Origin of the sequence: Bacillus sp. JFL15 (assembly GCF_001184225.1) — a bacterium.
In the GTDB taxonomy this organism is placed as follows: Bacteria; Bacillota; Bacilli; order Bacillales; family Bacillaceae; genus Bacillus; species Bacillus siamensis.
Map to the genome: position 1 here is coordinate 516,589 of NZ_KQ236689.1, position 115,343 is coordinate 631,931.

107 protein-coding genes, 22 tRNA genes, 3 rRNA genes, 2 pseudogenes, 2 riboswitches and 1 other annotated feature (2 of these 137 only partly in view) are annotated in these 115,343 nt (G+C 46.1%); of the genes and pseudogenes, 40 read left to right on the plus strand and 94 right to left on the minus strand.

Annotated elements, in window-relative coordinates; translation table 11 throughout:
- A protein-coding gene (cysK, locus tag AD710_RS02505; protein WP_095241479.1) for a cysteine synthase A crosses the window boundary here: on the plus strand, positions 1-848 show its 3' portion. It extends 124 nt beyond the left edge of the window; only the last 848 of its 972 coding nucleotides appear in the window; its start codon lies off the left edge, out of view; its stop codon occupies positions 846-848.
- Between the two features lie 38 nt (positions 849-886).
- Here the strand turns inward: cysK and pepV are convergent, their stop codons facing one another.
- Positions 887-2,278: a dipeptidase PepV gene (gene pepV, locus AD710_RS02510; protein WP_049627199.1), complete on the minus strand. Its 1,392-nt coding sequence runs from the start codon at positions 2,276-2,278 to the stop codon at positions 887-889.
- A gap of 95 nt (positions 2,279-2,373) precedes the next feature.
- Here pepV and AD710_RS02515 point away from each other — a divergent pair, with 95 nt between their 5' ends.
- Positions 2,374-3,678 (plus strand): NCS2 family permease, encoded by a 1,305-nt coding sequence (locus tag AD710_RS02515; protein WP_045926428.1) that lies wholly within the window; start codon positions 2,374-2,376, stop codon positions 3,676-3,678.
- Positions 3,679-3,711: 33 nt separating this feature from the next.
- On the opposite strand, the gene AD710_RS02520 is transcribed toward AD710_RS02515, so the two are convergent.
- The gene (locus AD710_RS02520) at positions 3,712-4,872 is read right to left on the minus strand and encodes an ABC transporter permease (RefSeq protein WP_049627200.1); all 1,161 of its coding nucleotides are present in this window, start codon (positions 4,870-4,872) and stop codon (positions 3,712-3,714) included.
- Positions 4,869-5,573, minus strand: coding sequence for an ABC transporter ATP-binding protein (locus tag AD710_RS02525; protein WP_049627201.1), 705 nt, complete (start codon positions 5,571-5,573; stop codon positions 4,869-4,871). The genes AD710_RS02520 and AD710_RS02525 overlap by 4 nt, the downstream gene beginning before the upstream one ends.
- A gap of 281 nt (positions 5,574-5,854) precedes the next feature.
- On the opposite strand from AD710_RS02525, the gene AD710_RS02530 reads away from it, so the two are divergent.
- Positions 5,855-6,076, plus strand: coding sequence for a DeoR family transcriptional regulator (locus tag AD710_RS02530; RefSeq protein ID WP_003152337.1), 222 nt, complete (start codon positions 5,855-5,857; stop codon positions 6,074-6,076).
- A gap of 130 nt (positions 6,077-6,206) precedes the next feature.
- Here the strand turns inward: AD710_RS02530 and AD710_RS02535 are convergent, their stop codons facing one another.
- Positions 6,207-6,926: a pseudouridine synthase gene (locus AD710_RS02535; RefSeq protein ID WP_049627202.1), complete on the minus strand. Its 720-nt coding sequence runs from the start codon at positions 6,924-6,926 to the stop codon at positions 6,207-6,209.
- A gap of 56 nt (positions 6,927-6,982) precedes the next feature.
- A complete protein-coding gene (locus AD710_RS02540) occupies positions 6,983-8,620 on the minus strand; it encodes a putative polysaccharide biosynthesis protein (protein ID WP_049627203.1) in 1,638 nt (545 codons plus the stop codon).
- A 205-nt stretch (positions 8,621-8,825) separates the two neighbouring features.
- On the opposite strand from AD710_RS02540, the gene AD710_RS02545 reads away from it, so the two are divergent.
- Positions 8,826-10,091: a BaiN/RdsA family NAD(P)/FAD-dependent oxidoreductase gene (locus tag AD710_RS02545; protein WP_049627204.1), complete on the plus strand. Its 1,266-nt coding sequence runs from the start codon at positions 8,826-8,828 to the stop codon at positions 10,089-10,091.
- Positions 10,092-10,268: 177 nt separating this feature from the next.
- Positions 10,269-11,807 carry a glycine betaine transporter OpuD gene (gene opuD, locus AD710_RS02550; protein WP_049627205.1) on the plus strand — a complete coding sequence of 513 codons (1,539 nt, stop codon included), beginning with the start codon at positions 10,269-10,271 and terminating at the stop codon, positions 11,805-11,807.
- A gap of 35 nt (positions 11,808-11,842) precedes the next feature.
- Here the strand turns inward: opuD and AD710_RS02555 are convergent, their stop codons facing one another.
- The gene (locus AD710_RS02555) at positions 11,843-12,025 is read right to left on the minus strand and encodes a sporulation protein Cse60 (protein WP_013353238.1); all 183 of its coding nucleotides are present in this window, start codon (positions 12,023-12,025) and stop codon (positions 11,843-11,845) included.
- A gap of 202 nt (positions 12,026-12,227) precedes the next feature.
- On the opposite strand from AD710_RS02555, the gene AD710_RS02560 reads away from it, so the two are divergent.
- From AD710_RS02560 to melA, 5 genes are read left to right on the plus strand one after another with little or no spacing between them, the layout of a single operon-like run.
- Positions 12,228-13,253, plus strand: a complete 1,026-nt coding sequence (locus AD710_RS02560) for a LacI family DNA-binding transcriptional regulator (RefSeq protein ID WP_049627206.1) — start codon at positions 12,228-12,230, stop codon at positions 13,251-13,253.
- 41 nt (positions 13,254-13,294) lie between these two features.
- Complete coding sequence (locus AD710_RS02565) at positions 13,295-14,572, plus strand: ABC transporter substrate-binding protein (protein WP_049627207.1); 1,278 nt, start codon at positions 13,295-13,297, stop codon at positions 14,570-14,572.
- Entirely contained in the window at positions 14,569-15,483 is a 915-nt protein-coding gene (locus AD710_RS02570) for a carbohydrate ABC transporter permease (RefSeq protein WP_049627208.1), read from the plus strand. The genes AD710_RS02565 and AD710_RS02570 overlap by 4 nt, the downstream gene beginning before the upstream one ends.
- Entirely contained in the window at positions 15,480-16,301 is an 822-nt protein-coding gene (locus tag AD710_RS02575) for a carbohydrate ABC transporter permease (RefSeq protein WP_007408803.1), read from the plus strand. Before AD710_RS02570 ends, AD710_RS02575 begins: the two co-directional genes overlap by 4 nt.
- A 22-nt stretch (positions 16,302-16,323) precedes the next feature.
- Positions 16,324-17,622: an alpha-galactosidase MelA gene (gene melA / locus AD710_RS02580; protein WP_045926421.1), complete on the plus strand. Its 1,299-nt coding sequence runs from the start codon at positions 16,324-16,326 to the stop codon at positions 17,620-17,622.
- Between the two features lie 35 nt (positions 17,623-17,657).
- On the opposite strand, the gene AD710_RS02585 is transcribed toward melA, so the two are convergent.
- The 4 genes from AD710_RS02585 to AD710_RS02600 form a co-directional block, all read right to left on the minus strand.
- On the minus strand, positions 17,658-18,146 hold the full coding sequence (locus AD710_RS02585) for a GNAT family N-acetyltransferase (protein WP_049627209.1): 489 nt from the start codon (positions 18,144-18,146) through the stop codon (positions 17,658-17,660).
- 75 nt (positions 18,147-18,221) lie between these two features.
- The gene (locus AD710_RS02590) at positions 18,222-18,533 is read right to left on the minus strand and encodes a rhodanese-like domain-containing protein (RefSeq protein ID WP_016938514.1); all 312 of its coding nucleotides are present in this window, start codon (positions 18,531-18,533) and stop codon (positions 18,222-18,224) included.
- A 115-nt stretch (positions 18,534-18,648) separates the two neighbouring features.
- On the minus strand, positions 18,649-21,063 hold the full coding sequence (leuS, locus tag AD710_RS02595) for a leucine--tRNA ligase (RefSeq protein ID WP_045926420.1): 2,415 nt from the start codon (positions 21,061-21,063) through the stop codon (positions 18,649-18,651).
- Positions 21,064-21,172: 109 nt separating this feature from the next.
- Positions 21,173-21,386 (minus strand) — a binding site (T-box leader).
- A 102-nt stretch (positions 21,387-21,488) separates the two neighbouring features.
- Positions 21,489-21,824 carry a DUF4257 domain-containing protein gene (locus AD710_RS02600; RefSeq protein WP_015418038.1) on the minus strand — a complete coding sequence of 112 codons (336 nt, stop codon included), beginning with the start codon at positions 21,822-21,824 and terminating at the stop codon, positions 21,489-21,491.
- Between the two features lie 389 nt (positions 21,825-22,213).
- Here AD710_RS02600 and AD710_RS02605 point away from each other — a divergent pair, with 389 nt between their 5' ends.
- Positions 22,214-22,999 (plus strand): YtvA family blue-light photoreceptor, encoded by a 786-nt coding sequence (locus AD710_RS02605; RefSeq protein WP_016938511.1) that lies wholly within the window; start codon positions 22,214-22,216, stop codon positions 22,997-22,999.
- A gap of 39 nt (positions 23,000-23,038) precedes the next feature.
- Here the strand turns inward: AD710_RS02605 and AD710_RS02610 are convergent, their stop codons facing one another.
- The 14 genes and pseudogenes from AD710_RS02610 to AD710_RS02675 all read right to left on the minus strand — a co-directional run bounded on the left by AD710_RS02610 (position 23,039) and on the right by AD710_RS02675 (position 36,696).
- On the minus strand, positions 23,039-24,223 hold the full coding sequence (locus AD710_RS02610) for an MDR family MFS transporter (RefSeq protein WP_045926419.1): 1,185 nt from the start codon (positions 24,221-24,223) through the stop codon (positions 23,039-23,041).
- 195 nt (positions 24,224-24,418) lie between these two features.
- Positions 24,419-25,138, minus strand: coding sequence for a YwaF family protein (locus tag AD710_RS02615; protein ID WP_047476818.1), 720 nt, complete (start codon positions 25,136-25,138; stop codon positions 24,419-24,421).
- A gap of 105 nt (positions 25,139-25,243) precedes the next feature.
- Positions 25,244-27,184, minus strand: a complete 1,941-nt coding sequence (locus AD710_RS02620; RefSeq protein ID WP_049627210.1) for an ABC transporter permease — start codon at positions 27,182-27,184, stop codon at positions 25,244-25,246.
- A pseudogene (locus tag AD710_RS02625) lies at positions 27,177-27,936 on the minus strand (ABC transporter ATP-binding protein); the annotation flags it as partial. The gene AD710_RS02620 and the pseudogene AD710_RS02625, both read right to left, overlap by 8 nt.
- A 102-nt stretch (positions 27,937-28,038) precedes the next feature.
- Positions 28,039-29,043 (minus strand): sensor histidine kinase, encoded by a 1,005-nt coding sequence (locus tag AD710_RS02630; RefSeq protein ID WP_049627211.1) that lies wholly within the window; start codon positions 29,041-29,043, stop codon positions 28,039-28,041.
- Positions 29,036-29,731 (minus strand): response regulator transcription factor, encoded by a 696-nt coding sequence (locus AD710_RS02635; protein ID WP_049627212.1) that lies wholly within the window; start codon positions 29,729-29,731, stop codon positions 29,036-29,038. Before AD710_RS02635 ends, AD710_RS02630 begins: the two co-directional genes overlap by 8 nt.
- Positions 29,732-29,796: 65 nt before the next feature.
- A complete protein-coding gene (locus AD710_RS02640) occupies positions 29,797-31,110 on the minus strand; it encodes an ABC transporter permease (protein ID WP_049627213.1) in 1,314 nt (437 codons plus the stop codon).
- Positions 31,100-31,795, minus strand: coding sequence for an ABC transporter ATP-binding protein (locus tag AD710_RS02645; RefSeq protein ID WP_045926413.1), 696 nt, complete (start codon positions 31,793-31,795; stop codon positions 31,100-31,102). The genes AD710_RS02640 and AD710_RS02645 overlap by 11 nt, the downstream gene beginning before the upstream one ends.
- 15 nt (positions 31,796-31,810) lie before the next feature.
- Positions 31,811-32,797 carry a hypothetical protein gene (locus tag AD710_RS02650; protein ID WP_049627214.1) on the minus strand — a complete coding sequence of 329 codons (987 nt, stop codon included), beginning with the start codon at positions 32,795-32,797 and terminating at the stop codon, positions 31,811-31,813.
- 36 nt (positions 32,798-32,833) lie between these two features.
- On the minus strand, positions 32,834-33,820 hold the full coding sequence (locus AD710_RS02655) for an ABC transporter permease (protein ID WP_049627215.1): 987 nt from the start codon (positions 33,818-33,820) through the stop codon (positions 32,834-32,836).
- Between the two features lie 15 nt (positions 33,821-33,835).
- Positions 33,836-34,816, minus strand: a complete 981-nt coding sequence (locus AD710_RS02660; protein ID WP_049627216.1) for an ABC transporter permease subunit — start codon at positions 34,814-34,816, stop codon at positions 33,836-33,838.
- Positions 34,810-35,688 (minus strand): ABC transporter ATP-binding protein, encoded by an 879-nt coding sequence (locus AD710_RS02665; protein WP_047476804.1) that lies wholly within the window; start codon positions 35,686-35,688, stop codon positions 34,810-34,812. Before AD710_RS02665 ends, AD710_RS02660 begins: the two co-directional genes overlap by 7 nt.
- On the minus strand, positions 35,681-36,073 hold the full coding sequence (locus tag AD710_RS02670) for a GntR family transcriptional regulator (protein ID WP_049627217.1): 393 nt from the start codon (positions 36,071-36,073) through the stop codon (positions 35,681-35,683). Before AD710_RS02670 ends, AD710_RS02665 begins: the two co-directional genes overlap by 8 nt.
- Positions 36,074-36,423: 350 nt before the next feature.
- Complete coding sequence (locus AD710_RS02675; protein ID WP_016938496.1) at positions 36,424-36,696, minus strand: YtzC family protein; 273 nt, start codon at positions 36,694-36,696, stop codon at positions 36,424-36,426.
- Positions 36,697-36,932: 236 nt separating this feature from the next.
- Here AD710_RS02675 and AD710_RS02680 point away from each other — a divergent pair, with 236 nt between their 5' ends.
- The 3 genes from AD710_RS02680 (at position 36,933) to AD710_RS02690 (ending at position 38,801) form a co-directional block, all read left to right on the plus strand.
- Positions 36,933-37,901, plus strand: a complete 969-nt coding sequence (locus AD710_RS02680) for a tRNA modification radical SAM protein MnmL/YtqA (RefSeq protein WP_049627218.1) — start codon at positions 36,933-36,935, stop codon at positions 37,899-37,901.
- Positions 37,898-38,479, plus strand: a complete 582-nt coding sequence (locus AD710_RS02685; RefSeq protein WP_049627219.1) for a tRNA 5-(aminomethyl)-2-thiouridylate-methyltransferase MnmM — start codon at positions 37,898-37,900, stop codon at positions 38,477-38,479. Before AD710_RS02680 ends, AD710_RS02685 begins: the two co-directional genes overlap by 4 nt.
- Before the next feature lie 127 nt (positions 38,480-38,606).
- Positions 38,607-38,801 (plus strand): hypothetical protein, encoded by a 195-nt coding sequence (locus AD710_RS02690; protein ID WP_003152265.1) that lies wholly within the window; start codon positions 38,607-38,609, stop codon positions 38,799-38,801.
- A 19-nt stretch (positions 38,802-38,820) separates the two neighbouring features.
- On the opposite strand, the gene AD710_RS02695 is transcribed toward AD710_RS02690, so the two are convergent.
- From AD710_RS02695 to AD710_RS02705, 3 genes are all read right to left on the minus strand, one after another.
- On the minus strand, positions 38,821-39,627 hold the full coding sequence (locus tag AD710_RS02695) for a glycerophosphodiester phosphodiesterase family protein (protein WP_049627220.1): 807 nt from the start codon (positions 39,625-39,627) through the stop codon (positions 38,821-38,823).
- A gap of 92 nt (positions 39,628-39,719) precedes the next feature.
- On the minus strand, positions 39,720-40,799 hold the full coding sequence (locus AD710_RS02700) for a tetraprenyl-beta-curcumene synthase family protein (protein ID WP_049628752.1): 1,080 nt from the start codon (positions 40,797-40,799) through the stop codon (positions 39,720-39,722).
- 20 nt (positions 40,800-40,819) lie between these two features.
- Positions 40,820-41,599, minus strand: a complete 780-nt coding sequence (locus tag AD710_RS02705) for an alpha/beta hydrolase (RefSeq protein ID WP_049627221.1) — start codon at positions 41,597-41,599, stop codon at positions 40,820-40,822.
- Between the two features lie 46 nt (positions 41,600-41,645).
- Between AD710_RS02705 and AD710_RS02710 the strand changes: the two genes are divergently transcribed.
- Positions 41,646-42,161: a gamma carbonic anhydrase gene (locus AD710_RS02710; RefSeq protein ID WP_095241536.1), complete on the plus strand. Its 516-nt coding sequence runs from the start codon at positions 41,646-41,648 to the stop codon at positions 42,159-42,161.
- A gap of 175 nt (positions 42,162-42,336) precedes the next feature.
- On the opposite strand, the gene alaP is transcribed toward AD710_RS02710, so the two are convergent.
- The 3 genes from alaP to metK all read right to left on the minus strand — a co-directional run bounded on the left by alaP (position 42,337) and on the right by metK (position 47,186).
- Entirely contained in the window at positions 42,337-43,740 is a 1,404-nt protein-coding gene (gene alaP / locus AD710_RS02715; RefSeq protein ID WP_016938487.1) for an alanine permease AlaP, read from the minus strand.
- Positions 43,741-43,941: 201 nt separating this feature from the next.
- Entirely contained in the window at positions 43,942-45,840 is a 1,899-nt protein-coding gene (asnB, locus tag AD710_RS02720) for an asparagine synthase (glutamine-hydrolyzing) (RefSeq protein WP_016938486.1), read from the minus strand.
- A 143-nt stretch (positions 45,841-45,983) separates the two neighbouring features.
- Positions 45,984-47,186 carry a methionine adenosyltransferase gene (gene metK / locus AD710_RS02725; RefSeq protein WP_016938485.1) on the minus strand — a complete coding sequence of 401 codons (1,203 nt, stop codon included), beginning with the start codon at positions 47,184-47,186 and terminating at the stop codon, positions 45,984-45,986.
- A 169-nt stretch (positions 47,187-47,355) separates the two neighbouring features.
- Positions 47,356-47,494: riboswitch (SAM riboswitch) on the minus strand.
- A 197-nt stretch (positions 47,495-47,691) separates the two neighbouring features.
- Here metK and pckA point away from each other — a divergent pair.
- Positions 47,692-49,275, plus strand: a complete 1,584-nt coding sequence (pckA, locus tag AD710_RS02730) for a phosphoenolpyruvate carboxykinase (ATP) (RefSeq protein WP_049627222.1) — start codon at positions 47,692-47,694, stop codon at positions 49,273-49,275.
- Positions 49,276-49,317: 42 nt separating this feature from the next.
- On the opposite strand, the gene AD710_RS02735 is transcribed toward pckA, so the two are convergent.
- Entirely contained in the window at positions 49,318-49,560 is a 243-nt protein-coding gene (locus tag AD710_RS02735) for a DUF2584 domain-containing protein (protein ID WP_013353269.1), read from the minus strand.
- Between the two features lie 57 nt (positions 49,561-49,617).
- On the minus strand, positions 49,618-50,391 hold the full coding sequence (locus AD710_RS02740) for an alpha/beta hydrolase family protein (RefSeq protein WP_049627223.1): 774 nt from the start codon (positions 50,389-50,391) through the stop codon (positions 49,618-49,620).
- A 139-nt stretch (positions 50,392-50,530) separates the two neighbouring features.
- Between AD710_RS02740 and AD710_RS02745 the strand changes: the two genes are divergently transcribed.
- Genes AD710_RS02745 through AD710_RS02755 form a run of 3 tightly spaced genes read left to right on the plus strand, consistent with a single transcriptional unit; the run spans position 50,531 to position 53,116 of the window.
- Positions 50,531-51,535, plus strand: coding sequence for an ABC transporter substrate-binding protein (locus tag AD710_RS02745; RefSeq protein WP_049627224.1), 1,005 nt, complete (start codon positions 50,531-50,533; stop codon positions 51,533-51,535).
- An 11-nt stretch (positions 51,536-51,546) separates the two neighbouring features.
- Positions 51,547-52,329 carry an ABC transporter ATP-binding protein gene (locus tag AD710_RS02750; RefSeq protein WP_047476785.1) on the plus strand — a complete coding sequence of 261 codons (783 nt, stop codon included), beginning with the start codon at positions 51,547-51,549 and terminating at the stop codon, positions 52,327-52,329.
- Positions 52,304-53,116 (plus strand): ABC transporter permease, encoded by an 813-nt coding sequence (locus tag AD710_RS02755; protein ID WP_047476784.1) that lies wholly within the window; start codon positions 52,304-52,306, stop codon positions 53,114-53,116. The genes AD710_RS02750 and AD710_RS02755 overlap by 26 nt, the downstream gene beginning before the upstream one ends.
- 34 nt (positions 53,117-53,150) lie before the next feature.
- Here the strand turns inward: AD710_RS02755 and ytkD are convergent, their stop codons facing one another.
- From ytkD to AD710_RS02770, 3 genes are all read right to left on the minus strand, one after another.
- Complete coding sequence (gene ytkD / locus AD710_RS02760; protein ID WP_016938479.1) at positions 53,151-53,630, minus strand: RNA deprotection pyrophosphohydrolase; 480 nt, start codon at positions 53,628-53,630, stop codon at positions 53,151-53,153.
- A gap of 132 nt (positions 53,631-53,762) precedes the next feature.
- On the minus strand, positions 53,763-54,167 hold the full coding sequence (locus tag AD710_RS02765; RefSeq protein WP_045926401.1) for a phage holin family protein: 405 nt from the start codon (positions 54,165-54,167) through the stop codon (positions 53,763-53,765).
- A gap of 147 nt (positions 54,168-54,314) precedes the next feature.
- Positions 54,315-54,752, minus strand: coding sequence for a Dps family protein (locus tag AD710_RS02770; protein ID WP_003152242.1), 438 nt, complete (start codon positions 54,750-54,752; stop codon positions 54,315-54,317).
- Between the two features lie 124 nt (positions 54,753-54,876).
- Here AD710_RS02770 and ytzI point away from each other — a divergent pair, with 124 nt between their 5' ends.
- Entirely contained in the window at positions 54,877-55,026 is a 150-nt protein-coding gene (gene ytzI / locus AD710_RS02775) for a YtzI protein (protein ID WP_016938476.1), read from the plus strand.
- On the opposite strand, the gene AD710_RS02780 is transcribed toward ytzI, so the two are convergent.
- Positions 55,023-55,466, minus strand: a complete 444-nt coding sequence (locus AD710_RS02780; protein ID WP_016938475.1) for a FixH family protein — start codon at positions 55,464-55,466, stop codon at positions 55,023-55,025. The two genes, ytzI and AD710_RS02780, sit on opposite strands and share 4 nt — an antisense overlap.
- A 114-nt stretch (positions 55,467-55,580) precedes the next feature.
- Positions 55,581-56,054, minus strand: coding sequence for an S-ribosylhomocysteine lyase (locus tag AD710_RS02785; protein WP_003152237.1), 474 nt, complete (start codon positions 56,052-56,054; stop codon positions 55,581-55,583).
- A 125-nt stretch (positions 56,055-56,179) separates the two neighbouring features.
- Between AD710_RS02785 and yidD the strand changes: the two genes are divergently transcribed.
- Entirely contained in the window at positions 56,180-56,407 is a 228-nt protein-coding gene (gene yidD, locus AD710_RS02790) for a membrane protein insertion efficiency factor YidD (protein WP_016938474.1), read from the plus strand.
- Here yidD and AD710_RS02795 read toward each other — a convergent pair.
- Together AD710_RS02795 and AD710_RS02800 are read right to left on the minus strand one after the other, a co-directional pair.
- Positions 56,404-56,973 (minus strand): beta-class carbonic anhydrase, encoded by a 570-nt coding sequence (locus AD710_RS02795; RefSeq protein ID WP_016938473.1) that lies wholly within the window; start codon positions 56,971-56,973, stop codon positions 56,404-56,406. The genes yidD and AD710_RS02795 overlap by 4 nt on opposite strands.
- Positions 56,974-57,099: 126 nt before the next feature.
- Positions 57,100-57,348 carry a type B 50S ribosomal protein L31 gene (locus AD710_RS02800; protein ID WP_003152229.1) on the minus strand — a complete coding sequence of 83 codons (249 nt, stop codon included), beginning with the start codon at positions 57,346-57,348 and terminating at the stop codon, positions 57,100-57,102.
- A 195-nt stretch (positions 57,349-57,543) separates the two neighbouring features.
- Here AD710_RS02800 and AD710_RS02805 point away from each other — a divergent pair, with 195 nt between their 5' ends.
- The 4 genes from AD710_RS02805 to AD710_RS19470 all read left to right on the plus strand — a co-directional run bounded on the left by AD710_RS02805 (position 57,544) and on the right by AD710_RS19470 (position 60,473).
- Positions 57,544-58,875, plus strand: a complete 1,332-nt coding sequence (locus tag AD710_RS02805) for a cytochrome ubiquinol oxidase subunit I (RefSeq protein ID WP_029575342.1) — start codon at positions 57,544-57,546, stop codon at positions 58,873-58,875.
- 21 nt (positions 58,876-58,896) lie between these two features.
- Entirely contained in the window at positions 58,897-59,937 is a 1,041-nt protein-coding gene (locus AD710_RS02810; RefSeq protein ID WP_016938470.1) for a cytochrome d ubiquinol oxidase subunit II, read from the plus strand.
- A 58-nt stretch (positions 59,938-59,995) separates the two neighbouring features.
- Entirely contained in the window at positions 59,996-60,157 is a 162-nt protein-coding gene (locus AD710_RS18875) for a DUF1540 domain-containing protein (RefSeq protein WP_016938469.1), read from the plus strand.
- Between the two features lie 142 nt (positions 60,158-60,299).
- Positions 60,300-60,473: a hypothetical protein gene (locus AD710_RS19470; RefSeq protein WP_156187148.1), complete on the plus strand. Its 174-nt coding sequence runs from the start codon at positions 60,300-60,302 to the stop codon at positions 60,471-60,473.
- Positions 60,474-60,480: 7 nt separating this feature from the next.
- On the opposite strand, the gene menC is transcribed toward AD710_RS19470, so the two are convergent.
- The 6 genes from menC to AD710_RS02840 form a co-directional block, all read right to left on the minus strand.
- On the minus strand, positions 60,481-61,596 hold the full coding sequence (menC, locus tag AD710_RS02815; RefSeq protein ID WP_016938467.1) for an o-succinylbenzoate synthase: 1,116 nt from the start codon (positions 61,594-61,596) through the stop codon (positions 60,481-60,483).
- Positions 61,593-63,056 carry an o-succinylbenzoate--CoA ligase gene (locus AD710_RS02820; protein ID WP_049627225.1) on the minus strand — a complete coding sequence of 488 codons (1,464 nt, stop codon included), beginning with the start codon at positions 63,054-63,056 and terminating at the stop codon, positions 61,593-61,595. The genes menC and AD710_RS02820 overlap by 4 nt, the downstream gene beginning before the upstream one ends.
- A gap of 87 nt (positions 63,057-63,143) precedes the next feature.
- A complete protein-coding gene (gene menB, locus AD710_RS02825) occupies positions 63,144-63,962 on the minus strand; it encodes a 1,4-dihydroxy-2-naphthoyl-CoA synthase (protein ID WP_016938465.1) in 819 nt (272 codons plus the stop codon).
- Positions 63,963-64,020: 58 nt separating this feature from the next.
- Complete coding sequence (gene menH, locus AD710_RS02830) at positions 64,021-64,845, minus strand: 2-succinyl-6-hydroxy-2,4-cyclohexadiene-1-carboxylate synthase (protein ID WP_049627226.1); 825 nt, start codon at positions 64,843-64,845, stop codon at positions 64,021-64,023.
- Entirely contained in the window at positions 64,833-66,569 is a 1,737-nt protein-coding gene (gene menD / locus AD710_RS02835) for a 2-succinyl-5-enolpyruvyl-6-hydroxy-3-cyclohexene-1-carboxylic-acid synthase (RefSeq protein WP_049627227.1), read from the minus strand. The genes menH and menD overlap by 13 nt, the downstream gene beginning before the upstream one ends.
- Positions 66,566-67,981, minus strand: coding sequence for an isochorismate synthase (locus tag AD710_RS02840; RefSeq protein WP_049627228.1), 1,416 nt, complete (start codon positions 67,979-67,981; stop codon positions 66,566-66,568). Before AD710_RS02840 ends, menD begins: the two co-directional genes overlap by 4 nt.
- Positions 67,982-68,265: 284 nt before the next feature.
- On the opposite strand from AD710_RS02840, the gene AD710_RS02845 reads away from it, so the two are divergent.
- Together AD710_RS02845 and AD710_RS02850 are read left to right on the plus strand one after the other, a co-directional pair.
- Complete coding sequence (locus tag AD710_RS02845) at positions 68,266-68,985, plus strand: TraR/DksA C4-type zinc finger protein (RefSeq protein ID WP_049627229.1); 720 nt, start codon at positions 68,266-68,268, stop codon at positions 68,983-68,985.
- A gap of 133 nt (positions 68,986-69,118) precedes the next feature.
- Entirely contained in the window at positions 69,119-69,589 is a 471-nt protein-coding gene (locus AD710_RS02850; RefSeq protein WP_016938460.1) for a TspO/MBR family protein, read from the plus strand.
- A gap of 35 nt (positions 69,590-69,624) precedes the next feature.
- Here AD710_RS02850 and AD710_RS02855 read toward each other — a convergent pair.
- The 24 genes from AD710_RS02855 to AD710_RS02970 form a co-directional block, all read right to left on the minus strand.
- Positions 69,625-69,696 (minus strand) — tRNA-Glu (locus tag AD710_RS02855).
- A 3-nt stretch (positions 69,697-69,699) separates the two neighbouring features.
- Positions 69,700-69,790, minus strand: a tRNA-Ser gene (locus AD710_RS02860).
- A 3-nt stretch (positions 69,791-69,793) separates the two neighbouring features.
- Positions 69,794-69,863, minus strand: a tRNA-Asn gene (locus tag AD710_RS02865).
- A 9-nt stretch (positions 69,864-69,872) separates the two neighbouring features.
- Positions 69,873-69,949: transfer RNA gene (locus AD710_RS02870), tRNA-Ile, on the minus strand.
- Between the two features lie 15 nt (positions 69,950-69,964).
- Positions 69,965-70,038, minus strand: a tRNA-Gly gene (locus tag AD710_RS02875).
- 7 nt (positions 70,039-70,045) lie between these two features.
- Positions 70,046-70,121: transfer RNA gene (locus AD710_RS02880), tRNA-His, on the minus strand.
- Between the two features lie 21 nt (positions 70,122-70,142).
- Positions 70,143-70,218: transfer RNA gene (locus AD710_RS02885), tRNA-Phe, on the minus strand.
- 12 nt (positions 70,219-70,230) lie between these two features.
- A tRNA-Asp gene (locus AD710_RS02890) sits at positions 70,231-70,307 on the minus strand.
- Positions 70,308-70,312: 5 nt separating this feature from the next.
- Positions 70,313-70,389, minus strand: a tRNA-Met gene (locus AD710_RS02895).
- 19 nt (positions 70,390-70,408) lie between these two features.
- Positions 70,409-70,501: transfer RNA gene (locus tag AD710_RS02900), tRNA-Ser, on the minus strand.
- A 7-nt stretch (positions 70,502-70,508) separates the two neighbouring features.
- Positions 70,509-70,585: transfer RNA gene (locus AD710_RS02905), tRNA-Ile, on the minus strand.
- A 2-nt stretch (positions 70,586-70,587) separates the two neighbouring features.
- Positions 70,588-70,664 (minus strand) — tRNA-Met (locus tag AD710_RS02910).
- Positions 70,665-70,684: 20 nt separating this feature from the next.
- A tRNA-Ala gene (locus AD710_RS02915) sits at positions 70,685-70,757 on the minus strand.
- A 4-nt stretch (positions 70,758-70,761) separates the two neighbouring features.
- Positions 70,762-70,838 (minus strand) — tRNA-Pro (locus AD710_RS02920).
- An 18-nt stretch (positions 70,839-70,856) separates the two neighbouring features.
- Positions 70,857-70,933, minus strand: a tRNA-Arg gene (locus AD710_RS02925).
- 9 nt (positions 70,934-70,942) lie between these two features.
- Positions 70,943-71,028, minus strand: a tRNA-Leu gene (locus AD710_RS02930).
- A gap of 19 nt (positions 71,029-71,047) precedes the next feature.
- Positions 71,048-71,122, minus strand: a tRNA-Gly gene (locus tag AD710_RS02935).
- 9 nt (positions 71,123-71,131) lie between these two features.
- Positions 71,132-71,215 (minus strand) — tRNA-Leu (locus tag AD710_RS02940).
- Positions 71,216-71,226: 11 nt separating this feature from the next.
- Positions 71,227-71,302, minus strand: a tRNA-Lys gene (locus AD710_RS02945).
- A 37-nt stretch (positions 71,303-71,339) separates the two neighbouring features.
- A tRNA-Thr gene (locus AD710_RS02950) sits at positions 71,340-71,415 on the minus strand.
- Between the two features lie 29 nt (positions 71,416-71,444).
- Positions 71,445-71,520, minus strand: a tRNA-Val gene (locus AD710_RS02955).
- A 23-nt stretch (positions 71,521-71,543) separates the two neighbouring features.
- Positions 71,544-71,659 (minus strand): 5S ribosomal RNA (rrf, locus tag AD710_RS02960).
- Positions 71,660-71,710: 51 nt separating this feature from the next.
- Positions 71,711-74,639: ribosomal RNA gene (locus AD710_RS02965) — 23S ribosomal RNA — on the minus strand.
- Positions 74,640-74,813: 174 nt separating this feature from the next.
- Positions 74,814-76,363: ribosomal RNA gene (locus tag AD710_RS02970) — 16S ribosomal RNA — on the minus strand.
- Together the 16S, 23S and 5S rRNA genes with 21 tRNA genes alongside form the textbook arrangement of a ribosomal RNA operon.
- Positions 76,364-76,792: 429 nt before the next feature.
- A riboswitch (TPP riboswitch) is annotated at positions 76,793-76,893 on the plus strand.
- Between the two features lie 99 nt (positions 76,894-76,992).
- Between AD710_RS02970 and thiT the strand changes: the two genes are divergently transcribed.
- Positions 76,993-77,574: an energy-coupled thiamine transporter ThiT gene (thiT, locus tag AD710_RS02975; RefSeq protein ID WP_016938183.1), complete on the plus strand. Its 582-nt coding sequence runs from the start codon at positions 76,993-76,995 to the stop codon at positions 77,572-77,574.
- Positions 77,575-77,604: 30 nt separating this feature from the next.
- On the opposite strand, the gene AD710_RS02980 is transcribed toward thiT, so the two are convergent.
- Both AD710_RS02980 and AD710_RS02985 read right to left on the minus strand, forming a co-directional pair.
- A complete protein-coding gene (locus tag AD710_RS02980; RefSeq protein WP_049627230.1) occupies positions 77,605-79,134 on the minus strand; it encodes a flotillin lipid rafts scaffold protein FloT in 1,530 nt (509 codons plus the stop codon).
- 19 nt (positions 79,135-79,153) lie between these two features.
- Positions 79,154-79,684, minus strand: coding sequence for an NfeD family protein (locus tag AD710_RS02985; RefSeq protein WP_049627231.1), 531 nt, complete (start codon positions 79,682-79,684; stop codon positions 79,154-79,156).
- A gap of 145 nt (positions 79,685-79,829) precedes the next feature.
- Between AD710_RS02985 and AD710_RS02990 the strand changes: the two genes are divergently transcribed.
- A complete protein-coding gene (locus AD710_RS02990; RefSeq protein ID WP_049627232.1) occupies positions 79,830-80,318 on the plus strand; it encodes a DinB family protein in 489 nt (162 codons plus the stop codon).
- Position 80,319: 1 nt separating this feature from the next.
- Here AD710_RS02990 and AD710_RS02995 read toward each other — a convergent pair whose 3' ends face one another.
- The 3 genes from AD710_RS02995 to betB form a co-directional block, all read right to left on the minus strand.
- Complete coding sequence (locus tag AD710_RS02995; RefSeq protein WP_049627233.1) at positions 80,320-80,901, minus strand: MOSC domain-containing protein; 582 nt, start codon at positions 80,899-80,901, stop codon at positions 80,320-80,322.
- A 71-nt stretch (positions 80,902-80,972) separates the two neighbouring features.
- A complete protein-coding gene (gene gbsB, locus AD710_RS03000) occupies positions 80,973-82,181 on the minus strand; it encodes a choline dehydrogenase (protein ID WP_016938179.1) in 1,209 nt (402 codons plus the stop codon).
- Between the two features lie 17 nt (positions 82,182-82,198).
- On the minus strand, positions 82,199-83,671 hold the full coding sequence (betB, locus tag AD710_RS03005; RefSeq protein ID WP_049627234.1) for a betaine-aldehyde dehydrogenase: 1,473 nt from the start codon (positions 83,669-83,671) through the stop codon (positions 82,199-82,201).
- A 200-nt stretch (positions 83,672-83,871) separates the two neighbouring features.
- On the opposite strand from betB, the gene cudC reads away from it, so the two are divergent.
- The 3 genes from cudC (at position 83,872) to AD710_RS03020 (ending at position 85,966) form a co-directional block, all read left to right on the plus strand.
- Positions 83,872-84,432, plus strand: coding sequence for a transcriptional regulator GbsR (cudC, locus tag AD710_RS03010; RefSeq protein WP_049627235.1), 561 nt, complete (start codon positions 83,872-83,874; stop codon positions 84,430-84,432).
- Between the two features lie 164 nt (positions 84,433-84,596).
- Positions 84,597-85,136: a biofilm surface layer hydrophobin BslA gene (gene bslA / locus AD710_RS03015; protein WP_016938176.1), complete on the plus strand. Its 540-nt coding sequence runs from the start codon at positions 84,597-84,599 to the stop codon at positions 85,134-85,136.
- A 161-nt stretch (positions 85,137-85,297) separates the two neighbouring features.
- Complete coding sequence (locus AD710_RS03020; protein WP_047477108.1) at positions 85,298-85,966, plus strand: potassium uptake protein KtrA; 669 nt, start codon at positions 85,298-85,300, stop codon at positions 85,964-85,966.
- 32 nt (positions 85,967-85,998) lie between these two features.
- On the opposite strand, the gene AD710_RS03025 is transcribed toward AD710_RS03020, so the two are convergent.
- Both AD710_RS03025 and hmpA read right to left on the minus strand, forming a co-directional pair.
- Positions 85,999-86,844, minus strand: a complete 846-nt coding sequence (locus AD710_RS03025) for a glucosaminidase domain-containing protein (RefSeq protein WP_016938174.1) — start codon at positions 86,842-86,844, stop codon at positions 85,999-86,001.
- A gap of 138 nt (positions 86,845-86,982) precedes the next feature.
- A complete protein-coding gene (gene hmpA, locus AD710_RS03030; protein ID WP_049627236.1) occupies positions 86,983-88,158 on the minus strand; it encodes an NO-inducible flavohemoprotein in 1,176 nt (391 codons plus the stop codon).
- A 214-nt stretch (positions 88,159-88,372) separates the two neighbouring features.
- On the opposite strand from hmpA, the gene AD710_RS03035 reads away from it, so the two are divergent.
- Positions 88,373-89,014, plus strand: a complete 642-nt coding sequence (locus AD710_RS03035; protein WP_045925814.1) for a cupin domain-containing protein — start codon at positions 88,373-88,375, stop codon at positions 89,012-89,014.
- A 57-nt stretch (positions 89,015-89,071) separates the two neighbouring features.
- Here the strand turns inward: AD710_RS03035 and AD710_RS03040 are convergent, their stop codons facing one another.
- On the minus strand, positions 89,072-89,392 hold the full coding sequence (locus AD710_RS03040; RefSeq protein ID WP_049627237.1) for a hypothetical protein: 321 nt from the start codon (positions 89,390-89,392) through the stop codon (positions 89,072-89,074).
- Between the two features lie 1,170 nt (positions 89,393-90,562).
- On the minus strand, positions 90,563-91,693 hold the full coding sequence (locus tag AD710_RS03050; RefSeq protein WP_049627239.1) for a Rap family tetratricopeptide repeat protein: 1,131 nt from the start codon (positions 91,691-91,693) through the stop codon (positions 90,563-90,565).
- 318 nt (positions 91,694-92,011) lie between these two features.
- Between AD710_RS03050 and AD710_RS03055 the strand changes: the two genes are divergently transcribed.
- From AD710_RS03055 to AD710_RS20175, 4 genes are all read left to right on the plus strand, one after another.
- The gene (locus AD710_RS03055) at positions 92,012-92,215 is read left to right on the plus strand and encodes a hypothetical protein (protein WP_049627240.1); all 204 of its coding nucleotides are present in this window, start codon (positions 92,012-92,014) and stop codon (positions 92,213-92,215) included.
- A 693-nt stretch (positions 92,216-92,908) separates the two neighbouring features.
- Positions 92,909-93,487 (plus strand): hypothetical protein, encoded by a 579-nt coding sequence (locus AD710_RS03060; protein ID WP_231595037.1) that lies wholly within the window; start codon positions 92,909-92,911, stop codon positions 93,485-93,487.
- Positions 93,484-93,636 (plus strand): PhrK family phosphatase-inhibitory pheromone, encoded by a 153-nt coding sequence (locus tag AD710_RS19750; RefSeq protein ID WP_197083927.1) that lies wholly within the window; start codon positions 93,484-93,486, stop codon positions 93,634-93,636. The genes AD710_RS03060 and AD710_RS19750 overlap by 4 nt, the downstream gene beginning before the upstream one ends.
- A 202-nt stretch (positions 93,637-93,838) precedes the next feature.
- Positions 93,839-93,961 carry a hypothetical protein gene (locus AD710_RS20175; protein ID WP_269430477.1) on the plus strand — a complete coding sequence of 41 codons (123 nt, stop codon included), beginning with the start codon at positions 93,839-93,841 and terminating at the stop codon, positions 93,959-93,961.
- Between the two features lie 162 nt (positions 93,962-94,123).
- On the opposite strand, the gene AD710_RS03070 is transcribed toward AD710_RS20175, so the two are convergent.
- Both AD710_RS03070 and AD710_RS18885 read right to left on the minus strand, forming a co-directional pair.
- On the minus strand, positions 94,124-95,551 hold the full coding sequence (locus AD710_RS03070) for an ApeA N-terminal domain 1-containing protein (protein WP_049627241.1): 1,428 nt from the start codon (positions 95,549-95,551) through the stop codon (positions 94,124-94,126).
- Positions 95,552-95,807: 256 nt separating this feature from the next.
- Positions 95,808-96,219, minus strand: a pseudogene (locus AD710_RS18885) (hypothetical protein); the annotation flags it as partial.
- Between the two features lie 32 nt (positions 96,220-96,251).
- Between AD710_RS18885 and AD710_RS18890 the strand changes: the two are divergent.
- Positions 96,252-96,398, plus strand: a complete 147-nt coding sequence (locus AD710_RS18890; RefSeq protein ID WP_231595038.1) for a hypothetical protein — start codon at positions 96,252-96,254, stop codon at positions 96,396-96,398.
- A 173-nt stretch (positions 96,399-96,571) separates the two neighbouring features.
- Here the strand turns inward: AD710_RS18890 and AD710_RS03080 are convergent.
- The 3 genes from AD710_RS03080 to AD710_RS03090 all read right to left on the minus strand — a co-directional run bounded on the left by AD710_RS03080 (position 96,572) and on the right by AD710_RS03090 (position 98,852).
- Positions 96,572-96,644, minus strand: a tRNA-Ala gene (locus AD710_RS03080).
- Positions 96,645-96,769: 125 nt separating this feature from the next.
- The gene (locus tag AD710_RS03085) at positions 96,770-97,600 is read right to left on the minus strand and encodes an undecaprenyl-diphosphate phosphatase (RefSeq protein WP_045925819.1); all 831 of its coding nucleotides are present in this window, start codon (positions 97,598-97,600) and stop codon (positions 96,770-96,772) included.
- A gap of 91 nt (positions 97,601-97,691) precedes the next feature.
- Positions 97,692-98,852, minus strand: a complete 1,161-nt coding sequence (locus AD710_RS03090) for an AI-2E family transporter (protein ID WP_016938165.1) — start codon at positions 98,850-98,852, stop codon at positions 97,692-97,694.
- Positions 98,853-99,031: 179 nt separating this feature from the next.
- On the opposite strand from AD710_RS03090, the gene AD710_RS03095 reads away from it, so the two are divergent.
- On the plus strand, positions 99,032-100,018 hold the full coding sequence (locus AD710_RS03095) for a Gfo/Idh/MocA family protein (protein ID WP_049627243.1): 987 nt from the start codon (positions 99,032-99,034) through the stop codon (positions 100,016-100,018).
- 32 nt (positions 100,019-100,050) lie between these two features.
- On the opposite strand, the gene AD710_RS03100 is transcribed toward AD710_RS03095, so the two are convergent.
- The 5 genes from AD710_RS03100 to tlpB (AD710_RS03120) form a co-directional block, all read right to left on the minus strand.
- Positions 100,051-100,575: a type 1 glutamine amidotransferase domain-containing protein gene (locus tag AD710_RS03100; protein ID WP_016938163.1), complete on the minus strand. Its 525-nt coding sequence runs from the start codon at positions 100,573-100,575 to the stop codon at positions 100,051-100,053.
- A 65-nt stretch (positions 100,576-100,640) separates the two neighbouring features.
- Positions 100,641-102,743: a methyl-accepting chemotaxis protein gene (tlpB, locus tag AD710_RS03105; RefSeq protein WP_442853070.1), complete on the minus strand. Its 2,103-nt coding sequence runs from the start codon at positions 102,741-102,743 to the stop codon at positions 100,641-100,643.
- 19 nt (positions 102,744-102,762) lie between these two features.
- Positions 102,763-104,748 (minus strand): methyl-accepting chemotaxis protein, encoded by a 1,986-nt coding sequence (tlpB, locus tag AD710_RS03110; RefSeq protein ID WP_049627245.1) that lies wholly within the window; start codon positions 104,746-104,748, stop codon positions 102,763-102,765.
- A gap of 127 nt (positions 104,749-104,875) precedes the next feature.
- A complete protein-coding gene (gene tlpB, locus AD710_RS03115; RefSeq protein ID WP_049627246.1) occupies positions 104,876-106,864 on the minus strand; it encodes a methyl-accepting chemotaxis protein in 1,989 nt (662 codons plus the stop codon).
- A gap of 184 nt (positions 106,865-107,048) precedes the next feature.
- Positions 107,049-109,034 (minus strand): methyl-accepting chemotaxis protein, encoded by a 1,986-nt coding sequence (gene tlpB / locus AD710_RS03120; RefSeq protein ID WP_049628753.1) that lies wholly within the window; start codon positions 109,032-109,034, stop codon positions 107,049-107,051.
- A 142-nt stretch (positions 109,035-109,176) separates the two neighbouring features.
- Here tlpB (AD710_RS03120) and AD710_RS03125 point away from each other — a divergent pair, with 142 nt between their 5' ends.
- Positions 109,177-109,914 carry a protein-glutamine gamma-glutamyltransferase gene (locus AD710_RS03125; RefSeq protein ID WP_049627247.1) on the plus strand — a complete coding sequence of 246 codons (738 nt, stop codon included), beginning with the start codon at positions 109,177-109,179 and terminating at the stop codon, positions 109,912-109,914.
- Between the two features lie 17 nt (positions 109,915-109,931).
- Here AD710_RS03125 and AD710_RS03130 read toward each other — a convergent pair whose 3' ends face one another.
- The 6 genes from AD710_RS03130 to AD710_RS03155 form a co-directional block, all read right to left on the minus strand.
- Entirely contained in the window at positions 109,932-110,183 is a 252-nt protein-coding gene (locus tag AD710_RS03130) for a hypothetical protein (protein WP_016938157.1), read from the minus strand.
- Positions 110,184-110,208: 25 nt separating this feature from the next.
- Positions 110,209-111,240 carry an NAD(P)H-dependent flavin oxidoreductase gene (locus AD710_RS03135; RefSeq protein WP_049627248.1) on the minus strand — a complete coding sequence of 344 codons (1,032 nt, stop codon included), beginning with the start codon at positions 111,238-111,240 and terminating at the stop codon, positions 110,209-110,211.
- On the minus strand, positions 111,233-111,655 hold the full coding sequence (locus tag AD710_RS03140) for a secondary thiamine-phosphate synthase enzyme YjbQ (protein WP_047477015.1): 423 nt from the start codon (positions 111,653-111,655) through the stop codon (positions 111,233-111,235). The genes AD710_RS03135 and AD710_RS03140 overlap by 8 nt, the downstream gene beginning before the upstream one ends.
- A 121-nt stretch (positions 111,656-111,776) precedes the next feature.
- Positions 111,777-113,435, minus strand: coding sequence for a glycoside hydrolase family 13 protein (locus AD710_RS03145; protein WP_049627249.1), 1,659 nt, complete (start codon positions 113,433-113,435; stop codon positions 111,777-111,779).
- A 90-nt stretch (positions 113,436-113,525) separates the two neighbouring features.
- Entirely contained in the window at positions 113,526-114,815 is a 1,290-nt protein-coding gene (locus AD710_RS03150; protein WP_016938153.1) for a hemolysin family protein, read from the minus strand.
- 42 nt (positions 114,816-114,857) lie between these two features.
- A protein-coding gene (locus AD710_RS03155; protein WP_007408641.1) for a zinc metallopeptidase crosses the window boundary here: on the minus strand, positions 114,858-115,343 show its 3' portion. It continues 192 nt past the right edge of the window; 486 of the gene's 678 nt are visible here — the last part of the coding sequence; the start codon falls outside the window, past its right edge; it ends in the stop codon at positions 114,858-114,860.

Below are 115,343 nucleotides of genomic sequence, written 5' to 3' on the forward strand. Positions count from 1 at the left end.
AAGTCTATTTAAAATTAGAATCATTTAACCCAAGCGGCAGTGTCAAAGACAGAGCGGCTTACAATATGATCATTGAAGCGGAAAAAAGCGGGCATTTAAAACCCGGCTCTGTCATCATCGAACCGACAAGCGGCAATACAGGCATCGGTCTGGCGATGAACGCGGCGGCCCGCGGCTACAGAGCAATCCTCGTCATGCCTGACACGATGACGAAAGAACGCATCAACCTGCTTAAAGCGTACGGCGCCGAGGTGGTATTAACGCCGGGGGCTGAAAGAATGCCCGGCAGCATCAAAAAAGCGAAAGAACTCGCCGAACAGATTCCGGGAAGTTTTATCCCGATGCAATTCGATAACGGCGCAAATCCGGACGCCCACCGAAAAACGACCGCGATTGAAATCTATCAGGCCGTTCAGCAGCTCAACAGGCCGCTCGGTGCTTTTGTTGCAACGGCGGGAACGGGCGGAACTATTACCGGAACCGGAGAAACGCTGAAGGAGCTTTTCCCTGATATGATTGTTCATGTCGCCGAACCCGCGGGATCGCCGGTACTGTCCGGCGGAAAACCCGGCGCTCATAAGCTGGTTGGGACAAGCCCCGGATTTATTCCCGGCATATTGAATCAGGACGTTTACGATGAAATCATGAAAATATCTGATGAAGATGCGTATACGACAACACGGCGCCTGGCCCGGGAAGAAGGTATACTCGTCGGCCCGTCTTCAGGCGCCGCCTGCTTTGCCGCCATTGAAACCGCAAAACGCCTCCCTTCCGAACAGATCGTCATCTGTATGACGGCCGATACGGGAGAACGTTATTTATCAACGGATTTATGGTCATTTGAATGATAAAAAAGGGATGCCGCTTTCGGCGTCCCTTTTTGTGATCACTTGGCAAGCTCATAAATGGCTTCGGCGTATAAAGCGGTTGATCGGAGAAGATCATCAATTTCAATGTACTCATCCTTTTGATGCGCGCTGTCAGGCCGGCCGGGGAACAGCGGTCCGAACGCCACGCCCGCCGCAAGGGATCTCGCATACGTTCCTCCGCCGATTGAAATCAAATCCGCTTTCTTTCCCGTCTGTCCCTCATAAACCTTTTGAAGCGTCTTTACGAGCGGATGATCGGCAGATACGTGGTGCGGTTTGCTGTCTTTAAATTCTTCAAGCCGAAATTCAGCAGCGGACATAAAGGCATCACGAATCACTTGGCTGTCCGAAGTGACGGGATAACGGATGTTGATGCCGAGTTCTCCGCCCTCACCCTTTCTGTATGTAAAGATGCCGACATTCAATGTAAGCTCTCCGCTGATGTCATCCCTGCAATCAATCTTCAGCTTTTTGCCCCGTGTATCATTTAAAAAATAGTCACTGACGGTTTTGACAAAGTGTTTTCCGGCTTCATCCAGTTCCGTTCCGTTAAGGCATTCAGCAAGCTTTAAGCCGGCATTGACACCATTATTCGGTTCCATCGCGTGGCATGATTTTCCGAACACCCGAAGCGTCAGTTTTCCGTTTTCCGAAACCGCTTCACCTTGTGTTTTTGACTGCTCCAGCCAGTTGCTGAAATATGCGTGCACGGCATCCAGGCCGGCCCCTTCAATGACCGCTTCAGCCGCATCCGGCACCATGTTCAAGCGCAGCCCTGAACGGAATGACAGAAGCGCGTTTTTTGCGTCTTTGTCAGAAGTTCTTTTTGCAATACGCAGTGTGGCATCTATCATTCCTTTTTCCGCGTTAATGATCGGAAAATCGGCGTCAGGGGCAAATCCGATGTCAGGCATTTTTTCGTGTTTGAAATAGTGGTCCACGCATCTCCAATCACTCTCTTCATCTGTTCCGATGATGATTCTCACGCGTTTGGATAAAGGCAGCTGCATGTCTTTGACGATTTTCAGCGCGTAAAACGCCGCCATTGTCGGCCCTTTATCATCAATGGCGCCTCTGGCATATATCCGGCCGTTCCTGATTTCGGCTGAAAACGGATCGCTTGTCCAGCCGTCTCCGGGCGGAACGACATCGACGTGGCACAGAACGCCGACAATTTCGTCACCCGTCCCCCACTCAATATGGCCCGCATAGCCGTCAAGATTTTTGACGGTGAAGCCTTCTTTTTCACCGAATTCCAGCAGTGAAGTCAGGCTGGCATTGACGCCTTCCCCAAACGGCCGGCCGGGGCCGGCTGTTGATTCGTCCATTACGCTGTTGATCTGTAAAAATTTCTGCGTGTCTCGGATGAGATCTTCTTTGTTTCGGATAACTTCAACTTCCCAGTTCATCACAAATCCCCTTTCTTGATAAAGACTTGCAAAATGTTCATAAAACGAATAATATAGATGATGTTTTGAAAAAATGTTCGTCATTGGAGGTACTTATGTTTCATCTCGACAAGCATCAAACGACAATAAAAAGAGAAATTACCGCGGGACTGACCACCTTCTTTACAATGGTGTATATCATTGTCGTCAACCCGGTGATCCTTTCAAATGCGGGAATTCCGTTTGACCAGGTGTTCACCGCCACGATTATCGCTTCCATTGTCGGAACTTTATGGATGGCTCTCGCTGCGAATTTTCCGATTGCCATTGCCCCCGGCATGGGCTTAAACGCGTATCTCGCCTTTCATGTTGTCGGCGCAGGCAGCGGCATTTCGTATCAGACGGCTTTCAGCGCCGTATTTATCGCGGGAGTCATCTTTATCATTTTATCGTTAACGCCTTTAAGAAAACAACTAATAGAAGCCATTCCGGGCAATTTAAAATACGGAATTACGACCGGCATCGGCTTATTTATCGCATTTATCGGTTTGCGCCAATCCGGTATCATCACGGCTGATAAATCTAATTTAGTCGCACTCGGTGATCTTCATTCACCTGCCGTCATTTTAACGCTTATCGGGCTTATCATCAGTATCGTGCTGATGGTGCTGAATGTAAACGGGGCTCTGTTCATCGGTATGGCGCTGACCGCTGTCATTGCCTTTTTGACCGGTCAGATTCATTTTACAAAAGGGTTCATGTCCTTCCCGCACCTGCCTGAGGGGCTTTTAATAACAAATCCGTTCGGAGCCCTCGGGGATGTCGTGCACCACGGTCTGTACGCCGTTGTGTTTTCTTTTCTTCTCGTTACGATTTTTGACACGACCGGCACCATGATCGGTGTCGCCGAACAGGCAGGATTGATCAAAAACAATCAGCTGCCGAATGCGAGAAGAGCGCTTTTGGCTGATTCGACCGCTACGACGGTCGGAAGCATTTTCGGCACCAGCCCGACGACCGCGTTCGTTGAATCTTCAGCAGGGGTGGCCGCCGGCGGAAGAACGGGCCTGACGGCGCTGACGATTGCCGTTATGTTTGCCGTTTCCATGTTTTTCAGTCCGCTTGTCAGCGTCTTATCAGAAGTGTCCGCCATTACGTCACCGGCTCTGATTATTGTCGGCAGCCTGATGATGGGAGCGGTGTCGAATATCCGCTGGAATGAGCTTGATGAAGCATTCCCGGCCTTTCTCGTTATTTTGGCGATGCCTTTAACATCCAGTATTTCAACCGGAATCGCGCTCGGCTTCATTTCATACCCGCTTGTGAAGCTCGCTAAGAAAAAATGGCGCGAAATCCATCCTTTAGTCATCATCTTTGCGGTGCTGTTTTTTATTCAGCTTTTTATTTTGAACGGACATTAAAAAAATCCCTTTCCTTTTTCGGAAAGGGATTTTTCACATATAGAGGGCGGAAAAAACCGCAGCAATGAGGCACCATCCGGAACAGATGATTTGAATGAGGGTTAATACGCTGTTTCTCGCCCGGAAATAGTCATCACTGTCTCTTTTGATACCGCTTAAAACCGGTTTGTCCGTGATCCGGTCAAAGAGAAGCGACGCAGCATATCGGCTGACCAGTGTAAATAAAATGAGGGCTGCCGGCTTCAGCAAAAGCGGAAGAACGAGAATAAGAGCCGTAAAAGCCGCGGTTAAAAGGTAAAGCTGCCGGAGATACCCGCCATTTCGGATCAGCACTTTAAAAAACAATTCTTTCCACGCCGTATACGCCGATCGTTTTGTAAAGATGTGCTTTGAGCCGGGATATAAAAACGGCTTGCTCCGCCCTTTCTTTTTTACATTCGGCAGCTGTACATCATGGCTGAGCATCAAAACAGAGGCGGCGAATGAAAGCTTGCGCCTGTTCTCCTCAAGCACTTCTTCCTCAAAAGCTGATAAGGACTCCGCTTCTTTCCAAGTCAATAGAACGGAGCAGATGAACAATATACATCCTGCCGGCCAAAGCCAGTACAACTCGGCGGCAAACCGGATCATGAAACACGCGCCCGCCAACAGAACCGCCGCTTTCAGCCAGCCTGCCGCCTGATGTCCGACTGTCTGCCGTCTGATTTTTCTTTGCCGATGCACTGCCAATATCGCAGCATGAAAGCCGGACAGACAGCAAAAAATGCCTGAATATGCCGAGAAGGTGCAGTCACCGTACTGGCGCCATAAGGGAAATAACAGCACGGCAAGCACGCCCCATTTGATAAGTGAAAGGAACATCGAATACAAAAGCGCGTACCGTTTCAGCTTTTTCATCAGATATTTTGCATGCACCAAAAACACATGATCCGCTTCTAGCAAAAAGGTATGAATAAAACCGGTGCATAACAGCAGGACACTGAAGACATACAGCCAGCCCCAGCCTAATACTCCGGCAGCTCTATCAAGAAGCCCCCTGCCGTTCAGCCATTCAGCATATTGATAAACGGCCAATGCGGCAGCAGGAAGAACGATATATAGCGCGACCGTCCAATCAATGACCGTCTGAAACACCTTCCATTGATACCGCCAGAAATGAAACATCCTTTGAAAAAACAAAGCCCGCCCGGTCATCGCTGACTGCTCCGAACCGCTGAATAAAAGCAATCTAACAATGAACGGCTCCCCGTTTTTTCTTGAAGCTCCGCTAACGTGCCTTGAAGAAGCAGAGCGCCCTGATCCAGCAAATAAAACCGGTCGCAGATTTTTTCGGCGGTATCCAGAACATGGGTGCACATTAGAATACCCGCGCCCCTTTCCTTCTCAGCAATCAGCATGTCGGTAAACAGCTTCGTTGAGATCGGATCAAGTCCGATAAACGGCTCATCAATGATGTAAATATCCGGCTTCGCCAAAAACGCCTGTATGAGCATCAATTTTTGCTGCATCCCTTTTGAAAAACCGGAAGGCAATTCATGTTTTACCGCTGTCAATGAAAATTCATCAAGCAGCCGCCCGGCCCGCTCACGGCACTCTCCGGCTTCTATCCCCCGCAATGACCCTGTGAGTTCAAGATGCTCCCAAAGCGTCAGTTCTTCATAAAAACTCGGACGCTCCGGTATGTAAGCATAGGATGAATCATTCCATTCAATACCGCCTTCTATATCCCTGCACAGCCCGAGAATCGCCTTAATCACCGTACTTTTCCCCGCCCCGTTTGCCCCGATTAACCCGGCAATTTCCCCCGCGCTGACCGACAGAGATACATTTGAGATCACCTTCGGCCTGTCAGCATAACCGGCGCAGACGATGTTTACATTCAATAAGTCTCCCAAGCTTTCTCCCTCCCCCGTTTTCATACGGACACGTATAAAAAAAGTTTCAGTTTCCATAATAATAAAAGCGGGCCGGGCATAGTAATGCACCAAGGCGGCGCTCAATTGGTAAAAATTATCTGCGCTTATTCCTAGATTCATGTCCGCCATATCGTGTATAATGGAGGCAGTTAAAAGAGAAAAAACAGAATGTCTGCCTTTGTTGCTTATTCGTACGAAGTTTTAGAGTCGAAAGTTGTGGTATATCAAGTCCATCCGATCTTATGATAGGGAGTGGTTTTTTGAAACCTTCAACAAATCGTATGCTGACTCGGATTAAATCAGTTTACATGTTCATCCAGGAAAAAGGTCTTGTGACAACACAGGAACTGGTTGATGAATTCGGCATTACACCTAGAACCATTCAGCGAGACTTAAATGTGTTAGCATACAATGATCTTGTTCATAGTCCTAGCCGAGGCAAGTGGGAGACAACACGAAAAAAAGTAAAAATTACATCTTAAGCGAACAATTACATAAGGCCTTTTTCGGCCTGACATGCTGCAAGGCAAAGCAGCGTCTTTGCCTTGTTGTTTTTTGTTCCTCTATATAAAAAGCCCAAAACAAATCTGTTTTGGGCTTTTCTGATATCGATTACACTTCAGTATCTTTCAGCGCTGCAAGCTCTTCTTCAGTCAGCTCGCGAAATTCTCCCGGCTTAAGCTCCGGATCAAGAGAAACAGCCCCCATCGAAAGCCGTTTTAAATAAGCCACTTCATTTCCGACAGCCTTTGCCATCAGCTTCACCTGATGATACTTGCCTTCTGTAATCGTCAAATGAATGACCGTTTCATCAGGGCTTTGAGTGATGGTTTCAACGGCTGCCGGCTTCGTCTTATAGCCCCCTTCAATGACGACGCCTTTTTCCAGATTGATGATGTCTTCCGGTGACAGAGGTGAGGTTAACCGGACCTCGTATGTTTTAGGCACGTGCTTTTTCGGAGAAAGCAGACGATGAGCGAGCTGCCCGTCATTGGTCAGAAGCAGAAATCCTTCGGTATCCTTATCAAGACGCCCCGCCGGAAACGGTTCGAATCTCTGTTCTTCTGGCGTCAGCAGATCAACCACCGTTTGCTGGCGGCTGTCTTCTGTAGCTGACAGCACTCCTTGCGGCTTATTCATCATGACATAAATAAATTCCCGGTAGTCTGCCGGCTCTCCGTATACCGTGATGTCCTGTTTATCGGGATCGACATGGGTTTTCACATCTTTCGCCGGCTCTCCGTCAATCATGACAGCCCCTGCCTTGACGATTTTTTTCACATCTTTTCTTGAGCCGAATCCGCTGTTTGAAAGCAGCTTATCAAGTCTCATCCTGATCCTCTCCTTTAAAAAGAAAAGCCCGCAATAAGCGGACTGTTCATTATTCCTCAATGGGCGGAATGCCTGCCTCTTCTTAAAACCCGCGGCAGACGGTTTCCAAACATTTTCTGCAAAAATCCGATTCGGTACGCGGCAAACATGTACACCGCACCGCCGACAGCAGCACAGACAAAGACGACAATTGCCGCATGCAGCTGGCCGCTTTGGTACGTTACGAAGAAACCGAGCAGCCATTGAGTCAGCTTGACCGCGACTCCCATCACAACGGATAAGACCGCAATTAAAATGACCCGCTTCATAAGCACGGTATACGAATAGCCCGCATGGCGCTTAATCATAATAAAACCGTACAGAAGAGAAGCGATATAACCGAGCGCCGTTGCCAATATGGCGCCGTCTCCCTGAAACAGTTTGATCAGCGGCACGTTCAGCACCACTTTTATAATGACGCCGATGAAAAGGCTCACGACCGCAAATTTCTGCTTATTAATCCCTTGCAGGATCGCGGCGTTTACTGTAAACAGAGAAAACAAAATCGCGACAGGCGCGTACCAGAACAAAATATCCTGTCCGATATCCGGACGAAGGCTTTCAGAACCGTAGAAGAACGTATAGGCCGGCCCTGATAACACCGACATCCCGACAACGGCGGGGATAACCAGAAACAGAATGATCTGCATCGTCTGGTTAATCTGCTGGTTCAAAAGCTTATAATTCCTGCTCGTAAATGATTCGGTTATCGTCGGGATCAGCGTCAGACCGAAAGCGGTCGCAAGAGAAACCGGAATCATGACAAGCTTCGGCACATAGAGGGTAACAATCGCCAGCATGTCCTGGCTGATGTCCTTATGGCCCGCCGCAATCATCGCTTTATTAAACGTATTCGTATCGATATAAGAATACAAAGGAATCGCCAGTCCGACAAAAACGTAAGGAGCGGCATAGCTGAAAAGCTCAATAAACATTTTTTTATAGCTTAAGTTCGCTGACGGGACGAGGTTCGGCTTCATCGCCAGAAGATCGCCCTTCCGCTTATTCCAATAAATATAAAGGACGACAAGCCCTCCGAATGATCCGATCAGCGCTGCGAAAGTCGCATATCCGACTGCGATGACAAGGCCGCCGTTAATCACTCTTAAAATCAAATATGTTGCTCCCAATAAGAAGATGATCCGGGCAAGCTGCTCCACAACCTGAGAAACGGCTGTCGGCCCCATCATCTGGTGGCCTTGGAAAAAACCGCGTACAAGACTCATAATCGGCACAACCAAAAGTGCCAGACTGACCATCCGGATGACATAAACGACGTGGTCAATCGTAAGCCCGTTGTTACTTGCGCCGCCGAGAGATGTTTCCGCAAAAAACGGCGCCGAAATATAAAGAATCGAAAAAGCGATCATCCCGGTAACGAGCATAACCGACATTCCCGCTCTCAGCATCCGCCTGCTCGTCTCATAGTCTCCTTTGGAATTATATTTCGAGACAAACTTTGAAACCGCGGCGGGAAATCCCATCGTGGCAATGTTTAAAAACAGTGTATATTGATTATATCCGTATTGAAACAAAGCTCCGCCCGTCGCTCCGACCATCGCTCCGAACGGGATCAGATAAATCATCCCTAAAATCCGCGATATATAGGTGCCGAGCGTCAGCACGAACGTGCCCCTTAACAATTTGCTTGACATGTTTCCTCATCACCATTTTCTACGAAGATTCAACTTTTCTATTTTAACACAATTGGGCAAATAGACGGTAATAATTACAGCGGGAAACTTTTTGGGAAGCTTTAAAAACACAAAACACGTTTATGGAATCCCTTTCTTTCGCTATAATAGCAGGAAGCGGACATTTCCGCCTATTATACGCGAAAAAGAAAGTTGTTGATGAAATATGAAACATTATGACGTGATTGTGATCGGCGGCGGCCCGTCCGGTTTAATGGCTGCCATTGCCGCAGGTGAAGAAGGGGCAGATGTTCTATTAATTGATAAAGGAAACAAGCTGGGACGGAAGCTGGCGATTTCCGGCGGCGGGCGCTGCAACGTGACCAATCGCCTCCCTGTTGAAGAGATTATCAAACACATTCCCGGCAACGGCCGCTTTTTATACAGCGCATTTTCCGAATTTAATAATGAAGATATTATCGCCTTTTTTGAAAACCTCGGCATTCAGCTGAAAGAAGAAGACCACGGGCGCATGTTCCCGGTGACGGACAAAGCACAAAGCGTTGTCGATGCGCTTTTGAACCGTTTAAAAGAACTGAATGTCACCATCCGCACAAATGAAAAAATCAAAGAAGTGCGGTACGAGAATGGCAGAACAGCGGGCATTACGACAAACAATGACGAACACATTAACGCACGCGCCGTCATTATCGCGGTCGGCGGAAAATCAGTCCCCCATACCGGCAGCACCGGAGACGGCTATGCATGGGCGGAAGCGGCCGGGCACACCGTGACTGAACTCTTTCCGACAGAAGTGCCGGTTACATCGTCAGAGCCGTTTATTAAGCAAAAAACCCTTCAGGGGCTGTCTCTTAGAAACACGGCCGTCAGCGTCCTGAATAAAAAAGGCAAACCTGTCGTCACACATGTGATGGACATGCTGTTTACCCATTTCGGCTTGTCAGGCCCGGCCATTCTCCGCTGCAGCCAGTTTGTCGTCAAAGAACTGAAAAAGCAGCCCGAGGTCAAGCTCCGCATCGATCTGTTTCCCGGCATCATCGAGGAAGAGTTATTTCAGCGGATGCACAAGGAGCTGAAAGACGCGCCGAAAAAAGCGCTCAAAAACGCGCTCAGACCATGGATGCAGGAACGGTACCTGCTTTTCCTTCTGGAGCGGAACGGCCTTGATCCTCAGATCAGCTTTACGGAGCTGCCGAAGGATCAATTCAGGGCGTTTGTCAAAGACTGCAAACAATTTACGGTGTCAGCAAACGGAACGCTTTCTTTGGACAAAGCGTTTGTCACGGGCGGCGGTGTTTCTGTAAAAGAGATTGAACCGAAACAAATGGCGTCTAAAAAAATGGAGGGCCTATATTTTTGCGGGGAAATCCTTGACATTCACGGCTACACCGGAGGCTATAATATCACGTCAGCTCTTGTTACGGGCCGTCTCGCCGGCTTGAATGCAGGACGTTACTCACACTCGCTGTAAAAAGTTTTAAGTACATTACCGTGAGCGTCCCCGTTGAAGATTGACCAAAAACATGATAGAGTTTTCTGCGTTTTGTTTCACCTGATTGAGGGAATAGGAACAAAGGGATGATCTGCAATCGTACGATCATACTAAAGCAAATGGCGTATTGAAAAAATAGTCAGAGGGTGAGAACGTTTGAAGAAAAAGAATATCTCCAGTGTTTTTTGGATTGTGATCGTTATCACAGCCGCTGCGGTTTTATGGGGAGTTATTTCACCTGACAGCCTGCAGCAAGTGACAGATACGGCACAACGTTTTGTTACGGATTCTTTCGGCTGGTATTATCTGCTGGCCGTTTCAATATTTGTCGGTTTCTGTCTCTTTCTCACCGTGAGTCCGATCGGCAAAATAAAACTTGGAAAACCCGGGGAAAAACCGGAATTCGGCTTATTATCATGGTTTGCCATGCTATTCAGCGCAGGCATGGGAATCGGCCTTGTATTTTACGGGGCTGCGGAACCGATCAGCCATTACGCGATCAGCTCTCCCTCAGGTGAAACAGAAACGCCCCAAGCTTTTCGTGATGCGCTCCGGTATACGTTTTTCCATTGGGGGCTGCACGCTTGGGCCATATACGCCGTCGTCGCTTTATGTATCGCATATTTTCAATTCAGAAAAGATGCCCCCGGTTTGATCAGCAGCACACTGACACCGATTTTAGGCGATAAAGTGAACGGTCCGATCGGCAAGACGATTGACTGTATCGCCGTATTTGCAACGGTTGTCGGTGTGGCGACAAGCTTGGGGCTCGGCGCGACTCAGATCAACGGCGGTCTGCATTATTTATTCGGCATTCCGAAGACATTTTCCATTCAGCTGATCTTGATCGTTGTCGTGACCGTGCTTTTCTTAATTTCTGCGTGGAGCGGAATCGGCAAGGGAATTAAATACTTAAGCAATACCAACATGGTGCTCGCGGGTATATTAATGCTTTTCATGCTTATTGTAGGCCCGACGGTGCTGATTATGAACTCATTTACCGATTCTATCGGCCAGTACATCCAAAATATCGTGCAGATGAGCTTCCGCTTGTCACCGAATGATCCCCAAAAACGCGAATGGATTAACAGCTGGACTATTTTCTATTGGGCCTGGTGGATTTCCTGGTCTCCGTTTGTCGGCATTTTTATCGCCCGTGTATCAAGGGGCCGGACCATCCGGGAATTTTTAATCGGTGTGTTAGTGACACCTTGTATATTGGCCTTTTTATGGTTTGCGATTTTCGGCGTATCTGCAATGGATCTTCAGCAGAAAGGCGTCTTCAATGTCGCCGGATTGTCGACGGATACGATGCTGTTCGGCGCTCTCAGCCACTATCCGCTCACAATGGTGACATCCGTGTTGACGCTTGTTCTGATCGCTGTATTTTTTATTACATCAGCCGATTCAGCGACATTTGTGCTTGGAATGCAGACGACATACGGCTCGTTGGACCCTTCAAACCGGGTGAAAGTCACATGGGGCATTATCCAGTCTGCCGTGGCAGCGGTTTTATTATATTCCGGCGGCCTTGCCGCACTGCAAAACACGGCCATTCTCGCTGCGGTTCCGTTTTCAGTCGTAATCCTTCTGATGATCGTGTCTCTGTACAAGTCATTAGCGAGTGAAAGAAAAGGAATCAAACAAGCGGAGAAATACCAAAAGCCGAGAAGTCCCCGCGTCAAAAAAGCATAATGCACAGTGAAGCCCGGCCATTCGTCCGGGCTTCTTTATTTCCGATATAAAATGAGAGCGGAAAAACAATAAAGCTGCTCCCCTTCCGGATCACAGGCTGCCGCTACCGTATATTTGATATCAACGAGCTGTTCTTCAGAAATCCCCTTTAAAAATGAATTGACTTCAGTCTGCAAATCCTTTTCATGCTCCTCATCAAACACAGCTATCTTCAGCACGTCATCCTCTCCTTTCCCTATCAATTTATTCCGGTAGAAATGAATTATGATAGAGAATAAACAAGTTTTTCTTTTTTACTGATCTTTACTAAAAATAACCGAAAATCGTTATTGAAAACGCTTACTGACATGTGATAATATCATTTTAATCATAACCAGTTCGTTTCTATTTAGTAAATTTTTAGTAAAAAGGAGGTGCAAAATGGTCCGCCTCAAAGATATTGCCTTACAAGCATCTGTATCCAGTGCGACAGTATCAAGAATTTTGAACAGAGATGACTCTTTGGCCGTGACTGAAGAAACAAGAGAAAAAGTCCTGCGGATCGCCGATGAGCTGGGCTATCAGCCGGCGGCAAAAAAACGAAAGAACCGCAGCCGCAGCGATTCAGCGCCTCTGATCGGCGTTGTCAGCTGCCTGTCACCGGAGGAAGAACGGCAGGATCCTTATTTCTCAGCGATCAGAAAAGGCATTGAAGAAGAATGTTTTCATCAAAAAATCTTTATCACTTCTTCTATCCATCTCGGTTCTTTCCAAGAGCAATTATTTCACGATTTGGACGGTGTGATCGTAATCGGCAGCCTCCAAGACGAGGCGCTTACGAATATCTGCGCCGCTTTCAAGCATGCGGTATTTATCAACGGCACACCCGATCCCGCCCGCTACGACTCCGTCAGCGTGGATTTTTATGCCGCAGCGCAAAAGGCGATAGAACATCTGCTGTCACTCGGCTATCAGCGGCTTGGCTATATTGGCGGCCGTGAGCGGGAGCATACCGTCATAAACGGTATAAACAGCAATCAAACGATTGAAGATAAGCGTCTGACCGCTTTTTTACAAATGGCCGGCGCCGAGCCGGAGCATGTGCTCGTAGGCGAATACAGCATGCACGAAGGTTTCCGGCTGATGAAGGAAGCCATCAAAGGCGGGAGTCTGCCTGACGCTTTCTTTATCGCAAGTGATTCAATGGCCGTCGGCGCTTTAAAAGCCTTGCAGGAGGCCGGCCTTCAAGTCCCGCGTGATACAGCGATTGTCAGCTTCAATGGCATTGATGAAGCAGAATACGCCAGCACGCCGTTATCAACGGTAAAAGTATACACGGAAGAGATGGGCCGGACGGGCGTCAAACTGCTTCTCGACCGTTTAAATGGCAGAACCGTCCCGCTGGCCGTGACGCTTCCCACTTCACTGATTGTCAGACAAAGCTGCGGTTCACAAGAAAGGAGGTGACGTTTCCCGCAGCGTTTATATCATATTTAAAGGAGGAAAAGATGAAACGCTTACTGGTTTTGTTTCTTTCTTTTACTTGTATGATACTTACCGGCTGCTCGGCAAAAGAGAGCAGCTCAGGAGAAAAGCAGAAAACCTTGACAGTCTATTCGACCATTTCCTCAGACAGCGAACGCGCGGTATTCAGAAAATTGGCTGATGCATTCCAAAAAGAACATCCGGACATTCAAGTAAACGTTCATTTCCCAGGCAATGACTACGAAAATATGATGAGGGTCCGAATGGCGGCCGATGACATGCCTGATCTTTTCGACACGCACGGCTGGGCCAAACTCCGCTACGGAGAATATACAGCCGATCTCAGCGGGATGTCTTGGACGAAGCGGCTCGATCCGAATTTAAACAGCATGCTTAAGGACACCAAAGGCAAAATATACGCCTTCCCTCTGAATCAGGCAAAGGACGGACTGGCCTACAACCGCACGTTGTTGGAAAAGTACGGCATTAAACCGCCGGAAACGATGAATGATTTGATGAAGGCACTGAGACAGATTAAAGAAAAAAGCGGCGGAACAGTCACCCCCTTCTGGTTTGCCGGTTATGAAAAAAGTTCATTTGCCCAATATTACGATCAATTCGCCGCACCGCTTCTCATCACAGATCCCGCTCACCGTTACAAAAAACAGCTGTTAAACGGAAGCTTCCGCTGGACACACTTCACCTATTTATCTGACAAACTGAAAGAGATGCAAAAGGAAAACCTGCTTAATATAGATGCCGTGACAGCAAAACGGTCCCAGCTCATCGAACTGATGGCGCAAAACAAAATCGCCTTTACGCTGCAGGGGGGCACCCTCGGCCAAGACGTCGCGCAAATCAATCCGAAGGTAAAAGTCGGCATCATACCGACCCCGGCTATCCACAAGGGAGACGCACCGGTATGGATCGGGGGCGAACGTTATACGCTTGCGGCATCCAAGGATTCCCCGCGGCTTGAAGAAGCGAAACAGTTTATCGCATTTATGGCCCGTCCCGAAAACGCAAAATCAATTGCCGAAGCGACCTCGCTCCCGGCCGGATTAGTGAATGTGCAAACGGACATTTTCTATGCAAATGACTATAAGCGCTATCAGCATATTAAGGTGCAGCCTTATTTCGACCGGCTTTATTTGCCGAACGGAATGTGGGATGTGATGGGAACAGCCGGACAGGAGCTGATGGCTGATATTTTAACTCCTGCTGAAATTTCGGCGAAACTCGGCAGAGAATATAAACGGCTCCGTCTTCAGTCTGATTCACAAGGAGCTGAAAAAGAATGAGTAATCTTGCAAGAGAAACTGCCGGATATCAAAATAAGAAACCTGTAAAACCCGCGTCACTATGGTGGATGTACGTTCCTGCTCTTGCCACGGTTTTTATTTTTATGATTTTTCCGTTTGTCAAAGGCGCTTTTATCACATTTACAAACTGGAACGGTTTTTCGCAGACGTATCAGTGGGTGGGTATCACTCAATATAAAAGGCTTTTTACAGACCCGGACACGTGGCTCGTTGTGAAAAACACTTTGCTTTACGGACTCGGAAGCACTTTTTTTCAGAATATGCTCGGACTTTTATATGCTTTGCTTTTGAATCAGAGCTTAAAAATGAAGGCGATCACAAGAACGATCGTCTACCTGCCCGTCATTATCAGTCCGCTGATTATGGGATACATTTGGTATTTTATTTTCTCATATGACGGAGGTGCGCTGAATGATGTGCTTGGCGCGCTGGGAGCCGGTTCTGTCAATGCCCTGGCAAGTCCGTCGGCGAACCCTTGGATTATCGTCATGATTAACACCTATCAATACGCAGGCATTGCGATGATTGTGTATTTGGCAGGGCTGCAAAGTATTCCGAAAGATTATTACGAAGCGGCAAAAATGGATGGCGCGGGCGGTCTTCAGCCGTTTTTCACCATTACCCTGCCTTTACTGATGCCGGCTGTCACCATCAACATGATCATCAATATCATCGGGGGGCTGAAACTGTTTGATGTCATTTTCGCGCTGACCGCAGGCGGGCCGGGCAATTCTTCTCAATCAATGTCGACGTTTATGTATGATTTATATTTTAAACGGCAGGATGCGGGATATGCCGCCGCCCAAGGTGTGTTTATGTCCATCATTATTCTCGTCATCAGCTTTACGGCTCTCGTGTATTTCAAGCGAAAGGAGACGGAAACGTCATGAAAACAGCCCGAATGCGGATCTTTACCCTATTGGCTGCCGTCATCTCATGCGTTCATATTGTCCCCTTTTACATTCTGCTGACCACGTCCTTAAAAGCAAAAGGAGACTACAGTTCAAAATGGTCGCTGCCTTCCGCTTTTTCTTTTCAGAATTTTCGTGAAGCATGGGAGCGGGCCTCTCTCGGGCAATCCTTTCTGAACACGATCATCATTACGGCCGTTTCCGCCGCTTTGTTAATTTTCATGGGTTCGCTTGCCGCATATCCGCTTGCAAGAAGAAATACGAAGCTGAATAAAATCGTCTTCGGCCTTTTGATTTCAATTATGATTATCCCGCCTTTGACTTCCATGGTTCCTTTATACAAGATGGTCGCTGATGCGGGGCTGATCAATACGCATGCCGCAGCCATTCTCATTAATACGGCTGCATATATGCCGCTGACCGTTTTCTTATATTCAGGGTTTATCCGCTCTTCCATTCCGAAAGAGCTTGAGGAAGCGGCCCGGATGGACGGCGCGGGATTGATCAGGACTTTCTATACGATCGTGTTTCCCTTGTTGAAACCGATTACCGCAACAGTCTGCATCATTTCCTGCGTGTTTATCTGGAATGATTACCAATTTGCGATTTTCTTTTTACAAGATCAAAAGGTGCAGACATTGACCGTGGCTATGGCGGGATTTTTCGGCGAAAATGCGAACAATCTCCACTTAGTCGCTGCAGCCGCGATTATGGCGATGCTGCCGATGGTCGTTTTGTTTTTGGCGCTTCAAAAATATTTTATCTCAGGGCTGTCCTCCGGGGCGGTTAAAGGCTGAAAAGAAAAGGGAGGAATTTCTGTTGAAGAAAATTACGTTTATCGGAGCCGGAAGCACGATTTTCGCAAAAAATGTGCTGGGAGACTGTTTACTGACTGAAGCTTTAAACGGATTTGAATTCGCGCTTTACGATATTGATGCTGTGCGGCTGAAAGAATCCCAGCTCATGCTTGAAAATATGAGAGACCGATATAATACAAGCGTTTCTATCATCTCTTATGATGATCGAAAACAGGCGCTTAAACACGCCGGCTATGTGATAAACGCCATTCAGGTCGGCGGCTATAAACCCGCGACGGTCATCGACTTTGACATTCCGAAGCGGTACGGCCTCCGCCAAACGATCGCCGATACTGTCGGAATAGGCGGCATTTTCCGCTCCCTCCGCACCATCCCCGTTTTATTTGATATCGCAAAAGACATGGAGGAAGTCTGTCCGGATGCATGGCTGTTAAACTATACAAATCCGATGGCTTCTCTGACCGGCGCGATGCTCAGACATACAAATGTGCAAACGGTCGGCCTGTGCCACAGCGTGCAGGTCTGTACGAAAGATCTGTTTGACTCACTCGGCATGGATCACGAAGGTACGGAAGAACGCATTGCCGGCATCAACCACATGGCTTGGCTCTTGGAGATCAAAAAAGACGGAATTGATCTATATCCGGAAATTAAAAGACGTGCCCGCGAAAAACAAAAGACAAAACATAAAGACATGGTTCGATTTGAACTGATGGATAAGTTCGGCTGCTACGTCACGGAATCATCTGAGCATAATGCCGAATATCACCCGTATTTTATAAAAAGCCGATATCCGGAGCTGATAGATGAACTCCAAATTCCGCTTGATGAATATCCGAGGAGATGCACAGAACAAATCAAAAATTGGGAAACGATGAGAGACGGCATCATCAACAATCAAAACCTGACGCATGAACGCTCGAAAGAATACGGTTCGAGAATTATAGAAGCGATGGAGACGGGGCATCCGTTTATGTTCGGCGGCAATGTGCTGAATACGGGGCTGATACCGAATCTGCCGGCGAAAGCGATCGTAGAAGTGCCGTGCGCCGCCGTCAAAAATCAAATTATGCCGTGCTATTCAGGCGAACTTCCGGAACAGCTCGCGGCGCTCAACAGAACGAACATCAACACACAGCTTTTAACCATTGAAGCGGCCGTCACTTTAAAAAAGGAAGCCGTCTATCAGGCGGCGATGCTTGATCCGCATACGAGCGCCGAGCTTTCCATGAATGACATCATATCTTTGTGCGATGACTTATTTGAAGCGCACAAAGACTGGCTTCCGGCTTATCATTGATCTACGCGATCCGGCCCTTGAGGGGGCCGGACGCTTTATATGTTCAGCACCAGTTTGACCGTCTGTAAAGTGTGTCCTTTAAAGTCTTCTTCAAATTCACATACCCATTGAAATCCTTTAGCCTGATAAAAGGACAAGGCGGGGCGGTTCTCTTTTTCTGCATGGACATAAAGCTCTTTTATCCCGCCGGACTGTCTGATGCATTCTTTAAGAAGTGCCGTGCCTATCCCGCTTCCCTGACAATCCGGATCAATATAAATAGCAGCGAGCTCCGCTTTCCCGTCTTTTTGAACCGAGGTGGCATTTGCAAAACCGAGATGTTTTCCCTCTTTTTCTTCTGCCACAAGGAACAGTGAATGACGAAGCCGGCGTTCCATCATCTCATCCTGATAGGCGGATTCGAGAAACTGATCCTGAATGTGTCTGGGGATAATCCCTTCATACGTATGATGCCAGCTTCGTTCCGCGATTTGCCGGACCTGTTTGATATCACTTGCTTTCATAGCGCGTATGACCGGTTTCACCTGATCGCCTCCCGTTTTTTTCTATAAAAAAAGAAGAAAAGACGTGCATCCCTTTTCTTCTTTCACTTCACAACGTTATTTCTTCGGCTTTGTTTCGCCTTCCCATTCCAGCATTCCGCCTTCAACATTAACCGTACGGAAGCCCTGCTCATGTAAATACATACAAACGTTCATGCTTCTTTTTCCGGAACGGCAGATAAATACATATTCCTTGTCCTTGTCAAACGCATCCATCTTTTCTGGGATGTCCCCCATGCGGATATGAACAGCCTGCGGAATCATTCCTTCGGCGACTTCTTCATCTTCTCTGACATCAATCAGATACAGCTCTTCTCCCGCTTTTAATTTTTCTTCAAGTGCGGCTGTGCTGATTTCATTTATTTTCAATATGTGACACTCCCATTCATCTTTATGGTGTAAGTATACCAAAGCCCGCGGTGCGATTTCTATGATAGAGGCCTGATAAAAAATCCCCTCTCTGTAGGAGAGGGGATTCGTCCGGTCAGTTTGCGACGATATTGACAAGCTTGCCCGGTACGGCAATGATTTTTCGGATCGTTTTTCCTTCAAGCTGCTCTTTTACTTTTTCGTCAGCTTGTGCGAGCTGTTCTAATGCTGCTTTATCAGCATCAGCGGGAACCATTAATTTCGCTTTTACTTTTCCGTTCAGCTGGACGACGATTTCCACTTCATCATCCACCAGTTTTGATTCGTCATAAGCAGGCCAGGCTTCGTATGCAATCGAACCTTCGTGGCCGAGTTTTTCCCACAGTTCTTCCGCCAAATGCGGCGCAACAGGAGAAAGCAGCTTCACAAAGCCTTCGACATATTCTCTCGGCAGTTCATTCGCTTTGTAGGCTTCATTAATGAAGACCATCAGCTGAGAGATGCCCGTATTAAAGCGAAGAGCTTCGTAGTTTTCTGTCACTTTCATAACCGTTTCATGATAGACGCGCTCAAGAGTTTCGCCCGCGCCTTCTGTCACTTTGCCCGTCAGCTCGCCGTTTTCCTCGATAAACAAACGCCATACACGGTCAAGGAAGCGGCGCGCTCCGTCAAGACCTGATTCAGACCAGGCGATAGAGGCGTCAAGAGGCCCCATAAACATTTCGTACAGGCGGAGCGTATCTGCTCCGTGAGACGCCACAATTTCATCCGGATTAACGACGTTTCCGCGGGATTTACTCATTTTTTCATTATTTTCCCCGAGAATCATTCCTTGGTTATACAGCTTTTGGAACGGTTCTTTCGTCGGTACGACACCGATATCATAGAGGAATTTATGCCAGAAACGCGCGTACAGAAGGTGAAGCACGGCATGCTCCGCTCCTCCGATGTAAATATCGACAGGCAGCCATTTATCCAGTTTCTCAGGTGAAGCGAGCTGATCCGGATTTTTCGGGTCGATAAAGCGAAGGAAATACCAGCAGCTTCCTGCCCATTGCGGCATCGTGTTCGTTTCTCTTCTGCCTTTTCTGCCCGTTTCAGGATCAGTGACCTCTACCCACTCTTTAATGTTGGCAAGCGGTGATTCACCTGTTCCGCTCGGTTTGATCTCATCGGTTTTCGGCAGAATCAGCGGCAGCTCTTCTGCCGGAACGGCTGTTGAAGTGCCGTCTTCCCAATGAATGACCGGAATCGGCTCGCCCCAATAGCGCTGGCGGCTGAACAGCCAATCACGCAGACGGTATGTCACTTTTTTCTCACCGTTTTTCGTTTCTTCAAGCCAGGCGATCATTTTTTCAATCGCTTCCGCTTTATTCAGTCCGTTCAGAAAGCCGGAATTGATATGTTCTCCGTCTCCCGTATACGCTTCCTCTTCCGTGTTTCCGCCTTTTACGACTTCTTTGACAGGCAGGCTGAACACTTTGGCGAATTCAAAATCGCGTTCATCATGCGCCGGCACGGCCATTACAGCGCCCGTTCCATAAGAGGCGAGGACATAATCAGCTATCCAGATCGGCAGCTTTTCCCCGTTTGCCGGGTTTACCGCATATGCGCCCGTGAAGACGCCCGTTTTTGTTTTCGCAAGATCCGTCCGTTCCAGGTCACTTTTCGCCTGAACTTCTTTAATATAAGCGTCTACCGCTTCTTTTTGTTCAGCCGTCGTGATGGCCTCCACAAGCTCATGCTCTGGAGCCAGCACGGCATAAGCCGCGCCGAACAGCGTGTCCGGTCTTGTCGTAAACACCGTGAATGTGTCGTCAGTGCCGTCGATCGCGAAATGGACGTTTGCGCCTTCTGAGCGTCCGATCCAGTTGCGCTGCATGTCTTTAATGCTTTCAGGCCAGTCAAGCTCTTCTAAATCTTCAAGAAGCCTGTCCGCATAAGCAGTGATTTTCAGCATCCATTGTCTCATCGGGCGGCGTTCAACCGGATGGCCGCCCCGCTCGCTTTTACCGTCAATGACTTCTTCGTTCGCAAGCACCGTTCCGAGTGCCGGGCACCAGTTAACCGGCACTTCGTCTACATAAGCGAGACCTTTTTCATACAGCTTGGTGAAGATCCACTGCGTCCACTTGTAGTAGTCAGGATCAGTCGTATTGATTTCACGGTCCCAATCATATGAAAAACCGAGCGATTGGATCTGGCGGCGGAAATTATCGATATTGTGTTTCGTAAACTCAGCCGGATCATTCCCCGTGTCAAGCGCGTATTGCTCGGCGGGAAGCCCGAACGCGTCCCATCCCATCGGATGAAGCACGTTGTACCCTTGCATGCGTCTCATGCGTGAAAGAATATCGGTTGCCGTATAGCCTTCCGGATGCCCGACATGAAGGCCGGCTCCTGAAGGATACGGGAACATGTCAAGCGCGTAAAACTTCGGCTTGTCACTCTCTTCGCTGACGGCGAACGTTTTATGCTCCAACCAGTAATTCTGCCATTTCTTTTCTATTTTTTCGTGCTGAAAACTCAACGCAAAAACCTCCTTCTGATTGAATACGGCGTATGTAGTCCAAGTATTGACGGGATAAGGAAGATGATATTCAGATTATTCTAAAACTAAAAAAAACTCCCTCATCCCAAAAAGGGACGAGAGATTTTTGTTTCCCGCGGTACCACCCTCGTTAGCGCGGTTTTAAGCCGCACTCACTTGATACTTTTAACGCAGTTATGCGTCAGCGGTTTTGCCGCTGCAACTCTGAGGCGAGTTCGGAAACAGACTTGATTGACTTGCACCGGCCGTCAACTCTCTGACTGCAAAATCTGCTTCTTACTGCTCCTCTTCACTGTTCTTATCGCTACCGTAATCTTACCTGTATTTTATAGAATTCTGTTCATAAGTGCAAGCAGGTTTGTATACAATGGGAATGTACCCAGAACGGGTCATGAGCGGGGATATTATTTTGATGGAGGATTTTTTTGCTGGTGTGGTTTTGCTTCGGCCGAATCACTGTTTTGTTCCCTGACAAAATCAAAGCTCCTGAGAACAGCTTCTCCGCCGTAGCCTGCGATTATGGATAAGATGACGAGTTGAATTCCTGAATCGGGGTCAGCGGATAAGACAAGTAAGATGGAAGCAGCCATTCCGATAAAACCATCTTCCAAAAAACCGAGATAGATAAACCGCTTTGTCATTCTGGGTTTCTCCAGCCTGCCTCTTTTTTTCACATGACCGAGAACCCCCATGATTCCTCCAATTACACAAGCAATAATTACCTGATGCAGCATCTTCATCACCTTCCTAAAGCCCTTATTTAGTAAAGCGACTTCAGGCCATCCAGCCCCCTTACGAATACGATGATTTTCGATATCTACATACCGGCGAATGAGCAGGAAAGTAAAAAGCTTGTTTCTTCCATTATATGTGAACACATGATCGGTAAGCTTGATGCATTAGATTCATTTTTCACCCAGTGACAATGACCTAGTCACTTACTTAGCGATGATGTGCCTTCCCCTTATATATTCAGTGTATATGAGGACAAGCCCGAATGACAAATTGCAAACTGCGGCTGCTTGAAACAGAACATGTGTTATGCTACGGTTACTGTAGATTCATTTAAAAAGGGGAGAAACAATGGCTGAAAAAAGTGCACAGCTTTACGGCCAAAAGGGGGTTTTATATGGCTGACTCAAATGTACTCGGAAATCTGGAGCAGCTGGAGCTTATCAAAAAGGCGCTTGATCACGCACGCATCGGCGTGGTGATTACAGACCCCTCTCTTGAGGACAATCCCATCATTTATACGAATCAGGGATTTATGGATATGACAGGCTATTCTTCCGAAGAGATATTAGGTAAGAACTGCAGATTTCTGCAAGGAAAAGAAACCGACCGAAAACAAGTCGCGAAAATAAGAAAAGGCCTAAAACATAAAGAAAAGATCACGGTGCGGCTGAAAAATGTCAAAAAAGACGGCACCCCGTTTTGGAATGAACTCAATATTGATCCTCTTTATGTTGAAGACAAGCTCTATTTTGTCGGTTTTCAAAAAGACATCACAGAGCAGAAAGAGTACGAAAAGCTTCTTGAGGATTCCCTCGGAGAAATTGCGACGCTGTCAACGCCGATCGTTCCGATTCGAAACGGGATCTCCGCCATGCCGTTAGTGGGGAATTTAACAGAAGAACGATTTGATTCCATTGTGACAACTTTGACAGACATATTAACCGCATCTAAAGATGATTACTTAATTATAGACTTATCAGGTTTAGCTGAGGTAAACGAACAGACCGCAGACCGGATTTTCAAATTGCATCATCTGCTTAATTTAATTGGCACAGAATTGATCATCACCGGTATCAAGCCTTCCCTTGCCATGAAAATGAATCAGCTTGATGCCAGCTTTACTTCATTAAAGACGTATTTAAATGTTAAGGACGCCGTCAACGTGCTTCCGCTCTTATAAATAAAAAATCCCGCCGAAACAGCGGGATTTTTTATGTCGTCATCGCACTTGGACGTTTTGTTTATTAACGGTTTTCAGACGTTTGTCATACAGCACCGTCGCTAGGATGCTGACGACAAGAAGCGCCATCAGGAACAAAAGCAGCACGCTCATGCCGTATTGATCAACCAGCACGCCTCCAAGGAGCGGCCCGATCATTCTGCCGCCCGTCGCCGCACTGTTGACGAACCCTTGGTAAAACCCTTCTTTCCCCTTGGGCGCAAGCTGATTGGCAATAGTAGGCACGGCAGGCCAGACAAGCATTTCTCCGATCGTTAAAATCACCATCGCGGTAAGGTACATCGGAAAGTGCTTGGCGCCAAGGAGCACGCCGAACGAGACGATAAAAATACAAAAGCCGATGACCATCTGCGTTTTTAACGCCCCGGACCATTTTTTCAGAACAGCACCTATAAGCGGCTGTCCGGCGACAATCAGTATTCCGTTTACGGTCCAGAGCACACTGTATAATGAAAGCGGCATACCGATGCTTTGAGTATGTGACGCAACGGTTGTGGACCACTGCGAATAGGCAATCCACCCGAGAACATACCCCCCGCTCAGTATAAGAAGCGCCGTAAATTTCGTTCTGCTGCTGACAGGCTCGTAGTCCAGTACAGAGACCTGGCCCGCATTTCCGGTTTTAATATTTCGAAACCCGAAAAATACGATAAGGAAAAACAGCACATACAGCAAAGCATTGGCTAAAAACACGTACGTAAACGAGTACGCCGCAACCATTCCGCCGAGTGCTGAACCGACCGCGACACCTGCATTCTGAGCTACATAAATCGCATTAAAAGCTCTCCGTCCGCCCTCTTTCCAGACCGCTCCCGCCATGGCGTAGCTGGCCGGAAACACGATGCCGGAACCGAACCCGACAATGACGAGCAGCCAAATATAAACGGGCCATTGGTGAAACAGAACGAGTCCGAGAAGACTTGCCAAGGTGATGATAATACCCAGCATAATGGATTTGAATCCGCCGATTTTATCAAACAAAAATCCGCCGCATAAATTCCCCGCCACACTGGCTCCGGAATTCAGCATCAGAACAACCCCCGCGACAGTCAGCGATTTCCCTAAATGATTATGAATATAGATCGTATTCAGCGGCCACAAAAAAGATGCGCCCGTCACATTGATAAACATTCCGATAATTAATATCTTCAAAGCGCGCGGCATACCGATCCCCCTTTCTCTATAAAAAAACCCATGAAAAAACGGAAACCGCAAGCTGCAGCTCCGTATCGATCACGTTATCATAGCAGATTCATTTTATCGCCGCGGACGCCTTTTTACAACATCAGAATCTGAAAAAAATAATGCCGGAATGTTGAAAAAATTACAAATGATCGGCTTCACAAACATAAACGGGATTCATGCTCTTTTTCTCAGCAGCCAAAACGGAATATACAGAATGAAAAAGCTCAGCATCACCGCAGCTTCCATTGAAAGAAGATACCACGGCCAAGGGCCGAGAACATTCAGAAGCGAAGCGGTCTTCGGTTTTTTCATTAAATAGAGGTAGTTTGCATTCAGCACATGGTCAATCAAAAAGACACACGCCCCGTACAGATTTACAGTCAGCAATGACACCCAGAGCGCGCGCACCGACGGCCTGTACTTTTGGGCACCGGCCATAAACAGACAGGCTAGAAACACACAGCCGTGCGAGATGAAAAATACGATGTACCGAAAATGAGGGAAAGAATACGCCCCTAAATCAGGTGTGGCCATCGCTTGTATGGCGCTGCCCAAGCCGGCAAAATAGAGAAAGGCGAACAGCTTTTTGCTTTTTGTCATGACCATCAGCATCGCCAAATAGACGGAAAGGTCGCTCAGCTGCAGCGGCAGAGATGTTTTCAGCGACCAGGCATGATGCCATAGCAGCCATATATGATAGCTGATCTGCGACACAGCTAGAAGAATGAACAGCACATATCGGAAAACGCGATTCGGCCGGCCGTGATGGAGCTTTTTCCGGAATACGATCACGCATACCCCCAGCAATCCGATGATCAACAGCGTGAAAATGTGTTCCTTAGAAAAAAGATGAAAAGCCCCTGTTTCAGATTTCAATTGAAAATACTTCTGCATAAGGCTCCCCCGCGCGAAAAAATGACGTATGTCTATTCTTTTAAAAATCGCTTTTTTCTATTCATGCAGAAAAAAGCCCCGCACAGCGGGGCTCCTCAACCTGTTTTACAATGCGGACCGAATGACCTTTTTATAATAAAGCACCGACAGCATGCCGAAAATGGAGTACAGCAGCGTGTACAGCGCCATGACGATAATCATCGGCGTCCATACTTCCGTTCCGAATAAAAACCACCCTGACTGAACGGCAAAATAGCTGTGGAACAGCCCGAGAACGAGCGGAATGCCGAAATGATACGCCTGCTTCCGGCGGATGCCTTTCAGCAGATCTCCCGTTGTGAAGCCGAGCTTCCGCAATATCGTGTAATCAGCCTTCTCATCCTCACACTCGCCCATTTGTTTAAAATAAAGGATACAGCCCGAAGTGATCAGAAAGGTTAAGCCTAAAAATCCGACAATAAACATGATCAGCCCCATATTTTTCTTTTGGGTGTCAGCCGTTTCAAACTGTGAAAGGGCGCCGTCTGAATAATGCTGCGCCTGAAACAGGTCATCAGCTTTTTGGACGTCCTCTTCATGTTTGAGTGTAATGCCGAAAAACCGATTTGATTTTCCCTGAATGGACGGGTCGATATCTTTCTCGATCCTGTCAAATACGTGCTGCGTGACGATAACGGTCGGCAGCCCTCCGCTTGTAAATGTATATGACAGGAGGAAGTCGTTCTTCAAGCCCTTATACGCCAGCGGTATTTTATCCGTTTTGCCGTTTATATCAATGGAACCTGACGTTTTCAAGTCGAGAAATCTTTTCATCATATCATTATATCCGGTAAACACGGCTTCTTCGTCGGAGAGTGACACTCCTTCTGCGTCTTTCTCGCTGACAATCGGCAGCGCCAAGCTGGACGGGTCTTGTTTGAAGCTTTTCATATCGCCGTTTACGATATTCTTCATATTGACACCGGCTTGAATGGTCTTGATTGTTTTTACTTTGTGTTCAATTCCGTTTTTCTTCAATAAAGCGGTAAATGAGTCAGTCTCCTTTTGGTTATCAAACGCAAAGTCCGCGGCTGTATTTTGCTCAGCCGATTTTTCCGCGGAGTAGTACGAGATATAGCTTAAAGACAGTAAACCGATTGCCAGCGCCGAAAGCGTCGTAATAATCGTCAGCAGCACGGCGTTTGACTTCATCCGGAACATGATGGATGACAAAGACAGAACTTCACTGACATTCAGATACCCGCCTTTTGATTTCCGGATGAGGTTCGCCAGAAAGCTGACCGAACCTTTATAAAACAGATAGGTTCCGATAATGACCGAGCCGAGAATAAACACCATTGCCGAAAACAGTTCATTCATGGTTGTAAAACTGCCTCCGAATAAATCTGCGGACACGGCATAGCCGGCGATAATGGCCGCAATACCGATGACGCCGATTGTCATCTGCACCCAAGAGAGCCGTCTTATACTGCTTTCTGACGATGACGCGGTTTTAAATAAAGACAAAATGCTTTGCCGTTTAATAAATAGGTAATTCATCATCATAATCAGCACATAAATTGCCCCGAACACAATTAACGTCTGAACGAGCGCCTTGCTTGAAAAAAACAGTGAGACAGAGGCTTTCACACCGACTGTATGAAACAGCATCATCATACATAATTTCGAGAGAGAAAAGCCGGCAAAAATACCGATCCATATCGATCCGAAATACAAAATGAAGTTTTCTGTGCTGAGTATGCGGAAAATATGCATTTTAGTCATGCCGATTAATCGGAATAAGCCGATTTCCCGGCCGCGGCGTTTGATAAAAATGGTGTTGGCGTATAAAAGAAATACCGACACGATCGCCACAAGCAGTATGGAGGCGGCCCGGATTGCTGCCGCTCCTTTTATGGAGCTTTTCATTTCATCAAGCGCCGGATCGTATTGCATCGTGACAAACGCGAAATAAAGGGCGGCGCTGAACACCAGCGCAAAAACGTAAAGGTAATAGTTTTTCATATTCTTTTTCAGATTCTGGAAGATCAAATGATAAATGCTCATGCCTGAATCCCGCCCAATACACCTTGCGTTTTCATAATATCCTGAAAAAAGTCCGGTCTGTCCTGGCCGCCTTTATTCAGCTGTGTATACACGCGGCCGTCTTTAATGAAAACCACACGGCCGGAATAGCTGGCGGCAACCGGATCATGCGTCACCATCACAATGGTAGCGCGGCGTTTTTGATTCAGGCGGCTGAGTTTATTCAGCAAGTCGGAGGCGGCTTTAGAATCAAGCGCTCCCGTCGGCTCATCAGCAAAAATAATGCCCGGCTCGTGAATAACAGCTCTCGCGGCAGACGTCCGCTGTTTTTGTCCGCCGGAAATTTCACTCGGATACTTATCTCTCAACTCATAGATGCCAAGCTCCTCTGCCGTCTCGGCAAATCGCCGGTCCGCCTCTTTTTTAGGCATTTTCGTAATGGATAACGGCAGGAGTATGTTTTCTTTCACGGTCAGCGTATCCAATAAATTATAATCTTGAAAGATAAAGCCGAGGTGCCGTTTTCTGAATTCGGCAAGCTGTTTTTCTTTCATGGATGTGATCTCCGTCTCATTCAGTCTGATCGTGCCCGCGCTCACTTTATCAATAGAAGAAAGCACATTCAAAAGAGTGGTTTTCCCTGATCCTGACGGGCCCATAATGCTGACGAATTCCCCTTTTTGGATCTGAAGATCAATCCCTTTCAGCACCTCCTGCTTATTCAGCTTATTTCCGTAGTTTTTTCGAATATTGCCTGCTTCTAAAATCATCACGTTCCGATTCTCCTTTTACATTGGTTATCTTCATTTTAAAAACAAAAGCCGTTTTTTTCGTTTGATTAAGCGAACAAAAGAGAAAAGCATGTGACACTTTTGTCACACGCTGAACATGCTGACGGCGTCGTTTTGTTTCGGAAATACCAAGGTGAAAACCGTGCCTTGTTTTGGCTCTGATCGCACGCTGATCTGGATGTGAAGCGGAGCCGCGGCTTTTTGAGCCAAATACAGGCCCATTCCCGTTGACGCGTGATCACGGCTCATCCGCGTGGAGGTAAACCCCTTTTCAAAAATGCGCGGAAGATCTTTAGGCTTGATGCCGATACCGCGGTCTTTGATATCCACATGCACCCGGCCGTTTAGTTCATAGCTTTTTACGGTTATATCATCCGCTTCACTGTATTTGACGGCATTGCTTAACAGCTGTCTGATAATGAAGGAAAGCCATTTTCCGTCACTGAGAACGTCCGGTGCCTCAAGCTGAATGTCAAACCCGATTCCTTTTTGTATACACCATGATTGCAGATCCTTAATTTCTTTGAAAACAAGCGGGCGGAGCTGAATGCGCTGGAACGATAAATCATTTTCGATAAAGGACAATCGTTTCTGATGAAGCTGCTGGTCGAGGAGATGGTGAATCCGCAGCCATTCATAATGCAAAGGGGCTTTCAGCGGCTGTTCATCAAGGCGCTCGATCATGAGATGCATCGCTGTCAGCGGTGTTTTGACTTCGTGAATCCACGACATCAGCTCATCCTTCTCATGCTCTGATGCCGCCTGCATATGAAGTGAGCTATTTCTTAATCGCTCTGTCTGTTCTTCAATGCTTTCTTCAATGATCGACTCAAACGGACTGTCGGGCGTTTTAAGACCGGAAATATCTAAATCAGCGTCCCAATCTTTTAAGCTTTTATAAAAAGCGGTCTCTTTCCGATAGCGGAACAAGAGAAAAACAAGAAACACAAGAAGCGACAGGTAAACAAAATACAGCACTGAAAGAAACGGAATAGACGGATCAATATATGCCGCGAAAAGGAGTACGGCCTGCTGAAAAAGAAACATCGCGATCCAGCTTTTTCTTTCGAGCAGAAATGATTTAATCATAAAGACCGTCTTCCTCCTTCGCGATATACCCCTGTCCCACTTTGGTCTCAATCATTTTCCCGATACCTAAATGATCAAGCTTTTTCCGCAGCCGGTTGACATTCACCGTCAGCGTGTTATCGCTGACGAAACGTTCATCATTCCATAGGCTTCTGATGAGTTCTTCGCGGCTGACGATTTTATTTTTCTGCTCGGCCAGCAGTTTTAAAATCAGCATTTCGTTTTTGGTCAGTTCGACCGAACCGTTTTTATGGCTGACTGTGCCGGTTTCTGTGTCAATGACCGCCCCGCACCATCTTTTCATCAGCGCCGGTTCTGTGCCATATTGGTGCACACGGCGGAATACCGCCTGGATTTTCGCGATTAACACATCAAAATGAAAAGGCTTCTGTATAAAATCATCTGCCCCAAGCTGCATCGACATGATCATATCCGCGGGATGGTCGCGCGAGGACAAAAACAGAATCGGTACGTTTGATTGAGAACGTATCATTCTGCACCAGTGAAAGCCGTCAAATTTCGGCAGCTGTACATCAATGATCACCAAATCAGGCTTGATTTCTGCAAACTCCTGAATGACCCGGCTGAAATCCTTTATTCCGTGCACCGCAAATGACCAGCCCGTTAATCTTTCTTTCATCTCGTGAAACAAAGTGTTATCATCTTCTATTAACAAAATGTGAAACATGGTATCCGCCCTTTTCTGATAGATAGATGAAAAACCGGCTGTTGCGTCCAGCCGGTTTTTTCTCTTTACAATTCTCTTCTTAATGCGGTCAGAACGTTGGTTTTTGTCGCTTTCCGTGCCGGATTCATACCCGAAATCACCGCGACCCCCGCACAAATGACAACTGCGATCACCACGAGGCTGAGCGGGATATAGGAGAAGGTATAATGAAGATCTTCAGCTCCGGTATTTCCCCCTACCGCTTTCAAGATAACCGGCACAGCCAGATTGACGGCAAAACTCACTCCGTAAGAAATGATAATACCAATGACAGATCCTAATATCCCGATATAGGCGCTTTCCATCAAAAACATTCTGCGGATGATGGACGGGCTTGCGCCGATCGCTTTCATAATCCCGATTTCCTGCGTTCTTTCCGTAACCGCCATCGTCATCGTATTGAAAATACCGATGGCAGAAATGACGACGGCGATAAAGCCGACAAAGATCAGACCGATTTTAAAGACGAGGAAAAACGTGTTGACGCCTTGAAGCTCGGTTGTGACGGACATGACTTGATAACCGTCATCACTCAAATCATTCGTTAACTGTTCAACATTGTCAAATTTGTCAGCGTAGACTTTTATGCTTTTTTCAGCATTTCCGCCTTTAAAATCTAAGAATTTCGAAAAATCCTTTTTGAATTGATCACTGATAAAAATATTTGTGTCCTCCATCCAATCTTGGGACGGTTTTTTTGTAATCCCGACAATTTTAAAGTCGTATGTTCTGGTTCCTTCCGTTTTTCCGCTATCATTGTTCGTTTTAGAAATGCTCAGCTGTATGGTTTTATTCAGCAGATCCTTCGTGTAGCCTTTTGGCTTTTTCACATCTGAGACATCGTCTTGATGATCCTTTAAGTCCTTGTTGTAAGCCTCAGCTTCTTTTTTCGTCAATAGGTTTTTCGCGAAATCATAACCGACCACAATTTCATTTTCTGATTTGGCTACTCTTCCCTGATCAAGCTCCATATTGGCTTTTACTTCATCTTTCATGTTCGTTAACACGACCGTTGAACCTTCGTTTGTCCTGTTATCCAATGACGCTTTATTCGGTTCATATACTTCGGTTCTTTCAACGACAGACTTGACATTCTTATATTTTTCCAAGTCTGATTTCTTCACGGCTTTTCCGTTCTCCTGGCCGAGCACTCTTATTTCCGTTACGATCTGCTGGCTCATGGTTATGTCTGTTATCGTTTTTTGTATGCCGAATCCGACGGAGGCCAGCACAACCAAAAATGCACATGCCATCGTTGTTGCAAGCACAGTCATGAAAACACGCAGGCGGTTTTTCTTCATATTTCTTCTGATAAAGTGAACCTGATCCTTAAATCTCAACAGTAACGCCCCCTTTTAATACGCCGTCGTGCAGCTGGAATTTTGAATGTGCAATCGAAGCGACTTCATCGTCATGCGTGATGATGACAAAAGTAATCCCGCGCTCCCGGTTCAGCTGCTGAATTAATGAAAGCACCTCAAGCTCCGTTTCTGAATCAAGGCTTCCCGTCGGCTCATCTGCTAAAATGATCGACGGATTTAAAATCAGCGCTCTTGCAATACTGACACGCTGCTGCTGGCCGCCTGACAGCTCATTCGGATAATGATTCGCATGATTCTCAAGTCCGACCCGTTTCAGCATGTCCGCGACTTTCTGCTTCCGTTCAGACGGTTTAATCCCTTTGAGGGCAAGCGGCATTTCAACATTTTCATAGGTTGTCAGACTCGGAATGAGCTGGAAGCTTTGAAAAATAAAGCCGAAATGTCCGAGGCGGAACTGAGCCCACTCCTTTTCACTGAAGCCTGTCACATCAGTGCCGTTAATGACGATACGCCCCTTCGTCGGCGCTATGTAGCCGGAAATTAAATTCAGAAGCGTCGATTTTCCGGAACCGCTTCGCCCTACGATACAGGCGATCTCCCCTTTTTCAACCGTCAAAGAGACGTCCTTCAGCACCGGAACCTGACTCTCTCTGCCTTTCCTGCCGATTTTAAATGAATGATCGATATGCTGCACCTCTATCACGTAAACCACTCCCCTTTATATTTGTTTCGTTTTTTTATAGACGAAGTAATAACTGATGAAAAACCCGATAACCGCGCCGATCAGCATGCCGAATATATAACCGGTATATGAACCGTTACCGTTATAAGCATATCCGCATACACCCGCACTTCCCAGCATGCTAAGCGCCATGACCAGCCCTTGGATTATACGTTCTGTATGTTTGTTCAAGATAAAATGTCCGCTTCGCTCACTCGGCATTTTCAGGAAATTCACATAGCCGAAAAGATAGAAACAAAATCCCATTAACGCAGATATAAGCAAGGCATGTTTCGTGTAATACATCCATGGTGTATGGATGTAAGCGGCAGGCATGAAATAGATCAGAAATCCGCTCCAAGGAAAATGAATATTCTGCACAGCCTGGCTGCCAAAAAGGAACTCAGCGTTTAACAGGTAAATGATCAAGACAACGATCGGAAAAACGGAGACCATGAACGCTGTGATCAGCTGTGCTGCTAAATTGCCTGTTATCGTGCCGGCGGCTGTCACTAATGCATAAATCATCAAGCTGATGACCAGCATCCCGGCGCTGAATGAGTGAAAATGATGTACAGCGTCAGGTTTAAGCGCAAGAAACAATATGTCCGATAATCCGTAAGAAACAAGCTGCGAGCCGGCTAACACGGCTGCTCCCAACAAAAACTTAGTATGGAATATCCGGCTTCTCGAATACGGCAGACTCAATGTAAACATGTTTTCAGCCCGTCCCGCTCTTGTCAGAAAAAGCCCCATCATAACCGGAGGAATGAAGTGCAGCCCAATCAAATTCTGATTGCTGTAATTCATGCTGAATGTACAAACTGAACCTGAATATTGATGAAGCGCACCCAAACAATCCTTATAGTGAAAATACTCATTTATAATTGCCAAAGGGCCTAATATAGATAAGAACCCCGCTGTAAAAAGCAGCAGAGTCTGCCTCTGCTTCCATTCTTTATAAAGCAAACCGTTAATCGGCACCTTGCCTTCCCCCAAACTACACATTTTCATACAAACTTACATATGCTTTGTTTTTCTGTAAATTGTAAAATAAGTGATCAAAAACCCGATAACTGCACCAATGATAACACCAGCTATATATCCGAACATGGAGAGTGTTATTGAGTACGAAATAACGCCAAACCCTAGTACTGAAATCGCGATCACTAAGATCTGCACCGGGCGGTCCAATTTTCTCCAAAGAAAGAATCTGCCGTTCCGTTCATTCGGATGTTTCAAAAAACTGACGTAACCGATCAGATAAAAGATGAAGCCCATCATTGCCGGAATGAATAAGATGAAATACCTCTCTCTGATCCAGTTGTTAAACACATATCCAATTGGCGTTAAAAACAGGAACAATTGGGTCCTAATGTAGCCTTCAAAGTAAGAAAACGCTTCTCCGACGCTCAAGTGGAAAACAACCTCCAGATTCGCGGCCGGCAGACCGATGAGTAAAAAGGGCAGAACCGTTACTGTAAACGCAGTTAACAGCTGGGCGAATATATGTCCTGTTAATGCGCCGGCTGCCATTAACAGGGCGTAAGCCATCAAACTGATCACAATCATTCCGATTGAAAAATGATCAAAATCGTACGTTTGGCTCGGTTTCAGCAAAGATATGAGCAATGACGCCGCTCCGTAGCCTATCGCCTGAGAAACAACAATGACTGCCGCGCCAAGCCAGAATTTAGTCTGAAAGATTTGGCCTCTGCTGTAAGGCATGCTTAACAAGGCGTCCATCGTTCCCTTTGTCCGTTCCAAGCCCAATAAGCAGACAGCAATGACGACACTCACAACCCAGCTGAAAGAAAGAAGCGACCCATTCGTATAACTCAACGAAAATTCACAATCTTGAAGTACTTGGTTATTCAAACACCCTTGATATGTTGAGTAGTTGTTATAAACCATAAAAGGGTTTGCCGCTATTAATAAAATACCGCTCAACAAAAACAGCCACTGATTTTTCTTCCATTCTGTGTACAATAATCCCCGCGGTATCATTCCGGTTCTCCTCTCTTACACATGCTTTGCTTTTTTATAAATTACAAAATAACTGACTAAAAATCCGACCGCTCCCCCGATCAGCATCCCGGCCACATATCCTGTCATTGACTGTCCCGTCGAGTACCCCGCGAGACCAAAACCGAGAACGCCGATCATGATGACCACAATCTGAACGGGGCGGTCAAGCTGTCTCCAGAGGAAAAAACGGCCGTTCCGTTCCACCGGCTGTCTGACATAGCAAAAGTACCCGATGGCATAAAATACAATGCTCATCACTGCCGGGATGAGTAATATATACTTGCTGGCAGATACCCAATCCGTATTAACATACATGATCGGAATCAGATATTGAAACGAATCGTTTAGGTAAGTATTGACTGACGGCATCAGCTCATACATGCCGACCCCGAAAATGACTTCCGCATTTGACAGCGGCAACGTAATAATTAGGTAAGGCGCTATCGACACAGTAAACGCCGTTAACAGCTGGGCGAACGTATTGCCCGTTAAGCAGCCTGCACTCGCGACTAATGCAAAAGCCAAAATACTCACAATGATCTCACCGACGCTGTAATGATGGAAGAAATATACGCGCTCAGGCTTTAACAGAAGAATGAGCAGCTCAGCCAGCCCGTAGCCGATGATTTGGAATCCGGCAATGACCGCCGCTCCGAGCCAAAATTTGGTGTGAAACACCTGAGCGCGGGAATAAGGCAGACTGAACAGCACATCAATCGTTCCTTTCGTACGCTCCAGTCCGAATAAGCAAACCGCCAAGATCACAGCGGGCGCCCAGTTCAAGTTCAGCATTCCGCTATCCAAAGAATTCACATAAAACTTACAATATGCTCCGTGGGTATCCAGACAGCCTTGGTAGACCAGATAGGTATTTAATACTTCAAACGGATTAACTGCCGCTAAAAAAATGCCTACCATCACGAGAACAGTTCGATTCTGCATCCATTCTCTGTACAGCAATCCCCTGTCTACCATCTCCGGTTCCCCCCAAACTTCGCGATGAAGACTTCTTCTAAATTCACAGGAAGCTCGTTCCATACTTTCGGCCGCAGCTTTTGCAGAAATTCCTTTTTCTTCTCATCGTTTTTCGGAATCAGCACTGTATAAAATACACCGGCATGGTCGAGAATCGGTATGTTTTGTTCTCTAATCATCAAGTTGACATCCTCTTCAAACGCCATTTGGATTTTCATGTATTCTTCCTTCATATCATCCAAATCCATCACATTCGTCAGCTGGCTGCCTTCCAAAAATCCGATCCGGTTGCACATTCGCTCAATATCTTCTAAACGATGTGAGGTAATCAGGATGCTCGTTTCCCGTTCAGCCACTTCGTCCACCATAAGCTGAAGCACGTCATGACGCGTTACGGCGTCAATGCCGTCCGTCGGTTCATCCAAAAGAATCAGTGCCGGCCGTGACGCAAAGGCAAGGACGAGCGCGAGCTGTTTTTTCAGCCCTGTTGATAGTTCACGGTATTTCTTCGTTTCCGGAATATTGTACCTGTTCATCAGTTCATTGGCGTAAGTCACATCAAAATTCGGATAGATTCTGCTTACAATCGCAACAAGCTGTTTATATGTATATTTGTCATAAAAAGGATTTTCAACAGGCATATAAATGATATTCTGTTTTACTTTTGGGTGCCGCTTTATTTCCACCTGATTAAATAAAACCGTCCCTTGGTCCGGCAGGAGAATCTGCTGAATGAGCCGGAGCAGCGTTGTTTTCCCTGATCCGTTTCGGCCTAGCAGCCCGAAAATTTCTCCTTTTCCGATAGTGAGTGAAATGTCTTTGAGCACTTCTTTACCGTCAATTGTTTTTGAGAGATTGCGCAATTCAATCATCATCCGTGCCTCCTTTCACATCAGCGCTGATTTCCTTTATCCATTCCTGCAGCTTCTCCAGCTCAACTCCCGCGTAATGGGCATCGATGATGAGCTGTTTCAATTGCTCTTTTATCATCGTCATCTTCCCTTCAACCAATGTCTTTTTTGCATTCTCCGATATATACGTTCCTCTTCCCCGCAGCGTTTCAATGACGCCATCGCGTTCAAGCTCCTTGTACGCTTTGCTGACTGTATTCGGATTGGCGATAATGATCGTTGCCAATTCTCTGACAGAAGGAAGTTTATCCCCCGGCTTCATGATCCCTTTCAAACAAAGCTCTTTCAATTGCTGTATGATTTGCTCATAAATCGGAGTTGAGCTTCTCGGGTCGATTTGAATCATTTACTTCCCTTCTTTCTTTTACGAGCTGCTCGATTTCTTTAAATGTTCTGCCACTGAAAACCGATGACGACAAGAATGACAAACAGACTGCTGGCCAAAACCGAAGCGGCGATAATAAGGGGCACATCTTGTTTTACGGATCTTTTGTTTTTCATGAAAGCTCTCCTTTCCTTTGCTCAGCATTTATATGTCGTTTTTATTTTTTTGAGTGTTTGCGGTGTATTACATCAAGTAGTACACGTAATACAATAAACACACTCCGCCTTATTGTCAATTCTTTTTTGAAAAGAAATACAAAAAAACCCGCCGGGATTCCGGCAGGTTTTTTTGCACCATCTAAGACAGCGCGGTCAGTAATCGAAATTACGCTGCAAAATCATATTGTTTTGCAAAGTCTGCAGCTGCAGCCTCATTCGGTAAAGCTGTTCTCTCTGCTGATCATTCGCAGATAATGACAGCTTGTTTAATTCATTCACCGCGTTTTCAAGCATCATTTGCGCTTCACTGTACTCATTATCATTATAATGCTCTTGTTTTGAAGCGGTTATAAATTGCTCATTCGCAAATTCATACGCCTGTTCGCTTCTTTGGAGATGTTCATCTACTGATTGTCTTGTTGCCAACGAAACCCCTCCTCAGTGAATGGAAATCAAATTTAGTTTGAGCGGACGAAAAATGAATAACACCCGAAGGTTGCAGGAAAGGGAACCAAATTTTCCGTATGTCAGCTAAAGGAATGAGAATTCTGTCTGCAGTCATAATAAGCAAAAGAAAGCCGCATCTGTTTTCACATTGTGAACCCCCATCATTCATGCTACAATTTTAGGATGCATCTGATGTGAGGGAGGCTTTTTGAACATTGAACGAGAATAACCCTTTTCCTTATTCAAATACGGAAAAACGGTACCATACATTAAATTATCATCTGCGGGAGCATTTCGGACATAAAGTGTTTAAAGTCGCGCTTGACGGCGGTTTTGACTGTCCGAATCGGGACGGCACGGTCGCACACGGCGGCTGCACGTTCTGCAGCGCTGCGGGCTCCGGCGATTTTGCCGGTAACCGGGCCGATGACTTAATCACGCAATTTCACGATATCAAAAGCCGCATGCACGAAAAGTGGAAAGACGGCAAATATATCGCCTATTTTCAAGCGTTCACGAATACGCATGCTCCGGTAGAGGAGCTGCGTGAGAAATTTGAATCCGTACTCAAGCTTGACGGCGTTGTCGGCATGTCTATCGCAACCCGTCCGGACTGCCTGCCCGATGATGTGGTGGAATATTTAGCAGAACTGAATGAGCGGACATATTTGTGGGTTGAGCTCGGTTTGCAGACCGTACATGAGCGGACCGCCCTTCTGATTAACCGCGCCCATGATTTTGACTGCTATGTTGAGGGCGTCAATAAGCTGAGAAAACACGGCATCCGCGTTTGTTCCCATATCATTAACGGGCTTCCGCTCGAAAACAGGGACATGATGATGGAAACGGCCAAAGCGGTTGCCGATTTGGATGTTCAAGGCATCAAAATTCACCTGCTTCATTTATTAAAAGGCACACCGATGGTGAAGCAGTATGAAAAAGGAAAGCTTGAATTCCTTTCTCAGGAAGAATATGTCCAGCTTGTATGTGATCAGCTCGAAATCATTCCCCCGGAAATGATCGTTCACCGCATTACGGGAGACGGGCCGATCGAATTAATGGTCGGGCCGATGTGGAGCGTCAACAAGTGGGAAGTACTGGGCGCCATTCAAAAAGAGCTGGAAGCACGCGGAAGCTATCAAGGAAAGCATTTCAGGAAAATCGGGGAGGAGGCTGCCCTATGACCTTGATGCATATCCTCCCTTTCAGTAAAGAATTGCTGAAGTCAGCCGCTCAAGAAGGAGATATCACGGTTGACGCGACGATGGGCAACGGACATGATACATATTTTCTGGCAGGCCTTGTCGGTGAGACAGGACATGTTCATGCCTTCGATATTCAAGCGGACGCACTCGCCAAAACGAAGGAGCGGCTCGGTGCCGCCTTCAGCCCGCGCGTCACGCTTCACCATAAGAGCCATGATCAAATCAAGGCCTCTCTGCCCAAGGAAGCGCACGGGCATGTGGCTTGTGCGGTGTTTAATCTCGGCTATCTGCCCGGCGGCGATAAAAGCATTACGACAAACGGCCGCTCAACCATTTCTGCCATCGAACAGCTCCTTGAACTGCTGAAGGAAAACGGGCTGATCGTTCTCGTTGTGTACTACGGGCATCCTGAAGGCAAGACGGAAAAGAATGCGCTTCTAAAGTATTGCGAAAACCTAGATCAGGAAAAGGCACGCGTGCTGAGCTACGGCTTTCTCAATCAGCGAAACGACCCGCCGTTTATTATAGCGATTGAAAAGAAATCTGCCGGCAAATAAAGAATCGGCCTGTCATAAGCGGGCCGATTCTTTTTGTGAATGGTGTTTACATTTTTTCGAAAGTCCCTTACCATGAATAATGGAAAAAAGTACATGTTTAAATGTAACATCCGGGAGGAGCAGCAGTTTGAATATTCTTCGCATCATATTTTCCAGTGTTCCCTATGTCATGTTCGTCATCATCTTATCAAGACATTTAGGATTTGAGTTCGCAAAAACCTATTATTGGTGGTTTGCCGCATTTTTCGTCATCGGGCTGATCGGCAAATTTGCAATGCACCTTGCGGCAAAAAAGAAACCATTAAAAAAAGAGACAGCGTAAATCGCATGTCTCTTTTTATTTACTGCTTTTGCAGCACGTTACGTGTATACGCAGGATTATTTGTAAATACCCCATCTACTTTTTGTTTCAGCATAATCGGCGTCAGAGCCCGCTCATCTTCCTTATCAAAAAAGACGTGAACCTTCATCTTATTGTGGTGGATACGTTTGACGGCGGCTTCATTTGTTAATTTAGCATTAAGACCGACTGTATCAGCATATGTTCTGATGGCTTGCAGCTGCTTATCATTTATGTTCTCAGCCTCTTTATCTTTTAATAACCGAACAAGAGGAACGCTTTTATTCATAGACCGAACTTTCTTTAAGCTCTTCTCGCTAAAGGATTCAATGACTGCTTTATGACTGGAAATCAGCTTATATTTTTGTAATATGTCAATCAGCTTCTTTTCCATCACCAGGCTGCCGTTACTTTCTCTTGTCTCAATATAGTAATTGGCAGTTTGTCCGAATTTCTCTATGATTTCTTCAATCGTTAAAATCTTTTCTCCTTTTCCGGCATTCAGTTTTTTGATCTCAGCCAAAGACAGATCCTCTGTCAATCCTTTACCATCAGTTGTCCGATCGACTGTTTTATCATGAATTGCAATCAGATGGCCGTCTTTTGTCTCCCTTAAGTCTATCTCAATATAGTCTGCTTTGTCTTTAATGGCACGTGCATAGGATAAAGCAGTATGTTCCGGTTCAATCGCAGAAGAGCCCCTGTGAGCTATTAATACGGGATGATAGCCGGCGGAAGCATGTATGACGGAGCAGCCGCCCGTCATGGAAATTAATCCTATGATGACTAAATACTTTAATTTTTTCATAAAATTAAAGTATCATATTATGCCTGCGCAAACAATGTTTCATTCTAAGAATAAAAAAACCGCGCCTTCATGAGAAAGGCGCAGTTCACCCATTATGAACTTTTCGTCCATGCCATCTTCTGAAATTTGCGGTAGGCTCTTCCGTTGATATAAAAGAAAAATGACGTTTTTCCGCTTGCTCTGATCAGCTTTCGCGCGAGGCGGCCCATTTCTTTTTGGCTGGCGACTTTGTCATCGGATAAGTAGACGCCGAGCAGCCCCCTGTTAATCAGCCGGTGGAAGTTTTCATGCGGAATGCCGTGCAGATGTTCATCCGCTTTTTCAATAAAATGCTTCAGTCTCTGCATCATTTCTTCATGAGACTGATAATACGTACAGAAATTCAAATCGCCTTCAAGCAGATCCTCTTCCTGGTCAATTAAATAATCGAGCAGAATGTGCAAGCCTTGTATGTACGGAAAATAACTGCTGCGGATTTTCTCAGCGGTATGTTCGTTAAAATCAGGCTGGAATGAATAAGCAACGAGACAGAAAATGCCTAACGTCGATCCGGCGCAGGCCGAGAACTCAAACCACTCCATTTCCGGAAGCTTTGACTGATACTGCTCAAACCAGGCTTTAAGCCTCGGAACGCGTTCATGTTCTACGACATGCTTATGAACCTGAAGATCGCAATAATAATCGCACAGCTCAAGCAGATACGGTTTAATAAGGCTGTAATGTTCTATTGACCCAAGCACCCGCTGGCATGTTCTGACCAGCTCATGAAGATAACCGCCGTCATCCCGCTCCTCTCTGTACTGATAGTACGGCTGCACCTCTGCACCGACCGTCAGCGCGTCCCGCATGGAAAGGTGAAGCATGCGGAAATCCTCCGGGTCAAGCGATGTGCTGCGGTCGCACAGATTGTCCAGATAATCACTGATCGTCTGATACGCAATGATAAATTGCACGCACTTCTCTTTTTGCTCTCCCGACAGCAGTGCTAAAATGCCGCCGCCTTCACAATGAAACGATTTATCACGGATACTTGCGGCCGCCTGCTGCCGCAGCTCGGTATTTTTAATGGAATCTGATTTTTCCCGCCACATATTCAATTCCTGATGAACGAGCGGAAAAATTTCCCGATACACTTTTGCCATAAGGTTAAAAGGATGTTCCGGTACTGTCAACATATGCACCTCCAGCGAATTCAAATATACTGATCTGTAAAGGCTTTCGCCGCCTTAAACACAGCTTCTCTTTCCGGTTCATTGAAAATTTCATGATAAAGCCCTTCCCACTCCCGGTAAGACTTATTATGGGAAGCCACACCGGAAAACCATTTGCGGACTTTCATTTTATCGACGATTTTGTCATCACCGCCCTGCATAAGCAAAAGCGGCACCTTTAAAAACGCATCAGTCGGCACCATAGCGGCATCAATCGTTTTTATAAGCTCTCTGTACCATCTTACAGATACTTTCGTGACATATAAAGAATCGTTTTGATCCGCTTCAATCATATCCGCATTCCTCGTCGCCATATCAGGCGATAAACCGGAGTCCACTCTGATGGACGGAGCGAGGACATTCAGCCCTTTAGACGCAAAATCAAGCACTTTATTGACTTTTATTTGCAGCCCGAGACAAGGTGATGATAAAATGAGTGCCGTAATGCGGGGATTTCTCTGCTGCTTAAACCATTCTATCGCAATCAGTCCGCCCATGCTGTGGCCCAAAAGGAAAACGGGTGCTTCAAGCGTTCTCGCTTGATCAATCCATATATCTACTTCATCAATGTATTCTTGGAAAGAGCGAATATGCCCTCTGGCGCGGGTGGATGTTCCCTGACCCGGCAAATCGCCCATCACCACGTTATATCCGGAAGATCTCCACATTTCAACGAGCCATTTATAACGCCCGTGATATTCGCTTGCCCCGTGGATGATGACAATGGTACCGACGGGCCTGTCTGCTTTCCAAGTCCACATGCAGTTCACCTCTTACATAAATTTAGAGAAAGAAGGATGAGACATGATAATCTACCCTTATAAACAATTTACGCCGGATATACATCCTGATGCGTTTATCGCGGATAACGCCGTCATTACGGGTGACGTCGTGATCGGAGAACAATCAAGCATTTGGTTCTCAGCCGTCATCCGCGGTGATGTTGCGCCGACAAGGATCGGAAAAAGAGTCAGCATACAAGACTTGAGCTGTCTGCATCAAAGTCCCGGCCGCCCGCTTCTTATTGAAGATGACGTCACGATCGGCCATCAGGTTACACTGCACAGCGCAGTCATCAGAAAGAATGCTTTAATCGGTATGGGCTCCGTCATTCTGGACGGGGCGGAAATCGGAGAAGGCGCGTTTATCGGCGCCGGAAGTCTCGTTCCTCCGGGCAAAACCATTCCTCCCGGCTGTCTTGCGTTCGGCCGGCCCGCAAAGGTCATCCGCCGGCTGACAGAAGAAGACATACGGGACATGGAAAGAATCAGATCGGAATATGTTGAAAAAGGCCGATACTATAAAACACTGCAAGAGAAATAAAAAAGATCAGCTTTGTTTTACTACTGTACCATTTTTCAAAATATTATTTAAGTAATAACCATTTGCGTTCCGCTGATTGTCAGGAAACAGTAGCAAAATGTTCAGGAATTTGTTTTATTCTTCCCCCTTTTACCCGATCCTATGAAAAAAGAGCCCATTTCAGCAGGCTCTTTTTTTACGCTTTTTCAGCGAATGTCTGTCCGTTTTCCAGGTTTATGTGTTTTCTTTTGTGGAAGCCTTTCCCGTAATAGGCTGCTAATAAAATGCCGAACCAGACAGGGCCGATGATGACAGCCACCCTGGTTTCTGCATCAAAAGCCATCAGCACAACGACAAATGCGAGAAAAGCCAGTGAGATGTATGAGGAAAAAGGGTATAAAGGCATTTTATATTTTAGTTTTTTCCGTTCTTCCGGCTGTAAACTTTTACGGTATTTCATTTGGGAAAGCAAAATAATCGCCCATGTCCAAATTGCTCCGAACGTCGCAATGCTTGTCACCCACGTAAACACTTTCGCCGGCACCACGTAGTTCAGCAGAACGCCGATGCATAACGCACCCGCTGAAACCAATACCGCTTTTCCCGGCACGCCGCCTTTTGTGACCGTGCCGTAGGCTTTCGGGGCTTCATTTTGCTCCGCGAGATTAAACAGCATACGCCCCGTGCTGAAGATCCCGCTGTTGCAGGAAGAAAGAGCCGCCGTCAAAACGACAAAATTAATGATTCCGGCTGCTGCGGGAATTCCGATTTTTTCAAATGTCAAAACAAACGGACTTCCGCCTGAACCGATTTCCTGCCACGGATAAATTGACATAATGACAAATAAAGCTCCGACGTAAAAAATGAGAATGCGCCAAAAAACAGTATCAATGGCCCGCGCCAATGATTTTTCCGGATTTTTGACCTCACCAGCTGTGACACCGATCAGCTCAATTCCGAGATATGCAAACATGACCATTTGCAGCGACAGCAGCACCCCTTTAATCCCATTCGGGAAAAAGCCGCCGTTGCTCCATAAATTGCTGATTCCAAGCGCGACGCCTCCGTTTCCGAGACCGAATACGATCATCACCAGACCGATCGCAATCATTGACAGAATCGCCAAGACTTTAATGAGCGCAAACCAGAATTCAAGTTCACCATACGCTTTGACCGCCAGAAAGTTGACAGCTGTCATAATGACGAGTGCACAAAGCGCCCAGATCCATGACGGCACGTCAGGGAACCAGTAGCCCATATAAATGCCGACCGCGGTGATTTCCGCCATACAGGTAACGACCCATAAAAACCAATAATTCCAGCCTGTTAAAAAGCCGGCCAGCGGCCCGAGATAATCTCTTGCATAGCGGCTGAATGAGCCGGCAACAGGCTTTTGAATCGCCATTTCCCCTAATGCCCGCATAATAAAAAACATAATCAGCCCGCTGCAGGCGTAAGCGGCTAAAATCCCCGGTCCTGCAAGCTTTATGGCAGAAGCTGACCCGAGAAACAGTCCGACCCCTATCGCGGCGCCCAAAGACATAAGTGAGATATGCCTCTCTTCCAAACCGCGGTGAAGCGTTTTTCCTTTGTTTTGCATAACTCTCCCCCCTGATTTTGACAGAAAAGTAACAAACCGAGACGAAATAGCCAGAAAGCACTTTCCGGCATCTGCCCGATTAGTCCTATTATAACCTTTTTCTGAATATTGCGTAATACTTTACTGAAAACATAGCGGAATAGACGGTTTACATAAAACAATAGAAAAAAAGGCTTTCGATAACATCGAAAGCCTTTTGGATTAAACGAAAATGACTTCTTTCGGCTGATGATTCAGCTCTTCCGGCACCAGTCTTTTTTCGACATTGATGCTGTGCCAGATCATGAAGATCAGCACGGTCCAGATTTTGCGGCTGTTGTCCGCTCTGTCTGCGCAATGATCTTCCAGAAGCTGAAGGACATAATCCTTTTCAATATAAGCGTCTGTTTCACTTTCACGAATGATGTTGCGCACCCATTCGTTCATTTCATTTTTCAGCCAGTGGCGGATCGGCACAGGGAAACCGAGTTTTTTACGGTTCAGCACATGATCAGGCACAACTCCTTCAGCGGCTTTACGCAGAAGGTATTTCGTCGTGCCGTTTTTCGTTTTCAGTTCATCCGGAATTTTAGATGCCACGTCAAACACGACTTTATCAAGGAACGGCACGCGCAGCTCCAATGAATTGGCCATCGTCATTTTGTCAGCCTTTAACAGGATGTCGCCGCGCATCCACGTGTGAATGTCGACATACTGCATTTTATTAATGTCGCTGTATGAACGGCTTTCCGTAAAGTACGGCTTCGTAACATCCCGGTATGAAAGCTCTGGGTTGTAATGTTTGAGCAGCTGTTTTTTCACAGGCTCTTCAAAAATCTTCGCATTCCCGATATAACGGTCCTCAAGCGGTGTGCAGCCGCGGACTAAGAGGCTTTTTCCTCTCATTCCTTCCGGCATGACGGACGCCACATGAAGAAGCATTTTTTTCAGACCGGACGGAATGCGTTCAAACGGTTTAAGAGACAGCGGTTCGCGGTAAATATTGTACCCGCCGAACAGCTCGTCCGCGCCTTCCCCGGATAACGCAACCGTTACATGCTTTTTCGCTTCTTTCGCGACAAAATACAAAGGAATCGCCGCCGGATCTGCAAGCGGGTCATCAAAGTGCCAGACGATTTTCGGAAGCTCGTTCATATACTCCTCAGGAGAAATGACTTTGCTGATATTTTCAATCCCGAGCGCGGCAGCTGTTTCCTTCGCTACGTCAACCTCACTGAAGCCCTGCTGTTCAAAGCCGACAGAAAATGTTTTAAGGTTCGGGTGAAATTCTTTCGCAACTGAGACGATAAAAGAAGAGTCGATGCCGCCGGATAGAAACGAGCCGACAGGAACGTCACTTCTCATGTGGACTTTGACAGAGTCAAAGATTGCGTCTCTGACTTCTTTCACCAATTTATCTTCATCGGACTGAACAGGCTTAAAGTTCGCTTTGAAATACGTTTTAAACGCGATTTCGCCTTCCGGGCGGATCGTAAACTGGCTGCCCGGCTCGACTTTTTTCACTTCAGCGTCAAGCGTGCTCGGTTCAGGAACAAATTGGAAAGACATATATTGCTGTAAAGAAGCTTTATCGAGATCAATACCGTTTTGAGCGGCCATTAAACTTTTTCTTTCAGATGCAAAATACACTTTGTCCCCGATGGTTGTGTAATACAGCGGTTTAATGCCGAACGGGTCTCTCGCGCCGTACATGACACGGTCAGTTTTGTTCCAGATTAAAAACGCAAACATTCCGCGAAGCTTTGAAGCGGCTTCTTCTTTATAATGACGGTATGTCGCAAGGAGCACCTCTGTATCGGAATCTGTATTGAAAGTGTAGCCTTTCGCTTCAAGCTCTTCTCTCAATTCAATGTAGTTATAGATTTCGCCGTTAAAAATGATCCAATATTTCTCATCTTCATATGATAAAGGCTGTCCGCCGTTTTCTACGTCAATAATACTGAGCCGTCTGAAGCCGAATCCGACGTGCTCATCATGATAATACCCATCGCTGTCAGGACCGCGGTGAACGATCATTTGGTTCATTTGTTTGATTAGCTCTTCTTGATCTGCGGTTTGAGTTAATGGATGCTTATTAAAAACACCGACAAATCCACACATAGTATAGCCTCCATAAGTGTAATTTTCTAATTGAACCCCCTTTTTATAGACGCTTTGTTACGCCATTGGTTTCACGCTATGTAAAAAATAAGCATGGCAGCATCTGCAAAAAGGGAAAGCCGCTTAAATAAGCGGCTATAAAATTATTCTCCTAGTGCTTCTTTGCGAAGCGCATCCGCCTTGTCAGTACGCTCCCAAGGAAGATCCACATCGTGACGTCCGAAGTGGCCGTAAGCGGCAGTCTGTTTATAGATCGGACGGCGCAAATCAAGCATTTTAATAATGCCGGCAGGTCTCAGGTCGAAGTTATTCCGTACGACTTCGATCAGTTTCTCTTCAGAAGCTTTTCCTGTATCAAATGTATTGATGGAAATAGATACAGGCTGTGCCACGCCGATTGCGTATGCAAGCTGCACTTCACAAGAATCAGCAAGTCCTGCAGCCACGATGTTTTTCGCTACGTATCTCGCAGCGTAAGCCGCTGAACGGTCTACTTTCGTCGCATCCTTACCGGAGAATGCACCGCCGCCGTGGCGTGCATATCCGCCGTATGTGTCAACGATGATTTTACGGCCGGTAAGTCCCGCATCGCCTTGAGGACCGCCGATTACGAAACGTCCCGTAGGGTTGATGAAGTATTTTGTTTCGTCATCAATCAGTTCCTCAGGCACGACAGGGTTAATGACATGCTCTTTCAGATTGCGCTGAATCTGCTCAAGCGTAATTTCCGGATGGTGCTGAGTTGAGATGACGATCGCATCGATGCGGACCGGCTTGTTGTTTTCATCATATTCAACGGTAACTTGCGTTTTTCCGTCAGGGCGAAGGTACGGAAGAATGTCTTCTTTGCGGACTTCGCTCAAACGGCGGGCCAATTTATGCGCCAAAGAGATCGGAAGCGGCATAAGCTCTTTCGTTTCGTTACACGCATAACCGAACATCAGACCTTGGTCACCCGCTCCGATAGCTTCGATTTCAGCATCGCTCATTGTGCCTTCACGCGCTTCAAGAGCCTGATCGACACCCATCGCGATATCCGCAGACTGTTCATCAATTGATGTTAAAACAGCGCAAGTCTCCGCATCAAATCCGTATTTTGCCCGTGTGTAGCCGATTTCTTTAATCGTTTCACGGACTGTTTTCGGAATGTCAACGTATGTTGAAGTTGTAATCTCTCCGCTTACCAGCACAAGGCCTGTCGTTACAGATGTTTCACAGGCTACGCGCGCGTTCGGGTCTTTTTTTAAAATCTCATCTAAGATGCTGTCAGAAATTTGGTCACAGATTTTATCCGGATGACCCTCAGTAACAGATTCAGATGTAAATAGTCGACGGTTTTTACTCATTCACTTTTCCTCCTGAAAAAAGATCTTTTGAAAGATCTTCTCATATGATACGGAACTCGCTCCCTCTTAATACAATGTCATACTATATCAGAGAATGTTAATTGGCATATTTTATGAAATAAAAAAACCTTTTCCACTCGAGGAAAGGGTTTGGTCTGTGTGCCTTTCACTCTTATCGCTCAAGGAAATATTAAACCTTGCATCAGGTTAGCACCTTGGTTTCCCACAGTGTATTCACCTGCTTTTTTACAGAGAAACCGGTTGCTGGGCTTCATCGGGCCTGTCCCTCCGCCAGCTCGGGATAAGAGTATCCGCTCAATGAAATATCTTATCGTAAAAGGGCGGAAAGTGTCAATATGAATTAAAGCGATTACGCGCCTTTATTTCAGGAAGCAATGGAAAAACACAAACAAAAAACAATAAACAGTATAGACTATTTTTATATATGTGTTATACTAATTCCACATTCAGCGAAATAAAAATAAACCGGCAAAGGAAGGGTTTTATGAAATTAGTTGATTTAACTGCAGATCTTCAAGCATTACTCGCAAGTCCAAATGTGCATCATAATTTATCGGCGCCAAAACTTACCGAAAAAGTGATCACCCGAAATGAAGGCACACTGACATCTACGGGCGCCGTACGCGCCACTACCGGTGCATATACGGGGCGATCACCTAAAGATAAATTTATCGTTCGTGAAAAAAGCACAGAAAATCAAATTGATTGGGGCGCAGTGAACCAGCCCATTTCTGAAGAGGCGTTTGAAAAGCTGTACGCCAAAGTCGTCAGCTACTTAAAACAGAGAGATGAACTGTTTGTTTTTGAAGGATTCGCAGGCGCAGATGAAAAATACAGACTGCCGATTACAGTCGTAAATGAATTTGCATGGCACAACCTGTTCGCGCGCCAGCTGTTTATCAGACCGGAGACGGCTGAAAGGGATCCGGAAGCACAGCCGTTTACCATTCTCTCAGCTCCGCATTTTAAAGCGGATCCGGAGACGGACGGCACGCATTCGGAAACATTTATCATTGTATCTTTCGAAAAGCGCGTCATTTTAATCGGCGGCACCGAATACGCCGGAGAAATGAAAAAATCAATTTTCTCCATTATGAACTTCCTTCTTCCGCAGCAAGATATTCTGCCGATGCACTGCTCAGCCAACGTCGGTGAAAAAGGTGATGTCGCCTTGTTCTTCGGTCTTTCCGGCACGGGGAAAACGACGCTTTCGGCCGATGAGGACCGGAAACTGATCGGCGATGACGAGCACGGCTGGTCAGACTCCGGCGTGTTTAACATTGAAGGCGGATGTTATGCTAAATGTATCAATCTGAGCGAAGAAAAAGAACCGCAGATTTTTCGTGCGATCCGCTTTGGGTCTGTTCTTGAGAATGTTGTGCTTGATGAAAAAACGGGTGAGGCGGATTACGACAATTCCTTCTACACGGAAAACACAAGAGCCGCGTATCCGATTGAGATGATCGGCAATATCGTGCAGCCGAGCATTGCCGGCCATCCGCAGGCGATCGTCTTTTTAACGGCGGACGCGTTCGGGGTGCTCCCTCCGATCAGCAAACTGACGAAGGAACAGGCAATGTATCATTTCTTAAGCGGGTACACCAGCAAACTCGCGGGAACCGAGCGCGGCGTGACATCTCCGCAAACGACTTTCTCCACGTGCTTCGGTTCACCTTTCCTGCCGCTTCCGGCTCACGTCTATGCCGAAATGCTCGGTCATAAAATCGACGAGCACGGCGCTCAAGTCTTCCTGGTCAACACAGGCTGGACCGGCGGAGGGTACGGAGTCGGCGAGCGGATGAAACTTTCGTATACAAGAGCGATGGTAAAAGCCGCAATTGACGGCACGCTTGATCAGACAGATATGACGGCAGACAGCATTTTCGGCCTGCACAGTCCCGTTCACGTTCCGGGCGTTCCGGATGAAGTTCTTCAGCCTGAAAACACATGGAGCGATAAAAAAGCATACAACGAAAAGGCGCTGTTTTTAGCCAATGAGTTTAAAGAAAACTTTAAAAAGTTTTCTCATGCAGACTCGATCGCCAAAGCCGGCGGGCCTCTCGTTTAATCAAAAAAGCCAAGGGCGCTGCTGCCCTCGGCTTTTGTTTTTTCAGTTAGTCGAATGAAGCGAAGTGAGTCTGTATGTAATGCTCGTCCGTCCGTTCGCCCATTCGAGCTTTTGGACTTCGCCGGTCCCGGATTTCTCGCCGTTTTTTGTTTTGCGCACGTCCATCGGAATATCAAGAGGATAAACGCGGTAGCCCTCTTTCTCCAATAAAAAGATATTTTCCTCTATCCGTTTTTCATTGCCTTTTGTCACAATCATTGTATTAAATTCAACAGGCATTCCCAAAATGAAAATCCCCTTTCATTCTCTTTTTCTTTATTATCATATCATAAATCCGTTATCTTACCTTGTCTTCATCCATTCCGCCAGACGCCGGACTATGCGTCTGTTTTCCTGCGGCGGAAAATAATGCGGAAAACCGCTGTAATACCAGGTTTCCACCGGTTTTCCCGCCTCTTTCAGCCTGTCCTCAATCATCCGCGCATGTTCGATCGAAACATTTTCGTCATTCTCGCCATGAATGAGCAGCACAGGCGCTTGAATACGGTCTGCTTTTTCAAACGGCGAACGCCATCTGTATTCATCCGGCACCTTTTTCGGCGTGCCGCCGATCACCCGCTTCATCATCCGCCGCATATCCTTCCGCTCTTCATAAGTAAGCACCATATCACTCACACCGCCCCAAGAGACGAGCGAAGCCGCCTGATGCCCCATCTCGATCGCAGTCAAAAGCCCCATGATGCCGCCCCGGGAGAACCCGAAAATATGAACCCGGCCTTCCCTGACGTTCGGGTGATCCCGAAGCAGGCGGAAAGCGGAAAACGCGTCCTCTCTGTCCTCTCCCGCAAAATCTTCATTTCCCTCGCCGCCCTGATTGCCTCTGTAATAAGGTGCAAACACGACAAAGCCTTGGGAAGCGAACTGAACGATTCTTCCCGGGCGGACCATGCCGACATTTTTTATGCCGCCGCGCAAATATAAAAAACCGTCGTATGTTCCCGGCGCCGCAGGCTCGGCAAGGAGCCCCTTTACCTTCAGCCCTTCTGACTCGTAGCATACCGCAAAGAGCCGGACATGCGGGCTCGGAGACGGAAACCTTCTCTTTTCAACCAGCAAAGCAAATGAGCCTCCTTCATCATCAGTTTTTTTATTCTTTCCCAACCTGAATATGGGCACTCACACATTTTTTATACCCATCATACGATATGTAAAGCAAAAAGGGTTATTTTAACGCTTAATATAAGGAGGTTACAACGTGAACAAATGGCTCAAAACGAGCTGCATCTTTGTCATATGCGCCTTTTTCCTGCTCATTCTTCCGGCCTGCAGACAGGAAGAAAGTCTGACGAAGGTGAAGGTGGCGGAAGTCACACACTCCGTCTTCTATACGCCTATGTATGTCGCTGAAGCGAAGGGTTTCTTTAAAAAAGAAGGGCTTCAAGTGTCTCTTCAAACAACATGGGGCGGAGACAAAACGATGACATCGCTTTTGTCAAACGGCTCTGACATCGCGCTGGTCGGTTCTGAAACATCCATTTACGTGGAAGCGCAGGGAGCTAAAGATCCTATCATCAACTTCGCACAGCTGACGCAGACAGACGGCACATTTCTCGTGGCGCGGAAGGATGAGACATCATTCAAGTGGGACGATTTAAAAGGAAAAACATTTCTCGGCCAGCGAAAAGGCGGCATGCCTCAAATGGCTGGTGAGTACGTACTGAAAAAACATCACATACAGCCGAAAAAAGACATCAACCTGATTCAAAACATTGATTTCGCCAACATTTCCAACGCATTTGCATCCGGCACCGGTGATTATGTGCAGCTGTTTGAACCGACGGCATCCCAATTTGAAAAAGAAGGCATCGGCCATATCGTCGCATCCTTCGGAGAAGCTTCCGGCCAAGTTCCTTACACAACTTTTATGGCAAAAGAAAGCTATTTAAAAAACAATGAAAAAACGGCGGAAAAATTCACCCGCGCCATTTACCGCGCCCAGCAATGGGTGGAAAGCCATCCGGCCAAAGACATCGCAAAAACGATTCAAAAGGAATTTGCCGATACCGACCCGGCCATTATTGAAGCATCAATAGAACGCTATAAAAAACAAAAATCATTCTCTTCAGACCCTGTTCTGCAAGAGGATGAATGGGAACAGCTCCAATCTATTATGGATGAAGCCGGAGAGCTCCCGAAACATATTCCGTACAGCAAACTCGTCAACACAAAAATCGCCAAAAAAGCCACCTCAGAACAATAGGAGGAACATGAATGTCTTTTTTACAAGTGGATCATGTGACACATACTTATTTCTCGCTGAAAGAAAGAACAACCGCCGTGAAAGATATACATTTTCATATTGAAAAAGGGGATTTCATCTCTTTTCTCGGGCCGAGCGGATGCGGAAAAACCACACTCCTGTCCATTCTGGCCGGCCTTATCGCCCCCGCGCAAGGCCGGGTGCTGATTGAAGGAAGCGTGCCGAACCATAAAGAACACCAAATCGGCTATATGCTTCAGCAGGATTATTTATTTCCTTGGAAATCAATTGAGGAAAACGTCCTGCTCGGTTTACACATTTCCAAAACATTAACAGAAGAAAAAAGAGCTGAAGTTCTCAGCCTTCTGCCTAAACTCGGATTAATCGGCGTCGAAAAAAAATATCCGAAAGAGCTGTCAGGCGGAATGCGACAGCGGGCGGCACTTGCCAGAACGCTTGCGCCGGACCCGGGACTGCTGCTTCTGGATGAGCCGTTTTCCGCGCTGGACTTTCAAACGAAGCTTTCTTTAGAAAACCTTGTCTTCAAAACATTAAAAGATTTTCAAAAAACCGCCGTGCTCGTCACCCACGATATCGGTGAAGCCATCGCCATGAGCGATACGATCTATTTATTTTCGAATCAGCCGGGCACCATCCACCAAATCTTCACCGTGCCCAAGGAGCTCGCGGCATTAGATCCGTTTGACGCGCGTCAGGACCCGGCCTTTCAGCCGCTGTTTCAAACGATATGGAAGGAGCTGAACTCCCTTGAAAAACAGCAGCGGCACGATTGAACAGCTTCATCAGGAGTTTAAGAAAAAACACCAAAAAGAAAAACGCCGGATCCGTGCGTATCAGGCCGCCATTTTCATCGTATTTTTTGCCGGGTGGGAAATATCGAGCAAGGCAGGCTGGATCGATCCGTTAATCTTCAGCTCACCCTCTGCCGTTTGCCGGCTCTTGGCGGAAAAGATCGCGGACGGATCTCTTGCGGCTCACATCGGCGTTACATTAGGAGAAACCGTTCTGGGCTTTTTGCTCGGCACACTTCTCGGCACATGCCTCGCCGCTCTGTTATGGTGGTCAAACAGGCTCGCCCGTGTGTTAGACCCGTACCTCGTCATTTTAAACGCGATGCCGAAGGTCGCACTCGGGCCGATTCTTATCGTCGCACTCGGACCGAGTTTCACAAGCATCGTAGCCATGGGTGCAGTCATCAGTGTCATTATCACGACGATCGTCGTCTTTACGGCTTTTCAGGAAGTGGATGAGAATTATATTAAGGTCATGAAAACCTTCGGAGCGAAAAGGCGCATCATATTTAAAGAAGTCATCTTGCCGGCGTGCTCCCCCGCGATTGTTTCTGCGCTTAAAGTGAATGTCGGTTTATCCTGGGTCGGGGTCATTGTCGGCGAATTTCTTGTGTCCGAAAAGGGCCTGGGCTACATGATCATTTACGGCTTCCAAGTCTTCAATTTCACTTTGGTGTTCTTAAGCCTTCTGATCATCGCGGTTTTTGCGACATTGATGTATCAGGGAGTCGAATGGTTAGAAAGAAAATGGACGAAAGGAAAAATATAAAAAAGACCCGTGCGGTATCGCCGGGTCTCCGTTTTTATGATTGAAATACGCCGTCCTCTTTCAGCTTTTTCAGGCTGATCGGAAGCACTGAATCTTTCATGATGAAACTGAACTTTTTATTTCTCGGGAGATTCTCCGGCAGTTCGCTGAACAGCACCGGCCCCTTCGTTTCAAAATAATCAGCCTGTTTTTCAAGCCTTTCAATATCGGCAAAATATATATTCTTAATGATTATCTTTTCCCTGCCGAGAACTTTATACTGTCCGACGTACTGAAGGTGTCTTACCGCAGCGCCGGTTTCTTCTTTCACCTCGCGCAGGGCCGCTTCCTCCGCACATTCCATCGGCTCCACTTTTCCGCCCGGAAATTCAAACCCCCGGTCTTCATGCTCAGTCAAAAGCCATTTATCGCCATATCGGCATATAACCCATACGTGCTTCGGGCTGTCTGAAAAAGGCTGGTGTTCAAAGGAGAGCTGAACAGTATTCTGATAATAGTCTTTAAACTCGTACATGTTTATCCCTCTAATCCGTTCCTTCATATCTTCCATACATCATACCACAGTTGCGTTTGTTCGGAAGCCCTTTATCAAAAATTCAGAGGAAAACCATCATACCCGCTAGTATAGCCTCGTTTGAAGCAAATGTTACGGTTTGCGCTTGAATTTATTTTTCAAGGTGTCCAAAAGATCGACGAGCACCTGCGGAACCGGGATGCCCAGCGAGCTTGCCGTGATCACAATCTGTACCGATTCGTATAAGATATAAAACATGATAGCCAAATTACGGATAGCGCCTTCGGTATAAAGCAGCTGATCAAAAAAATGGCAAACTGAGACTAATGCCAGGGTCACAATTTTTTTGACCAGCCGCGCAAAAAGCCTTTTTGGGCTCAGCTGATGCAAAAGAGACTCTTTTAAGCTTGTACTGATAAATTCGATCGCCATGACCGATAGCAAAATCAGAAACGAATACTGAAAACCGCCAAAGAAAAATCCCGCTGCCGACACAATCACTGCAAAAAACGAAAAGATGCCAAAGTCTCTGCCCATTTGATCCAACATCCTTTCACAGAAACGGCCTTACATTATTCTATGAAAAGTGAACGGAACGGTCTGGATTTTTCAGAAAAATGGACAACATCTTCGGCAGCCAAATAAAAGACCGGACGCTCTAAAGCCCCGGTCTTCCCTTGTTAATTATCCTAAATACGCTTTCAGCATCCAGTTATGTTTTTCGATATTCTGGTGAATGGCCAGCAGCATATCGCCGGTCGTTTCATCCCCGACCTCATCTGCGAGATCCATTCCGCTTTTCAGCTCTTCTGCAATGACAGTGAAATCATCATAAATGTTCTGTACCATTTGTTCTGCGCTCTCATTGCCTTCCGCTTCTTTTATAGAAGCAGTCTTCAATGATTCCGTCATGGTGCCGATCGGCTTGCCGTTTAATGCCAGCAGACGCTCTGCAAGGTCATCAATATATGTAGCCGTTTCGTTATACAGCTCTTCGAATTTCTCATGCAATGTGAAAAAGTCCTTCCCTTTGACGTACCAATGATAGTTATGTAATTTCACATACATGACCGTCCAGTTTGCAACTTGTTTATTAACTGCTTCCAATAGTTTTTCTGACATGCCAATCTTCCTCCTTTGGTTTACTATTGATATACCCTATATATCGTGTGTTAAAACATAAATTTTTAGCCCTTGGTTTTCCAGATGGAAAATATGTTATCATTTGTTAAAAAGGAGGGATTCCATGCTGCTTCTTCTGAGTCTCGGCTTTCTTATCGTGCTTGCCGTGCTGCTTTTATCCATCTGGTCGACTGTAAGAGCCTATAACGTAAAGCATACGATCGATCCGCCGCAGGACGCATCAAACGGATTGACGGATAAAAACAAACCTTAATGATGTTGCGCCTTTTCCTCACGGCCGGAGGAATCATCGGCAGCTTCAGCATCCCCGACACGCACTTTTACAGTCGGCATATTGTGCTGCTGTTTTGCCGTTACGTGGGATTGAACGGTATACACACCTTCTTTATCGAATTCAGTCCGCAGATAATACGCCCCTTTTTCCTCCTTGGCCTTGCTTGTTTTGCCGCTGCCTTTTTTTCCTTCTTTCCATACTTCAAACATGACTTCATCCGCATCCGTGACCCGCTTACCGCCGTAAAAAACTTCCGCCTTGTATTCTGCTTTTTCATGCGGCTCTGCCGTTTCCGGTCCGGTAAGCTTGACTTCAAGCGCTTTCGGCTCTTCATCCGCGGAGGTTTTGTCCGCATTGCCTCCGCAAGAAGATAAAAGAAATACCATACCGCACATACCCGCCAATACAGCCCGTTTCATTCCATCACTCCTTCATGTTTGCTTCTATTTTAGCAAACGCTTACACATAAGGTGTGACATTTTTTAGAAATATGTAAAAAAGCCTTTTTGCATGACAGCAAAAAGGCCTGTTTTTTATCCGAACACTTTCAGCAAATCTTCTTTATCCTGTGACAGCCAGAAACGCATCAGGCGTTTCGCGCCTTCCAAATCATGAAGTTTCGCCTGGCCGCACTGTTTTTCGTTGGCTGCCGGGATCTCCGTAATATCGATGGCTTCTTTCAGCGTAGCGTCAAGCAGGTCGACAATTTCTTCCGCTGTCGGCTCGCCGCTCACAACTAGATAATAGCCTGTCTGGCAGCCCATCGGTGAAATATCTATGATGTCGAAGTGATCGTATTTCTCAGAATGTGTGCGAATCGTAAACGCAAGCAAGTGCTCAAGCGTATGAATCGTATCCGGCTTCATCGCCTGTTTGTTCGGCTGACAGAAGCGGATGTCAAACTTATTCACGACGCCGTCTGTTCCGACTTTATGCACCCCGCAATGTCTTACATACGGAGCCACAACCGCGTTATGGTCAAGCTCAAAGCTTTCTACTGAAGGCATAATAGCACTCCCTTTTTTTCAGAATATGCATCCATTATAACACAGTTTTCCGATAAGAATTGCGGCGGAAGCTTTTCAATCTGAAATTTTTTTTCTATACTGGCATTAGAAAGGTGGTTTTTTTGATGAAAACCATAATGATTGCGTTAATCCGCGGATACCAGAAGTTCATCTCTCCGCTGACGCCGCCGTCATGCCGCTTCTATCCGACATGTTCTCAGTACGGAATCGAAGCCGTCAGGACTCACGGCGCATTAAAAGGCGGATGGCTGACCCTAAAGCGAATCTTAAAGTGCCATCCGTTTCATCCGGGCGGGGTTGATCCCGTACCGGAAAAAAAACAAAAGCATTAGTCCATATGCTGGTAGCCGTCGATCACCAGATCAAGTTTACCGGTTTCAGGATCAATCACCAGACCGTGCACCGGCACATTGTCAGGGAAAAGCGGATGGTGTTTAATGACGTTTACGCTGTCTGTCACACTCGCTTCTACAGAATCAAAGCTTTTCAGCCATTGATCAAGATCAACACCTGAGTGCTTCAGCATGTCAATCCGCTCTTTCGGAATACCGCGGTCAATAATTTTACCGAGCATATCCTCGCTGTTGATTTTGCTCATGCCGCAATCATGATGGCCGATCACGCAGACTTCATCAGCGTTTAATTCATATACGGCCACTAAAAGGCTGCGCATGATGCTTCCGAACGGGTGGGCGACAAGCGCGCCGGCACTTTTAATTATTTTCACATCGCCGTTTCGCATGTTCATCGCGTGAGGAAGCAATTCAACAAGGCGTGTGTCCATGCAGGACAAAATCGCCATCTTTTTATCCGGGAATTTAGACGTTTGGTATTTTTCATAATCTTTGTTTTTAGTGAACTGCTCATTAAAATTCATGATATCGTTTAGAAGACTCATCTTGGTGTTTCCTTTCTGCCTTTTTATTCACAATATAACACAAGGCGGGCCATTTCGTCACTACCCGCACCTGATCCCAAAGTAACAGACGGCCCAATAAATAAGACAAACCCCCTCGAGCTTGTCTTATTTTCCCATATTGTATTTTTTGTTGAACTGTTCGACTCTCCCGCCTTTTTCGTTGAACTTTTGGCGGCCTGTATAAAACGGATGCGTATCTGAGCTGACTTCTACTTTAATCAGCGGATATGTTTTTCCGTCCTCCCACTCTGCCGTTTCCTCTGACGTTTTCGTTGAATGGCTTAAAAATCGGTAGCCGCTGTTCACATCTTGAAAAATCACTTGATGGTTATCCGGATGAATATCTTTTTTCATGCTGATCTCCCTTTCTTAAATCGTAATAATTACGTTTTATTCTAAACCTTAAATAGGCGCTTGTCAATCATATATGCCCTGATCCCTTGATTTCTAAACCCTGCCCATATATGGAATCAGAAGAATAATCTAATGGCTTCAGCAAATAATATAACCACATTACATAAAACGGTAATAAGAAAGGCGGTTTATGACGTGGATGATTTAGTGTTAGCCAGAAGCCTGTTCGGGACAACGATGGGCTTTCATATTATTTTCGCGACGCTTGGTGTCGGCTTGCCTCTGATGATTTTAATGGCTGAATTGATTTATCAAAAAACCAAAGACCCTCATTATGCCATTATGGCGAAAAGGTGGACAAAGGCGCAGGCGGTTCTGCTCGGCGTGGCGATACCGACCGGAACGATCGCGGGTACACAGCTTGCACTTTTGTGGCCCGGATTCATGGAAGTCATCGGCAGAGTGATGTCACTCCCGTTTCAAATTGAAATTTATGCTTTCTTTATCGAAGCGCTGTTTATGTCCATTTATGTCTATGCCGCTGACCGGCTGACTCCGGCGATGCGCATCATTGCGGTTATTTTCGTTTTGATCGGCGCCGCGGCCTCTGCCGTCTTAATCACAAATGTTCACGCATTTGAAGGAACGCCGGCCGGCTTTAAAATTTTAAACGGCAAAATCACTGACGTCGAACCGTGGGCCGCATTTTTTAATCCAAGCTTTTTCACCACCGCGGGCCATGTCGTTCTGACGGCTTTCATGACCGGTGCATTTATCGTCGCCTCAGTAGCAGCTTATAAAATGCTAAGAACGAGAAAACAGGAGCAGATATACCGGTTTCACCGAAAAGCGCTGCTGCTCGCTTTAACGATCGGCGGAATCTTTTCCATTATTGCTTCTTTAAACGGACACGAATCAGCTCAGCTTCTTTACGAATACCAGCCTGAAAAGCTTGCGGGCGCAGAAGGGCTGTTCGAAACAAGATCACACGCTCCGCTTGCGATCGGCGGTTTTACCGATCCAAAAGAAGAAAAAGTAAAATGGGCGATAGAAGTGCCGTGGGCTTTAAGCTTTTTGGCTGCAAACAGCTTTGATACCGTCGTTAAAGGGTTGAACGCGTTTCCGAAAGACGAGTGGCCGCCTTTATTCATTCATACACTGTTTAACGGAATGGTCGGCATCGGAATGCTGCTCATTTTATACTCCATCATCGGCATCGTATGGAGAAAAATCTTAAAGAAAGACAGCTTTCCGACTTGGCTTTTGATTTTATTTTTAACAGCAGGACCGCTCAGTCTGATCGGAATTGAATTCGGGTGGATATTCGCTTGTACGGGACGGCAGCCATGGGTGATTTATCATCTGCTGAAAACATCAGATGTCGTCACCACAACCGGTTCAATCGGCTTGCTGTTCATCCTGTTTACGGTGGTTTACGCCATTTTGGCGGCCGCAGTCATTTATGTGCTGCTTTATTATTTCCGCAAACATCCCGTTGAGGAGGATGTAAAAGCGGCGGAATCTTAACAAAGAAAGGGCTGAATTGAAATGGACATTACCATGGACGCTCTCATCGCGATATCAATCGTATGGGGCTTCGTGTTTATCTACGCGGTCATGGCAACGATGGACTTCGGAGCCGGCTTTTGGTCGATGATTTATTTAAATAAAGAACAAACAAAGGCGACAAACATCGCCAACCGTTATTTGTCCCCGACATGGGAAGTGACCAATGTCTTTATCGTCGCGATCGTTGTCGCCCTTTTCAGCTTCTTTCCCGGGGCAACCTTCGTGCTGGGGACCGTTTTATTGATTCCAGGGAGTATCATTCTGCTGCTTTTAGCGATCCGCAGCGGCTTTCTCGTCTTCTCCAATACGGCGAAGGAAAGAAAAATCATGAGATATATCTCCGGAATTTCAGGCTTCATTATTCCTGCCGTGCTGATTTTGGTCCTTCCGGTCACACACGGGGGATTTATCGACAAGACGGGCGGAGTGTATCACTTAAATTTGGCAAATGTCTTTACAAGCCCTAATGCGTATGCGTTTATCGGCTTTGCCATTTTAAGCACTTTGTTTTTATCTTCGCTGCTTCTGGCTGACTTTTCAAATGTTGCGGAAGAGGAGCATGCGTACCGCATCTACAGACGGAGCTCTTTAATAACAGGGCCGCTGTCACTTCTTTTTGCCATCTTCATTATGGTGACATTACGCTCTGAAGCCGGCTGGCTGTATACGGGGATGATGAAAGACAAGACATGGCTCATCCTGTCTGTCATTACATTTATTATTGCGGGCGCGGCCCTGTTTCTGCCGAATAAACGCTTCGGCCAGAACATCGGCAAACCGAGAATCGCCATGATCGCTATTGCGCTGCAATATTTCCTGGCAAGCTATGCGTACGGACGGGCCCACCTTCCTTATATGATTTATCCCGATATTACGGTCATGTCTGGATTTACGGAGCCGGCAACCTTCAAGGCGCTGTTTATGACGTATATCGTCGCTTTCATTATTTTGTTTCCCGGGTTTTATTTCTTCTGGAAGCTCTTTATGAAAGACAGACGTTATATCCGCCAGGAGGAATAACAGAAATCAGAGCGGTTCATACTAATGGCGTACCTTTTATCATCGAGGGGGAGTCAGCATGGATCATCAAAAAATACTGTGTGAAGTCAATAACTGCTCTTATTGGGGCAAAGGAAACAAATGCACGGCCGACGCGATTTATGTTGTCAGCCATACAGGCGAAACCGCTGAAAAAAGTGAAGAAACCGATTGCAAAACCTTTAAACCGTATGATTTATAAAAAAAGAGCTGTTTTTATACAGCTCTTTTTCATTTCCGCGCCAATGAAAAGCATTGCAGAAACGGCAAATTGGCGGCGGCAGACGGTACAATCCGTATCGCATTCATGACATGCACAGAATTTTTTATCAAGATGTACATGTTTGTCTCAGCCAGAAAGCAACGACAGCGATGTTAAGCTGAGACTGTTTGAAAAAAATTATCGCATTCGCCTGCCAAAAAAACCGGCTTTTTCAGCCGGTTCAAACGGGGAAGGGGTGATGTTGAACAGTTTTAATATAACAGCAGCTTACAGTGTACTCAACTTGCTGAAATAAAGTTTTATCAGCTGTTTGTTGTGAATACGTCCATTTGGGTGACGTATTTTCTCATTACTTCCTGATTCACGCTGACACCCAATCCAGGACCGTCCGGAACAGAAATAAATCCCTCTTCGATACGGATGTCAGGAGTGACGATATCCTCCTCCCAGTATCGGTCTGATGAGGAAATGTCACCCGGTATCGTAAATTGCGGCAGCGAAGCAAGCGCGACTGTCTGCGCTCTCGAAATGCCGGTCTCGAACATTCCGCCGCACCATACCGGCATGTGATGCTCTCTGCATAAATCATGTATTTTTAAAGCTTCTGTCAGGCCTCCTACACGCGCCGGTTTTATGTTAATGATTTTACAGCTTCCAAGCTCAATCGCCCGCCTCGCGTCATCAAATGAGCATATACTTTCATCAAGACATATCGCCGTTCTCAAATGTTTTTGCAGGTGGCGGTGATCGACAATATCATCTGCCTGAAGCGGCTGTTCTATCATCATTAATTGGAATTCATCCAATTCTTTCAGCCTGCTGATGTCTTTCAGTTCATACGCCGAGTTGGCATCCGCCATCAGCGGTAAGTTCGGGAAACGGCTGCGGATGGCTCTGACCAAATCAACGTCACGGCCGGGCTGAATTTTTATTTTTATACGTTGATAACCTTCTTTTAAATATTGCTCAATTTCCCGAAGCATCACATCATCCGAAGCAAGACCCACTACCACCCCGGCGGGCACTTTATCTCTTTTGCCCCCTAAGGCTTCTGCGAGAGATATCCCCTTTTTCTTGGCATATAGATCCCACACGGCTGATTCGAGCCCCGCTTTTGCCATGCGGTTTCCTTTGAAACGCGCGAGACTGTCAGGCACCTCTGACGGATGGAAAAACTCGCGGCCTACGATATTTGGGATGAAAAAATCTCTCAGCATATGCGCGCATGTCTGAATCGTTTCTTCTGTATACCAAGGAGAAGAAAACGCCGATACCTCCCCCCAGCCGGTTCTGCCGGTTTCATCGATCGCCTCCACGATCAAAAATTTGCGGTCCTGCAGCGTTTCAATACTTGTTTTAAACGGTTTTTTCAGCCTCATACTTACATGATAAAGGGTGATTTTTTCAATCTTAATCATGACAATTCTCCTTTACGAAGCTCATTCAGCCGATGTCTCATCAGTTTATTGGACGCGTTCCGCGGGAGCTCGTCAACCGCGAAAAAAGCAGCCGGTACTTTATATTTTGCAAGGCGTTCACGGCAAAAGTCGGCCAGCTCTTCTGCACTGACAGAAGAAGTCAGCACGAGAAAGGCATGCGGCACTTTCCCCCACTTTGGATCTTCGGCTCCTGAAACACCTGCTTCCGCTACAGCCGGATGGGCAAGCAGCGCCGCTTCCACTTCAGCCGGATAGATGTTCTCTCCGCCTGAAATGATGAGATCCGACCGTCTGTCCAGCACATATAAAAACCCTTCGTCATCTAAATAGCCAAGATCGCCCGTTTTAAACCAGCCATTATGAAAAGCGGCCTGATTCGCTTCATCACGATGATAGTACCCTTTCATTACATTCGGGCCTTTTACCGTGATTTCACCGTGTTCAAACGGCGTACAGCGATTTCCTTCTTTTTCAATTCTGATCTCGCATGAAAACAGCGGTTTACCGGCCGAGCCGAGCTTTTCCATGCTGAATTCAGGTGACAGCGTGACAATCTGTGAGCAGGTTTCGGTCAAGCCGTAAGACTGGAAGACCGGAAATTGCTTTCTTCGGCATTCTTCAAGGAGCGGCAGCGGGGCCGGCCCTCCGCCAAGCAGAATGCACCGCAATGATTCCGGACATTGTTCGGTTTCTGAAAGCAGGCCTGAAAGCATTGTCTGCACCGCTGATATGATCGTGACCCGGTGTGAGCTGATGCTAGCAAGCACATCAGTAACTGAAAATTTTCGTTGCAGCACGACGGGCATACCGTAAATGACCGACTTAAACAGTGCAGACAGGCCGCTGATATGAAACAGCGGCAGCGCAATAAGCCAGCGGTCCCGCTCCGTGACCCCCAGATTCAGCGCAGACGATACAGCGCTGGAATAATGGTTTCCGAAAGTCTGCTGCACCCCCTTCGGCCTTCCCGTTGTTCCTGACGTATACATAAGAGTCGCCGTATCATCAAGCGTTACATAAGCTTCCGGCTCCATGTCACCCGCCTTTTCAGCCTGCAGCTCGTCCACATCTGCGACAGCGACTGCAGATTCATAATCTTCGCGGCAAAAACCGTCTTCCGTCAATAAAAGCTTCGCCTCTGAATCTTCGAGCTGAAACAGCCGTTCCTGTTTTGAGAGCTTCGTATTTAACAGCACCGCTTCCGCTCCTAATAAGAAGCAGGCGTGAACGGCATAAACCATTTCCGGACGGTTAGAAAGCAAAATCGCGACACGGTCTCCTTTTTTAAGCTTGCAGTATTCGGACAGCCGCGCGGCCATTTGTTCAGAAGCATCATACAATTCTCTGAATGTCATCTGTTTGTTTTCAAATATGAGAGCGATTCTCTCAGGTGTCAGCTGAGCCCTTTGAATGAGCCAATTTGGCTGTTCTGTCAGCATGTTATCATCTCCGAGGTAAAAGTACTGTGTTTGAAAAGAAAACAGCTTGGACCAGAGCGGCTCAAGCTGTTTCGTAGTGTCATCTGATCACGGAAAACGAGGGAACTGACCGAAATCCGGACTGCGTTTTTCTTTAAAGGAATCGCGGCCTTCTTTCGCTTCGTCTGTCGTGTAATAAAGAAGTGTTGCATCTCCCGCAAATTGCTGAATTCCGGCCAGGCCGTCTGTATCTGCGTTAAATGCCGCTTTAAGGAAACGAAGGGCTGTAGGGCTTTTCTCAAGCATTTCCTCACACCATTTAATGGTTTCCTCTTCAAGTTTCTCTAATGGGACTACCGTATTGACAAGACCCATGTCGAGCGCTTCCTGCGCATTGTATTGACGGCACAGATACCAGATTTCACGGGCTTTCTTATGTCCGACGATACGCGCCAGGTAGCCTGAGCCGTAACCGGCATCAAAGCTTCCCACTTTCGGTCCGGTTTGACCGAAAATCGCGTTATCAGCCGCAATCGTTAAATCACAGACGATATGAAGCACATGGCCTCCGCCGATCGCGTAACCTGAAACCATTGCTACAACCGGTTTAGGAATCACGCGGATCAAACGCTGAAGATCAAGCACGTTCAGACGCGGGATCTGATCGTCTCCGACATATCCGCCGTGACCGCGGACTTTTTGGTCTCCGCCTGAACAGAATGCTTTATCTCCCGCTCCCGCAAGAACGATGACACCAATATTAGAGTCATCACGCGCACAAGCAAATGCGTCAATCATTTCTGATACCGTCTTAGGAGTAAATGCGTTATGTACCTCCGGGCGGTTAATTGTTATTTTTGCAATACCGTTATACGTCTCGTACAAGATTTCATCGTACTGACGTTCAGTTTTCCATTCTGCAGCCATTGATATGACCTCCTTCATTTTTGCCTGAGTCCGGCCCAAAAGCTATTTTCTATATGCTTTACAAGCCGTATAAAAACTCACTTACTATCTTACCAAAAATTCGCGGCTGTTCCACATGTACCGTGTGCCCCGCCTGTTTGACAACCTCTATTTTACTTGATGGGAGCAGGTTATGCACCTTTTGATTAATCACGCAAAACTTTTCGTCCCATTCACCGCATATAAGCAGAACGGGCGCCTTGATGCGGTCTAAAGCATCCCACCAGGAAGGCTGCGAGCCCGTCCCCATTCCGAGCAGACTGCCTGCAAGTCCGGACGGATTATTTTTCAGCCTGCCGGCACGGATGGACGCCTTTACGCTGTCCGGCAGAGAAAGCTGCGTGGCAAACAACGGAATGCCCTCCCAATAATCGACAAACGATGTGATGCCTTCCTTCAATATAAAGTCCGCAAGCTTCCGGTCTGACTGAATCCGCTTTTTGCGTTCCTGAAGCGTGCTGAGACCCGGAGTGGAGCTTTCCAAAACAAGCGCTGACACCCGATGCGGAAATGCCTGTGCAAAGGAATACGCAAGTCTTCCCCCCATAGAATAACCAATAAGTTTCACTTTGTGAAGTTTTAATTGATCAAAAACGGCGGCAAGGTCCGCAACCTGCCGGCTCGTACTGTACCTTGCCGCTTGCACAGGCGCGTCTGTCTCCCCGTGACCCAGGCAGTCAATCATCACCATTCGCTCGCCGGGAAACATTTCGCGCAGAAACATCCATGATTCTTTACTGCCCGTAAATCCGTGCAGACAAACAATTGCTTCAGACGAGCGGTCACCGGTATCATTCACCCGGTAGCACACGCCGTCATCCATTTTGACAGTTACAGTCTCCATTCTTTTTTCACTTCCCGCACTGCAGCCTGCAGCAGATCGCGATGGAATTGAACTCTTGAGGTCCGATCTGTTTTCAGCTCGATAATATGAAGTCCGGGCTTGTCCGCCTGCGGCTGATACGCATCCTTAAATGCTTCCCATGTCTCAGGGCAAGTATACGTCCCGCCATACAGTGCTGCGGCATGCTTGAAATCAAGGCCCGTCGGCGTACCGAATAGTTCTTCAAAATGAGTTTTATCAGATGCCTGCGGCAAAAATGAGAAAATCCCGCCGCCATCATTGTTTATTAAAATAACCGTAAGCGGAATTCCAAGTTTTTTAGCCGCTAACAGACCGTTTAAATCATGGTAAAACGATAAATCTCCAATCACAAGCGTGACGGGAGCTTTTGTTCCCTCACATACGCCCATAGCCGAGGAAACAACTCCGTCAATTCCGTTAGCACCGCGGTTGGCATAGACGCGGAAGGAACGATCTTGCTTTTCAAAGAAAGTATCCACATCGCGAATCGGCATGCTGTTGCCGACAAAAATCGAACTGTCTTCAGGAACAAGGTGCTGAAGGTGACGATATACATTTCCTTCGAATGACAAGTTATCCATGCCCGCATGCTGTAAATGGCCGCGGAACCGTTCATTGACAAACTGCCATTTCTCCAGCCATTCGGATAGCCGTCTTCCCGTTTCAACTGAACGGACCGCTTCCAAAAACACCGACGGATGGCAATGAATCATATGCGCGCCGGCCTGAGTGGGATCTCTCCACCCTCCGTCTTCATCGACGATAAACTGCTCAATGGCAGGATCATCCCTGAGCCATACAAAGAGCGGTTTGGAAACCGGCATCGGACCGAAGCGGATCACAGCTTCCGGACGCAGCACTTCTTTTATCTCCTCATCTCTTAAGAACGAGTCATAAGCATCAATGATCAGCGCCTTATCATGCTTTCCGTTTCGCAGATTTGAAAGCGGATCAGCCAAAATCGGGAATTGCAGTATCTCGGCAAGCGCGAGGATCTGCTGTTTTTCTGCTTCACCGTGAATTTCGCCGCAGACGATCATCCCCTTTTCGGTATTCGCAAGACGCTCTGTAATATGACGCAGTGAGGCCGGATCGGCAGACTGAATCCCTGTTGTGACAGAGACATGCCGATCTGATCTCATTCTTTCAAAAGGCCGGGCTGACAAATCAGGCATCAAAGGCTCCCTGAGCGGCACATTGACATGCACCGGTCCCATTGGCTGCTTCCCCGCTTCACTTGCGGCTCTGCCGGCCAAAGTTCTGATATAACTCAGCATTTGAGGATTTTCCTCGGGAAGAGCCGAGTCTGTGAAAAACTTAACAAAGTTACCGAACAGAAAATGCTGGTTAATCGCCTGAGGCGCCCCCACTTCCCTCAATTCATGAGGCCGGTCAGCAGTCAGGACAATAAGAGGCACTCTTGAATAATGAGCTTCAATCACGGCCGGATAGAAGTTAGCCGCTGCCGTTCCTGACGTACAAATCAGCATGACCGGACGCTGGCGGGCTTTTGCAAGACCGAGTGCGAAAAAACCTGCGGATCGTTCATCAATTTGTATATGGACTTGAATATCCGGGTGGGCCGCTGCCAAAACCGCCAGCGGAGTCGACCTCGATCCGGGACAAACGACCGCGTCGGTTACACCAGAAAGAGCGAATTCATCAATAAAGCTTCCGATATAATGTGTAATCGGGTTTGTCAAAGCCTTTCACCTCCTAAAGCAGAGATCATCGGCTTTAGTTTAATTTGTGTTTCTTCATATTCTGATTGCGGATCTGAATCTTCAACAATGCCGCAGCCTGCAAAAAGGCGCGCCCTTTTGTCTTCAATCAATCCTGATCGGATGGCCACGACAAATTCTCCGTTTTCCCTGCCGTCCATCCAGCCGATCGGCGCCGCGTACCACCCGCGTGTCATCGGTTCAATTTCAGCAATAACATCAACAGCTTTCTGCTGGGGCGCTCCGCCCAATGCCGGTGTGGGATGCAGCTTTTCAATTAAATCAAACAGAGAAGCGGACGTTTTAAGACGGCCGGTGATCGGTGTATATAGATGCTGCACACTTTTTGTTTTATATAATTGCGGACCTGCAGGCTTTTTCACACCACTGCAGCTCGATAAAAAAGCATCGTTTATCATCTGAACCACAAAATCATGCTCCGCCAGGTTTTTTTCGTCATGCAGCAATTCTTCGCCGAGACGGTCATCTTCTTCCTGACTTTCTCCGCGCTTAATTGAACCTGCCAGACAAGAGGACATGACGTCTTTGCCGGATTTTTTGATCAGCCGTTCCGGTGAAGCGCCGACAAAGCATTTATTTCCCTGCTCAATCGCAAAAACATAGCTTGTCGTTTGATCCGTCAAAAGCTTGCGGACAACGCTCTCCGCCGGAATCGGCCCGTCATATGACAAAACGACTTCCCTTGCCAGCACGACTTTATCATATTGATTTGCTTTCATATCATTTGTTGCTGTTTTAATGGCGTCAAGCCAGTTTTCTACATCAAGTTCTTCCGCTTTTGTTAAATCAGGATATTCCTCATATGTCATTGAAGAAACTGTAAAAGCTTCAGAAAAAGATTTCAGACGTTTCAGCACATCTTCTGCCTGATTGCCGTCTGCCGCCCATTGATTGACGGTTAAATAATCACCATCCGCCGTCTTTGTCAGCATGAGTGAGGGAATAAAGAACAGTCCTTCTTCGAACCCATCCCATTCGTCTCCTCTTTCTTCAGCGGGATTAAATGAAAAACCGCCGAATAAGACAGGGCCGACCGCGGTTTGCGCCGCCTCTTCTTCTTCATGAATATGATAAGCCGTCTTTTTAAAGCGCTCCCATTGTTCAAAAACGTCTTGATAACGTTTTTCGTTTTTTTCATTCGATTGGAACAGCGCTTCTGTGCCAAGACCGACTATTGTTAATTCACTACCGGGTTCTGACCAAAAAAATCGTTTGCCTTTATATTTTTTTGCTCCGTCTTTGAAAAATGATAGAGGGTCTAAAGACGCAATACGTCTTGAATAGCTCAATAAGACAGCATGGTTGACTTGTTTGGCTTTATGTAATGCATGATCTGCTTCCTCTCGGAACGTATGCTGCACCGTTGTCACCATGAGACATTCCTCCATAATCCGTTAAATGCTTTTAATACAATACACCTGTGATGACTTTGTGTCAAACACACAGATTTGCGCACGACAAAATGCCTGCATTTCTTATTATAAACCTTTTTGCGCAAATGAATAAAGAAACAAACTTGAATTTTCTTTCCCCACTCTCGGCAATCACTGTATCCTTTACTTTACTGTGGGAAAACGACCATTTTTATCCACCATTTTTCTGCACAAAAACGTTCATACTAACAGTCATAAGCATCACATAGAAACGAGGGAATGATGTGCTTACAAATGAACAGATCACACACTTGAAAAAAGAACTCGAAGAAGCCAAACATGATATCTTAAGCCGTTTTAAAGAAAATGACCAATTTCAATTAACAGATGAATTCCCGTATCAGTCATCCGGCGAATTGTCTTCCTATGACAATCATCCCGGCGATCAGGCGACTGAATTATACGAGCGTGAAAAAGATCTTGCGCTCCTCGACCATGAACGGGAGCACCTTCGCGACATTGATTACTCCCTGAAACAAATTGAAAACGGCACATACGGTATTTGTGAAGTCAGCGGCAAAGAAATCCCTTATGACAGACTGGAAGCTCTGCCGACGGCTACCACCTTGGCGGAATTTTCCTCTCAGGATGCCGTTTCTAAAGACAGGCCGATTGAAGAGGAAACACCGTTCGGACAGTTTGAATTTGATGATGATGAATCAATACGGCCGCCTTACGATAGTGAAGACTCATATCAGGATGTAGAGGAATACGGAAACTCAGAAACACCTCAAGATTTAGAGGTTCCGCCTCTCAGCTACAACGATATGACAATGAACTCAGAAGAAAACATCGGCTATGTTGAGGATTATGAAAATTTTATCGCCACAGATATTACCGGAAAAAACATTTCCGTGTATCCAAGCAGAGACCACGAAAAATATGAACAGGAACTGGACGAAGAAGGAATTATGACGACTTTCGGCGATCTTCATGCTGACTAAAACCCCGGCTTACCGGGGTTTTTACATTTGTTGCATTTTTGTAATGGAAACTCATACACTTAATGGTGCATGGCTCTCAAAAAGGTTTAACCTTTCCAAAATCGGGAATGACATTGAACAATGGAGGGAAGAGATGAAAAAGAAGTATATCGGTGCGATCATTGTATTTATCATTACATATGCCTTGTTTTCCTTAGCGGGGTTTCTCTTTCCCGTAGATCGGGAATGGTACGACGCGCTTCAAAAACCTGACTGGACGCCGAGCGGATCAGTGATAGGCATCATATGGGCGGTTTTGTTTGCGCTTATCTCCCTGTCAGCAGCCTTGGTATACGTAAAGCTTTCATGTAAAGAATCCAAAGCTTTCTGGGTGATGCTTCTCATCAATTATATCGTGAATCAAGGATTCAGCTTTTTTCAATTCACACAGAAAAATTTGCTTGCTGCATCTATCGATTGCCTGCTTGTAGCCGTTACAACACTCATTTTATTGATGATTGCCAGTAAATACAGCAAAGCTTCAGCCTGGCTTTTGGTTCCTTATTTATTATGGAGCGCTTTTGCCACATACCTGTCTTTTACCATTTACAATATGAACTCATAATAAAAAACCTTGCATAGTATGCAAGGTTTTTTTAATGACCCGTACGGGATTCGAACCCGTGTTACCGCCGTGAAAGGGCGGTGTCTTAACCGCTTGACCAACGGGCCTTATGGCGGAGAAGGAGGGATTTGAACCCTCGCGCCGCTTACACGACCTACACCCTTAGCAGGGGCGCCTCTTCAGCCACTTGAGTACTTCTCCATATGGCTCCACAGGCAGGATTCGAACCTGCGACCGATCGGTTAACAGCCGATTACCACTGAGCTACTGTGGAAAATTATCATGGTGGGCCTGAGTGGACTCGAACCACCGACCTCACGCTTATCAGGCGTGCGCTCTAACCAGCTGAGCTACAGGCCCACGACAATATAAAAATGGAGCGGGTGATGGGAATCGAACCCACGACATCAGCTTGGAAGGCTGAGGTTTTACCACTAAACTACACCCGCATTTGTTTGGGGCGATTGATGGGAATCGAACCCACGAGTGCCAGAGCCACAATCTGGTGCGTTAACCACTTCGCCACAACCGCCAAAACAATATTAAATTAAAATGGTGGCTCGGGACGGAATCGAACCGCCGACACACGGATTTTCAGTCCGTTGCTCTACCAACTGAGCTACCGAGCCTTTTTATATAAATGGCGGTCCGGACGGGACTCGAACCCGCGACCTCCTGCGTGACAGGCAGGCATTCTAACCAACTGAACTACCGGACCATTTTTGGTTGCGGGGGCAGGATTTGAACCTGCGACCTTCGGGTTATGAGCCCGACGAGCTACCGAACTGCTCCACCCCGCGATGATGATTAAATTAGATATGGCGGAGGAAGAGGGATTCGAACCCCCGCGGGCTTTGACACCCCTGTCGGTTTTCAAGACCGATCCCTTCAGCCAGACTTGGGTATTCCTCCGTATAAGTGGTGGACCTTGTAGGACTCGAACCTACGACCGGACGGTTATGAGCCGTCTGCTCTAACCAACTGAGCTAAAGGTCCAATGGTAGCGGCGGAGGGGATCGAACCCCCGACCTCACGGGTATGAACCGTACGCTCTAGCCAGCTGAGCTACACCGCCAAAAAACAATTAAAATCAAGTGGAGCCTAGCGGGATCGAACCGCTGACCTCCTGCGTGCAAAGCAGGCGCTCTCCCAGCTGAGCTAAGGCCCCAAAGTGGTCGGGAAGACAGGATTCGAACCTGCGACCCCATGGTCCCAAACCATGTGCTCTACCAAGCTGAGCTACTTCCCGATTTTTCAAAAGTATGTATGGCGCGCCCGAGAGGAGTCGAACCCCTAACCTTTTGATCCGTAGTCAAACGCTCTATCCAATTGAGCTACGGGCGCAACAATAAGTGCCGAGGGCCGGACTTGAACCGGCACGGTAGTCACCTACCGCAGGATTTTAAGTCCTGTGTGTCTGCCAATTCCACCACCCCGGCATGGATGGTATAGTTTAGTTGGAGCGGAAGACGGGATTCGAACCCGCGACCCCCACCTTGGCAAGGTGATGTTCTACCACTGAACTACTTCCGCGTTTGGCAATGCGGATGAAGGGACTTGAACCCCCACGTCTGTAAAGACACTAGAGCCTGATTCTAGCGCGTCTGCCAATTCCGCCACATCCGCAAGAAAAAACATGGTGAGCCATGAAGGACTCGAACCTTCGACCCTCTGATTAAAAGTCAGATGCTCTACCAACTGAGCTAATGGCTCTTTTTACAAGAGACTTATATAGTATAACATATAAAAGTGGTGCCGGCAAGAGGACTTGAACCCCCAACCTACTGATTACAAGTCAGTTGCTCTACCAATTGAGCTACACCGGCCTAATACGCCAACTTATGTATGATAGAAATGGTGGAGGATGACGGGCTCGAACCGCCGACCCTCTGCTTGTAAGGCAGATGCTCTCCCAGCTGAGCTAATCCTCCGTATATTACACTTACGTGTAATGGCTTGGCGGCGTCCTACTCTCACAGGGGGAAACCCCCGACTACCATCGGCGCTGAAGAGCTTAACTTCCGTGTTCGGCATGGGAACGGGTGTGACCTCTTCGCTATCGCCACCAAACCATTGAGAGTGTTCTCTCAAAACTAGATAACAGTAAGCATACATTCAAAAATGGTTAAGTCCTCGATCGATTAGTATCTGTCAGCTCCATGTGTCGCCACACTTCCACCTCAGACCTATCAACCTGATCATCTTTCAGGGATCTTACTTCCTTGCGGAATGGGAAATCTCATCTTGAGGGGGGCTTCATGCTTAGATGCTTTCAGCACTTATCCCGTCCGCACATAGCTACCCAGCGATGCCCTTGGCAGAACAACTGGTACACCAGCGGTGCGTCCATCCCGGTCCTCTCGTACTAAGGACAGCTCCTCTCAAATTTCCTGCGCCCGCGACGGATAGGGACCGAACTGTCTCACGACGTTCTGAACCCAGCTCGCGTACCGCTTTAATGGGCGAACAGCCCAACCCTTGGGACCGACTACAGCCCCAGGATGCGATGAGCCGACATCGAGGTGCCAAACCTCCCCGTCGATGTGGACTCTTGGGGGAGATAAGCCTGTTATCCCCGGGGTAGCTTTTATCCGTTGAGCGATGGCCCTTCCATGCGGAACCACCGGATCACTAAGCCCGACTTTCGTCCCTGCTCGACTTGTAGGTCTCGCAGTCAAGCTCCCTTGTGCCTTTACACTCTGCGAATGATTTCCAACCATTCTGAGGGAACCTTTGGGCGCCTCCGTTACCTTTTAGGAGGCGACCGCCCCAGTCAAACTGCCCACCTGACACTGTCTCCCCGCCCGATAAGGGCGGCGGGTTAGAAGGTCAATACAGCCAGGGTAGTATCCCACCGATGCCTCCACCGAAGCTGGCGCTCCGGTTTCCAAGGCTCCTACCTATCCTGTACAAGCTGTACCAACATTCAATATCAGGCTGCAGTAAAGCTCCACGGGGTCTTTCCGTCCTGTCGCGGGTAACCTGCATCTTCACAGGTACTATAATTTCACCGAGTCTCTCGTTGAGACAGTGCCCAGATCGTTGCGCCTTTCGTGCGGGTCGGAACTTACCCGACAAGGAATTTCGCTACCTTAGGACCGTTATAGTTACGGCCGCCGTTTACTGGGGCTTCAATTCGCACCTTCGCTTACGCTAAGCGCTCCTCTTAACCTTCCAGCACCGGGCAGGCGTCAGCCCCTATACTTCGCCTTACGGCTTCGCAGAGACCTGTGTTTTTGCTAAACAGTCGCCTGGGCCTATTCACTGCGGCTCTCTCGGGCTTGCACCCTAACAGAGCACCCCTTCTCCCGAAGTTACGGGGTCATTTTGCCGAGTTCCTTAACGAGAGTTCTCTCGATCACCTTAGGATTCTCTCCTCGCCTACCTGTGTCGGTTTGCGGTACGGGCACCTCTCACCTCGCTAGAGGCTTTTCTTGGCAGTGTGGAATCAGGAACTTCGCTACTATAATTCGCTCGCCATCACAGCTCAGCCTTCACGGGAAACGGATTTGCCTATTTCCCAGCCTAACTGCTTGGACGCGGATATCCAATACCGCGCTTACCCTATCCTCCTGCGTCCCCCCATTGCTCAAATGGTGAGGAGGTGGTACAGGAATATCAACCTGTTATCCATCGCCTACGCCTTTCGGCCTCGGCTTAGGTCCCGACTAACCCTGAGCGGACGAGCCTTCCTCAGGAAACCTTAGGCATTCGGTGGAGGGGATTCTCACCCCTCTTTCGCTACTCATACCGGCATTCTCACTTCTAAGCGCTCCACAAGTCCTTCCGGTCTTGCTTCACAGCCCTTAGAACGCTCTCCTACCACTGTTCGAAGAACAGTCCGCAGCTTCGGTGATACGTTTAGCCCCGGTACATTTTCGGCGCAGAGTCACTCGACCAGTGAGCTATTACGCACTCTTTAAATGGTGGCTGCTTCTAAGCCAACATCCTGGTTGTCTAAGCAACTCCACATCCTTTTCCACTTAACGTATACTTTGGGACCTTAGCTGGCGGTCTGGGCTGTTTCCCTTTCGACTACGGATCTTATCACTCGCAGTCTGACTCCCAAGGATAAGTCATCGGCATTCGGAGTTTGACTGAATTCGGTAACCCGGTAGGGGCCCCTAGTCCAATCAGTGCTCTACCTCCGAGACTCTTACCTTGAGGCTAGCCCTAAAGCTATTTCGGAGAGAACCAGCTATCTCCAGGTTCGATTGGCATTTCACCCCTACCCACACCTCATCCCCGCACTTTTCAACGTGCGTGGGTTCGGGCCTCCATTCAGTGTTACCTGAACTTCACCCTGGACATGGGTAGATCACCTGGTTTCGGGTCTACGACCACGTACTCATGCGCCCTATTCAGACTCGCTTTCGCTGCGGCTCCGCATCTTCTGCTTAACCTTGCACGGGATCGTAACTCGCCGGTTCATTCTACAAAAGGCACGCCATCACCCGTTAACGGGCTCTGACTACTTGTAGGCACACGGTTTCAGGATCTATTTCACTCCCCTTCCGGGGTGCTTTTCACCTTTCCCTCACGGTACTGGTTCACTATCGGTCACTAGGGAGTATTTAGCCTTGGGAGATGGTCCTCCCGGATTCCGACGGAATTTCACGTGTTCCGCCGTACTCAGGATCCACTCTGGAGAGAACGAAGTTTTGACTACAGGGCTGTTACCTCCTATGGCGGGCCTTTCCAGACCTCTTCATCTACCTCGTTCCTTTGTAACTCCGTACAGAGTGTCCTACAACCCCAAGAGGCAAGCCTCTTGGTTTGGGCTGATCCCGTTTCGCTCGCCGCTACTCAGGGAATCGCATTTGCTTTCTCTTCCTCCGGGTACTTAGATGTTTCAGTTCCCCGGGTCTGCCTTCTCATATCCTATGTATTCAGATATGGATACCACTCCATTACGAGTGGTGGGTTTCCCCATTCGGAAATCTCCGGATCAAAGCTTGCTTACAGCTCCCCGAAGCATATCGGTGTTCGTCCCGTCCTTCATCGGCTCCTAGTGCCAAGGCATCCACCGTGCGCCCTTTCTAACTTAACCGTTAAAAAGAATCACTACGTGATTTCTTGCATTACAATTGAATGTGAATTACTTCTGTTATCTAGTTTTCAAAGAACATTATCTCGAAGAATCGAATGATCCTTCAAAACTAAACAAGACAGGGAACGTTCTGTTTATAAGACCCAAGGTCTTATATTCCGTTAAAATCCTTAGAAAGGAGGTGATCCAGCCGCACCTTCCGATACGGCTACCTTGTTACGACTTCACCCCAATCATCTGTCCCACCTTCGGCGGCTGGCTCCATAAAGGTTACCTCACCGACTTCGGGTGTTACAAACTCTCGTGGTGTGACGGGCGGTGTGTACAAGGCCCGGGAACGTATTCACCGCGGCATGCTGATCCGCGATTACTAGCGATTCCAGCTTCACGCAGTCGAGTTGCAGACTGCGATCCGAACTGAGAACAGATTTGTGGGATTGGCTTAACCTCGCGGTTTCGCTGCCCTTTGTTCTGCCCATTGTAGCACGTGTGTAGCCCAGGTCATAAGGGGCATGATGATTTGACGTCATCCCCACCTTCCTCCGGTTTGTCACCGGCAGTCACCTTAGAGTGCCCAACTGAATGCTGGCAACTAAGATCAAGGGTTGCGCTCGTTGCGGGACTTAACCCAACATCTCACGACACGAGCTGACGACAACCATGCACCACCTGTCACTCTGCCCCCGAAGGGGACGTCCTATCTCTAGGATTGTCAGAGGATGTCAAGACCTGGTAAGGTTCTTCGCGTTGCTTCGAATTAAACCACATGCTCCACCGCTTGTGCGGGCCCCCGTCAATTCCTTTGAGTTTCAGTCTTGCGACCGTACTCCCCAGGCGGAGTGCTTAATGCGTTAGCTGCAGCACTAAGGGGCGGAAACCCCCTAACACTTAGCACTCATCGTTTACGGCGTGGACTACCAGGGTATCTAATCCTGTTCGCTCCCCACGCTTTCGCTCCTCAGCGTCAGTTACAGACCAGAGAGTCGCCTTCGCCACTGGTGTTCCTCCACATCTCTACGCATTTCACCGCTACACGTGGAATTCCACTCTCCTCTTCTGCACTCAAGTTCCCCAGTTTCCAATGACCCTCCCCGGTTGAGCCGGGGGCTTTCACATCAGACTTAAGAAACCGCCTGCGAGCCCTTTACGCCCAATAATTCCGGACAACGCTTGCCACCTACGTATTACCGCGGCTGCTGGCACGTAGTTAGCCGTGGCTTTCTGGTTAGGTACCGTCAAGGTGCCGCCCTATTTGAACGGCACTTGTTCTTCCCTAACAACAGAGCTTTACGATCCGAAAACCTTCATCACTCACGCGGCGTTGCTCCGTCAGACTTTCGTCCATTGCGGAAGATTCCCTACTGCTGCCTCCCGTAGGAGTCTGGGCCGTGTCTCAGTCCCAGTGTGGCCGATCACCCTCTCAGGTCGGCTACGCATCGTCGCCTTGGTGAGCCGTTACCTCACCAACTAGCTAATGCGCCGCGGGTCCATCTGTAAGTGGTAGCCGAAGCCACCTTTTATGTCTGAACCATGCGGTTCAAACAACCATCCGGTATTAGCCCCGGTTTCCCGGAGTTATCCCAGTCTTACAGGCAGGTTACCCACGTGTTACTCACCCGTCCGCCGCTAACATCAGGGAGCAAGCTCCCATCTGTCCGCTCGACTTGCATGTATTAGGCACGCCGCCAGCGTTCGTCCTGAGCCAGGATCAAACTCTCCGATAAATGGATCACAGACTAAGTTCACTGCATCCTGCAGTAACGTCTGTGTGATCTGCAACGTGCAGACCTTAGTTTGACTGACTACGCACATCGCTGTGCGATTTATTTAAAACTTGAATTAACAGGTACGTTTTGTCTTGTTTAGTTTTCAAAGATCATTACCGCTTGTCGAAGCAGCTTTATTATCTTACCACTCAGCTTCTTTTATGTCAATAACTTTTTTTAAGTCGTTTTCGAAGCTTTTTGTTGTTGTCTGCTGTTCATCAGCGACGTTTAATAATATAACACCCTTTTGAAAGTATGACAATAGTTTTTTCAAAAAAAGTCCCCGTTTATTTTCTTTCATACTTATTTCAGTTTCTCTTCTATAGAAAGAATGCAGTCTTGTGGTTTGGTATATTTTCTTGTATAGTAAGATTGAACTAAATACTTGATGACCACAAGGGGAGCATTAAAGCTGAGAGTGAACGTTTTGTTCTGACCCTTTGAACCTGTTAGTTAACGCTGGCGTAGGGATGTGGCAAAGCCAAATGAATTGCAGTTTTGTAAGCAGCGCGCGGACCTTTTCCCATCCTTCCCCGCGCTGCTTTTTTGTTTATCCTTGATACGGTTGTCTGAGCAGGGGGAAAACTATGAATCATTCAACACAGCTTGTGCGCTTAATAGAAATAGCGATTATGACCGGAGCGGCCGTCATTCTGGACATTGTGTCAGGTATGTTTCTCCGGATGCCCCAAGGCGGATCAGTCTCTATTATGATGATTCCGATTTTTTTGATTTCATTCCGCTGGGGAGTGAAGGCCGGGCTTACGACAGGCTTTTTAACAGGGATTGTCCAGATCGCCATCGGCAATTTGTTTTTACAGCATCCGGTGCAGCTATTTCTTGATTATATCGCGGCGTTTGCAGTTCTCGGTTTCAGCGGCTTGTTTGCTTCCGGTGTCCGTGAAACGGCATTGGCTAAAAAAAGAGGCGCATTAACGGTGTATGTGGTAAGCGGCGTTTTTATCGGCAGTGTACTGCGGTATGCGGCACATGTAATCTCCGGAGCGGTCTTTTTCGGAAGCTATGCTCCGAAGGGCACTCCGGTCTGGATTTATTCGCTCGTCTACAACGCGACTTATATGATTCCTTCTTTTATCCTTTCAGCCATTGTCCTTATCTTATTATTCATGACAGCGCCGCGGCTTCTTGAATCCAAGCGGGCAAATTGAAACAGCAGGCGGGTTATGCCTGCTGTTTTTTTATCCAGAGCTTCGTTCTTCTTTCGAATCGCTCAGTTCTTTTGTAAGTTCATTTATGCTTTGTTTTATGTTTCCTTTGCCTGAAAAATTCTCAATGATCTCTTTTACATTGATTCCGGAAGATGCTTTTAAACTTTCCTGAAGACCGGCCATTAAATTGGTTGCATAGCCCGTGACTTTATTGGCTCCGCCGTTTTCACCGCTTCCTCCCGTATCAACGACGGTTATTTTATCAATGTTGGAAAGAGGCGCCGAGACTTGCTTCGCATACTCAGGCAGCATTTTCACAATCATATCGAGGATTGCGGCCTGACCGTATTTTTCGAAAGCTTCAGCAATTTTCTCTTTAGCTTCCGCTTCCGCAAGACCTTTCAGACGGATGACTTCCGCTTCGGTTTCTCCTCTCGCCTTTTCAGCCTCCGCTTTAGCAAGACCGTCAATTCTCACGCGTTCAGCTTCCGCCTTAGCCATCGCTTCAATACTATACTGTTCGGCATCTGCTTCTGCGAGCTGCTTCGCCTTTGCAGCTGCGGCCGCTTGCTCTACCGAATAACGGTCGGCATCGGCTTTTTTCTTCACTTCAGAGTCATACTGGCGCTCACGGCGGAGAATTTCTTTTTCTTCCAATTCAATCTGCTTTTGCCGCTCAATAATTTTAATCTGCATTTCCTGCTCTGTCACCTGCTGGCGGGCTTTTGCTGTTTCGAGGTCATATGCCTGGTCGGCATTGGCTTTTGCTGTGTCCTGCTCTCTTCTGTATTCCGCCATTTTCAGCTGATTGATTTTTTCCGCTTCAGCTATTTCCGTCGCCCGCTCCAGCTCTGATTTTTTTGCGTCTTTATCAGCCGCCGCACGTTTAATCCTCGTCTCTTTATCCGCTTCTGCCGTGGCAATGTCCGCATCCCGCTTGACTTGGGCGATTCTCGGCTTACCTAACGATTCTAGATAGCCATTTTTATCGCGGACATCTTTAATCGTAAAGGAAACGATCATAAGCCCCATTTTGGCAAGATCCTGAGACGCGACCCGCTGGACTTCCTGAGAAAACTTTTCCCTGTTTTTATAAATTTCTTCAACGGTCATGGAGCCGAGAATAGATCGCAGATGGCCCTCCAGCACCTCACGCGCCTCCTGCTCGCGGTCATCCTTAGACTTCCCTAAAAATTGTTCAGCGGCTGTTGCGATTTCCCCGATGGAGCCGCCGATTTTTATAATGGCGGTTCCGTCGGCCATTACCGGCACCCCTTGCTCTGTATAAACTTCAGGTGTAGAGACATCAAGTTTGCTTGAAAGCAAACTGAGAGGTTCCGCCTGCTGAAACACCGGTAACACGAACGTTCCCCCGCCCCGGACGATTTTCAGACGATTTCCGCCTTCATCAATGTGGACGTTCTTATTCCCCAAATAACTTCCGGTTACGATAAGGGCTTCGTCCGGCCCCGCCGTCCGGTACTTCGTAATAAATACAGCAATCAGTGCGATGAGTAAAAAGAATACGATTCCGATGACGATGATAATCGGCATAGTCATAACAGTTCCCCCTTAGATATCAGATTGGTTCATGCGGCGTCACAAAAAGCACTCCGTCTTTCACGTCAATCACTAATACGGCCGTTCCGTACTTAATCTGTTCTTGATCAAAGCTGACCGCAGATTTAGAAATGGCGCCTCCGATTCCCTCTATGATCACTTCCCCATAGCCGTCTTTCGGAACGGAAGTAATAACCCTGCCGATTCTGCCCTTTAAATCCGACTCCCGATATACGAGCGACTCTTCCGCTGATGAAAGCGGTACAAGGATGAAGAAGTAAAGCAGGCTGACCAAAAAAACTGAAAGCACAAATGAAAGTAATGCAATGACAGGATTTGAAAGCGGAGTTGCGATTTCGCCGATGTAACCTGAGGCTGAAAAGATGGTCAAAAACGACAAAATCAACGTTGGATTTACGAATGAAACAGGAATGGCTTCCGAGAGGCCGTGAAACACATCTTGAAAAAACAGAATCAAAAGCGTTAGGCTCCCCGCAATAATCAGTGTGTAAAGATAGATCGTTTCAAGCGGCAGATGAAATATGTCCACATACTTTCCTCCTTTCGGCCGGGTCTCGGAGTGTTACTTTATATACGGGTGTAAAGGGAAATGGTTTCAATTTTCTGATAAGAAAGGCTGATTACATGATTATCCAATCCGGATATGGTATGTTTACTCCAAAGGAGGAGATAGAATGAGCATTTTTAATGAAGCCAGACAGCAGACTTGGGAAGAACTGAAAGGACTCTCTGATGAGGAATTCAACCAAAAGCCCGCGGCTGATGAATGGAGCGTGCGCGAAGTCCTTGACCATTTAAAGAAAATTGACGAATCAGCGCAGAGTCTTTTAACAAAGCAGGCAAAAGACGCACCGTTTAAAAAAATCGAAGAAAAACCGATGGAGTTTATAGAGGACAGAACAAATAAACGGCCGGCGCCGTCACAGCTTGAACCTGAGCAAAACCGAATATCAGTCATTGAAGCGAAACAAGAATTAGATACGGCAAGACAGCAGCTGACCGCCGTTATTTCATCATTAAACGAGGAAGACTTTGAACGGGTGCTTCCGCATCCCGTTTTTCAAGAACTGACGATCCGCCAGTGGATTGATTTTATCGGCCATCATGAAAAGCGTCACATCAATCAAATAAAAGAAATCAAACAAAAAATCGAAAAGGTCTGAGTCAGACCTTTTCGATTTTTTTCTTAACGCGTTTCGGTTCATAAGAATGAATGTCGACCGAATCACCCGTGCATATGTCTCCCGGCCGTTCAACAATACACACAATTCCCCTTCTGCCCATCGCGTGCCTCACAAACGCCGCAGCGAGTTTTGGCTGATCCTGGTAAAAGGATTGAATGATTTCTCCCGGCTGAATGCACGGATCATTTTCTCCCTCGCACAACAGAGACGCACCGCTTGGAAATATTATTCTGCTTCCTTCTTTAAGCGACGTCAGTGCAGAAAAACCGCTGATTGCGATATTAGCGCCGAGCCATTCGGGAAAGATATGAGAAACCCCCATCGCCGCCGCAATCTCATCACATTCCTCCATGGACACGATTGAAATTTGTCTCCGGTTAAAAATTTCCGTCCCTCTTTGATACATCGGCTCCCGCGCACCGGCTTTTTTTGTCAGTCCGAAATGAAGGTCACCGGGAAACCCGCCGTATTCCGCACGAAGCTTGTCCATCTTTTTGGTAACAAATTGTTCCGTATCCGCTATATATACGCCTTCCGCCTTTGCTGTTATGCACTTCCACATCACCCGTCACCGCCTTTTTCTTGACATTATCCTTAAAAAACCCCGCTCTGTAAAGAAGCGGGGTTCAATTATTATACCGTTTTCGGCGTTAAGTCAAAGCAGCGTTTGTAAATCCAGTTGTATGCTTTCTCATTCAAGTCTCTTGGATTTCCGAAGGTTTGCGGATCTTTCATGGCTTCTTTTGATAAGCGCTCAATCATGTCCGGAGACACACCTTGTTCTTCTAAGCTCGGCACCTCTAAATCTTTTACAAGATCATACATCCAATTGACGGACGCTTTGGCCGCTTCTTCGGTTGTCATTTTGCTTGTATCGATTCCGAATGCTTTGGCGATGCGGGCAAATTTTTCCGGATATCCCTTCCAGTTATATTCCATTACCGGCCCCATCATAGCTGCGACGCATTGCCCGTGAGCGACAGGGATGATGCCGCCAAGTGTCTGGCTCATTGCATGCGCAGCGCCTGCGGATTCACTGCCGTATGAAAGTCCGGCAAGCATCGCCGCCTGCGCCATGCCGTATCTCGCTTCCAAATCCTCTCCGTCCGCGAACGCACGCTTAATATAATGCGCCGCATATTCAATAGCCATTAAAGCCACAGCATCAGTGATCGGCTGCGCGAATTTCATCGTATAGCACTCAATGGCGTGCGCGAGGGCATCGATACCTGTCATGGCCGTCACATGCGGAGGCATGGACGTATGAAGCTCAGGATCAATGACTGTTAAATGCGCGGCGATAAGCGGTCCGCCCGTATTGAATTTAAATTCTCTTTCCTCGTCCGTAATGACCGCCCATTGCGTAACCTCTGAACCCGTTCCGGCAGTTGTCGGAATCGTTGTCAGCGGAGGAATACGGTTTTCCAGCGGTTTTTTGCCTTCCGCGGCTTCATAATCAAGAACGCTTCCTTCGTGTGTCGCTTCTACTCCGATCGCTTTCGCCGTATCCATGGAGCTTCCGCCGCCGACAGCCACAAGGCCGTTGCAGTTTTCTTTTTTATACAGTTCAGATCCTTCGTTCACAAGACGTACAGGCGGGTTCGGCTCCACTTTGTTAAACAGGACGACTTCGATGCCCGCTTCCTGCAAGGATTCAATAACCGGGTTTGCCACTCCCGCGTTATAAATTCCCGGGTCTGTTACGAGCAGCGCTTTTGTGACGCCAAGCGCTCTGACTTCTTTTCCCGCATGCTGAATCGCGCCGATTCCGTGCTTAATAACTGTCGGGATTTCGAATGTATGGAATTTATGCATGCTTTCTACTTTCATATTTAATGTCATATTATATCTCCTCCTCGTTATGCTTGAAACCAGTTAACAGGTGCAGGTTTCGTGTTGCGGTAAATATGTTTGATTTCCGTGTACTCTTCCAGACCGATTTTGCCGAGTTCGCGGCCGAAGCCTGATTGTTTGTACCCGCCCCACGGCGCTTGCGCGAAATACGGATGAAAATCATTGATCCAAACCGTACCCATCCGCAGTTTCGCGGCTACGCGTTCGCATTTTTCAATATCCTTTGACCATACCGCTCCGGCCAGCCCGTAAATGGTATCGTTGGCGAGTCTGACCACTTCTTCTTCAGAAGAGAATGACTCGACTGTTAAAACGGGGCCGAAGATTTCCTCTTGGACAATTCTCATGTCAGACTTGCAGTTTGAGAAAATAGTAGGTTCATAGAAGAAACCGTTTTGAAGAGCGGGATCATCAGGACGTTTGCCGCCTGTTTCCAGCTTTGCCCCTTCTTCGATTCCGATTTCTACGTATTTTTCAACTTTGGCCCGATGCTCGGCGGAAATCAGCGGACCGCTTTCCGTATCTTCATGAAAACCGTTTCCTAATTTGATGCGTTTCGTGCGCTTGATCAGCTCGGCTAAAAATTCATCATGAATGGCTTCGTCCACTAAAAGGCGCGAGCCTGCCGAACAAACTTGGCCGGCATGAAAAAACACGGCGTTGAGCGCTTGATCTGCAGCTGTTTCGAGATCCGCATCTTTAAACACGATATTCGGATTTTTGCCGCCAAGCTCAAGGGCAATCTTTTTCACATTGCCGCTTGCCGCCTGCATGATTTTTTTGCCTGTTTCAATTCCGCCTGTAAAGGACACCAAATCGACATCAAGGTTTCTCGCCAGCTCATCCCCGACAGAAGCGCCCGGTCCAAGCACAAGATTGGCGGCTCCTTTCGGAATACCGGCTTCTTCTATTAATTGAAAGACTTTAATGGTTGTCAGCGGAGTTATTTCGCTCGGCTTTAAAACGATCGTGTTTCCGGCCGCAAGAGCGGGAGCAATTTTCCAGCTCGCCTGAAGGAGCGGATAGTTCCACGGCGTAATTTGTCCGCATACGCCGATTGGCTCTCTGACGATTTTACTTACGGAATCGGGAATCGGAGATGAAATGACCTCGCCTCCGTCTTTATCCGCCAAACCGGCATAATACTGAAATACATTTGCGATATCATCCATGTCGGCTTTGCTTTCTTCAATGGTTTTCCCTGTGTCCAGCGATTCCAGCTCAGCTAATTCGTTCAGATCGCGTCTGATTAATTCCGCAATTTTCAGAACAAATTGACCGCGCTCCAGTCCGGAAAGCACCGGCCACTCCCCTTCATCAAATGCTTTTCTGGCTGCGGCGATGGCTTTCACCGCATCGTCCCGGTCTCCTTCACATACTGTTGCAATTTCTTCCTGATTAAATGGATTGATGATACGGCGGGTCTGCTTTTTTTCTGCACTGATCCATTCGCCGCCGATATAAAGCGTTTTGCTCATAAGAGTCCTCCTTACCGAAAAGTAAGTTTGTTAAATAAAAATTTAATGTTTTTAACAATGTTAATTTAACACATGTTTTTTAACCTGTCAAAACCTTGTTTGTCCGCTTAGGTTTTGACATTTTGCCATGATTCGTTAAGATTAAGAACATAAAGAAATGACTTAATCAATTTAATCTTCAAGAGGAAAAGAGGGACAGTATGGATGAGAATCCAGAATTTGCAGCTATAGAACAAGCAAGGGATCTTGTCATTGATTCCATTGCTGAGACGATGGATCTGTACGGAATCACCCGGAGTGTCGGGATTTTATACGGAACAATGTATATGAGAGATGAAATGACGCTTGATGAAATGCGTGAGGAACTGCAGATGAGCAAACCGAGTATGAGCACAGGCGTCAAAAAGCTGCAGGATTTAAATGTAGTCAAAAAAACCTTTCACCGCGGGACGCGGAAGCATACATTTGTAGCGGAAAAGGATTTTTTTACGTTTTTCACGAATTTCTTCCCGCCGAAATGGGATCGGGAAGTTCAGGTGAATTTGTCCGCCATCGTACAGGCCCAGGCGGATTTGCAGGCCGTTTTGCTGGCAGAGGAAGGCAGCGCGGAATTACAGGAAGAAGCGCGGCAGTTATATGATCAGCTTGAAAGCTCGAAGGCCTATTATCATTGGCTGAAGCGGCTCGCCGATTCAGTCCGGAGCGGAGAGATTTTTAACTTTATTCCGATAGGAACAGACGAAAAAACGCCTGAATCGTAATCAGGCGTTTTTTCTTCGTCATTTTTCGACGCGATTTGATTATTTTCGAGGAAATATAGGAACATAACCCCATTTACTTCCATTAAAATTGATGGTAAATTTTTATAGGTACGGTCGTTCTTTTTTAAGAACGATCGGCGAATTTTTTTAAGGGGGATTTTGATATGAAACAAAAGTTTTTCTCAACTGTCATGGCAAGTTTATTCGGCTTGGCTTTACTGCTTTCTCTGCCGACAGCATCATTCGCCGCTGAATCAGGTTCAACCGTTCACGAGCCGGAAATGTCCACAAAGGCGACCGCTACTTTATTTGCAAAATACACAGGTGCCAGCCAGCAGGAATGGTCATTTTCTGATATCGAATTGACGTACCGCCCGAACACGATCCTAAGCTTAGGCGTTATGGAATTTACCCTTCCTAGCGGATTTGCGGCTACAACAAAAGATACAATCAACGGACACGCTTTGCGTGAAAGACAGATTCTGAATAACGGCAAAACAGTCAGACTTCCGTTAAACATTGATTTGCTCGGCGCAGCGGAATTTAAGCTTTCTCTTAATAATAAAACATTGCCTGCAGCAGGTACATATAAGTTCCGTGCAGAAAATAAATCATTGAGCATCGGCTCTAAATTCTATGCTGAGGACACAATTGTTGTTCAAAAACGCAGCACACCTCCGACACAGCCTTGCAACTGCAAATAATTGCGAAAAACGGACCGGCACAAGCTCATCGCTTGTCAGCCGGTCTTTTTTTGTGCCGTTTTTTCTTCCGGCTCTCACATTGACAAACCTTTGAAACAGGAGTACATTCTTGTTTGTTGTATTTGGAGTGACGAAAACAGTTTCTTAAGGAGTTATGAGGATTGGGAAAAATCAAAAATAAACAATTTGCCGTCATCGGACTCGGCCGTTTCGGCGGAAGCATCTGTAAAGAGCTTTTTAAAATGGGGCATGAGGTGCTGGCCGTCGATATCAGCGAAGAGCGGGTCAACGCATACTCCTCTTATGCCACTCATGCCGTGCGGGCAAATGCGACGGAAGAAAGCGAACTTCAATCGCTCGGCATCAGAAATTTTGAATATGTCATCGTGGCAATCGGCGCCAACATTCAGGCAAGCACGCTGACGACGCTGTTATTGAAAGAACTGAACATCCCTAACATTTGGGTGAAGGCGCAAAATTATTATCATCACAAAGTGCTTGAGAAAATCGGCGCTGATCGTATTATTCATCCGGAAAAGGATATGGGCGTAAGGATTGCGCAAAGCCTTTCGGATGAAAACGTCTTAAATTATATTGATCTGTCAGATGAATACAGCATCGTAGAACTGTCAGCCACGAAAAAACTCCATTTAAAAACCATTCTTGACCTCGGCGTCCGTGCCAGATTCGGCTGCACTATTCTCGCCGTGAAACATAATGGAGACATTCAGCTGTCCCCTTCTCCGGAGACTGTCGTCCATGAATGTGACTGCCTTGTGCTGATGGGGCATAAACGTGATATTAAAAGATTTGAAACAGAGGGAATGTAAAAAAAGCCGGCTGCGGCCGGCTTTTGTGATGCTTATGTTTCTTCATTTAACTGGACGGCGGTTTGGTCAACCCAGCCGATCAGCTTGTCTTTCACCTGAAATTGATACCAGACAGATCCGCCGTTTTGCTTCTCAGAGACAACTTTAATATGCTGGCCGGTAAACTTTTGCGCCGATGCCAGTTTAATAGAATGCTGCTCTTTCGACGGCTTGGACCAAATGTCTTCCATGGCGTAGTCTTTGATGGCGCCTTTCTTATCAACTGCTTTAAGAGAGGCATTGATTTTGTCAAATTCATTCAGGTTATAGGTTTCTATGACATCTTTAATTTTTTCCGCATAGTCGGGATCTGTGGCATAGCCGGATTTTTGAAGGGCTGCCGCAGCTGATTTATAATCGTCCGCTTCTATGACGGGTTTATACTTCTTTTTATTCCAAGACGTTCCTTTGACAAATAATTTGGCGTGGTCATCCATGGATTCAAAAAACGTGTTGTACTTACGGAATTTTGCCCGAATCGTTTTTCGTTTCCCTTTTTCAAATTCATCTGTTTTCATCGTGACGTGTTTTCCTTTATAATCACCTTTTACACCGAACAGGTTGCGCGCTTTTCCCGCAAGCTCACTGTTCCCCCAATCCGATTCGAGAATGGCCTGTGCAAGGGTGATGCTCGGAAGGACATGATATTTCTCATATAAAATCTGAGCATGCCCGGAAAGGCTGTCAATAAAGACCTGCTGCCCGTCCACCTCTTCAGGCGGTTTTTCTTCCGTCGCTATGAATTTCGAAAACACCATTGATACCAGAAATAATCCGAATATAAGAGATACAGCAAAAAGGCATCCAAGCACCCTTTTGGTCTTTGCTTTCTTTTTCATATCAACCTTCCTTTAATTCCGGAATCACTAGATTTATAATTTTACTGGTCATTGATGAAAATTTCAATAAAATAGGGAAAAAGACGGAGAAAGAACATGTATGCAAACAAAAAGACCCCTCAAAGAGGAGTCTTTTTTTTATGCCATGCTCAGCTGAGGACCGAACAATTCAAATTGAACGGAATCAGAGTTAAACCCGAGTGCAAGAATCATATCTTTCATTTGCGTCATAAACGGTGCTGAACCGCACAAGTAAAATTCAGTATCTTGATTCAAGTGAAGCTGCTCTAAGAAGCTTTGATCAATCCGGCCGCTGTAAAAAGGCTTGTCTCCTAAGCGGTCTTGTTCTGACGGTTCACTGTATACATAAATGACGTTAATATTCGGATTGCCTGCCGCAGCTTGCTCAACTTCTTTGCGAAACGCGGCGTACTCTCCGTTTTTCGCGGCATGAATAAAAGTAATGGAACGCTCCGGCTGTTTTTCGGCGGCTGTTTTCAGCATGCTCATCATCGGCGTGATTCCGGAACCGGCACTGAGAAGGACAGCCGGTTTTTCGGCGGAAGACAGTTTGAAATCCCCGGCGGGTGCGCTGACTTCAAGTTTATCTCCTTCATGAACTTCATTGTGGAGATGAGAAGAAACCGCCCCGTCCTTTTTCACGGAAATCCGATATTCCCCTTTTCGGGCAGCATCAGACAGGCTGTATTGGCGAATGTGCGTATAAGGAGAATCTGCAATCCGCACTTTAATGCTGATATATTGCCCCGCTTCAAATTCAGGAAGCACAGAGCCGTCGCTCGGTTTGATATAAAATGATGTGATGTCTTTGCTTTCTTCGGTTTTCTTTATCACCGTAAATTCTTTATATCCCTGCCATCCGGCCGCATTGTACATATCTTTTTCAATGCCGATGAAAGCCTCTGCAATAACGCCGTAAGCTTTTTCCCAAGCCTCCATAATATCAGGAGTTGCGGCATCCTGCAGCACCTCCTTGATCGCCAGAAGCAGATATTTTCCGACAATCGGATAATGCTCCGGCTTCACCCCGATGCTTGTGTGTTTATGGCCGATCTGTCTGACCGCCGGAATGATTTGTTCTAATTGATCAATATTCGCCGCAGCCGCAATGACTGCATTTGCCAATGCTGTGCGCTGCGTCTGTTTCTTTTGGTTCGTTTGGTTAAACATATTTAACAGTTCGGGATGATCTTGAAACATCAGGTTATAAAAGCGTCCTGTGATGTTTTCTCCATGTGTTTTCAATACGGGTACTGTGCTTTTGATGATGTCTATTGTTCTCTCATCCAGCATGTTAATCCTCAACCCTTCTAAAGATGTATTTTCAATATATCTTTATAGTAAGAGATATTTCGAATAAAAGATATATCTTAAATGAATCTTTAGAAAAGTCGTCACAATATTGTGGTCAGTTTGGAATCATTGGTTTTTATTCCCTTTTTCACCTATTGGAACCGGGACACATATTCTAGAAATTATACGTTTACACATGAAAGCAGGGGATTGTATGGTTTCTTATATGGATTACACGTCTCCGAATACACAGTTCACATATGATGTGAATGAGAGCCGTTTTTTCACTAAAGATCATCGGAACTTTATCAATGTATTGGGGATTAAACAGTTAAACACGCTTGAAAATATTTCATTATTGGATATCTTTTTGAGCAAGACAAATGTGATTGAACCGCATACCCATCAAAATGCCGCTGAATTGGTGTACTGTATTTCGGGTTCCGCAACCGTGTCGATGCTGAATCCGTTCACCCAGAAAATACGAAATTACCCGATCACCCCCGGGCAAGTGGCGAATATTCCGCAGGGGTGGTGGCATTATGAGATCGCGACTTCAGATAATACCCATCTTTTGGCCATATTTGACGCCCATACGCCTGAAGTGATTTACGGCTCGGATATTCTCCGCCTCACACCGCCCGAGATCATGGCGCATACGTACTGTCTGAATGAACAGGAATGGGAAAAAGCTGTTTCACCGATTCGCAAATCAACTGTGATAGGTCCCGATAAATACTGCGGGCAGTCTGAAAATACGGGTATTCACGATATGAATAAACCTTATCAGCCAAATACGCATTATCCGAATGATCCGTATCGGCATTATGATCCGCCGTTATATTGGGGGTATTAAACGGAGAGCAGGAGCGGCATTAAAAAAAGCCCCTCATGAAAGAGGGGCTCTTAATCATTACGGTCCGGTTCCGCAGCTTACTTTGTACTCACCTTCGGGCCATTTTTTTGAATAACATAAGTGCGGCGTCTGTCCGGTTTCATCTTTCCAATCGAACCAATTTACAAAATAAAGGTTCCCGGCCTCATTGTTGTTTTCTTTTTTTTGAAGAATCGCAAAGTAACTTTGATACGGATAGCCTTTTTTATAAATGTCATGCCTGATGGCTCCTTTTTCTGAAGCAGAGGTGAAGACGACAGGAGAAAGAACGGGGAGCGCTGTTAAAAGAAGTGCCACTGCCGCTGAAAGAGTTAGTAGAAGATAGATTTTCTTTTTCATTTTTCCTCTCATTCCTTTTATTTAGTTGTTAGAAATAGTAAGCAGAACACAGAGGCTGCTGCAGAGGATTAAAAACTTATAAAGGTATGGAGCCAAGGGGCTCGCACCCCTGATCTCTACGCTGCCAGTGTGGAGATGATAGGGTTTGCTGACCAGTCTTTCTGATAAAAAATCTTCTGTTTGGCGAAAAATGAACAAGTTGGTCCCCAAAAAGGATTGTAAATTAAAGTTAATTTCCCACTAGATCTGCCATCAAAACGCCCATCACAATCAATAATAATAGTAAAAGTAAACAAAGTGCCAGGATAACAAAAGAAATAATCTTTGCGATTCCTTTAGGCGATTTGATTGCCAGAATACTCCCCACGACAATTCCTAGCATTCCAAGCGCCCAATGAATATGAGGCAGAAAGCACAATGTGAATAAAAGGATGATAAGCGACACAATCCCAACATACTTTCTCATTTCTCTCCTTTCTATTTTCCCTCCATAAATTTGAAAAGAAAATTGAACTTTAAAATTCTTATATATTCTTAAGGTCTAAAATATAGAGTGCCATATTTTTTAAATATTAGCATAGATTTATCGTTCGAGCTTTATGACGACCGATACATACGCAAGGTCATCTGCGCAGTTCATTATGGAAACACCTACGGAAGGATTTCGTGTAAAGGACTTAAAGGGAGATACATGGTTTATTGTATTTGATTCTCTATTATCCGTTGAGACTTATGAAGTTGGGAGATGATCAAATGACTGATTTTGAACGAAAAGTTATTATATGTCCCGCTTTGGGAAAAATCCCTCCATGGAACAATTGAAAAGAAAAAACAGGTGGATGTTTTGAATACGTTATAATGAAGAAACTAAAAAAGCCTTTTCCGAAGAAAAGGCTTTATACGTTCAAGTTTGAAGGCGATCAGAAGCTACTTTGATTGTATCCTGTGCTTGTTTTTCTACCGAGTTCATACCCAACCCACATACTAAAGTCAATGTCAGACCCAGGACGATGAAGATACTCTTTTTAAAATTCATACAGGCACTCTCCTTCTTAGGTTTGATTACGATCAGATGAAACTTGATATGATCCATCAAATGAAACAGCCGAGGCCGTTAGACCGACCCCTGACATTAAAACGACAGCCGATACAATGATAAATACGCCTTTTCTAAAATTCATACAGGCATTCCCCCCTCTGAATTTGTTTTTGCGTTTGAATCATTTTTTGATGATAAACATAAGATTTGTCATATTGTTTTGACTCTGCATAAACAGCAGCCGTATCAAGAGCGATATCTTCTACATACGAATAGTTTTTATTTTTCTCAAGGTAATCAATTGTTTTTTTAATTCGCATTTGGTCTATTGCATTAATATATAAAGCATCCAAATATTTTTGCAGAGATTCAAACAGCTTATCCCCGTGATGTATCGCTGATGAAAGTCCCTTTTTGCTGATTTGAATCGCCTCATTTGTTTTCCCTTGTTTAAATAGAAGCTTTGCGTATGTAAACAAGGAATGCGGGAGGTCACCCAATTTATACTTTTCAGATATCTCCGCTGCTTTTTTTAAGTAGATTTCAGCTTTACTGTATTCTTCTAGGTCTCCGTAATTCTTTCCTATGTTGTAATAAGCAGAACTGAGCAGCCTTTCATTATTATTTAGTTGTTTCGACAACTCTAAAGCTTTTTCTAAATGCGGCAAACTTTTTTCAAAGCGTTTAAAGTCAACATAATTCCCCGATAAGACGAATAGAAATTGAATTTTCCGGACTTTATACAACTCATACTGATCGTAAATATCGAGCGCTTGCTTTACGTGATGCATGGAGACGTGGCTTTGTTTCATACCGTAATATGCTTCAGCCAATTTAAAATGAAACTCCGCTCTCTCAATTTCATCATGCACATGAACAAGTTGTTTTTCAGCCTCTCTATAAAAGCCGATCGCCTTTACATACTGCTTTTGATCAAATTCATACATGCCGCGGAAAAATAAAGAGTAATAGCACAGCAGTCCGGAAATTCCTTTATTTGATGCTTCGATTTTTTCCAGCTGCTCGTCAATTGTCGGTCTCACGCGGGTAGTCACCGGTTCTAAATAATCCAGCATGAGCTGATGGCGGAATTTCATGAGGGTGTAGTAAATCAGTAGATACTCGTCTTCTTCCATCTCATTTATTTCTTGCTCGACTTCCGCTTTCAAAATTTCCGCATCCGGAACACTGAACTGACGTATCATTTTGTACCATTCATTAATTTTAACGCCTACCTCTGATGATGGTAAAACAGAACTCACAAGGCCACTCCTCCTTTTATATAATATTCTAACATTTCCAAATTATGTTTGGATGAAAAAAACCGCAATTTGTTTGCGGTCTGCCAGATTACTTATTTTCACATAACTGTTGGAAACGGCCATTCCATTTGCGATAATAAAACTAATGCATGGGGAATATAAATGGGAGGATTATGGATGTGTCATTTTAAAATGCGCCTTACTTGATCACTCAAATGTTTTAAGCTCATGAAAATGTGTACTTTGGAATTGGTTTATAAGTAGACTCTCTACAAGTCTACTTTATTTTTTTCTCATAAATAAACGAGGTGAAAATCAATGGATGGTATAGAATTTTTAGAAGATATGACACGACTCGGAGTAATCATTTTGGTGTTCTCCGGATATGCTGTTTACTGGAAGTTAGGTAAAACAAAAAGAGAGCGAGGGCTTACAAAATTTGAAGCTTGTCTTAGGTTCTCTGTGATGTTCGGTATATTAGCTTGGGGTCTTTCGTTTCTTGCTTTGAATTTGTGGTCATAATCTTTTTTGTCGATATTTGACTTATCCTGTCTAAACTAGATAAATGTACCCTCATTTAGAAAGAAGTGTGTTATCGTTTAGTTGCTTTTACTTTATTCAAAAGGGAGAGTTATAATATGGCGTTTATACTTTTTAGGCGCGATGATTGGCGGTTTTCGGCAGGTGAAGGACTTGCAATTGCTGTTATACTGTACGGAGCGGTGAACGAAAAGGGATGTGTTAAATGGAAAGGGATATGGATTTAATACGAAAAATTTTAATTAGTATCGTTAACAGTAATGATTTCAAAGCTATAGCTACTGAGTACATTAAAGAAGCAATTAATATCCTTTAAGGTATAGACTTTCCGGCTTACATCTCTAACTTCACCTTTAACCTTTACTTTGCCGTCCATTTAGCACTGTACCTCTCGTATGTCTTTTGTTGAAGTAAGGATAGAGTACTACTTCTTTTTATTTGAGGCATTATACGAACCCTACAATCAAAACTTTCAAAATGCCATAAACCTATTTAAAATTGCTGAGAAAAAGTTATCCATTATTCCTGATGAAATTGAAGCTGCTGAATTTTATTCTAAAGTTGCATCAATGTACATGATGCTCCGTCAGAGTATTGTTTCACAAATTATATAAACAACGCACTCAACATTTATAAAGATAAGAAAATTACAAAAAGAAGTATACAACTGCACTTATGATTGTAGGAACTAACTATACAGATCTTGGCCATTTTGATAAAGCTGAAGAAGCTTATTTCCAAGCCGTTAGGATTTCAAAAGTGCTTGATGATAAATTTTCCGAAGCACAAATCCATTATAATTTAAGTAGTACATACTCAGCGGCAAACAGACCCCAAGACTGTCTCAACGCACTGATAAAATCCATAAGAAATAAAGAGTGGAGACAATCGGTTTATTACATTAACTCTCTTTACATGGCTACCAAAGAGTTAATCCTCATGAATCAAAAAGAATCTGTATATTATTACAAAAAAGAACAAGGAGATTTAATCCATAAAGAGAATAAAGTGTATGAGGCTAAAATAAACATCATTTATGCACTTCTTCAAGATAATCAAAACGAGACCATTGAGCAATGTTGGAGTTACATTCATTTCCTTCAAGAAAAGAATGACTTAGACAGTGTTCTTGATCTTTCCTTGATTATCTCTCAGTACTGCGAGGAGAAAAAATGTTATAAGGATGCTCTTGAATTTTCTAAGCGAGCTATTTTAGGCGAAAAGAAAATGAGGCATTTGGAGGGAATAGGATGAAAAGATTAATACTTCGTGTGTCGGTTACAGCTATTGTCTTAAGTGGGTTAGCTGCTGGCGTTAGTTTGTTTACTCAGTCAGACATTCAATTTAGTGAAAAACCAGTCGGAACTGGTATCCAAATTGCAGAGAGACCAGTTGGAACTTAGAGTGAGGGGTATAAGATGACAAAAGGCGTTAAAATAACGTTATGGAGCATCCTAGCCGTATTGACCTTGTTAGCAATAATAGGAGTTGTATCATATTATCAGACTCCATCAGTGTAAAGAAGCTATCATTAAAGTGCAGCCCTATAATGGGCTTTTTTGTATTAGATAAGAACTTAGGTTATTAAGTGCAAGGTGAAAAAAGATGAGCAAAGAAATAAATACAAAAGAACTTGATGAGGAACTAAAAAGAGTTCTTAAAATGTTTGATGATGTATTAGAGATTTATGAACAACATGACGGCGAACCAGATATTAAGCTGGTGTAAATTGCCCTTCATGTCTAAAAAAATCAATCAACTAATTATGTTTGTAAACTGGAATGGGAACAAGCATGTACACTTTATTTGCGAGTGTGGCTGTCGAGTGCATCAATAATTATGAGTAATAAAACACCCTATCCTTTAAACTGGATAGGGTTAAATTCATTTTTACTTCTTCTTATTTAAAACCTCATTACTTTGATCTAAGAATCCTCTCATTGTTCTATGCTCTTTAACCTTCTTAAATATTAATTCCTCTTCTAATCCTAATTCTTTCAAGACTATAAAAATAAGAATTACCTTCATTCTATATGAAGCGTAAAATTTTCCAATAGGTTCTTCAAGAATCATTTTTTTATTCGTATAATCAAAATGAGTTAAATAATTTCTTGTTTCAACTACTTTTTGAATAAAACGATCTCTATTCTCGCTATTCCCTATTAAAAAGATTTTAACATCCTGTGACAACCCATTTATTAATTCTTTTAATCTTCTCCCTAAGTTATATTCATTGCCATGATTGAATTTATTTAAAAAGAAGGATTTTACTTCTTCATCCTTAATATTTTCAGTAATAAATTGCTTTATTTTTTCTGTATTATCACTATATAATTCTTGGTCTATTTTAGCTCCTTCATAGAATCTTCTATGAAAGATTTCTAATGTTTGAACAGAATTAATAAATTTAGTATCAAGATATAATTTTTCAAAATTAACTAAGTGAAAACTTATTATCGTTTTTAACTTCTCTTCTTTCTCAAACCAATTATTTAGTATTGACTCAAGGTTTTCTTTTACATCATTATACTTAAAAAGGAACTGAATATTTCTTTTTTTCTTTTTAACTTCTTTAATACTCTCAAAATATTTGTATTCTAAATATCTTTTTTCCTCCTTTTTAAACACCCTAAATAAAATATGCTCATCTGATGTAGTATAATCTAATAAAAGATTTAAAAAGCCTTTAAAAGAACGAACTATATCCAAAAACCAAGTCAGATTCTTGTTTTCGTCTGGACTTATTTTAAACCAGGAAGTATGACTAGCATTGATCTCTACCTTTGAAATAAAATCTCTTTTTGTATTCCCAATAAAATATTCTTCAATTGTGGTGTTAATGCTCTTTATCTTGTATTCTTTTGTTTCTGGAGGAAAATATTCTATTTTATAATAGTTATCTTTAGTTGATCGTTCTTCTTTAAATACCGCTGGATCAATCCAGGGGGTTAAGTAATCTGCGCTAAACAATACATTATCAAAAGTTTCAGGAAATTCTTCTGTATAATTACCTGCTAAAAAACTTCTCACGTTATAGGTTTCAATAGGTATGCCTGGCGAAGAAGATCTAGACCCACTTCTATTTAAGACATCAAGTTTAAAGCTTTCTCCACCTACAGATATTCCGTAAATTTCTTCAGGTGTTTCATTTTCAAAGTTTAGTAAGTAATCTTCACCAAGAACCCCAATTAAATCAAGCGTGATTTCTTCAGGAGTATACTTTAATGTCCCGGTTACCATTTTATCTGGATTATCCTTTGTCCACCATTTTCCCATGGTTTCAAAAGTTTCAAGCCTTCCTCTTTTCCTTACTTTCAATATAATTCCCCCCATTGAAATTAGATCAACTTACCGTTGTTTATTATTAATACCATTATCCTATATCCAAATCCAAAAATAAACAAAAAAGCGTATTTCCGCTACGTAATACGCTTATAAATTTATTTATCTCATATTTAAATTTAGATTAATACCACTTTGTTTTAGTCCATTAACAGATTGTTTATACATCAAATCAACTGCTTTTTGTGGATTTCCTGATTCATTAACTGTAACGGAGTCGTCCATTGAAAGTTATTGATCTTATCCTTTGTTTCCTGTATTGCTTGGTTTTTCTCCTTTAATTCCTTATGATACTTAGCTTCTTCGTCTTCTTTGTCGATCTCATCAATCTTATCTTGTGTCGCTTTTTGATGCGATTCTAACTCAATATCACGCATTTTTTCATACATCTCTTTGTAGATGGATACAACTTCATCAGCTAATGATTTATAGATGCCCTTGATTGACTTCTTGGTGTTATAAAGCTCAAGGTTAAAATCTTTCTGTTTATTTTTCCAGTTTTCAATCTCATCTATAATTTGCTTCTGGATTTCAGGGAAACCTTTCGCAGCTTTCTTTTGAGCCTCCAGTTGCTTAATATACTTTTTGGCTTCGATTTGTTGTTGCTGGATTAATTTAACTTGTTGACTGTAATAAGATAACCTTCCATGATTTAAGACACGTACACGCCTCCCTAATGCTTTATTTCGGACATGATATTAAAGAGATATCAGAAAGACTGGGACATGCAAAATCAAGCTTTACCTACGACACCTATGTACACATCATGTCTAAGACCAAGAAGAAACTTATAGATAACCTGCAGCGATCAATAAAACTGTGACCTCCTGTGATGGGGGTTATTTTTTTGTTTCTTTTCTTAATATAAGATACCGTGTTGCCACTTTAAAAACTCAGACACAAATGTTTCCGTTTTGTTGCCAATTATAGATTAGAGCAAATAAAAAACCACTCTTGAAATTCTCAAGAATGGCTTTAGATCAAGATTTATTAGTATGGAGCCAAGGGGGCTCGAACCCCTGACCTCTACGCTGCCAGCGTAGCGCTCTCCCAGCTGAGCTATGGCCCCGTGCGGTAACGTCATATTTTATTATAGACGAGTTTCCTTCGAATTTCAAGCCGAAAATTCAGTTTGCTTACATTTTTCTGAGACGTTTTTCAAACATAGAAAAGACCCTCCGGGGGCCTCTTCGTTTACCGCACGAGCATGATTAAAATGATGCCGAGGATGACACGGTAAATGGCGAACGGGACAAGCTTAATCCGATTAATAAGCCGAAGAAAAAATTTGACGACTAAGAGAGCGACGACAAAGGCGCAGATAAAACCGACAAGAAAAAACGGAATCATGTCAGGAGAAAGACTGCTCCAGTATTTCACCAGCTTCAGAAGGCTTGCACCCGCCATAATCGGAATGGCCATGATAAATGTAAAGTCTGCGGCTGCCCGGTGATTCAAGCCGAGAATGACACCTCCGGCAATCGTTGAGCCTGAGCGGGAAAAGCCGGGCCACAAGGCGAGACATTGGAATAAACCGACACAGAAAGCCTGTTTGTAGGTGATTCTGTCTACCGTATTGATCGTATCTTTTCTTTTATTGACCCAGTCCGCAATCAGCATAAGCACGGCTCCGGCAATTAGTCCGTAAGCGACCGTTCTGACGGAGAATAGATAGCGGTCAATGAAATCCTCAAATAAAAAGCCGAGCACTGCGGCCGGAACAAGACCGACAGCGATTTGCGCGATGGTCAGCCTGTATCCTTTCTGCTGGTCGCGCGTCACGTTTTTTTTGAGGCCGAGTAAATTTAATATCCGATCCTTAAACACAATGGCCACCGCCAGGATCGAACCGAGCTGAATCACCACTTTGAAGGAATTGGCGGCTTCAGGATTCATCAGGCTTCCGGATTTCAGCCAGATGTCATCCGCTATGATCATATGTCCCGTGGAAGAAACCGGCGCGTATTCCGTCAGCCCTTCCACGATTCCCAAAACGGCTGCTGTGAACATCTCCCATAGTGTCATCCTATTCTTCCCTTCATTTATCATTTACAAAAGAGAAGCTCTCCTCTGAAGGAAAGCCTGTCTTATAATAAATATCATGTCGGTTCCGATTTTATGACTTCGATACTTCATCATTTTTTTCTTCTTCATATAAATGCGAGCGCATTTTGAACCAATCAAACAGATGGGTCGTGACCACTTTGATGACCGCGTAGCCCGGGATGGCTAAAATAATGCCGACAACCCCGAACAGCTTTCCGGCGGTTAAAAGAACAAAGATGATGGTAATCGGGTGAATGTGAAGATTTTTCCCCATGATCTGCGGAGAAATTAATTTTCCTTCCACGAGCTGGACAACGGTCCATACAATCGCAAGCTTCAGCAGCATAAGGGGCGAAGTGACCAAAGCGATAATAATCGCCGGCGTGATGGCAATGGTCGGCCCTAAATACGGAACAACGCTCGTACAAGCGGCAATGACCGCAAGCAGTGACGCATAATCAAGTCCGATAATCAGATAGCCGATAAATAATAAAAACCCGATGCAGAAGCTGACGATGACCTGTCCTCTGATATAGGAGCTTAATCTGTGGTTCATTTCGCTCAGCATCGTATACGTTTGTTCTTTCAGACGGGTGGGCACAAATTTCAAGATATAGATTGGCAGTTTTTTGCCGTCTTTCAGTAAATAGAACAGAATAAACGGCACGGTCACAATCGAAATAATCACTTCCGTCAGCGCACCGATAAAATTCCCGACTCCGGTAAATGTGCTGTTTGCAATTGTCGCCGCCTGCGCCGATACTTTATTGGCAAGATCGGAAATGTTGATATTCATCGTCTTTTGCGCCTGATTTACAAAATCGCTTCCGATCAGGCTTTTCGTCTGATCTTCAACGATGTCCACATATTTCGGCAGATTGTCGATCAAACTCATGATCTGTTCCTTTAAAAACGGAATAATAGAAACGATCGTAATTGTAATCAGCCCTATAATAACGAGGTAAAGGAGCAGGATGGAATAGACTCTTTTCACTCTTATTTTTTCCAATATATCTACAATCGGATTAAGCAGATAATAAACAATTCCTGTCAAAATAACGGGGAGCGCAATCGTTTTGAGCAGGACGATAATGGGTGTGAAAATAAAAGATGTCTTCATAAAGACAAGGATATTGAGACCGATGAGCAGCAATACAAGCAAAAACAAGACAAATTTATTGTCTAAGAAAAACTGTTTAAATCTGCCGCCCCATGTTTGCAATGTTTCCACTATTGTTCCTCCATCATATGTATTTTACTTAAATTGTACACTATCGTTCCTGTAATGAAAAATAATAACCGGTCTCTATGGGAATTTTTCCTATACTTTTGGCGGACAGTCTTTTTTCCATTTATGTTTCCTTGAAAAAAAGCTATAATGTAAGCCAATACATAGAAGGAGCGATAGCAATGATTCGATTTGCAACAGTCGGAACGAATTGGATTACAGAACGATTTCTAGAGGCGGCTTCTGCTATTGATGATTTTCAATTAACGGCGGTTTATTCCAGAACTGAGGAACGCGCGGCGGAATTCGCCGGCAAGCACGGCGCAGCTCATTATTTCACCAGCCTGAGAGAAATGGCGGAAAGCGAAGCCTATGACGCGGTGTATCTCGCCAGCCCGAATGCATTTCACAAAGAGCAGGCGATCCTTTTTATGGAACACGGCAAGCATGTACTGTGCGAAAAACCGTTTGCGTCTAACGCAAGGGAAACGGAAGACATGATTCACGCAGCCAAATCAAACGGCGTTCTCTTGATGGAAGCCATGAAAACGACGTTTTTGCCGAACTTCAGCATGCTTCAAAACCACTTACATAAAATCGGGCCGATCAGGAGATTCACGGCAAGCTACTGCCAATATTCATCACGATATGATGCATATAAAAACGGAACGGTGCTCAATGCGTTTAAGCCTGAATTATCGAACGGTTCGTTAATGGACATCGGCGTATACTGCATTTATCCGGCCGTCGTCCTGTTCGGCAAACCGAAAAACGTCATTGCGACCGGTCACAAACTAGCATCCGGCGTTGACGGCGAAGGCACGGTTATTTTGTCATACGACGGGTTTGAAGCGGTGCTGATGCATTCAAAAATTTCAAATTCGTTTGCCCCGGCGGAAATCCAGGGTGAAAACGGTACAATCGTGCTGGACAGCATTCACGGGCCTGAGCGGGCGGAAATCCGCTATCGTGACGGACGGATGGAGGACATTTCCGTTCCTGATCTGAAACCGGCGATGTATTATGAAACGGCTGAATTCATCAGCCTTCTTCGGAACGGACAGCAGGAGTCTTCCGAAAATACCTTTGAACGTTCTTTCATTACGGCAAGCATTATGGAAGAAGCGAGAAAACAAATCGGAATTGTCTTTCCCGCCGATCAAAACTAAAAACATCCGCCCGGGTTTCGGGCGGATGTTTTTTATTTGGACGCTAATAGGTCAGCGAACGCTTTTGCATACTGCGGAAGGTCGGGCGGGCGGCGGCTTGATACAATGTGGCCGTCAGTTACGACAGCTTCATCCAGCCACTGTGCCCCGGCATTTGTCATGTCGTCTTTGATGCCGGGCGTGCTCGTTACTTTTTTTCCTGCGAGAATTCCGGCAGATATGAGCACCCAGCCTGCGTGGCAGATCTGGCCGATCGGCTTTTTCTGCTCGTTCATCGTACGGATGATGTCCAAAACTTCCGGATATCTTCTCAGTTTGTCAGGAGCCCAGCCGCCAGGCACGAGCACGGCATCATACTCCTGAATAATCAGGCTCTTAAAATCGTAATCCGCCGTCGCGGGCACGCCGTATTTTCCTTTGTATGAACGGCCGGCTTCTTCTCCTATTAAATGGACGATCGCGCCTTCCTCCCTCATCCGGTAGACGGGATACCAAAGCTCTAAGTCTTCAAAGTCGTCACTGACAAGCGCTATGACTTTCTTGCCTTCTAATCTCATCACTGCCACTCCCTTCTTTTTTTCAAGTGTATCGCTTTTTTCAGCTGAGGAAAAGAAACAGCTCGTTACAGCTGTTCTTCGTCTTCAGACTGAATCGTAAATTTCCGTGTGACCTGCTGCAGTTCTTCTGCCATGTGCGCAAGCGTTTCAGCAGAGGAACTGATTTCTTCCATGGAAGCCAGCTGCTCTTCGGCTGACGCGGCGATGTCTTGAATGCCGGCGGACCCTTCTTTGGCGACTGAGGTAATGTGCTCCACCGCGTTTGTCACGTTTTGCGACCCGGCCGCAAGCTGCTCAAGCGTTCCGTTCATATGCTGCAAAGCGCCTGAAATCTGAGTCGTCATTTCCGAGATTTTTTTGAAGCTTTCGGCCGTTTGGTCCGTAATATCAAGGCCTTCTTTCACGTCTTGATTCACCGCTTGGAATACAGAAAGCGATGTGGCGATTTCTTTGACGATTTCCTGAATCAGCGTTTCGATTTCCTTGGCGGAGTCAGCTGATTGTACGGCAAGCTTTCTCACTTCTTCCGCAACGACGGAGAAACCGCGCCCGTATTCGCCGGCTCTGGCTGCTTCGATAGCCGCGTTTAGAGCAAGCAGGTTTGTTTGATCGGCAATGCCGTTAATGACATTCAGAATGCTCTTAATGTCGTGCGACTTCGTTTCCAGTCCTTTTACGACGGCTTCCGCCTGCTGTACGGAACGATCAATCGTTTTCATCTGGCCGACCGTTTTCGCCACTAATTTTTCTCCGCTTCCGGCCGTATCAGAGGTTTGAATGGCCGATTCGGTGATTTCCGCCGATACATTCGCCGTCTCGGAAATGCCCGTATTCATTTGGGACAGGTGATCAGCACTTTCTTCCAATTTCTCGCTTTGTGATTCGTTTCCGTTTGAGAATTGTTCAATCGCCAGTGTGATATGCTCGGTCGCCTTGCTTGTCTGACCGGCAGATGCCGTCAGCTCTTCGGATGAAGAAGCGACATGTTCGACGGATGATTGAATGACGCCGATGACAGACCGGAGTGATGCCGACATCTCATTGAAGCTTTGGCTGAGCTGACCGAATTCATTTTTCGACCTGATGTTAATCACTTCGGTTAAATCGCCGTCGCTGATTTTAGCTGATGTCGAGACAAGTTTTTTGAGCGGTTTTGAAATCGAGCGAATGATAAAGAAAATTAAAATTCCGCCGACGATAAGAGAAATCGCAAGAATGATCAGCGCCATTTTCATGACAGGCGCGGCTGCGTCATGTATCTCACTGACAAAGAATGTACCGGCGATTTTCCAGCCCGTCAGTTTATTTGTCGTAAAGGCCATTTTCTTTTGCTGTCCTTCAAACATGTATTCAAACGATCCGCTTGATTTCGAAAATACTTCTTTCGTCCAGTCTCCGGAGCCTTCCGTTCCCGCTTTGATGGTCGGATGGGCGATGTATTTTTTATCTCCCGTTGTAATGAAAGCAAATCCTTTATGACCGATCTGTACGCGCTGAGAGGCATTCAGCAGGTCGCCCAGATTAATATCAAGCGCTACAACGCCTGAGCCGTCTTTTGTCTGCTGGGCAATCGTAACGACCGTTTGTCCGGTTGCAGCGTCCTTATAAGGCTCGGTAAACACCGGCTGTCCGCTTTTTTCTACCGCTTTTGTATACCACTCGCGCGTGAGCGGATTGAAACCGGACGGCACGTCAGCGGACGGATATTTCACAAACGCTTTGTCGGCGGACGCGGCATAAATTGATGTGACATCGTCATTTACGGTGACATACTGCTTCATATTTTCAAGCAGGTCGGATTTATTTTTTTTGTTCATTTTGTCCTTTGTGATTGATTCACTGTAATAGTCAAGTCCTTTCAGCTTGCCTTCGAGCATGTTTTCCAGCACGCTGTTCAGTTCGCTGACATTTCCTTGCGCGCTGTGGGTCAGTTCGTTTTCTAATGTACTTCCCGCCGTTTGGTAGCTGAAATAGGCAAGTATGCCGACCGGAAGCACCAATACGGCTAAAAATGCCGCGATAAGCGGCTTGCTGATGGATGGCTGTTTGATCCAATGTATCAGTTGTTTCATTTTTTCAGTCTCCTTCTTTGAAAAGCTAAATCTATTATCGACAGCTAGGACAAAAGATTTATTAAAAAAACTAAAAAAAACACCCAAACAGCACATTTGGGTGTTCTATGACCTATTATTCTATTTTAAATTGTTTCGTCATATCACGTAATTCTTCGGCCATCTGGGATAACGTTTCTGAAGACGAACTGATTTCTTCCATGGAAGCCAGCTGTTCTTCGGCGGATGCCGCGATATCCTGAATGCTGGCTGAACTTTCTTTTGCGATGGACGCGATTTGCTCGGAAGCACCTGAAATCTGCTGCGAACCGGCTGTCAGCTGTTCTACCGTGGCATTCATGTTTTGAATTTCTCCGGCGATCTGGTTCGTCATTTCCGAAATCCGCCTGAAGCTCGTTTCGGTCTGATTCGTAATATCCAGTCCGCTCTCCACCTCTTTGTTGACGGATTGGAACATGCCGAGAGATGTATTGATTTCGTTGACGATTTCTATAATTAAACTTTCGATTTCTTTCGCTGAATCGGCAGACTGCACCGCAAGTTTTCTCACTTCTTCTGCGACGACGGAGAAGCCCCGGCCGTATTCACCGGCACGCGCGGCTTCAATTGCCGCGTTCAGCGCAAGCAGATTTGTCTGATCGGCGATTCCGTTAATGACACGGAGAATGTTTGTAATGTCTTTTGATTTTGTTTCAAGCCCGCGCACCACTTGTTCAGCTTCTTTCACTGACCGGTCAATGACGTTCATTTGACCGACTGTCTGATGAACGAGCTTTCCGCCTGAATTGGCGACTTCCGCTGATGTGACGGAGGATTCAGTAATGACGGCAGATGCTTTCGCCATATCTTTGAGCCCGCTGTTCATTTGGTAAATATGTTCCGCGGCGCTTTCAATTTTTTCACTCTGGCTTTCATTTCCGTTAGAAAATTGTTCGATTGCCAGTGTGATATGTTCGGTTGCCTTGCTTGTCTGCTCCGCTGAAGCCGTCAGCTCCTCTGAGGAAGACGCGACGTTATTCACGGAATCCTGAATGGCATGGATGAGAGACCTGAGTGAAGCTGCCATATTGTTAAAGCTTTTGCCAAGCTCGCCTAATTCGTCTTTTGATTGAATCTCGATCGTTTCGGTTAAATCGCCTTCACTGATCTGTTTCGATGATGTCACAAGCTGCTTGAGCGGTTTTGTGATTGAACGGATAATCAGCACCATGACGATAGTTCCGATGACAATTGCTAACACCAGAACGAGCAGGGACAGATGAAGGATCGGCAGCGCCGCTTCATGAATTTCGTCCAGATACATCGTTCCGCTGATTTTCCAGCCTGTCAGCTCGTTCGTATCATAAGCCATTTTCTTTTCCTGGCCGTCGTATTTGTACTGAAAATCACCTTTTTTGCTGCTGTACAGCTGTTCAGCCCAATCCCCGTCTAATGCTGTGCCTGACGTGCGGTTCGGGTGGGCGACCACTTTTTTGTCTTTCGTCAGGATGAAAGCGTAGCCGGATTTTCCGAGTTTTACTTTCTTTGTCGTTTTCAGAAGTTCTTCGATTTTCATATTGATGGCGACGACCCCTGAGCCGTCTTTCGTCTGCTGAACGATCGTCACGACCATCGTATTGGTGGAAGCCGTGCGGTAAGGATCTGTTACAACAACTTTCCCCTTGTTTTCCACGGCTTTTTTATACCAGTCCCTTTCAAGCGGATTATATCCTTTAGGCATCTGCAGATCGGGATACCGTGTGAAATGGCCTTCCGTGTCACTCGTATAGATGGATTCCACATCTTTATTGATTTTCATATACTCTGTGAATTTATCGGTAATTTGCGATTGGTTTTTCGGCTTGTACCGATCCTTGGTGAGCCAATCGCTGAAATATGCCGTTCCGTCTTCCTTCTGGCTGATGCTGGTATTGATCATATCATTAATCTGCTGCACATTATCTAATGCGCTTCCCATCATCTGCTTGTCAAGCGTGCTTACCGCCGATTGATATGCGATAAAAGCCAGCGTTGAAATCGGCAGAATAAGAATGGCCAAAAAAGAAATGAGCAGTTTTCTTGTAAGCGATCTCTGCTTGATGATTTGCATGATTTTTTTCATCTGCTATATCTCCTCTTACGTGTTTACCCTTCATATCGGCGATTATGGGTAAATATACATATCCAAAAAGAAGAAATATAACAAAACATACTTTTTACCTATTACAAAAGTAGTCTTTTAGACTTAATTAAAAACTTATTTTAAAGCGTTTTGTCAGCTCGCGTAATTCTTCCGCCATTTTTTCCAGCGTGACGGCGGATGAGCTGATCTCTTCCATAGAGGCGAGCTGCTCTTCAGCAGAAGCCGCAATGTCCTGAATGCCGGCCGCGCTTTGTCTGGAGACGGCCGCGATATCCTCTGAAGCGTTCGATACTTCCTGAGATCCGGCGGAAAGCTGTTCTACGGTTGCATTCATATTTTGCAGTTCACCAGCAATCTGATTTGTTTTGACGGAAATGTCCCGGAAGCTTTTTTCCGTTTCGTCCGTCAGCTGAAGTCCGCTTTTCACCTCGTGATTGACGGATTCCAGCATTCCGAGCGATGTATGAATTTCTTTAACGATTTCATGGATTAAGGTTTCGATTTCTTTTGCCGAATCGGCTGATTGAACGGCAAGCTTTCTCACTTCTTCGGCAACGACTGAAAAACCGCGTCCGTATTCTCCCGCTCTTGCCGCTTCAATGGCTGCATTTAAAGCGAGAAGATTCGTTTGATCGGCTATGCCGTTAATGACGCGCAAAATGCTGGTGATGTCCTGCGATTTGTGCTCAAGCCCTTTTACGACTTGTTCCGCTTTACTTACGGATTGATCAATGGTGTCCATCTGGCCTGCTGTTTTCTTAACAAGCCGCTCTCCGGCACCGGATATCTCCGCCGATTCAATAGAAGTTTCCGTCACAACGGCTGCCGCTTCCGCCAGATCGCTGAGCCCGTCTTTCATGTCATTCACTTGGGCTGTCGCTTTTTCAATGCTCTCACTTTGGTCTTCCGTTCCATTAGAAAACTGTTCAATCGCAAGGGTGATATGTTCCGTTGCTTTGCTCGTCTGCTCGGCGGAAGCCGTCAGCTCCTCTGAGGAGGAAGCGACATGTTCAACAGAGTCCTGAATTCCCTGAATAAGCGTCCGGAGTGAATCTGTCATATGATTAAAACTTTTACTGAGCACGCCAAGCTCATCTTGAGAGCTGACTTGAATGGTTTCCGTCAGATCTCCGCTTCTGATTTTTTCCGCTGACGCTGCGAGACGTTTTAACGGTTTTGTAATAGAGCGGATGACAAAATAAATGAAAACCATTCCTGCGGCAACCGCTATGGCCAAAATGATAATGGCTGTAATCAAAACCGGTCTTGCCGCGTCCTTGATTTCATCAACGGACATGGTTCCGCTGATTTTCCAGCCTGTCGCCTCATTGGTGACATACGCCATTTTTTTCGCTTTTCCGTTCATCGTATATTCAAAATCACCTTTTTCCCCGCTGTATAATGTATCAACCCATTTTCCCGATACCGCCGCGCCGGATTTTTCATTGCTGTAGGCAACGGCTTTTTTATTTTTGCTGAGGATAAAGGCGTATCCTTCTTTTCCGATATTGACTTCTTTTGTCATCGTAATGAGATCGTCGATTTTAATATCAATGGCGACGACCCCTGAGCCGTCCTGAGCCGCACGGGCCATGGTGACGACCATCTTTTTGTTTGAAATGGACTGGTAAGGGTCCGTGATGATGGTTTGGCCTTTATTCTCCATGGCTTCTTGGTACCAGTTTCTCTCAAGCGGATTGAAATCGGCCGGCATATCGGCATGAGGATAACGTGTAAACGTGCCATCCTTGCTGCTTGAAAATACGGCGGCAGCTTTATCATTGCTTTCTATGAACTGCTTGAATCTGTCTTTCATTTCCGTTTGGTTTTTTTCTTTAAATTTTGCGCTTGTCGCCCATTCGCTGAAATATGCTGAGCTTTTTGTAAACGTCCCGATCCGGTCATCAATCATATTGTTTAAGATTTGCACATTCCCTTCGGCGCTTTCCATCATTTGATTTTCAACGGATGAGGCAGCCGAACGATAGGCGCTGGCAGCCAGCACTGCTACCGGAATGATTAAGATCAGTAAAAATGAAATGATGAGTTTTCTGGCTATTGATTTTTTTGCGATGTTTTTTGCTGTTTTTTTCAATTTTGTAAACCTCTTTCAATCATTTACTGTTTATATCGGCAATCTCCCTTTTTATTACATTGAAAATTTAGTAATAAATGAAAAATAGTTCTATATGCTCTTTTTACAAGTAAGACTTTTTATTTAATTTTCTCGATGAAGCCATAAAAAAAGACGCCTTCCATCCGGAAAGCGTCCTTTTTTACTAGTTGATTTTAAATTGTTTTGTTAATTCCCGCAGTTCTTCGGCCATTTGCGCCAAAGTGTCGGCGGATGTGCTGATTTCTTCCATAGATGCAAGCTGTTCTTCTGCGGATGCGGCAATATCCTGAATGCTTGCTGCGCTTTCCCGTGAAACGTCCGCAATATCGGTTACCGCGGCTGAGACGTGCTGAGAGCTGTCTGACAGCTGTTCAACCGTGCCGTTCATGGATTGCAGCTTCTCGGCGATGTCGTTTGTCATGCCGAAGATATTCTGGAAGCTTTCTTTTGTTCGGTCCGTCACCGCAAGTCCTGATTGCACTTCTTCATTAACGGATGTAAACATGTGAAGCGACGTATTAATTTCAGACGTGATTTCCTGAATGAGTTTTTCAATCTCTTTTGCAGAACCGGCGGATTGGACGGCAAGCTTTCTCACTTCTTCCGCTACTACTGAGAAGCCCCGCCCGTATTCACCGGCTCTTGCCGCTTCAATGGCTGCATTTAATGCAAGCAGGTTTGTCTGATCGGCAATGCCGTTGATGACTCTTAAAATATGAGCGATGTCTTTTGATTTGGCCTCAAGGCCTTTTACAACAGCTTCCGCCTGCTGGACGGATTGATTGATGAGATTCATCTGCCCGACGGTTTGCTGCACATATTCTTCCCCGGTGCCGGCAGCTTCTTTCGATTGTTTAGATGCTTCCGTAATGGATGATGATGTGCGGGAAACGGCGGCGAGCCCGTCATTTATATGATTCAGCTTGGCTGAGCTTGAATCGACTTTTTCACTCTGCTCTTCGTTCCCGTTTGAAAACTGCTCAATCGCCATCGTAATATGCTCTGTCGCTTTGCTTGTCTGCGAAGCTGAAGCAGTCAGCTCTTCTGATGACGCGGCCACGTTGTCGACCGAGCTTTGGATCGCGCTGATCAGTCCGCGCAGAGATTCTCCCATTTCATTAAAGCTTGCGCCCAGTTCGCCCAGTTCATCTTTCGAGCGGATCTCAATGGTTTCAGTCAAGTCTCCGCCGCTGATTTGTTTAGACGAGCGGACAAGACGTTTCAGCGGTGATGTAATGGATCTGACAATAAACAGAATTAAAATTCCCCCGATGATAATGGATGCTGCAAGGACGATCATTCCCATCGTCAGCACCGGTTGTGAGGCGTCTTTAATTTCGTTGAGCTCCATGCTCCCCTCTATTTTCCACCCGGTCAGTTTATTTGTCGTAAATGCCATTTTTTTATTTTCATCATCAAGCTTGTATGAAATAATTCCGCTGTCTTTGCTGTATACCTCGTTCAGCCACGGGGTTGAGACTTTATCGCCCGGTTTGTGGTCTTTATGCGCGACATAGGTTTTATTTTTAGATGTGATAAACACGAAGCCTTTTTGCCCGATTTTGATTCCCTGCATCTGTTTCAGCAGCTGGTCGATCGTAATATCCATGGCTACTACGCCTGTTCCGTCCTGCATCTGCTTTGCCACGGTGACGACCATGCTGCCGTCGCTTGCCGCAGTGTAAGGATCGGTGACAACGAGCGTGCCGCCGGCCTTTACAGCGTCTTTATACCATGTGCGTGTTCTCGGATCGTAATCAGCCGGAGTATTTTCCTTCGGCGCCTGTGTGTAGCTGCCGTCTTCCGTTCCTCCGTAAATGCGGGCTACGTCCTTATGAATAGACGTGTATTGCCTGAACTTTTCTTCAAGAGCGGACATATTTTTCTTTGAGAATGATGACCCTTTTAAGGTTTCACTGAAAAATTCAATCGCCTTTGCTTTTGCGCCGATATCATTTGTAATGGTTGTGTTAAAAGATTCGATGTTGTTTTTCGCGTTGCCTGAAATCTGATCATCCAGCGAATTGCTCGCCGTATGGTATGAACTGAATTCTAGCACGAGAATCGGTATGATTAAGATCACGATAAATGAAATGATTAATTTACGTGAAATCGATGCCTTTGTGCACCAATTAATGAATTTTTTCATATTAAGCTGCTCCCTCATGTGTGATACCTTATATATCGGCTCAGACTTCACATTTTGTTAACATTTCCTCCTTTTTTATGACTTGATTTTCATTTCCCAAGCTTCCTGCATATCTTATAAAAAAAGATAGGGGGGCGCGCAGATGATTATCATTTCCGGCCAAGTGCTTCGGCCCCAGGACATTGCGAACTGGCAGACGGAAGAAAGCCTTGTTCCGTATCTAAATGAACTGACCAATTCTCCCGTACAATTTGATTACGGATCGATTGCTGAACTGATGTTTGAAGCCCGGGTGCGGCGCCATATTGTGGAAGCCGCAAGAGAACTGCACGGATCAGGTGCAAAATTTGCAACTTTCGCCAAAACATACGGAAATACGGCTTATTGGAGACTGACGCCGGAAGGAGCCCTGGAGCTGAAGTACAGAATTCCCGCTTCAAAAGCGATTCGGGATATTGTTGAAAACGGGGCATTTTATGCATTTGAATGCGCGACGGCCATTGTCGTGATTTATTATCTGGCCGTTTTAAAGACAATCGGTGAAGAGCGGTTTGACCGCCTTTTCCGGGATATTACTTTGTATGACTGGCACTATGAGCATCTGCCGATCTACACGGAAACCGGCAGCCACTTTTTAAGGGGAGATTGTTTATATTTTAAAAACCCTGATTTTAATCCTGCAAAGGCCCAGTGGCGGGGAGAAAATGTCATTGTGATGGGGAATGACCAATATTTCGCCCACGGTCTCGGGATTCTGACCGCTGAACAGATTATCCATAAATTGAATTCTTTAAGAAAAAGAGATGCCGTGCAGTCGGCTTATCTGCTTTCTCAGGCGACAAGGCTTGATGCGCCCGCGCTATATCGGATGATGCATTAAAACAATCCCATCGTCTGTCAATGTGACGATGGGATGTGGAATGCTTTTCTTTTTCGGTAAAAAGCCGTCGTGCCGAGCGCTTGGTTTGCCGCCCATTCAAACTTCTCTAAATCATGGCTGGTGACGGCTCTGTCCCGTCTGCTCCATTTAATGGCCCGGACAAAGTAATACCCTTTAATCGGCGCCATGGTGACTTTGGAATGCGGAAAATCTTCAAAGACAAATTCAATATTTCCTCTTTTTTTATAGGACATTTGAAGAATCTTCATCTTCCATCACCTCACAGCATCTTGATTATGATCGGCACAAGCGGTCCAAAACAGTTTTCACATCTGTCGGCCCTTCAAGTTTCGCGGCGGACTGGCCCGCCCATAAAGACATATACTCTGCATCCCCCGATTGAGCCGCATGCCCGCGCATCGGCTTTGTGAGCGTATTATGCAGCGGATAAGGCAGCGTTTTTCCCTCGTCAGCTTCATATGTTTTCATGAACTGATTCACGATTCCGCGCGCCTGTTTTCCCGAAAACAAGGTGGTCAGCCGTGTGTCGGCTCCTTTTGATTCGGCAATGGCTTTTTGATATGCCGGTGAAGCGCTGCTTTCTTCACAAAGGAGAAACGGCGTGCCGACTTGAACGCCGTCCGCACCTAAACATCGGGCCGCCTGCACCCCGCGGCGGTCAAAAATGCCGCCTGCTGCAATGACCGGGATATTCAGCGCGTCTTTAGCCTGCGGAATGAGCGCCATAAGACCGAGAGCCGGTTCTCCTTTAACCGGCAGAAACGATCCGCGATGTCCTCCGGCTTCTATTCCTTGAAGGATAACGGCGTCCATTCCCCGCTCTTCAAAAGCCTTCGCTTCCTCCGGCGTTGTCGCTGTGCCGAACAGGAAGCAGCCGTTTTTCTTCAGCTTTTCCGCCGTTTCTTCCGGCGGCAGGCCGAAGGTGAATGAGCACGCTTTGACCCCGTAACGGATCAGAAGGTCCGCTTTTTCTTCAAAATCATTCCACTCTTCTTTCAGATCGGAGAACGGCTTGGCGTCTTTTGCCCTCGGGATGCGCGCTTTCCATTGTTCAACCAGTGCCTCCTCAGGCATCTGCCTTTCTTCCGGGACGAACAGATTCACTTGAAAGGAACGGCCGGTCAGGTCTTTCATCTCGATAAGCTGTTTTTCAAGCGCCGGCGGGCTGACGTATCCTGAAGCGAGGCTTCCGAGCGCCCCTTCATTCGATACCGCCGCAGCCAGGCGCGGCGTGACAAGCCCTCCGGCCATCGGAGCCTGAATGACTGGCTTTGTTAATGATAATGCGTCCATCCATTCACTCATTTGCGGCTGCCTCCGTTTCAGCGTGGATTTTGATATAACATGTTCTGTTTCGCGGACCGTCAAATTCGCAAAAATAAATGCCCTGCCACGTTCCGAGGATCAGGCGCCCGCCTTCTATGATGACATGCTGGGATGCGCCCGTTGTACTCGCCTTCATATGTGCCGCCGTATTTCCCTCCATATGCCGGTCCAATTCGTGCTCCCATGGATACACTTCGTCAAACCTGCGGAGCATATCCTTTTTCACATCCGGGTCGGCATTTTCATTGATGGTAATGCCGGCGGTGGTATGGGGACAGTATATGAGCGCCAAACCGTTTTTCACGCCTGTTTCGCGGAGAAACGCTTCCGCTTCATGTGTGATGTCGATCATTTCATCCCGTCTGTTTGTTTGAATCTGCAATTGTTTCAGCATATGAATGCCTCCTCTCTTTTTCTTTCCCTTTCCCATATTCGTTTCTGTATTTGTCTTTTCCTGTCGGATCGCGATGATAAACGCAGATCATAAAAAACTTCAGCCCCAAAACTGAAGTTTTTCACCATATATATACGCGGGCCTCATAAGGCTTTAAAAGGAAGGATGTCATATGCCGATGCGGCGGCGTTTCCATGTTTGCGAGCACGAGCGCATCGGCGGCAAGCGGATAACCGGGGTGCCTGTATAATGCGGGAGTTTTAGTCAGATTGGTGATGATCAGGGCGGTTGTTGTTCCGTTTTTTCTTAAGTAGGCATAAATCTGCCGGTCTTTTGGAAGCAGCAATTCATAAGTTCCGCTGATCAATACGTCATGTTCTTTCCTGAGGGCGATCAGCCGTTTGTAGAAATGGTATACGGAAGTTTCATCCTTCATTTGCGATGCAGCGTTCAACCATGTGTGATTCGGATTCACCCCGAGCCACGGAGAAACTTCAGAAAACCCGCCGTTCGCCGTCCCGCTCCATTGCATCGGTGTCCGTGAATTATCCCGGCCCTTCTTCCAGATCGTCTTCATCACTTTTTCATGCGGAACGCCGCGGGACGTCTCTTTTTCATACAGCTGTTTGATTGTGACGTCGTCGTAATCTTCAATGGATGGGAACGAAACATTGGTCATGCCGAGCTCCTGTCCCTGGTAAATAAACGGCGTGCCTTTCGTCAGCATATACATTGCGGCAAGTGCCTTAGCGCTTTCTGTCAAAAACCGTTCGTCACCCCATACCGAAACGGATCGGGGCTGGTCGTGATTTTCCATAAATAACGCATTCCAGCCCTTTCCTTCAAGGCTGTTCTGCCAGTCGGACAAAACGCGCTTCAGCGCCGGGATGCAAATGCTTTGATCATCATCCGTATCCCAAAGGCCGAGGTGTTCAAATTGAAAAATCATATGGAAGACGCCGTTTTCTTCACCGGCCCAATCAGCTGCCTCCCAAGCCGTCACCCCGTTCGCCTCGCCGACCGTCATGATCGGATAGCGCGAAAATGTTTCACGCTTCAGCTCTTTTAAGAGATCCACGATGCCTTCTGTATTCATATGATACGGGAAGGACGGGACATACGGGAGACCGTCCGGATTCGGCATGTCAGGGAGCCCTTCTTTTTTCTTGATGTGAGAAATGGCATCCACCCGGAAGCCGTCAATGCCTTTATCAAGCCACCAGCGGATCATCTCATAAACGGACTGCCTCATCGTTTCGTTTTTCCAATTTAAATCAGGCTGTTTTTTATCAAACAGGTGAAGGTAATACTGGTTTGTCTTTTGATCATATTCCCACGCCGATCCGCCGAAAATGCTTTCCCAATTGTTCGGCTCTTTGCCGTTTTTTCCGTCTCTCCAGATGTACCAGTCCCGTTTTTCGGAATCTTTCGCTGAGCGCGATTCGATAAACCAAGGATGTTCATCACTCGTATGGTTGACGACGAGGTCTATAATCAGCTTCATGCCGAGTGTATGGATATCCGCGAGGAGCCGGTCAAAATCCTCCATCGTCCCGAATTCTTCAGCAATTTGTTTGTAATTCCGAATATCGTAGCCGTTGTCGGCGCCCGGCGAGTCAAAAACGGGGCAAAGCCAGATCACATCAGCCCCCAACTCTTTTATGTAATGAAGCTTTGCTCTGATGCCGTTCATGTCGCCGATTCCGTCCCCGTTCGAATCCATAAAGCTGCGGGGATAAATTTGATAGACGGACGCCGTTTTCCACCAATCCGTTTTCATACCGTCCACTCCTTTCTTTACAGCATATGAAGGAGCGGGATGAAGAAGCATTTTTTTCGCAAAAAAAGCCTCATTGCAAAAGCAGGAGGCTCAGAAATCTGTTTTTTTAATTTCAACAAAGCGGATATGGTGGTCTTCTGCTTCAAGCACCTTGAATTCGCACCCTTCAGCATGAAACACATCACCGTTTTTCAGCTCCATTTTTTGTGTGAGGAGCCAGCCCGCAATCGTGTCTATGTCTTCATTTTCGATCGCGATATCAAGAAGATCATTCACCTCTTCTATCAGCGCTTTTCCGTCCATCACATAATGATGCTCGCCTTTTTTGACGATGTGGGGCATTTCATCCTGGTCATATTCATCACGGATTTCGCCGACGATTTCCTCCAATATGTCTTCGACAGTCACAAGTCCCGCCGTACCGCCGTATTCGTCAACAAGAATCGCCATATGAATCCGCTCCTTCTGCATGCGGATCAACAGCTCTTGAACAGGGATGCTTTCAATGACTCTGATGACCGGACGCATAATTTCTTTTAACTCGATGGAACGGCCGAGAAAATACGCTTTAAATAAATCCTTGTTGTTAATAATGCCGAGAATGTGGTCTTTGTCTTCCTTAATGACCGGATATCGCGTATACCGCTCGTTGATGATCAGATGAATGGCTTCATCAACTGACTGCTCGAGCGAGATGGCGGCGATTTCGGTGCGCGGCACCATGATTTCTCTGGCGACACGGTTATCGAATTCAAATATTTTGTTGACGTAACGGAATTCGGATTGATTGATTTGACCTTTTTTATAGCTTTCAGACAAAATCAGCCGCAATTCCTCTTCACTGACCACGACTTCATGTTCTTTCACCGAATGAAATCCGAACAGCTTGACCAAAAATCCGGCTGAGCCGTTTAACAGCTTGATAAACGGATACATCACTTTATAAAAGAGGATGAGCGGTTTTGCCGTCCACAGACTGACGGCTTCAGCTTTTTGAATGGATATCGTTTTCGGCGCAAGCTCCCCGATGACGACGTGCAGATACGTGACGGCGATAAACGCCGCAATAAACGTGACGACGTGCGTAATGGGTGACGGCATTCCGATCAGACTGAAAACAGGATGAAGAAGCCGCTGAATCGTCGGTTCCCCGAGCCAGCCGAGTCCGAGCGCCGTAATCGTAATGCCGAGCTGGCACGCTGATAAATACTCGTCGAGATTTGTAATCACCCGGTGCGCCGCAAGCGCCCGGCTGTCTCCGGTTTCAACCAGCTCCGCAATTTTTGAACCGCGGATTTTGACAATCGCAAATTCCGCAGCGACAAAGATGGCCGTTAATCCGATTAACAGCAAAATGAGAATCAGTTTTAATATAAGCAAAAAAACCCCTACCGCAAACGGTAAGGGGCCACCTCCTTCGTGTTAATTCTCATCACGACCATTTAAGAAAATCATCACAAAACGAAGCAGCTCGAATAATGAAACGAGCGCCGCAGCCACATACGTCAGCGCAGCGGCGTTCAGCACTTTATTCACGCCGTGTTCTTCACTGTTGCGAATGAATCCTTCCGACACGATAATCCGCTTCGCCCTCGCGCTGGCATTAAACTCGACAGGCAGTGTGACAAGCTGGAAAAAAACAGCGGCAGAAAACAAAATAATGCCGAGCCCGATTAAATTCAAGCTGCCAAGGAGCATTCCGCCCAAGAAAAGCAGAGGGGCGACCCCTGAGGCAAAATTGACGACCGGAAAAATTTTGTGCCTCAGCACAAGCGCGCCGTAAGATTCCTGGTGCTGCAAAGCATGTCCGACTTCATGGGAAGCGACGGAAATGGCGGAAATGGAGCGGCCGTAATATACCGGCTCAGATAAACGCACCACCCGCTCCGTCGGGTCGTAATGGTCTGT

Bases quoted from the DNA above. Each gene is read 5' to 3' on its own strand.
- pepV (WP_049627199.1), bottom strand. From the start codon at position 2,278: ATGAACTGGGAAGTTGAAGTTATCCGAAACAAAGAAGATCTCATCCGA.
- AD710_RS02515 (WP_045926428.1), top strand. From the start codon at position 2,374: ATGTTTCATCTCGACAAGCATCAAACGACAATAAAAAGAGAAATTACC.
- AD710_RS02520 (WP_049627200.1), bottom strand. From the start codon at position 4,872: ATGACCGGGCGGGCTTTGTTTTTTCAAAGGATGTTTCATTTCTGGCGG.
- AD710_RS02535 (WP_049627202.1), bottom strand. From the start codon at position 6,926: ATGAGACTTGATAAGCTGCTTTCAAACAGCGGATTCGGCTCAAGAAAA.
- AD710_RS02540 (WP_049627203.1), bottom strand. From the start codon at position 8,620: ATGTCAAGCAAATTGTTAAGGGGCACGTTCGTGCTGACGCTCGGCACC.
- AD710_RS02545 (WP_049627204.1), top strand. From the start codon at position 8,826: ATGAAACATTATGACGTGATTGTGATCGGCGGCGGCCCGTCCGGTTTA.
- AD710_RS02560 (WP_049627206.1), top strand. From the start codon at position 12,228: ATGGTCCGCCTCAAAGATATTGCCTTACAAGCATCTGTATCCAGTGCG.
- AD710_RS02565 (WP_049627207.1), top strand. From the start codon at position 13,295: ATGAAACGCTTACTGGTTTTGTTTCTTTCTTTTACTTGTATGATACTT.
- AD710_RS02570 (WP_049627208.1), top strand. From the start codon at position 14,569: ATGAGTAATCTTGCAAGAGAAACTGCCGGATATCAAAATAAGAAACCT.
- AD710_RS02575 (WP_007408803.1), top strand. From the start codon at position 15,480: ATGAAAACAGCCCGAATGCGGATCTTTACCCTATTGGCTGCCGTCATC.
- AD710_RS02600 (WP_015418038.1), bottom strand. From the start codon at position 21,824: ATGAAGATGCTGCATCAGGTAATTATTGCTTGTGTAATTGGAGGAATC.
- AD710_RS02605 (WP_016938511.1), top strand. From the start codon at position 22,214: ATGGCTGACTCAAATGTACTCGGAAATCTGGAGCAGCTGGAGCTTATC.
- AD710_RS02610 (WP_045926419.1), bottom strand. From the start codon at position 24,223: ATGCCGCGCGCTTTGAAGATATTAATTATCGGAATGTTTATCAATGTG.
- AD710_RS02615 (WP_047476818.1), bottom strand. From the start codon at position 25,138: ATGCAGAAGTATTTTCAATTGAAATCTGAAACAGGGGCTTTTCATCTT.
- AD710_RS02620 (WP_049627210.1), bottom strand. From the start codon at position 27,184: ATGAGCATTTATCATTTGATCTTCCAGAATCTGAAAAAGAATATGAAA.
- AD710_RS02630 (WP_049627211.1), bottom strand. From the start codon at position 29,043: ATGATTAAATCATTTCTGCTCGAAAGAAAAAGCTGGATCGCGATGTTT.
- AD710_RS02635 (WP_049627212.1), bottom strand. From the start codon at position 29,731: ATGTTTCACATTTTGTTAATAGAAGATGATAACACTTTGTTTCACGAG.
- AD710_RS02655 (WP_049627215.1), bottom strand. From the start codon at position 33,820: ATGATACCGCGGGGATTATTGTACACAGAATGGAAGAAAAATCAGTGG.
- AD710_RS02660 (WP_049627216.1), bottom strand. From the start codon at position 34,816: ATGGTAGACAGGGGATTGCTGTACAGAGAATGGATGCAGAATCGAACT.
- AD710_RS02665 (WP_047476804.1), bottom strand. From the start codon at position 35,688: ATGATTGAATTGCGCAATCTCTCAAAAACAATTGACGGTAAAGAAGTG.
- AD710_RS02670 (WP_049627217.1), bottom strand. From the start codon at position 36,073: ATGATTCAAATCGACCCGAGAAGCTCAACTCCGATTTATGAGCAAATC.
- AD710_RS02685 (WP_049627219.1), top strand. From the start codon at position 37,898: ATGACCTTGATGCATATCCTCCCTTTCAGTAAAGAATTGCTGAAGTCA.
- AD710_RS02695 (WP_049627220.1), bottom strand. From the start codon at position 39,627: ATGAAAAAATTAAAGTATTTAGTCATCATAGGATTAATTTCCATGACG.
- AD710_RS02705 (WP_049627221.1), bottom strand. From the start codon at position 41,599: ATGTGGACTTGGAAAGCAGACAGGCCCGTCGGTACCATTGTCATCATC.
- alaP (WP_016938487.1), bottom strand. From the start codon at position 43,740: ATGCAAAACAAAGGAAAAACGCTTCACCGCGGTTTGGAAGAGAGGCAT.
- asnB (WP_016938486.1), bottom strand. From the start codon at position 45,840: ATGTGTGGATTTGTCGGTGTTTTTAATAAGCATCCATTAACTCAAACC.
- metK (WP_016938485.1), bottom strand. From the start codon at position 47,186: ATGAGTAAAAACCGTCGACTATTTACATCTGAATCTGTTACTGAGGGT.
- pckA (WP_049627222.1), top strand. From the start codon at position 47,692: ATGAAATTAGTTGATTTAACTGCAGATCTTCAAGCATTACTCGCAAGT.
- AD710_RS02750 (WP_047476785.1), top strand. From the start codon at position 51,547: ATGTCTTTTTTACAAGTGGATCATGTGACACATACTTATTTCTCGCTG.
- ytkD (WP_016938479.1), bottom strand. From the start codon at position 53,630: ATGTACGAGTTTAAAGACTATTATCAGAATACTGTTCAGCTCTCCTTT.
- AD710_RS02765 (WP_045926401.1), bottom strand. From the start codon at position 54,167: ATGGGCAGAGACTTTGGCATCTTTTCGTTTTTTGCAGTGATTGTGTCG.
- AD710_RS02770 (WP_003152242.1), bottom strand. From the start codon at position 54,752: ATGTCAGAAAAACTATTGGAAGCAGTTAATAAACAAGTTGCAAACTGG.
- ytzI (WP_016938476.1), top strand. From the start codon at position 54,877: ATGCTGCTTCTTCTGAGTCTCGGCTTTCTTATCGTGCTTGCCGTGCTG.
- AD710_RS02780 (WP_016938475.1), bottom strand. From the start codon at position 55,466: ATGAAACGGGCTGTATTGGCGGGTATGTGCGGTATGGTATTTCTTTTA.
- AD710_RS02785 (WP_003152237.1), bottom strand. From the start codon at position 56,054: ATGCCTTCAGTAGAAAGCTTTGAGCTTGACCATAACGCGGTTGTGGCT.
- yidD (WP_016938474.1), top strand. From the start codon at position 56,180: ATGAAAACCATAATGATTGCGTTAATCCGCGGATACCAGAAGTTCATC.
- AD710_RS02795 (WP_016938473.1), bottom strand. From the start codon at position 56,973: ATGAGTCTTCTAAACGATATCATGAATTTTAATGAGCAGTTCACTAAA.
- AD710_RS02800 (WP_003152229.1), bottom strand. From the start codon at position 57,348: ATGAAAAAAGATATTCATCCGGATAACCATCAAGTGATTTTTCAAGAT.
- AD710_RS02810 (WP_016938470.1), top strand. From the start codon at position 58,897: ATGGACATTACCATGGACGCTCTCATCGCGATATCAATCGTATGGGGC.
- AD710_RS18875 (WP_016938469.1), top strand. From the start codon at position 59,996: ATGGATCATCAAAAAATACTGTGTGAAGTCAATAACTGCTCTTATTGG.
- menC (WP_016938467.1), bottom strand. From the start codon at position 61,596: ATGATTAAGATTGAAAAAATCACCCTTTATCATGTAAGTATGAGGCTG.
- AD710_RS02820 (WP_049627225.1), bottom strand. From the start codon at position 63,056: ATGCTGACAGAACAGCCAAATTGGCTCATTCAAAGGGCTCAGCTGACA.
- menB (WP_016938465.1), bottom strand. From the start codon at position 63,962: ATGGCTGCAGAATGGAAAACTGAACGTCAGTACGATGAAATCTTGTAC.
- menH (WP_049627226.1), bottom strand. From the start codon at position 64,845: ATGGAGACTGTAACTGTCAAAATGGATGACGGCGTGTGCTACCGGGTG.
- AD710_RS02840 (WP_049627228.1), bottom strand. From the start codon at position 67,981: ATGGTGACAACGGTGCAGCATACGTTCCGAGAGGAAGCAGATCATGCA.
- AD710_RS02850 (WP_016938460.1), top strand. From the start codon at position 69,119: ATGAAAAAGAAGTATATCGGTGCGATCATTGTATTTATCATTACATAT.
- thiT (WP_016938183.1), top strand. From the start codon at position 76,993: ATGAATCATTCAACACAGCTTGTGCGCTTAATAGAAATAGCGATTATG.
- AD710_RS02980 (WP_049627230.1), bottom strand. From the start codon at position 79,134: ATGACTATGCCGATTATCATCGTCATCGGAATCGTATTCTTTTTACTC.
- AD710_RS02990 (WP_049627232.1), top strand. From the start codon at position 79,830: ATGAGCATTTTTAATGAAGCCAGACAGCAGACTTGGGAAGAACTGAAA.
- AD710_RS02995 (WP_049627233.1), bottom strand. From the start codon at position 80,901: ATGTGGAAGTGCATAACAGCAAAGGCGGAAGGCGTATATATAGCGGAT.
- gbsB (WP_016938179.1), bottom strand. From the start codon at position 82,181: ATGACATTAAATATGAAAGTAGAAAGCATGCATAAATTCCATACATTC.
- betB (WP_049627234.1), bottom strand. From the start codon at position 83,671: ATGAGCAAAACGCTTTATATCGGCGGCGAATGGATCAGTGCAGAAAAA.
- cudC (WP_049627235.1), top strand. From the start codon at position 83,872: ATGGATGAGAATCCAGAATTTGCAGCTATAGAACAAGCAAGGGATCTT.
- bslA (WP_016938176.1), top strand. From the start codon at position 84,597: ATGAAACAAAAGTTTTTCTCAACTGTCATGGCAAGTTTATTCGGCTTG.
- AD710_RS03025 (WP_016938174.1), bottom strand. From the start codon at position 86,844: ATGAAAAAGAAAGCAAAGACCAAAAGGGTGCTTGGATGCCTTTTTGCT.
- hmpA (WP_049627236.1), bottom strand. From the start codon at position 88,158: ATGCTGGATGAGAGAACAATAGACATCATCAAAAGCACAGTACCCGTA.
- AD710_RS03035 (WP_045925814.1), top strand. From the start codon at position 88,373: ATGGTTTCTTATATGGATTACACGTCTCCGAATACACAGTTCACATAT.
- AD710_RS03040 (WP_049627237.1), bottom strand. From the start codon at position 89,392: ATGAAAAAGAAAATCTATCTTCTACTAACTCTTTCAGCGGCAGTGGCA.
- AD710_RS03055 (WP_049627240.1), top strand. From the start codon at position 92,012: ATGGATGGTATAGAATTTTTAGAAGATATGACACGACTCGGAGTAATC.
- AD710_RS03060 (WP_231595037.1), top strand. From the start codon at position 92,909: ATGATTGTAGGAACTAACTATACAGATCTTGGCCATTTTGATAAAGCT.
- AD710_RS19750 (WP_197083927.1), top strand. From the start codon at position 93,484: ATGAAAAGATTAATACTTCGTGTGTCGGTTACAGCTATTGTCTTAAGT.
- AD710_RS20175 (WP_269430477.1), top strand. From the start codon at position 93,839: ATGAGCAAAGAAATAAATACAAAAGAACTTGATGAGGAACTAAAAAGA.
- AD710_RS18890 (WP_231595038.1), top strand. From the start codon at position 96,252: ATGCTTTATTTCGGACATGATATTAAAGAGATATCAGAAAGACTGGGA.
- AD710_RS03085 (WP_045925819.1), bottom strand. From the start codon at position 97,600: ATGACACTATGGGAGATGTTCACAGCAGCCGTTTTGGGAATCGTGGAA.
- AD710_RS03095 (WP_049627243.1), top strand. From the start codon at position 99,032: ATGATTCGATTTGCAACAGTCGGAACGAATTGGATTACAGAACGATTT.
- AD710_RS03100 (WP_016938163.1), bottom strand. From the start codon at position 100,575: ATGAGATTAGAAGGCAAGAAAGTCATAGCGCTTGTCAGTGACGACTTT.
- tlpB (WP_442853070.1), bottom strand. From the start codon at position 102,743: ATGTGCTGTTTGGGTGTTTTTTTTAGTTTTTTTAATAAATCTTTTGTC.
- tlpB (WP_049627245.1), bottom strand. From the start codon at position 104,748: ATGAAAAAAATCATGCAAATCATCAAGCAGAGATCGCTTACAAGAAAA.
- tlpB (WP_049628753.1), bottom strand. From the start codon at position 109,034: ATGAAAAAATTCATTAATTGGTGCACAAAGGCATCGATTTCACGTAAA.
- AD710_RS03125 (WP_049627247.1), top strand. From the start codon at position 109,177: ATGATTATCATTTCCGGCCAAGTGCTTCGGCCCCAGGACATTGCGAAC.
- AD710_RS03130 (WP_016938157.1), bottom strand. From the start codon at position 110,183: ATGAAGATTCTTCAAATGTCCTATAAAAAAAGAGGAAATATTGAATTT.
- AD710_RS03135 (WP_049627248.1), bottom strand. From the start codon at position 111,240: ATGAGTGAATGGATGGACGCATTATCATTAACAAAGCCAGTCATTCAG.
- AD710_RS03140 (WP_047477015.1), bottom strand. From the start codon at position 111,655: ATGCTGAAACAATTGCAGATTCAAACAAACAGACGGGATGAAATGATC.
- AD710_RS03145 (WP_049627249.1), bottom strand. From the start codon at position 113,435: ATGAAAACGGATTGGTGGAAAACGGCGTCCGTCTATCAAATTTATCCC.